Source organism: Tardiphaga sp. GW822-FHT04G09, from assembly GCF_058800725.1.
The window spans coordinates 1-114,942 of record NZ_JBXAMO010000003.1; the positions used below are offsets into that span (position 1 = coordinate 1).

Below are 114,942 nucleotides of genomic sequence, written 5' to 3' on the forward strand. Positions count from 1 at the left end.
ACGAACCTCGCACTTCGCTGGCTTCATCCACCTCGCCGCAGCAATGATCTGGAACCAATGAATGTCGATCGGCCCTAAGGCTGGCGGGCTGCGCGCCGTCCCGGCTGGAGTGACCGGACTTGTTGAATGCATACCGGAGCGGGACAGCCGACTGGAATGACGGCGAGCGGCTGTCGGAAACCTTGATCTGGGTCGACCTGATCGATCCGACCGATACAGAGAAAAGGGTGGTCAAACGCGTCCTGGAAATCAGGATCCTCGACGAGGCCAATCGACAATGTTACATGTCGGTGATACACAAGGCTCAAATGCGGTGGTCGTAAGTCTCTGTTTTTATTGCGATTGATGGTGGCTGGGGTCGTACCATGCCGCACATAGCTGTGCGTACGACGCTCCGGTATGCTGGGCATCATCGGCAAGACCGGCTGCTCGCGATCGAGTGCCTGAATCTGGCTTTTCTCATCGATGCTGAGGACAAGGGCTCGGTGGGGATAGGTAAAGGCCGACGATGTCGCGTACCTTATCGACGAACAGCGGATCGCTCGACAGCTTGAATGTCTGGCTACGGTGCGGCTGCAAGCCGAACGCCGCCCACATTCGGCGGATCGTGGTGTGGGAAAAGCCTGTTTCCGCAGCCATCGAGCGGATCGACCAGTGCGTCGCATCGGCTGGCGTCGTCCGCAACGTCCGCTCGATCACCGCGGCAACCTGATCGTCGTTGATGGTTCGAGGTCGGCCAGGGCGTGCCTCGTCAAGCAGGCCATCACAGCGGTCCTTCAGAAATCGGCGACGCCACTTGCCAACGGTGTGTTCGTGGAGGCCGAGTTCGGCAGCCACAGACTTGCTTGGCAATCCATCCGCGCATCGCAGGATCGCGCGGCATCGCTCAGATAGCGACCGGGCAGCGCGATGACGACGAACTTGCCTCTCCAAGTACGCCCGCTCCTGCGGACTAAGCACCAACGGCGCGATCGGCCGGCCTCGCTCACCTGCATTAGCCACGAGCTCTCTCCTCTGTAGAGATTCGAGCTATCAACTAATGTGCCGAACTTCCGTTCCAGATGACTAGGCCGGGTACTCATAAATCGAGGTTCGCGAGCAAGATCAGCCCATTTCCGCTATGCGGCGCAAAGCGGACATCGCCTATCGCTATCGTGGAATAAGATGATCAATCAGTTTTTCTTCGCGATCATGAAATCGAAGTCGCAGCCTTCGTCGGCTTGGGTCACCGTCTGTTGAAACAGGCGAGCGTATCCGCGGTCAGGCAGATTTGCATGAACCGTTGCCTGCATTGCGCGGCGCCTGTCGAGTTCGGCTTCATCGACAAGCAGATTGATCGACCGGTCACCGACGTCCAGTTCGATTTGATCACCGTTGCGTACTAGCCCGAGCGGACCGCCGACGGCCGATTCCGGCGTGATGTGCAGCACGATTGTGCCGAATGCAGTGCCGCTCATGCGGGCATCTGAAATGCGCACCATGTCCTTCACGCCTTGTCGGCCGAGCTTTTTGGGGATGGGCAGGTAGCCCGCTTCCGGCATGCCGGGAGCGCCTTTGGGGCCGGTGTTCAACAATACCAGAACGTCGTCGGCCGTTACATCGAGATCGGGATCGTCGATCCTCAAGGCCATGTCCTCGACCGAAGTGAATACCACCGCACGCCCGGTATGCTGCAGCAGCCGGGGCGTTGCGGCCGAGCGTTTGATGATCGCACCGCCTGGTGCGAGGTTGCCGTAGAGCACGGCCATGGAGCCTTCGGCCTTGATCGGATTGTCGCGAGAACGGATGACGTCCTGCCCCGGAACGATCTCAGCTTGGGCGGCGATTTCGCCCAGCGTCTTGCCTGCGATGGTCGGTGCATTGCCGTCGATGAGATCGCCAAGTTCGGCGAGCAACTTGGGCACGCCACCAGCGTGATGGAAATGCTCCATGTAGTGAGCGCCTGACGGTTTCAGATCGATCAGCACGGGCGCAATGCGGCCGATCTCGTCGAGCATGTCGAGGTCGTAACCATACGGTGTTCGGTTGGCGATGGCGGTGAGATGAATGATGCCGTTGGTAGAGCCGCCGATCGCCTGCATGACGACGGTGGCGTTACGGAAAGCCGCCGGCGTCAGCAATTCCGAGGGACGTGGCCCGCCGCTGACCGCCATTTCGGCGGCGCGCTTGCCGCTTGCTTCGGCGAGACGGAAACGTTCGGCGTGCGGGGCAGGGATGGTCGCGCTCATCGGCAGCGACAGGCCCAGCACTTCCGTGATGCAGGCCATCGTACTGGCGGTGCCCATCACCATGCAGGTGCCGACGGAGGGCGCGAGGCGTTCGTTGACTATCTCGATTTCCTCGGCGTCGATCTCGCCGGCGCGGTGCGCGCTCCAGAGGCGGCGACAATCCGTACAGGCGCCGAGCACCTCGCCCTTGTGATGACCGACGACCATGGGCCCGACAGGGATCACCACCGTTGGCAGATTGACGGATGCCGCGGCCATAATCTGGGCCGGCAGCGTCTTGTCACAGCCGCCGATGACCACGATGGCGTCCATCGGCTGCGCGCGGATCATCTCCTCGGTGTCCATGGCCATCAGGTTGCGCAGGAACATCGAGGTGGGATGCGCAAAACTTTCGTGGATCGAGATGGTCGGGAACACCATGGGCATCGCGCCGGCCAGCATCACGCCGCGCTTCACCGCCTCGATGATGGCAGGGACGTTACCGTGGCACGGATTGTAGTCGCTGTAGGTGTTGGTGATTCCGACGATCGGGCGCTCCAGCGCATCGTCGGAATAGCCCATGGCCTTGATGAACGCCTTACGCAGAAATAGCGCAAATCCCGCGTCGCCATAGTTGGTCAACCCTTTGCGAAGCCCTTTGGACATGTCGTTTCCCCTGCGGCCACCAAAGCCGATTTTCTTCGTTACATCGCTGGCGCCGTTCCGATTGTCAATAATCAGAGGGGGATTCGCGGGTATAAATTGCTTATGTGGCCATTTTTGATATTTATTATTGACAATGTCGCTGGACCTATTCCATGGTCCGGCCCAATAAAAAACAGACATCCGGAGGAGATCACCATGACGGCAAGGAGAATTGGGCTGGCTGCGGTTGTCGCGGCGGCCACCATCGCGAGCGCTGCTCCCGCTTTTGCGCAGGCCACGCAGATCACGATGTGGAGCAACTGGCCCGACGAGCCTGCCAAGAAGGATTGGGTCACGACGCGGGTGAAGGACTTCGAGGCTGCGAACAAGCAGTGCTCGGTCAAGCTCAGCTTCATCCCGAAGGCGGATCTCTACACCCAGGCCAAATCGGCGGTGCGGACCGGGCAGGCGCCCGACATTTTCTACATGGAGCCGGATCAGCCGGAATTTCTCGCCGGAGGCTTCCTTGAGCCGCTGGATAGCTATGTCGATCTGGCGCAATACGAGGACTGGTCGAAACCGGCCTGGACATCGAAGGGCAAGGTCTACGGCCTGCCGGTCGAGGCCTATACGGTCGAGCTTTACTACAACAAGGACGCGGTCAAGAAGGTCGGCGTGGATGTACCGGCGTCCTTCCAGCTAACGCAGGAGCAGTTCACCGATCTGGTGAAGAAGGGTGTTGCCTCCGGCATCACCCCGGTGTCGCAGGGCGTCGGCGATCGTCCGTTCCCGGGTGGCTTGCTTCTTTTCGAGTCGCTGCTGCGCAAGCTCGGTACCGAGGACTATGGCAAGCTGCTCAATGGCGGGCTGTCGTTCAAGGATCCGCGCGTCGTTGAAGTCATGACGTGGATGAAGGGGCTGGTCGATGCCGGTGCCTATCCGAAGAGTTTTTCCACGCTGAAGCTCGGTGAGTCCCACTTCTATTTCTATAACACGCCGGGCGCGCTGACCTTCCCGGATCCGAGCTGGTTCACGGGCCGCGCCTTTGCGCCACCGGAAGGTGGTGGCATGCCGGCCAATTTCCCGCTCGGCATCATGCAGTTTCCGGCAATGGACAAGGGCGCTTGTCCGGACTGCAAGACGCTCGCCGTCGCCGGCAGCTTCGTGATGTATTCGAAGAGCAAGAACAAGGATTGCGCCGGCGCGCTGATGAAATCCATGGCCACCGTCGAGAACGGCACCAAGTGGATGGAGCAGGTCTCGCTGCAGACCGGCCTGAAATCCGATCCGGCCAAGATCAACAGCCCGCGCAAGGACTACTTTGCGGAGCTCAACGCACGCAACAAGAACGTCAAATACTTCTTCGGCACGCCGCTGCTGTATTACCGCGCCAAGTGTGCAGAGACCTACACCCAGGTGATGAACAACGCTTTTCCGGCTGGCCTCCTGAGCGTTCAGGAAGCCGCGGAGAAGATGGACAGCGCCTGCTTCAAGAGCTGAGTGGTAACAATGACATCGATCAGTATTCCATCCGTTGCCGAGGAGGGGGCTCAGCACGCAGCCCCCTCGCTGGCTGATCCGCGCCGGGCAAGCTGGTGGGTGCTGACCGTCTTTCTGGCGCCGGCCTTGGCGGTGTATGTCGGACTGACCGCCTATCCGGCGTTTCGAACCTTCTACGACAGCTTCTTCACCATCGAAGGTCTCGATGCGACCTTTGTCGGCCTGGATAACTATCGCGCGCTGATGTCCGACGAGACATTCTGGGTGTCGGTGCGGAACACGTTCATCTGGTCGTTTATTGCGCCCGTGCTCGACGTCGTGACAGGCCTGCTGCTCGCACTGGCGCTGTATGCAGGTGTGCCTGCTGCACGCTTCCTGCGGGTCGCGTGGTTCACTCCGGTTCTTCTGTCTTACGTCGTCGTCGCCATCCTGTGGATGTGGATATTCAACTACGATTGGGGAATCCTCAATGCGACGCTGCGCGCCGTCGGACTTGAGGCATTGGCGTCGTCCTGGCTTGGTGATCCGAATTTAGCGCTCGGCGCACTCATCGTGACCCATGCCTGGAAATGGGCTGGCTTCAACATGGTGGTTTGTCTCGCTGCGATCCATTCGCTGCCGCGCGAGGTGCTGGAAGCCTCCGAACTCGACAATTGCGGCTGGGGCGCCAAGCTGCGCTACGTCATCGTGCCGATGCTACGGCCGACCTTGCTGAACCTCTATATCCTCGCCTTCATCGGCAAGATGAAGATCTTCGACCTGGTCTGGATCATGACCCAGGGCGGCCCGCTATGGGCGACCGAAACCGTATCCACCTACGTCTACAAGCGCGCTTTCAACTGGAACACCTTTGATCTCGGCTATCCATCCGCCATCGCGTCGGTGTGGTTCGTGGTGGTCTGCGCCGCTGTCATCATCCTCAATCGCCTTCTGGCGACTCGTGAACGTCTGGAGTACTGATCGTGGCTGCCATGCTTGCGGAGCGCGCGCCGTTGCCACGCTTCTTCAGCCGCGGAGCGCTTGCTCTCGTGCTGGGCCTCTACACCATCTACACGCTGGGCCCGTTCTTATGGCTGGCAACGATGTCGGTACGGACCACCGCCGAAATCAGCGCCGACCATTATGCGTGGCCGAAAGTGTTCCATTGGGAGCAGTTCCGGATCGCCTGGGTTGATTCTGATTTTGCGACCTATTTCTGGAATTCGACGATCGTGGTGGTGGGCGCTGTCGCCGTGGTGACTCTGCTCGGCGCGGCAGCGGCGCATGCGCTCGCGCGCTATCGTTTCCGCGGCAACCGGCTGGTCTACGGAATCCTGTTCTCGTCGATCATTTTCCCGCCGCAGATCACCCTGATCTCGCTGTACCAGATCCTGGTTGACTACAATCTCTACAACAGCCTGCTCGGGCTCGCGCTGGTCTATGTGTCGCTGCAGCTGCCGCTGACAGTCTACCTTCTGGAAGGGTTCTTTGCGCGCATTCCGCAGGATCTGTTCGACGCCGCCAAGATCGATGGCTACGGCGATCTCGAAATTTTCCGACGCATCGTGCTGCCCATCGGCATGCCGGCGATTGCCACCACGCTGATCCTGAACTTCATCCAGCTCTGGAACGAGTTTCTGTTTGCCGTCGTGCTGATCACCGATCCCGACAAGCGCACGCTGCCGGTCGGAATTCGCGCCTTCATGGGCGATCATTTCCAGGACATCGGCATGATCGCCACCGGCGTCATGATCTCCGTCATTCCGGTGATCATTGTGTACATTTTCTTCTCCGAGAAACTCATTCGCGGCATGACTGCCGGCGCAATCAAGTAAGAGGCAGCCATGGCCGTTGTTACCCTCGACAAACTCTCCAAACAATATGGGCCGACCGGTCCGGTGGTGGTCGACAAGGTCGATCTTCATATCGGCGACGGCGAATTCATGGTTCTGCTCGGGCCCTCAGGCTGCGGCAAGTCGACGACACTGCGCATGATCGCGGGCCTGGAAGAGATCAGCTCCGGCAAGCTCTCGATCGGCGATCGCGTGGTCAATCAGGTGCCGGCCAAGGACCGCGACATCGCGATGGTGTTTCAATCCTATGCGCTCTATCCGCATATGAGCGTTGCGGACAATCTCGCCTTCGGTCTGCGCCGGCGCAATTTCGCCGCTGCCGAGATTGAACGCCGGGTGCAGGATGCGGCGAATATCCTCGGTCTGACGCCGCTGCTAACGCGCAAGCCCAGCGCGCTGTCCGGCGGACAGCGCCAGCGTGTCGCACTCGGGCGCGCCATGGTGCGCGAGCCGATGGTGTTCCTATTCGACGAACCGCTGTCCAACCTCGACGCTGCGCTACGCGTCAATACCCGCAGCGAGATCATCAAGCAGCACAAGCGGCTGGGATCGACGATGATCTACGTGACCCACGACCAGGTCGAGGCCATGACCATGGGAACGCGGATCTGCGTCATGAATGCCGGTCGCGTCGCCCAGATCGGCGCGCCGCTCGACGTCTATTGGGAGCCGGCGGACACATTCGTCGCACGGTTCCTGGGATCGCCGCCGATGAATCTGGCGACGGCCGCCGTTGTTGCCGTGGATGACAGTCATGTGGCACGCAGCCCGAGCGTCGAGACCGCGCTCACGCGCTGGTCGCCTCAGGTGTTGGGCAAACTGGCGGACCAGAAGGTAACCATCGGCGTGCGCGCCGAGGATTTGCATATCAACAAGGCGGCGCTGGGCGGCGAGCCTGCGGGCCATGTGCGGGGGCGCACGATCGCGGTGGAGCCGCTGGGCGCGGAAACCTTGCTGTTGGTCGAAATCGAACCCGGCGTGGAGTGGACGGCGCGGTTGCCGCGTCACGTACCCGTTGCCATCGACGAGACCGTCGATCTGTATTTCCCGGCCAATGCGGTCTTCGTGTTCGACGCAATGACGGGCCGGGCCATCATCGGCGAGAAGCGTCGGGATATCAGGCGATGAGCAAGCCGTTGCGGATCGGATTGATTGGTGCGGGGTGGGTCACGCAATATCATCTGCAGGCTTGGCAGAAGCTCGCGGGACGTGCTGCGGTCGTCGCGATCGCCGATCCCTCGTCGGAGAAAGCTACAGTGCGCGCCGGGGAATTCAACATCGGGCAATGCTTCTCGCGCGCGGAAGACATGCTGGCGGAGTGTGAACTCGATGCGGTCGATATCGCTGCGCCGCGAGCTTTCCATGCGCCTTTGGTGCGCCTCGTCGCCGATCGCGGTCTGCCGGTGCTTTGCCAGAAACCGCTCGCCCCGACACTCACAGAAGCCGAGGCCCTGGCTCGTGACGTCGACGGCCGCATCCGGCTGATGGTGCATGAGAACTGGCGCTTTCGTGCGTATTATCGCGATGCTGCATCCTGGATCAGGGACGGCCGTATCGGCGCAGTGACGGCTGCGCGCCTGACGCTGCTGACATCGGGCACGATTCCGGATGCAAACGGTCAATATCCTGCGATCGAGCGCCAGCCGTTCATGCGCGGCGAGTCCCGCATGTTGGTGGCTGAAGTGCTCATCCACCATCTCGATACTTTGCGCATGTTGCTGGGCCCGCTGGATGTGATCGCGGCGACGCTGACCCAAACATGTCCGGATATTGCTGGTGAAGACGGTGCCGTGATCCAGATGCGATCTCGCAGCGGCGCGGGTGTATCGTTGTTCGCGAGCTTTGCAGCTTATGGTGCGCCGATATCGCAGGCCGACCAACTCGAAATCCTTGGCACGATCGGTACGATCCGGCTCGATGGCACGCAATTGAAGCTGACAGGCGCACAAAGCGAGATCCGCGCCTACGATCTCGCTGCGACCTATCAGGGGTCCTATGATGCGACCATCGCGCATTTCCTCGATGCGCTGCAAAGCGGCGCGCCGTTCGAGACCTCTCCCGCGGATAATCTGCAAACCCTGCGACTTGTCGAGGATTGCTATCGGCTGTCAGGGCGCGAAGCATCTGGAGGCAATGCCAGATGACCGTCACCAAAATAGCGTCGCGCGCCGATGAACAGGCCGAGATCATCCGGCGTGTCGAAGAGGATATCATCTTCGGCCGATTACCGCCGGGCGCGCGGCTGATCGAAGACAATCTGATGGAACGCTATGGCGCCTCGCGGCACTTCGTGCGTCAGGCACTGGTGCATCTCGAGCATACCGGCATCGTCCAGCGGGAGAAGAATGTCGGCGCGACGGTGCGTTCCTATTCGGCGGCCGAGGTGAAGCAGATCTACGAGGTGCGCGAGATGCTCACGCGCCAGGCCGCACTGATGATCCCATTGCCGGCCAAGGCGTCGTTGATCGTCGAACTCGAAGCCATTCAGGCAGAATATGTGCGGCATGCAGGGCGCGGCGATCTGCGCGGCATTCACGACACCAACGACGCGTTTCACATCGCTCTGTTTGCGGCATGCGGAAACCCGTATCTGGTGCAATCGTTGCAGGATTACATGGGCCTGACACTGCCCATGCGTGCCAAGAACCTTGCCGATCACGATGGGCTGCAGGTGTCGATCCAGCAGCACGATTTGATGATTTCACTCCTGCGTGGCCACGACAACTGGGCGCTGTCGCAGCTCTGCGTCGAGCACATGCATTCCAGCAAGGCCGATTACCTGCAACGCGTGGCCGAGCGCGACCCAAATCTAGGTCCGGACTGACAGGCCAACACGCAAATCGATTCCGCATCTCGACAAAGGACAGGACATGGATCTCGGACTTCAAGGCAAGGTCGCGCTCGTGCTAGGTGCCGGCGGCGGCCTTGGAAGCGCTATCGCCAAGACGCTGGCGAATGAAGGCGCGCGCGTCGCGCTCGCCGACATCGACGCGACCGCGCTTGATCGTGTCGTCGCGGAGATCAAGCAGGGTGGAGGCGACGCGATGGCCGTCGCTTTCGATCTGGCCGATCGTGCCGCGATGGATGCGCGCGTCAGTGCCATCGAGACGGCGTTCGGCCCGGTCGACATTCTTGTCAACAATACCGGTGGGCCGCCGCCGACGCCTGCTGCCGGGCAGGACCCGGCACTGTGGAGCAGGAGCTTCGAGCAGATGGTGCTGTCGGTTATCACGCTGACCGATCGCGTCCTGCCCGGCATGCGCGCCCGCAAATGGGGGCGTATCGTGACATCGACGTCGTCCGGCGTGGTATCGCCGATTCCCAATCTCGGCATTTCGAATGCACTGCGGCTGTCGCTCGTGGGCTGGTCGAAGACGCTGGCCCGCGAAGTCGGGCGTGACGGCATCACAGCCAATATCGTGCTTCCAGGCCGGGTTGCCACCAGTCGCATCCGTTTCCTGGACGAGCAGAAGGCAAAGCGTGAAAGCCGCTCCGTCGAGGACGTGTCTGCGGAGAGCACAGCGAGTATTCCTGCCGGCCGTTATGGCGAGCCACAAGAATATGCTGACGTGGTCGCCTTTCTCGCCAGCACCCGCGCATCCTACGTCAACGGCTCGGTCAAGCGATGCGCGATCATTGCGACATGGTCGGGCTGCATATCGGCTTCCTCGAGAGCCGCAATCTTGCTCTTCAAGCGACGCAGGTTGAAGAACAGCCGCTTTTGGGTCGAAGTAGCGCTGATGTGGACGATCGACCAGGACCGCAGAATGTAATCCTGGATCGTTGCCTTGATCCACCAGGTTGCGTAGGTCGCAAGCTTGAACCCTTTGGCCGGATCAAATCGTTTCACGGCTTGCATCAGGCCGATGTTGCCTTCCGAAATGACGTCGGCGATAGGCAGCCCATAGCCGCGATAGCGCATCGCCAACTTCGCGACCAGTCGGAGATGGCTGGTCACAAGATGATAGGCGGCGTCCGTGTCGCCGTCTTCGCGTAACCGCTTGGCGTAGGCGAGCTCCTCTTCAGGTTTGAGGAGCGGAAATTGCTTGATAGCGGTGAGATAATTTGTGAGGCCTTCTCCGCCGGCCAAGGCCGGAAGTGCGAAATGAGTCATCCCTGTCTCCTGACGATTTCGCGAGTGATCAGCACGCCATTCCAGACGTCACGCCAATCCGCGACGGTCGGAGCCATCGCGGAACGATTGCATAAAGCGATCGAAAAAGGCGTTAGGCGGCCTGCGCTTCAAGTTGCTCGACGTTTGAGCGTGGAGCAGCGTTGATCGCGATCTTTCGCGGCTTCATGGCCTCGGGAATCTCGCGGATCAGATTGATCTGCAGGAGGCCGTTCTCGAAAGTCGCGCTGGTCACCTGGACGTGGTCCGCGAGGTTGAACTGCCGCTTGAACGCGCGACCGGAAATGCCCTGGAAAAGGAAGTCACGCTTCTGTTCGCCTTTGCGGCCATCGACCGTCAGAACGTTCTGCTCTGCCGTCAGGGTGATCTCGTCGGGGGAAAAACCCGCTAGAGCAAGCGAGATAAGGTATCGGTCATCCCCGACCCGTTCGATATTGTATGGGGGAAAACTGTCCTCGTTGGCGCGCCGTGCTGCATCCATAAGGTCAACCAGGCGGTCGAAGCCAATGCTTGAGCGCCAGAGCGGGGCGAAGTCATAATTATTCTTCATAGCCAAATCCTCCAATGAGCAAGATGGGTATGAGCAGGCGCCGGACACCCCCGGCGTCCGCCTCACGTTGGACCCGACGTTTGGCGTCCAACGGTTCTAAAATAAAAAAAAATGGCAGAAAGTTTCAAGGGGGAGTCGCAAATTTTTTGGCTCCTGCCATGGCGATGTTCTTGACCTGCCGGCCGGCCGCTCTACATCGCTCGTCGCCGTCTTAACAGAAAGGAGTAAGGAGACGACCATGAAATCGAACCAGACACTCTTCGACATTCATGCAAACTCGATTCTGGCAGCGACCTACAGTGACCCGTCAGAAGTGCTGGCCGACCCGGTGCTGACAAGCCTTGAAAAGCGCTGCGTGCTGGCGGCATGGGCGTCGGACGCATTCGCCGTCGAGAATAATCCGTGGCTGAGGCAGCTTCCCGGTTCGTCCGCTGCTATCCCGGTGGGACGCATCCTGAGTGCTTTGAGAGACCTCGACGAGGAGGATGATCCTCCCCCGCTGAGCGGCGCACCGGCTGTGCGGCTTCCCATATTCGAAGAGCCCAAAGCGGCGGTCGGCTGTTAAGCTCGCGAAGATTCCTGGCGCTCGAGGGGCGATCAGCCTACTGCGATCGAGAACGTCTGGGCTCCTGTGGGTGCAGCGGGCTAACAGCGCTGCACTCGTTGGGTCTGGCGCAGCCAAGATTTCATGGAAAATGGCTGAGCTTCGACACTTCGCCGTCCGTTGAATGGCATGGCGCAGGGCTGGACGGCGAAGTACTTCGTTCCTTTGTGAACTCCCGCCTTGCTCTCTCCTGAAGGCGCTGGATGGCGTAACCACCTCGCACCCGAATCAAAAGGCTGGCGTCGACATCGTGCGTCGAGCCATCCAGGTAGCGGCCCGACAGATCGTCCAGAACGCGGGTGCGGACGGCTGCGGGAAAGCAGTAACTACAATTGCGGCTTCAATGCCGCGACCGGCCAGTACCAAGACCTGCTAGAGGCTGGCGTGGTGGTTCGTACCGCCCTGCAGGACGCCGCTTCGGTGGCCTCGCTGCTGATTACGACGGAGGCTCTCGTGGCTGACACGCCAAAGAAGGCGAATGTTTCGGCCTTACCCAAAATGGACTTCTGAGCGACGAGGGGAGCCTGGATTCAGATCTCGGGCTCCCCTCGAAGACAAAGGATTTCAATGAAACTTCCCTCGTTAGACAAGTTATGTCGAATTTATCAACCAGTGTCCGACCTCCACACGAAACGCGCATTTCGGGACCGATCCAGATACCAGGCGTCAGATCGTTTCTGATTAAGAGCGAACGCAAAGTGATTGAACATTGCGCCCGGCTTCTCAAGGCTAACGAGCTTGCGTCAGCAGACCGCCGCCGTTTGACCCGTTTGGTCGAACTGGTGGAAACGGAATTGCAACGTTTAGAGACCTGACTATCGAAACTCCCCGCAACACGCTTCGCAGCGTTCGGGGATCGAAGGATCCCCGTAACACCCGAACGCCGAGAGTCTGCCTCCAAGCTTGAGCGCTGCGAGGAGTGGCGCCTGCGGAAGGGGGGCGGCACCGTTGGCAGCTTCCCTAAAAATTTGGGGGCCTACTTGAAACCAGATCGGCCTTTTCTAATTTTTAGTTTGCCGCGAGGAGCGGTCCGGGCGCCATTTGAGGGCCCGGCGGAGACGGGCGCCTGAGGTGTCCGACGCCCGCTCGTACCCAATTTGCTCAATGGAGGATTTGGCTATGAGGACTAGCTACGATTTTGCCCCCCTTTGGCGGTCGACTATCGGCTTTGACCGTCTGTTTGATCTTGTCGACGCGGCGCAGCAGACCGGTACGGAGGACAATTATCCGCCGTGCAATGTCGAGCGCCTGAGTGACGACCGTTATCAGATCTCGCTGGCCGTCGCAGGGTTCTCCGCGGATGAGATCGCAATCACTGCCGAACAGAGCGTCCTGACGGTCGAAGGACACAAAGCAGATAAGCAACAGCGTGACTTCCTGTACCAGGGAATTTCCTCGCGGCCGTTCAAGCGCCAGTTCAATTTGGCCGACTACGTGCAGGTCAAAGGAGCCACGTTCGACAACGGCTTGTTACAGATCGACCTGGTCCGGGAGCTACCGGAGGCCATGAAGCCGCGCCGTATTTCGATCGCAGGCTCAGCGGGCCCCAATGTCCGGCAGATCGACGGCAAAGCAGCCTGAACGCGAAACTCACGTCAACGACTCGACTTCCTCGGCTCCTTCGCGGCGGAAGTCGCTCGAACTAAAGGAGAGACAAGATGGCTTTCAAAGATCTCATTCCCTGGAGCGGCACGGGACGCGAGGTCGGCGTTCATCGCGGAACCGACGCGAACCCCTTTCTTACGCTGCATCGTGAGATGAACCGCATGTTCGACGACGTATTTCGCGGTTTTGATCTTGCCCCATTCGGATCGACCCGGACGCTGAGCGCGCTGGGGTGGCCTCAGATCGACATCGATGAGACGGATAAGGAGGTGCGCATCACAGCTGAACTTCCTGGTCTCGACGAGAAGGACGTCAACCTCGAAATCGCTGACGGCGTCCTTTCTATCTCAGGCGAGAAGAAGTCGGAATCGGAAGACAAGGAGCGTCGATTCAGCGAGCGGTACTACGGCCGATTCGAGCGGCGCATACCGTTGCAGGACGTCGACGACGACAAGACCTCGGCCACATTCAAGAACGGGATACTCACCATAACGGTGCCCAAATCTGCCGAAGCAAAAAATGTCCGCCGGATCTCGATTAACAGCAATGGCTAACAGCAACGCCGTGGTCGGGCCTTTCGAGCGCCCGACCACGACAATTCTAAGAAACCTGCTGCAGCAATGTTCATTCGTTCATCGTCAAAGACAATTGAACGTCGGCTTAACCTTTGCATGCTCATCACGTGGTTGCCAGCGAACTTGGCCGATGCGCGCGGGGCCTACGCTCCAACGGTAGCCCCTGTCGTCAAGGAGACGACGCCTTCGGTTGTCAATATTTCGGTATACGCGCGCGTAAAACAGGATAATCCGCTCTACAACGATCCCGTCTTTCGGGAATTTTTTGATCTTCCCAAGCAGCTTAAAAAAGAGATGCAGGCCACCGGATCGGGCGTGATCGTCGACGCAGAACGCGGCTATGTGCTCACCGCCAATCACGTGGTGGCACAAATCTCAAAGGCGCAGGTCACGACCAACGATGGGCGAAAGGTCGATGCAAAACTGGTCGGACGAGAAGGCCAACTCTAAGCCCAGATGAGCCAGATCCTCCCTTAGAGAAACGCTCGGTCAGTCTCGAATGATTTGACGACGGACACCATCTAGGCCCCTCTCCCGTCGGGCGGCGACGTGAGATCATCCTCACCTGGCTCGCGGAAAAGGCGGAGCATTCCCTTGCCTGCAAAGAGAATGAAGCCGAGCGGATATTGCAGGCCATTATAGCCAGTTTCGGTGGCAAGCAGGCCCGGGCCGGAATGATCCTCGAACCTGTTGATAGACGGAGATAGGGGAGCGAGTCGCCCTGCCAAGAGCTCGGCGGCGAGCGAGCCCGACCTGCTTTGATCGCTCTCGCTCGGAGCGTCCATTTCGGATATTTGAGAAAGGCGAGTAGTGGGACGTCCGCTCCCGCGGTACAACGGCTCGCGGTTGTGGGAAATTCCTCATGCGAAAGACTATGGCGCTCGATCGACGAAGTGTTCTGGCGTTTGCTGCGATCCTAACCCTGCCGCGCCTGGCCGTCGCGCAGGTGGCGCCCGAGCGGCGGCGCGTCTCATTCCTGCTGAGCACCGCCCATGATGAGCCTATGACCGTTGCACGGCTGGCAGCGATGAAGGCCCGACTTGCCGAGCTTGGATGGGTCGATGGGCGTATGATCGCGTATGAAGCGCTGTCGTGTCTGAATGATCCGGTCCAACGCAAGGCGATAGCCAAGCAGATCGTGGCACGGACGCCGGATCTCATCGTCACGGGTGGCGTGCTCGACGCGCAGGCGATTCTCAGCGAGACCCAGACCATTCCGCTCGTCTTCTCGACGGCCGCGGATCCGGTCAGCAGCGGATTTGTGCAGAGCCTGGTGCGCCCGGGGGGAAATGCCACAGGCTTCATGACCAGCCATCCATCGATGGGCAGCAAATGGCTGGAAATCCTTTTGGAACTCGCGCCTCGCGTCAAGCGCGTCGGAGTGATTTTCAATCCGCTCTCCGCGCCGCGCAATGGCGACTACTATCTCGATCCGTTGAGGGAGATGGCGTCATCTTTCGGCGTTGACATCATCCCGCTTCCGATTTCGGAACCGGACAACATATCCGCACAGATTGCCCGGCTCGGCGGTGCACCGGCCGGCGGACTTGTCGTGACGCCCGATGCGTTCACCGTCCTCAACCGCAAGGCGATCGTATCCGCTGTAGCGGCGAATGCGGTCCCGGCGGTCTATTCCTATCACTTCTTCATGACCGAAGGTGGCCTGGTCTCCTACGGCTTCAAGTATGAATCGGCGGCGTCGGAGCGCTCGGAGCTGGTGGAGGCGATGGTCGAATATATGGACCTGATCTTGCGCGGCGCCAAGCCCGCGGAGTTGCCGGTGCGATCGCCGCGCACCTATCAGCTGATCATCAATCTCAAGACCGCGAAGTCACTGAACCTGACGGTGCCGCCGGTGCTGCTGGCCCGCGCGGACAAGATCATCGAATGAGCGCGATCGGCGCCGATCGCGATGCACGACCGCCGGTACGCGGCGGTCTGTTCCGCAAATATCTCGTTTCCCTTCTCGTGGTCGTTTCGGCAGCGCTGATCGCCAACAATGTGATCGATGCGATATTCTCCTATCGCGAGCAGCAGCGCCTGCTGATCGCCGTGCAACGCGAGCAGGCCAGTGCCGCGGCGGACAAGATCGATCAGTTTCTCAAGGAGATCGAGCGGCAGCTCGTCTGGTTGTCTCAGCTCTCGCTACAGATGCTTCCGCCAGAAGAGATGCGCGTCACCGGCATTCGTCTGCTACGCCTGACGCCGGCGATCTCCGAAATCGCCCAACTCGATCCGCAAGGTCGCGAGCAGCTACGGGTGTCGCGCTATGTGCGTGACACGGTGCGTAGCAATACGGATCTTTCGCAGTCCCCCGCATTCGTCGATGCGAGGGCACGCGGTATCTACTATGGACCGATTTTCTTCTTCCGAGAGACCGAGCCCTATATCACCGTTGCCGTGAGCGGCGCGGATGGCGGCGTGACTATCGCCGATGTTAATCTCCGCTTCATGTGGGATCTCGTCTCGCAGATCAAAGTCGGGAACGAGGGGAATGCCTTCGTTGTCGATACAAGGGGGCGTTTGATAGCCCATCCTGATCTCCGCCTTGTGCTGAAGAACACCGATCTGGCGGGGCTTCCACAGGTTGCCTCTGCGCTCGCGGGCAACGTCGACAGCGACGCGGGTTCCGTCGTCACCGATCTCGCGGGGAAGCGCGTTCTGTCCGTTCACACATCCATCGTGCCGATCGGCTGGAAGGTGTTCGTCGAACTGCCAACGCACGAAGCCTATGCGTCGCTTTACGCGTCGATGCTCAATTCGGCCCTGCTGCTGCTTGTCTCGCTGTTCTGCGCGTTTCTCGCGGCGCTGTTGCTCAGCCGCCGTATGGCCGATCCCATTCGTGCGCTGACGGAAGGCGCTGAACGCATCGGAAGTGGTGATCTCGATCAGAGACTCGTCATTCGGACGGGTGACGAGCTGCAGACCTTGGGCGAGCAGTTCAACCGGATGGCAGAGCGGTTGCGGGAGTCATATCTGACCCTTGAAGGACGGGTTGCGGCGCGGACGACCGAGCTCGCGCAGGCGCGCGATCAAGCGATCGAGGAACGGGCAGAAGCGCATCACGCGCGACAGGCGGCCGAACTGGCCAATGAAACCAAGTCGCGCTTCCTTGCGGTGGTCAGCCATGAACTGCGGACACCTCTCAACGGCGTGATGGGCGTGCTGCAACTGCTCGATAACAGCCACCTGGACGGGCGCCAGATTCGCTTGCTCACGGCAGCCAAGGTCTCGGGCGATACCCTGCTCGCACTGATCGAATCGATTCTCGACTATGCCCGCCTCGAAGCGGGCGCCGACAAGCTCGAATTACGCAATTTTCGCCTGGATCAACTGATCGAGGCAGATCTGGATCTGTTGAGGCGGGAGGCGGAGGCGAAGGGATTGACGCTGGGCCTGTCGATGCGGGGCGAGGTGGCCGCGGATGTCGCCGGCGATCCGATCAAGCTCAGTCGGCTGGTGCTCAACTTGCTCGGCAATGCCGTCAAATTCACCGCGCGGGGCGGTATCCAGGTCGATCTCGTATTCGATACGCCTGATGCCCCCGGTATGCTTCATCTGTCGGTCACGGATACGGGTATCGGAATCGCGCCAGACATTCAGGAGCGCATCTTCGAAGACTTCGTGCAGGCCGATAGCGATATCGAGCGTCGGTTCGGCGGCACGGGGCTTGGTCTTGCCATTTCCCGCCGGCTGGCGCGGCTGATGGCCGGCGATCTCTCGGTCCGCAGCGAACTCGGCAAGGGAAGCACGTTTACCCTGTCCATTCCCCTCGATCGGGCGCAACCGGTGCCGGCCGTTGTCGAGGTGAGACCTCCGGTAACGAAGCTGTCCGTGCTGCTCGTCGATGACGATCCGGTCAATCGCGACGTGGGGCATGCCCTCCTTGTTCGTCTCGGTCACGAACCTGTCGTGGCATCGAGTGGAGCCGTGGCCCTGGAGCTCGTTCGCTCGGGCGCCTTCGACGTCGTACTCATGGATGTGCATATGCCGGAGATGGACGGCATTGCCACGGCCAGGCTCATCCGCAGGCTGCAGCTTGATCGATCGCCACGGATTATCGCACTGACAGCCGACTTGTCGGATCGGACACAGGGACGGCTCACGGCCAGTGGCATCCACGCGCGCGTCAGCAAGCCGATCACGCTACAGGCGCTGCAATCAGCCTTGCAGGCGGGTGTCGACGATCAGCCAGGCACCCCGGTCGGGGCGTCCGAGCTCACCGCTGGTTCTCTCATCGATGACGACTTCTTCAACGATCAGGAAGAACTGTTGGGGGTGCCGCGGTTGCGTGGTCTGCGCACCATCTTCCTTGACACCTGCCTTCCGCTGACGCGGAGCATGGTGGAAGCGGCCGGGACGGGCGATCGGCATCACATGCAACGCCTGGCGCATCGGATCGGCAGTGCGGCCAGTGCGCTCGGTCTCGAGCGCCTGTTCTCCCAATGCAACGGGATCGAGGCCGATGCGGCGCGATTGCCGGCGGATGCGCTCGAAGCTGCTGCCGTGCAGTTGGAGGCAACCTGCCGTGAATCCATCGTTGCACTCAATGAACGGTTGCGAGAGCCCGAACGAGCTTAGCGCTTTGATTCGATCGTGAGTTTGTAACCTATGCCCGTCACGGTCGTGATCAGGGGCTGGTTGCTGCCGCTGGCGAGTTTGCGTCGGAGCCTGGCAACGAGGGCGTCGACAGTACGTATATCGACATCTGTCTGCCGATTGCTGACGACTTCGATCAGATACTCCCGGCTGAGCGGCCTGCCATCGGCACCGACCAGCGCTGCGAGCAGGTCGAATTCGGCGCGTGTGAGATGCACCAGCTCGCCGCCGAGTGTGGCCAGTTCGCGTCGCACGAGATCGATGATCCAGCGCCCGAATACGATCGTGGTGCCGGCGATCACGGCATCACGCTCGATCGCGCGTCGCCTGAGGACCGAGCGCGCGCGTGCGAGCAGGTCGCGCAGGTTAATCGGCTTCGTGACGTAGTGATCGCCGGCCAACTCAAGGCCAAGGATCCGATCAACTTCGGTATCGCGGCGCGTGACAAATATGATGCCGGCCTGGCTTACGCTCTGGATTTCCCTCGCGAGTTCGAACCCGTCGCCGTCCGGAAGCTGAACGTCGATGAAAACGAGCTCTGCACCGTTCTTCCTGATCTTCTGACGGCACTCAGCGCAATTTGCCGCTTCGGCAACGTCAAAGTTGTGATCGGTGAAGTAACCGGCCAGCATGGCCCGCGTTACGGGGTCGTCCTCGACGATCAGGAGCCTGTCGCGGCGCTGCGAATCCCGGTTAAATGAAGGGGCTGGCGCCGACATCTTGTGCTCCTGCCGTATCAATGGAATGGCATCTGATCGAAAGCAAGTGATCTGTCCGTTGTCGCCATTTCTGGAGTCTAGTAGCGGATCGAGCCACCGGCGAACACCATCCAGCCGTCGAGGCTGGAAGCGCTGGCGCGTCGTTCGCTCAGCTCCACGAAGCCGGACAGCGACGGGGCGTCGGGTGCCTGCGGCGCGAGCTGAAAGCGCATGCCGCCGCCATAGTTGTTCGCACGGATGACCGGGATCTCCAGGACGGTCGGCATTTCGTAGCGGCGCTCGCCGGTCGCTGCGAAGACGTAAGGCACGATTGCATGCGGTTCGGCGATGAACGGAAGCTGGGTGCTCCAGCCGAACTCTCCGCGTCCCACCCAGCCTGTATCGCCGGCGAGCGTGCCGGCGGCGAAGCCGGACAGCATGTTGGCGCCAATGATCGGAAACTGCTCGGATGTGAGCATCGGGCGACCGAACGATGTCTGTCCGGCAAGCCCAGCCGAGAGAAACAGGTTCTCGGGAAGCGTTTGCATGACATCGATGCGACCGTCGAGCTTGCTGAATTGCGCGTCCGCACCTTGCCGCGAGAGCGTGAGCAACGGCGTCGCATCGGCCATGGAGCGGGCTCCAAACGCATTGATGCCGTGAGAATAGGTCGCCGTATAGCTGAGGGTGGTTCCGCTTTCGCGTAATCGCAGGATGCCGTCGAGGCCGATACGTGGCACGCGCGTACGGTCAAGCGATAGCGGCGTGGCCGGTGTCGTAATCAGCGTGCTGACCTGTTCCTCCGTGAGATCAAATCGCGCATTGAAGCTCAGTTCGGTATCGCGGCGTTTGACGACATCGTAGGCGAGCTTCGCGCGCCCTTGCCGGAAAACACCCTGTGAAGCGAATATCGCATCGACCCGCGGGGTCGTGCGACCATCGGTGACGCCGAGTTCGAACCGCCAGCCTTCGATACCGAGTGGGACGGCGAGGTTTGCGCCGAGATAGCGACGCGTCGGATAGGGCGTCACGAAATCATTGTCGGGCAGGCCAGCGATGGAGACCGAGAGTTGTTCGCCAAATCCCGTCAGGTTGTTGAGCGAGAAGTATGTTGCCGCCTGCCATTCGCCAAAGGATTTGGGCATGCCGTTGTCGAGATAGAGGCTCGCCGAGACGGGCCTGTACCGGCCGCTGAGCACCAGGACAGAGCCGCCAACGGCTGAGCCGGCAGCAAAAGTGGCATTGAGAACAAGACCCGGTGTATCGCCGGCGATCAGCAATTGCCGTTCGAGTTCGTTCTGCGTGAGGCGCCGCTTGTTGAGTAATGGCGCCAGCACGGCTGCAACGCGAGTAGCCGATGTTCCGGACAGCGTGCTGGTGTCGAATTTCTCGATGTAGCCGTCAATCACGCGCAGCTTTACACGTGCGCGCCGGTCAAGTTCCTGGGGCAGGATGACGATGCGCACGAGCGGGTATCCGGCGCGCACATAGGCTTGCTGCAGCTTGTCGGCAAGGCCGAACAGATCTGCGACCGTGACGGACTTTCCCAGCAGCGCTGCCGCGGCTTCTTTCCTCGCGATGGCGATCTCGTCAAATTCGCCTTCGATGTCGATTCCGGTTAGGATAAATGTCAGATTTTTAGCGGCATCTGGCACAGCTGAGCCGGCGGCGATTTGCGGCAGGGTGATGCGCGTCGATGCGGGCGGCGTGGCAATGGTCGGTGGTTGTACGAGGCTCGGTGCGGGCGCGGGGGATTGAGCGAGCGCGCCGCCGCATGACGATGCCAGGGCGATTGCGATCAACGCCAAGGATTTCTTTGTCGAATGAATAGACATCAAGGCAGCCTCAGAACTTCCCACGTGCAGTGCGCATGCATCCGTCGGGCATGCGCAATCCGACGACCGGCATCGTCAGGCAACGGTGACGCGGCGCATATATGCATGGATAGTTTTGGCGTGCATCAACCATAACGGTCGTTGATGGGTGATGTGAACGTGCGTTCACAAGGTGTTCGAAACTGATTGCATCCAGCCCCTAATAAGACGCTGTTACCATGGGCATCGGCTGCGTGCGCGTAGCCCGGGGCGGTTCTGCGCATCAACCGATGCAACTGATCGCTTAGGAGTTGGGCAGGTGAGAGATCGTTTCGGTACTTCCATTCGTCGTGCTTCCATGTCGCATGCGTTCAAGCGCGCGATGGCGCGGCTGCTCCTCGTCGCAGCGATTGTCGCGGGCGTGGCCGATGTCTTGCCGGCCCGGGCGCAGCAGGAGGCGCCGAAGTATGAGGTCACCGGATTCCGCGACGCCCGCTTCGGCATGACTGAGGCGGAGGTGCGAGCCATCGTGACGAAGGCATTCAATCTCAAGCTGGCCGATATCACGAGCGGCGTGAACAGCGTCGAAGGCACGAATGTCATTACCGTCAATCTGCCGTCGCTCGATCCCGGCCCGGGCGCCGCGCGGGTCGCCTACATCTTTGGCAACAAGTCGAAGAAATTGATCCAGGTGAATGTCATCTGGGGCGAGGTGGCGTCTACGCCGGCGATCGATCCCAATGCGATGATCGCAGCGGGATCGCGGATCGAACGATACTTCGCGGGGTTCGCCTGGAAGAAGGACACCCTGCGTTCGGGCATCCCTGTTGGCGAAAACACCATCGTGCTGTTCGCCGGCGAGGACGAGAAGAAGGGGGCGGTCCGGCTGATTGCGGATGGTGTCAAGTATCAGATGCAGCGCGATGGCAACCAGACTACATCGCCGGATCCGAAGGGACCACCAAAGCTGATCATCAACTACATCGCTGAGCGTGACGATCCCGACATTGCGCGGATAGAGCGCGGCAAATTCTAGAGCGGACCGACGAGATAATTTCGGGAACGTCGGTCAACGGCGCCCGTGCAGGTGACAGGAACTGGGCATGGCACAGACATACAAGGTGACGCCGATCCGCGGCAGTATGAGGGCGGCCTTTGCACCGCTGGTGTTCGGCTGCGTAGTGTTCAGTGGCAGCGTTGCGCTGGCGCAGACGCTGCCGGGCGGTGGCACCGTAACTCACGGCGCTGCGAGTATCGCCGCGCCGTCGAGCGGGACGCTGAACGTCAACCAATCCTCGAACAGCGCCATCATCACCTGGAATTCGTTCTCGATCGGCGCCGGCGGCACCGTCAACTTCAACCAGCCAAGCGCAGCGGCCGCCACCCTCAACCGCGTTACGGGTAACACGCCCTCCAGTATCGCCGGCACGATCAACGCGCCTGGCACCGTGCTGCTGGTCAATCCGAACGGTATCGCGATCGCCAATACGGGTGTCGTCAATACGGGCTCTTTCGCAGCCTCTACCCTCGACATCAGGAACGAGGACTTCCTGTCGGGCAAGTACAAGTTCACCGGCAACGGCTCCTCGGCCGTGGTCACCAATGCCGGCCGAATCAACGTGTCCGACGGCGGCTTCGCGGCGTTGCTCGGGGGCCGCGTCGCCAATGACGGCGTCATTTCGGCGCGGCTCGGCAAGGTCGGCCTTGGCTCTGGCGAGATGATCACGCTCGATCTCTCCGGCGACGGATTCCTGTCGGTCGCCGTGCCTTCCAATCAGCTTGGCAATCTCGTCGATGGCACCGGCAAGGCGCTGGTGACCAATAGCGGGAAGATCCGTGCCGATGGCGGGCAGGTGTTCCTCAGCGCCGCCACGGCGAACAATATCCTGCGCGACGCGGTCAATGTGCCCGGTACGATCCGTGCCAATTCCGTCGGCACCCGTGCCGGGCGCATCGTGCTCGGTGGCGGCGAGGGTGGGCGCGTCAACGTGTCCGGGCGTGTCACGGCAACCGGCAAGTCGCGCAATCAGGTTGCCGCCAGGAAAGGCGGCCAGATCGATATCAGCGGCGTCGAGATCGCGCTGGCCGGTGCGCGCATCGATGCGTCGGGCGCGGCGGGCGGCGGCAGCGTCCGCATCGGCGGCGATGCCTATGGTCGCGGCGACTTCCAGCATTCCGTCAAGGTCACAGCGGATTCGGCCACGGTGATCCGCGCCGATGCGTTGGACGGCGGCAAGGGCGGCAAGATCGTGCTGTGGTCGGACGGTCTCACCAGCGTGCGCGGTACGCTGTCGGCACGCGGCGGCGTCAATGGCGGCGACGGCGGCTTTATCGAGACGTCGGGCAAGCAGCTTGATTTCGCCGGCATTCGCGTCGATGCGTCAGCGCCGAAGGGGCACACCGGCGACTGGCTGCTCGATCCGGTTACGCTGACCATCGATTCCGCAGCGGCGGCGACCATCGGCGCCAATCTCGGCTCGGCCAATGTCACGCTGATCACCACGGCGTCCTCAGCCAGCGGGCCGGGCAACCAGTCGCAGGGCGCCGGCGATATCGTCATCAATGCGCCGATCTCCTGGACCTCAGCCAATACGCTGTATCTCAACGCCTATCGCGACATCCAGATCAACGGCACCATTTCCGGCAGCAATGGCGGGACGCTATGGCTGACGGCGCCCGGTAATATCACGCAGACCGCGCCGATCCTGGTGACCAATCTGGTCTTGCCGCTGAACTTCTCGTCAGTGTCGCTGACCAGCGCCGGCAATCGGGTCGCCAACATGTGGACCGACTATTCGAGCGTCGATCCGGATCGCGACGACAACGTCATCAATCCCGGCGCGCTGGCCTTCACGAATAGCGGCAATCTGGCGGTCGGCCGGGTCGACGGACGCGATATGTCACTGATTGTCGGCGGCTCGCTCTCGAACCAGAGCGGGATTTCCGCCAGGGGATCACTATCCATCGTCACCTCGGGCGACATTTCCGGCCCGGGACACCTGAGCGGCGGAAACCTGTCGGTGGTTTCGGGCGGGTCGATCACGGCGGGCGGATTGGGCTCGTATGGCACGGCCAGTCTCCGCGCAGCCGGCAACATCCAGATCAACGGACATATCTATGACCTCGGGAGCCCGCTTTCGTCGGTGACGCTCCGCTCCGACAACGGCCTCGTCAATTTCTCGGCCAGCGCTCGCGTGAATACCAACACCGCCGTGGAGATCCTGTACAATCCCTATGCGGCGACTGGCAGTTACGCCAACACGATCGACTACTCCAGCGTGACGCAGAGCGGCTACGGCGCGACCGTCAGGGCCTATATGCTGGTCAACGACGTCAACCAGCTCAAGGCTATCGAAACCAACCTCGGCGGCACTTACGCCCTCGGCCGCGACATCGATGCCAGCGCGACTTCGACCTGGACCTGCCTGAACGGCATCTGCCGCGGCTTCGATCCCATCGGCACCAATGTCAATAATTCGAACCAGGCCTTCACAGGCACCTTGGACGGCCGCGGCTACGCGATCCTGAACATGTATCAGCGCCGCGGCGAAGGGCAGGTCGGCGGCGGCGATGTCGGCGTGTTCTATATGAATAGCGGCACGATCCGGAATGTCGGTATCATCGGCGGCTCGTTCAGCGGCAATGGCAGCTATGTCGGTTCGATCGCCGCGCAGAACAATGGCACGCTCACCAATGTCTATTCGACGGCGAGCGTTACCAATATCGCCAGTTCGCTGGGCGCGGGTGGTCTGGTTGCCCGCAACAACGGCACCATCAATGGTGGCTCCTATTCGACCGGTGCCGTCCGTGGCTATGTGGCCGGCGGCATCGCCGGCTACAATTACGGGGCCATCCAGGATTCCTGGACGTCGGGCTCGGTGACCGGCGGCACGGTCGGCGGAATCGTCGGTGTGAACGGCGAGCATGCCACGGTCCGCTGGACCTATTCGCTCGCCAGCGTGAGCGGCACGAGCTGGACCGGCGGTCTGATCGGCGAGAACCAGTGGAGCGTCACCGGCTGGGGCGCGGTCGAGGATTCCTATGCGGCGGGCGCTCTGTCGGGCACCGGCGTCGGCGGCATCGTCGGTAAGAATGATTTCCGCGATTACGACACGATGGAGAGCTTCAACTCGCAGACCGGCATGTCGGCGCGCGTCTGGCACGTCTATTGGGATCAGGCCGTGAGCGGCACCGGCCGAGCCTTCGGCCGATCCTATAATGACATGCCGGGCGGCTGGTCATCGGAACAGGTCCAGTTCATCGCGCCACTGAACACGAATTCAGGCAACAGTCCGTATGCGATGAGTTCATATAACTTCTTCAACGATCCCAATCCCGGCAATCAATGGACTATCGGGAATTTCCACGATCACTGGTACATGGTGGATGGCTATACGCGGCCGTTCCTGAAGGCCGAATATTCGACCAACATCCAGAACCTCCACCAGCTTCAACTGGTGAATATGAACGGGGCGGCCAATTACAAACTCGCGCGTGACATCAACGCTGCGCCCGAACTCGCGACAGGGATGTGGAGGAACAACGTCTTCTCGCCGATCTCGCCGGTCGACTACAGCGGACAACTCGTCAAGATATTTACGCGCTATCAGATCGGCAACCCGAACACGCCGATGACTGAGTTCAAGCAGTACAACGGCAACGTTCTTGAATACTACCGGACCTACTACGATCTCTTCAACTCTGGTTACTCGCAGGCCAATCAATACATCATCAACGAATCCGCACCTCGGACATTTACGGGGACGCTTGATGGTCAGGGCAATGAGATTCGCAATCTCGTCGTGAATGCGGCCGACGGCAATCATGCCGGCGTGTTCGCCTATCTCGGGGTGGGCAGCACGGTGAAGAATCTCGGCATCGTCGATGGCAGCTTTACCGCCAATTGGGGATCGGCTGGCTCGATCGCGGGCGTGAGCGATGGCACGATCTTCCGCTCCTGGGCGTCGCGTAGCAACGATTCGACGTCGGTTTATTCCAACTGGGCCGCCGGAGGCCTTGTCGGCTACAATCGCGGCACGATCGAGGAGTCCTACAGCACGGTAGCAGTCGAGGCGGTCGGTCAGGAGTCCGATTATGTCACCTTCGTCGGTCAGGCGGGCGGCCTCGCGGGTGTCAACGTGAACGAAAACGGCGGTTCGGGACGGATCGTTAATTCCTATGCGACGGGCATGGTGCGCGGCAACGGCACGATTGGCGGTCTCGTCGGCACCAATGCGACCAATGATGGTGTTGGAACCATCGTCAATTCCTATACGACCGGGCGGCTCGACCGGGCCTGGAACTATGGGATTCACTTTGTCGGTTCGGTTGTCGGGCGCAATGTCAGCGACAACGGGCGGACAGGTACGGTCACGAATTCCTACTACGATTCCAGCGTCTCGGATCCGTCCTGGCTCAACCCCAACCGCGGCCAAACTTTCGTCGGCACTGGCCTGACCACCGCGCAGATGCAGGACCTCAACACGTTCCGCACCGTCTATGCCGGTTGGGACTATCGCAACGTCTGGATTCCGTCGAACAACGCGGGCCAGTCGGATGGCGTCGCGCGCTATCCGGAATTCTACTGGGCCAATCATGTCGCCGTCGTCGAGACGTCGAATGCCACGCGCATGTATGGCGACGCCAACACGACGCTGGCGGCGATGATCTATGGCCTCAGGAATTATGATACGCCGAATGCGATTCCGATCACCTTGAGCTCGGCCGCCAACCAGTCGTCCGGCGTCGGCACCTATGCCGTATCGGCCGGATTGACCGTATTGCCGCCCCGGGCCGTTGGTGGCGGCACGCCCGGCGTTGGCGGCAACGGCCCACAGTATCTCGGTATGCGCATCAACGGCGGATCTGACATTATGTGGGACCGCAATTCGAGCGCACAGCAGATCGCGGACCGGATCAATCAGTTCACCTATCAGAATGGCGTGACCGCGACGGTCAATGGAAACGGCGCCATCGTTCTCACCGGCACCGGCACGTTCTCGCTGGTTCCGATGGGCGTGACGATTGGCGATGGCGTAGCCTGGCTGCGTCTGACGCCTTATGTGCAGATCACATCGACCCAGCTTCAGCCCGTCAGCACCGACGGGGCGCGCTACCGCATTGTCAACCTGCCGAGCGGGCAGTTGACGGTCACCCAACGCGCGATCACGGTGGCCGCCGATGCCGGCCAAGGCAAGGTCTATGGTGATACAGGTTCATCGCTCACCTGGCAGGTGACCGGCGGATCGCTGGTGAATGGCGATAGTCTGACTGGTGCGCTCGGCCGAACCGCGGGCGAGAATGCCGGCAATTATGCCATCAATCAGGGATCGCTCAGCGCGTCCTCGAACTATCGGGTGAGTTTCGTTGGGACCGACTATAGCATCGCCAAGCGCACCGTCACGCTGTCGCTCACGGGCACTGTCGAGAAGCAGTATGACGGCACCAACACCGTGGCGCTCGGCACCGCCAATTTCGCGCTGAGCAATGTGGTTGCAGGCGATTCCGGCCTGCTGTCGGTCGCGAACCTGCCGACCTCGGGTAGCTATGACAATGCCAATGCCGGAAGCGGCAAGACCGTCACCTTCAATCTCGGTTCCGGCGGCCTCGCCGGCAGCGCGGCCGGAAATTACACGCTGGTCGTCAACAACAGCGGCAATATCGGCAGTGTCACCAAGGCGGCGCTGACCATCACGGCGAACGACCAGTCCAAGACCTATGGCGATATGCTCGCGCTCGGCAGCACCGGATACACCGTCGGCGGCACGCTCTATGGCACTGACCGCGTGACTGGTGTGACGCTGGTGAGCCTCGGCGCGGACGCACTGGCGAATGTGACCGGCGCGCCCTACGGGATCACGGCCAGCAATGCGCTCGGCAATGGCCTCGGCAATTACACCATCAGCTATGTCGGCGGTTCGCTGTCTGTCGCCGCAGCGGACATCATCGTGTCGGCGAACGGTGGCAGCTCGGTCTATGGCCAGTCGCCGTCCAATCCGGGCTTCACGGCGCAGGGCCTCAAGAATGGTCAGGATGTCGATGTCCTGACCGGCCTGAGCAACTCGTTCGGCATCCTGCCGACAACGGGTGTGGCTGGCAGTCCGTATACGCTCAGCGTGGCGGGAACACTGGCCAACGCGAATTATCGCGTGACGGCGCGCAACGATGCGAGCTGGACCGTCACGCCGGCATCTGTCGTGGTCTCGGCCAATGGCGGCACATCGGTCTATGGCAGCTCGCCGCTCAATCCGGGCCTGTCCGCCACCGGCTTGCAGAATAACGAGGGCGTCGACGTTCTTGCGGGCCTTCGCAACTCGTTCGGCATTACCGCGATCAGCGGCGTCGCCGGCGGCCCGTATGCCTTGAATGTTCTGGGTACGCTGACGAACCCGAATTACTACATCTCGTCGTTCACTCCCGGGAGTTGGACCGTCACTCCCGCTCCGGTCGTCGTCACCGCCAATGGCGGCACCTCGGTCTATGGCAGTTCGCCGCTCAATCCGGGATTATCCGCCTCCGGGTTGCAGAACGGCGAGGGAGTCAATGTTCTGACCGGGCTCGTCAATTCGTTCGGGATCACCGGCCGGACCGGCGTTGCGGGCAACCCCTATCTGCTCGACGTAGCCGGAACGTTGACCAATCCGAACTACGCGATCTCGGCCCGTAACAGTGGCGCCTGGATCGTGACGGCCGCGCCGCTGACAGTCACCGCAGATCCCCAAAGCAAGATGTTCGCGGAGCTGGATCCAGCGCTGACCTATCGTCTTACCGGCGGCACGCTGTTCAACGGTGACCGCTTCTCGGGCTCGCTGGAGCGCGCGCTGGGTGACGTGGTGGGCGACTATGCCATTCGGCTAGGCTCGCTCGGCGTTTCGCCTAACTATGCGCTGAGCTATGTCGGGGCGGTTTTCACGATCAAGTCGTTCAACGTCTCGCTCGCGCCGACCCCCGGTCAGATCGCGGTAGCTAATCCGGCCGCGCCAACGGCCAATACGATGTCGCCGTCGCCTGTCGGCGGTGTGAAGTCCTCCTTCGATAACCTCTTCCAGGCGCCGCCGAGCTCGCCGGCTCCAACTGGAATCGTCGCCGGCAATGCTGGCGGGAGAACCAACACCAACGGATCGTCCAACGATGACGTGACGAACTCCATTGGTGGTGAGCGACGCGACGACAGAAAGCGGGGGAATGGTCGGTGAGACGACTCTCGCCGGCGGCTCCGCGTCCTCTGAACCGTTCTCAGATCAACGGATAGTTGTGATGAGAGGTGTCCACCGAAAGAAAGGATAGCTCCTAGCGCCGCACCGCGGGCGCTGCTGCTGTCGCGACGGGCACGGACCGTGGTCGGGCCATGCCATATTACGTCGGGGAGGATAGGCGAGCTGCCCTCCCATTGGGATTACCAGGCGGCGAGGATCGAGCCGTTGAACTTGGTGCGGATGAAGTCCTTCACCGGCTGCGAACGATAGATCGAGATGAACTTCTTGATCTGCGGATCGTCCTTGCGATCGTCACGTGCGGCGAAGACGAGGGTATAATATGGCTTGGCTTCGACGACGCTGGTCTCGGCCGCAAGCGCCTTGTTGAGGTCCAGCCCAGCGAGATAGGCGTAGTTGGATGACACAAAAGCGGCTGCCACGTCGTCGAGAGACCTCGGCAACTGGGCCGCGTCGATCTCGACGATCTGCAGCTTCTTCGGATTTTCAGTCACATCGAGAATGCTCGCCGAGAGGCCGGCATCGGTCTTCAACCTGAGCAGTCCAACGGTCTGAAACAGCAACAATGCGCGTGCTGCATTGGTCGGATCGTTGGGGATGGCGATCTTGGCCCCGTCGGGAATGTCGGAGGCCTTGGTGTATTTCTTGGAAAAAACGCCGGCCGGCACCAGGATCGATTCATCGAGCGCGGAGAGCTTGTAGCCGCGCGCCTTCGATTGATTGGCGAGATAGAAGCGGTGCTGGAAGTTGTTGAGGTCGATGTCGCCTGCCTGCAACGCTGCATTGGGCTGGTTCCAGTCGCTGAACTCGATGATCTCCGCCTTCAGTCCCTCTTTCTCGGAAAGCCGCGCGGCCTCGCGAAGAATGTCGCCATAAGGCCCTGCGGAAACTCCGACCTTGAGCGGCTTGTCAGCAGCGTTGGCCTGCAGGGCGGGTAACGACAGTGCAAGCGCTGAAAGGGAGAGAATGAGAAGTTGAGATGCAGCTTTCATGATGTATCCAGGTTTGGAATGAAGTGAATGTATTGCGCTTGCTACGATGCCGCAGCCTTCCGGATTGCCTAGAAAAAGCCCTTCGCCGGCAGCGGCGTGCCGTTGATCTCATAGGCGCCGATCGCCTGTGCCTTGTAGGTCACCGGGTTGTGCGACGACAGCGTTCGTGCATTGCGCCAGTGGCGGTCGAGGTTGTCGGACTTCTTGGTGGCGGATGCGCCGCCGGCGTCGAACAGCAGGCTGCCACTGTGGATGGCCAGTTCGTCGACCACGATCTTGGCTTTGGACGATGCGAGGGCGGCGTCCAGCGCCGGCTTGGTATCTTCCCGATCAGGGGCCTTGCTGGATACATCAAGCGCGTCGGCCGCGGCCAGCACGGTTGCTTCTGCCGCGAACGCGTTGCTTGCGATCTGGCCAATGGTCTGCTGCAGGATTGGGTCCTCGCGCGGGCGAAGAGTGGGCGCGTAATAGAAACTGCGCGCACGCCGCCTGACAAGATCGCTGGCGTCACGCAGGACGGCTGCGGCGATGCCGGCATTGATGGCCGTCAGATAGAGTTGCGCGAATGTGTTCTGGTAGGCGGCCCCATAGCCGATATTGGGCTGATCGAAGATCAGTTCTGCCGCCTCCACCCGGACGTTGCGGAAATGCGTGGTTCCGCTTCCGGTCAGGCGCTGGCCCGAACCATCCCAGTCATCGACCAGCTCGATACCCTCGCGCTTGACCGGAATGATCGTGGTCGCGAGCGCCTCATTGTCATCCGCGACGCGCACCAGCACGTAGTCCGCATAGAGCGTGCCGGTGCTGTAATATTTGGTGCCGTTCAGACGGTAGCCGTCGCCATCCGGCGTGACCGTGGTGGCGGGAGCGATGTCTCCCACCTGCGAACTGCCCAGCTCCGTGGTGGCGAGGCCGATGATGGCACCCGCAGCGACGTCGTCGCGCCACTTGCGGTTCTGCGCGCTTGGCGGCGAGGCTAGCAGGCGCTCGACCACGCTATAGTGGTTGCGCAGGATATGCGCGACATTGGCATCGGCTTCCGCCAACCTGATGACGGCGGAGAGCAGTTCACGCACCGTACTGCCGCCGCCACCCTCGATCTTGGGAATGCGGAGCGCGCCGATCCGCGATCGGCGGATCAGCTCGATGATATCGTAAGGCAGGACACGGTCATGCTCGCGCTCTGCCTCGCCCTGCGCGATGTGATCAAACAGCTGTTGCAGATCGGACGAACCGATCCGGATCGGCTGCGACAGGTCGAACGAATGATGCGACGTGGGCTTGTTCATGGGATTCTTTCTCAGCGCTTCCAGGGGGGATCGAGCGGCGATAGACGCTTAAAGACTGGCCAGATGATCCGAGACGGTGACGGATTCGGGCAGGACCTTTCGCTCGGTGAGCCAGTTCGCTGCGGTTTGCAGCTCTCCGACGAATTTCTTGTTCGATACCGGAATGAGCGTGTAGTTGCGTTTGCGCTCAATGAACTGGTCGCGAATCCGGTCGTCATATTTCGCGACCTTCTGGATGAGATGTTCGGCATCGGTGGTGTTCTTGTTGACCCACTGCGCTTCCTTCTCGTAGGCCGCGTTGAGCGCCCGCAGGATGGCTGGATTGTCCTTCGCGAAGTTGCGCGACGTCACGTAAGAGGAGAAATCGATCTGGAACGGCAGGTCGCGTCCTTCAAGGAAAACGTCGTGAGCCTTGTAGTCCAGCCTGGCGATCTCGACGCCCGGCGACCACATCGACCATGCATCCACCTTGCCGGATGCGAGCGCCGGCGCGGCGTCCGGCGGGTTGAGATAGACGAATTTTACCTTGGAGCGGTCGACCTTGTGCTTCTCGAGCGCTGCGATGAGCAGGAATTCGCCAAGTCCGGACCGGTTGACCGCGACCGACTTGCCGACCAGATCCTCGACCTTGTTGATGCCGGAATCATCCTTGGCGATGATCGCCGTCGTGCGGGGTTCGTAGAGCACGAACTGGGTGAAGACGAGCGGGGAGCCGGCGATGATGGCCGCGAGCGCAGGCGTGGTGCTACCGCCAAAGCCAAAATCCGCACTGTCACCGGTCACCGCCTGCAAGGTCGGCGCGTGGTTAGGGAACGGGCCGAGCCATTCCACCTTGATATCGTCCTTGGCGAGGGCCTTCTCGAACTCGCCGCGTTCCCTCGCGATCAGCGTGAGACCATGATAGCCCCAGTTGAGACGGACCTTGTCGGTCTTTCGCCCGGCGCTTTGCGCGATGGCGTCGTCATGGCTGGCGAAATGAATGCCGGCATAGGCACTGACCCCCGCCATCGCGAGACTGAGAAAATCCCGGCGTGACGATGTGAAGATCGGCTTTGACATGAGAAAACTTCCTGTGAAGTGGAATCAGGCGACCTGGAGATTGGTGGCGACGCCAAGTTCGCGAAGCAGTTGAACGCGGGATGCGGCGGGCTCGCCATGCGTGTCGGCGCGGTGCTCGGAGGCGATGACCCCGTTGCGCATCACCAGAATTCGGTCAGCCAGAGCAATTGCTTCATCGACGTCATGTGTAACGAGAAGCACGCCGGGCTGGTGGCGGGCGACAAGCTCCTTGACCAGCACATGCATGCGAATTCGCGTCAGTGCGTCCAGTGCTGCGAAGGGCTCGTCCAGCAACAGCAGCCGCGGCTCCTGCACCAGCGCGCGGGCGAGGGCGACGCGCTGCGCCTGTCCACCGGACAGATTGCGCGGCCAGTCGTCCAGCCGGTCGCCGAGCCCGACCTCGACCAGAGCAGCGGCGGCACGCTTGCGCGGATCCGCGCCGGGAAGGCCGAGCGAGACATTCTGCCAGAGCGTATCCCACGGCAGCAGGCGATGTTCCTGAAACACCACGGCAGGTCGCCCGGGCGCATCGATATGCCCGCTCTGGATCGGATCGAGGCCGGCGGGGGCGCGCAGCAACGTCGTCTTGCCGCAGCCGCTTTCGCCAAGAAGCGCAACGAATTCACCGCGTCCGATGTGGAGATCCAGCCTGTCGATCACCACCCGCGGTCCATAGGCCCGCGTTATGTCGCTCACGGTTACGGCGGTTTCGCTAGATGTCACGGATGTCGGGCTCATGATCGTGGGCCCTTGCTGTAGTTCGGATGCCAGGCGAGCAATTTGCGTTCGAGCAGCCGGGCGATGGAGTCGGCGGCAACACCGATCAGCGCATAGATCACGACGGTCAGCACGATCACGTCGGTGCGCAGGAATTCGCGGGCGTCCATGGCGAGGAACCCGAGGCCCGATTGCGCGCCGACGGTTTCGGCCACCACAAGCGCCAGCCATGCCGTTGCCAGCGAATAGCGGACACCGGTGAGGCTCGACGGCAGCGCGCCGGGCAGGATGATGCGCCGGATCAATTGCAGCGTGGACAGCCCCTGGACGCGGCCAAGCTCGATCAGCTTCGGATCGATCTGGCGAATGCCGAGGGTGGTGTTGATATAGATCGGGAAGGCGACACCGAGCGAGACCAGAAAGATCTTCTGTCCTTCGCCGACGCCAAGCCAGACGATAACGAGAGGCACGAGGGCGAGGAACGGGATCGCGCGGATCATCTGCACGCTGCGATCGATCAATGCTTCGGCGATGCGCGAGAAGCCTACCAGGGTGCCGAGGATGAAGGCGATGCTGCCGCCGATTGCAGAGCCAGCGGCCGCACGCAGCAGGCTGACGCCGAGATCATTCAGCAGCGAGCCGGACAAAGTCAGCTTCCATGCCGTGCGTAGCACCTTTGAGGGTGCGGGAAGCACTTGCGGCGAGAGCCAGCCTGCCTGCGCTAGCGCTTCCCACACAACGATGAGGACTACTGGTGCTATCCAGGACAGCACGATCAGATTCGGCTTTTGGCCGGGTTTGGCAACGGCGGAAGCCTGGCGCGCGGGTGCCGGCGCGGCCGCCGCGCGATACTCCGGTTGAATGACGTAGTCGACGTTGCTCACCCTGCCATCCATTGCTGCAGTTCTGAAATTCAGCGGGGATGATAGAGCAACAAAAAGCGCAGCGTCTTCGGTTTCTTCGGCGAAATCATTCTCCGCACGATATTAGATCAGTTTGATATTCGAGCGACGCGATTGATAGACGAACGATCTTTTGCGGTGCTTCATTTTAGAAAATGAAGCTGCGTGCTGCCTCGAAATTCAATTGACCAGAGGCGCAGTGGAAATTTCTTGCGGTGTCGTGGGTCATGCGAGGAAGAAGTTTCTCGTTCGATCCGCGCACCATTTTGCCGCCGATGTCTTGAGCGCATGGCGATGCTTGCATTGTCGTGCACGGGTCGTCTCATAGCGCGAGCGACGTGAATATGAGGCAGACAATGAGCACGCATCCTCTTCGATTTGGCGTCTGGGCACCGGTGCATGGGTCACGGGCGTCGGATCAGGATCCTGAAGAGCCGTATGATGCGTCGTGGGAGCGCAACAAGGCGCTGGTCCTGCAGGCCGAGGCACTGGGTTACGATTCCACTCTGATCGCGCAGCACACCATCAACCCACATCAGGAAGGTCTCGATCAACTCGAGACCTGGAGCTCTGCGGCGGCACTGGCTGCGCTGACCAGCCGGATCGAGATCATTGCGGCGATCAAGCCCTATCTCTTCCATCCGGTCGTACTCGCCAAGATGGCACTACAGATCGAGAATATCAGCCGCGGCCGCTTTGCGCTCAATCTGGTCGCGCGGTTGAGTTGACATCGCGAGGCGGTCCCGCGGGAAGGCGTGATCTCCGCTTAGTGAAACCACCACACGAACAGGCTGAGGAACGTCGCGTGTCCCAGTACCAAAGCGATCATCTTTTCGAGATACATGCCTTGGTCCTTTCTCCCGTCTACATGGCTGACGCGTTGTCTCTGGCAGTATCGAGGCGGAGGGCCTGCAAGGCGCGATCGAGTTGCTGGACCGGTGTCACTGTGGCTGCAGCATTGCGGGACATGTCAGTCTTGGGCTGGTGGGCGGCGTGATAGGTCTCGACGGCGGTCGCAAACGCGAGAGCGCCTGCGATGGCGACGGCGAGAAGCGGCGGATGTGGCATCAATTCGACTCCTGAAGATACCTATTAACGCTCCACACAGTGCGCTTGGGAATTCCAAAGTTGGGCCGAACGGCTTCCAATCCTTCTTTCGGAGCGTCGGTCACGAGGCGTAAATGCTTGCGGATGCGTGCGATGTCCCGCCTTGCGTGGGAGCACCGATGCCGAACGTCGTTCACGATGGTCGTGATCACAACATTAAACATCTTCAATCGATACCGATGCTGAAATCGCATCATCTGTTGTCATGCTGTCGGGAAATGACGTTCTTATTTGAAGCGCCCCATTGGCTCGGCGGGTCGCCGGGATCAGATTGAAGCAAATGGGCCGCATGAAATGCGTGATGAGCCCATGTCAATCGGGAGAACCATCATGGGATTGCTCAACGAGAAGGTTACGGCCGGTGCATTCGTCACTGCGGATCTGAACTACCTGGCACCGATCAATGGCCGCCCTCGTACCTATACATTCGATCCTCCGGCCGGCGAGCCGCGCTCCACTGCGGAACCGGAGCCGCATGCGGTTGCGATCCATGATGCGCGGCCGAGCATCGATCAGTGGTCGCTCGACGAACATGGATTTGCGGTGGCGCACCAGCACAGCGCGGTCTCCGATTTTTACGACGATGAGAACGTCAAGAGCGTCTACTATCCCGAAGCCGAGAAGCTGCTGAAGGACATCACCGGCGCGAGCCGCGTCTTCATCTTCGATCATACCGTGCGCAAGCGCGTCGATGGCGTCAATGACCGTGGTGACGGCCCGCGCCAGCCTGTCGCCCGGGTGCATGTCGATCACACCGATAGATCGGGTCCGCAACGTGTCCGCGATCTGCTCCCGGAGGATGCGGAAGAATTGCTCAAGGGGCGCGTGCAGATCATCAATCTGTGGCGTCCGATCCGCGGCCCGCTGAAGGATTCACCGCTGGCGGTCGCCGATGCGCGCACCGTTCGCTTTGACGAGCTGGTGGGATCGGATCTGGTCTATCAGCACCGGGTCGGTGAAACCTATGCGGTGAAATTCAATCCGCAGCATCGCTGGTATTACGTACCGGATATGACGCCTGACGAGATACTGTTGCTGAAGTGCTACGACTCGACCAAAGACGGCGTCGCACGTTTCGCTCCGCATACGGCCTTTGCAGATCCGACCGCGCCTGCGGATGCGCCGCCGCGCGAGAGCATCGAGCTGCGCGCGCTGGTGTTCCACGCGCCATAGGGCGGCTAGCGCGATCATGACTGCTCCCGTCGATCGCGGCGGGAGCAGTCACCTGCGGTGATATCACGCCGTGACGGCCGCTGCAGGGCGCTTGGCATAGCGGCTGGGCGGACGTTCCAGTCCGAAGTGGTCGCGCAGCGTAGTGCCCTCGTAGTCGCGGCGGAAGATGCCGCGCTTCTGCAGCAGAGGGACGACCTCGTCGACGAATACGGCGAGCCCGGTCGGCAATACGTCAGGCATCAGGTTGAAGCCATCGGCGGCGCCGGCCCTGAACCAGGCCTCGATATCGTCGGCGATCGCCTCGGGCGTTCCGACGATGATGCGATGGCCGACGCCGCCGCCCAACGCCTTGAGCAGTTGCCGCACCGTCAGGTTATCGTTGCGGGCCATGGCGACGGTGCCCTTGAACATCGTCTGGTTGGCATTGGCCGGCAGTGGAATGTCGGGCAACGGCTTGTCGAGTTCGAGGATGTCGGGCGAGACATGCAGTGTTCCTGCCAGTCGCGACAGGCTGTACTGGATCGGCACCAGGTCCCACAATTCGTCTTGCCTCCGTTTCGCTTCGGCCTCGGTGCTGCCGATGATGGTCGCAAGGCCCGGCAGGATCACGATGGAATCCGACGGGCGGCCATAGGCGACGGCCCGCGCCCGCAGATCACGCGCATAGGCGACACCGTCCTCGATCGATTGCGACAGCGTGAATACCGCATCGGCTTGGGCCGCGGCGAGGTCGCGGCCGTCGCTTGAACCGCCGGCTTGCACGGTGATTGGCCGGCCCTGCGGCGAGCGCGGCACGGTCAGCGCGCCAGCCACGGTGTAGTGCGTGCCGCGATGATCGATGGCGTGGACCTTCGACGTATCGACGAAACGCGCCGTCGCCTTGTCGCCGACAAAGGCATCGTCTTCCCAGCTATCCCACAGCGCGTGCACGACCTCGGCGAATTCCTTCGCGCGTTCGTAGCGCAAGCCGTGTTCGAGCACGTTCGACAGGCCGAAATTGCGGCTCGCAGATGCATCCGCCGTGGTGACCGCATTCCAGCCGACGCGGCCGCCGCTTGCGTGGTCGAGCGTCGCGAAGCGCCGCGCGATATTGTACGGCTCGTTATAGGTCGTGGATGCGGTGGCGATCAGGCCGATATGCGTGGTCGCGGCAGCCACGCTTGCCAGAACGATGGTCGGCTCCAAGGATTGAAACGGCCGCAGGTCGATGCGGTCGGTGATGGCCGGCGTGTCGGCGAGAAAGATCGCGTCGAACTTTCCGCGCTCGGCGATCTTCGCGACATTCACATAATGCTGCACGTCATAGAATGCGCCGGGATCGCTGTCCGGTAGCCGCCAGGCCGATGCATAGACCCCGGAATGGAGCAGGTTCACGTTGAGATGCAGTTTGCGTTCACTCATGGAGCATTCCTGATGGGCGAGGCGGAGAGCGATCCAGTTGCATTCGGGCTTTCGCGTATGACATTTGCCCACTGATCGCATCGCATCGCGAATGATTTTTCAAACTTGATGTCGCGACGGTGAGATCGCGTGAAGTGCATTGTCTTTGCGCGGATTGCAGATTTAGATCGCGCTGCAAATTGCTACCGCGTTGCAAAGCTCAGATGAAGTGGCAACTTCATGTTATTGATCACTTCAGAAAATGCGAGACGTTGCTGCTGCGGTTGGTAGTGAAAAACACCAACGGACGGTCCCCAATGAGGAAGATTAGTATTTCGGCACGCGCGTCGATCGCCATCGTATCGGTCATGCTTGGCGGGCAGCTTGCGCAAGCGCAGGAGAGCAAGCCGGTTTCGGGCGGCGCCATCACATGGGGCGTTGCGACCGAGCCGAGCTGCTTCGACCCGCATCGCTCGTCGCAGCAGGCCGCGTTCTTCGTGGCGCGCAACTATATCGATTCTCTGGTTGGCAAGAAGACCGATGGCAGCTTCGCGCCATGGCTGGCGACGGAGTGGTCAATCTCGCCGGACGGCAAGGAATATACGTACAAGCTGCGCGAGGACGTCGTCTTCCATGACGGCGAGAAGTTCGACGCGGCGGCGGTGAAGGCAAATTTCGATTTCGTCAAGAATCCGGAAAACGCCGCCAATGCAGCCGCGCTGCTGCAATATTTCGACCGCGCCGAAGTGGTGTCGCCCTATGTCGTCAAACTCATTTTGACGCAGCCGGATTCGACGTTCCTGGAGTCCACGTCCAACGTCAAGCTGGGCATCATATCGCCAAAGGCCCTCGCCAAGGGGGACCTGTGCGGCGGCGGCCCGCTGCTCGCAGGCACGGGTCCCTTTGTGTTCGAGCGCTACAGCCGCGGCCAGTCGGCCGTGTTCGTTCGCAACAAGGATTACAGGTGGGGGCCGGGTTATGCAGCGCATACCGGTCCGGCCTATCTGGATCGCGTGACACTGCGGTTCCTGCCGGAGGCTGCGGTGCGCGCCGGCGCGTTGACATCGGGACAGGTCGATCTGATCGAAGGCGTGCAGCCGACCGATGTGGCGCTGTTCGCGGACCAGGCCGAGTTCAAATTGCTGACGGGCCCGTCCGGCGCCAGCACGTCATTCACGTTCAACATCAATTACACCATTCCGCCCGCAGATGATGTGCGGGTGCGGCGCGCGCTGCGAGACGGCTTCGATCTCGAACCCCTGGTCAAACAGGTCTATCTCGGCACCGTGCCGCGTGCATGGTCCATCATCGGCCCGGCCAACCCGGCCTATAACAAGGCGCTGGTCGGTGCGTGGGGCAACGATATCGTAGGCGCCAACAAGCTGCTCGACGAAGCCGGCTGGACCGGCCGCGATTCTGAGGGCTTCCGCACCAAGAACGGCGTGCGCCTGAAGATCGACGTCGGCTATCCGCAGCCTTATGTCCGCGACAACCGCGAGGTGCTGATCCAGGGCATCCAGGCCGCCCTGCGCAAGAATATCGGCTTTGATCTCAATCTGCGCATCATCACCGCCGGCGAATATGCCAAGAACAACGCCAATGGCGATTGGACGATCTATCCGAACACCGACAATCCATCGGATCCGGCGCGGGAATTGTGGGACATGCTCGGCTCCAAAGGGTTTCTGTATTCCAACATTGCCAATCCGGATACTCAGATCACGGGTCTGATCGACGAAGCACTGCGTTCGACAGATGCGGCGAAGAAGCGTGCCCTTACCGATGAAATCCAGAGACTCGGCGTCGATCAGGCCTTCATCGTGCCGATGTTCGCACCGAGCTGGTTTCTGGCGGCGAAGAACAAGGTCAACGGGCTGAGCTTCGAGGCGGGCCTGGACTCGCCATCGAGTGCCTACGACTTCTGGCTGGCGAAGTAGACCAGATCATGTGGTCTCGTATCATTTCCAGATTGCTCACCAGTGTCGTGGTGGCCTGGGCAAGCGTAACGGCGGCATTCCTCGCGCTGCACGCCTTGCCGGGGCGCATCCAGGATATCCTGGCGGGCGATCTGGAATATCCAGGGCTGCGCGAGGCGATTGCGGCGGAGTGGGGGCTCGATCGCAGTCTGCCCGCGCAGTACCTGGATTTTCTTTGGCGCATCCTGCAGGGCGATTTCGGCACATCCTATGTGCTGCGTCAGCCAGTCACCGAGGTCGTGGGATCGCAATTGATGCCGACAGTACAGCTTGCGCTGCTCGGCGGACTTCTGGCCATCGCGATCGCAGTCGGGCTCGCGTTGCTGACGGCAGGGCGCGGGCGCATCTCGCGCCAGATCGCATCCTTTCTGGAACTGGTATTCGCATCGACGCCGGTGTTCTGGCTCGGCATCCTGTTGCTGATGGGGTTCTCCTTCACGCTGCGCTGGTTTCCGGTATCCGGCGCCAGCGGCTGGAAGTCGATCGTGCTGCCGTCCTTGACACTGGCATTGCCGACGGCGGGCCTCCTGGCGCAGGTGCTGCGTGAGGCGATGGAGAAGACGCTCGATCAGCCCTTCGTCACCACGGTGCGTTCGCGCGGCGTCGGCGAACTCGTGATCCGCGCTCGCCATGTGCTGCGGCATGCCTTGCTGCCGGCGGTGACGCTCGGCGGCTGGCTGATCGGTGGACTGCTTGGCGGCGCTGTGATCACGGAGAAAGTGTTCGGGCGTCCCGGTCTCGGCACCGTGACGCTCGGCGCCGTGCTGACACATGATGTGCCTGTCGTGCTGGCCGTGGTGCTGCTGGCCGCTTTCATCCATGTCGCCGCGTCGACCTTGCTCGACATCCTGTATCTGCTGATCGATCCGAGACTGAGGGCGCAATGAACGTGCAAACCCGTCCGCTCGCGGACCTGTCCATCGTGCTTGACCCGCAGGTTAACCCGCCCGGCGCGGGGGAACCGGTGACGACGGCGGCCGTGATCGCGCCGCGATTGCTGTCGCCGGGCCTTGCGATCTCGCTGGCGTTTCTATTCGTGCTGTTTCTGGCTGCGGCATTCCCACGCGCTTTCACCCAGTTCGATCCGCTGATCGGCGATTATGCGTTGGGGCTGAAGCCGCCGAGCTGGGAGCATCTGTTCGGCACCGACCGGCTCGGCCGCGACGTGTTCGCGCGGACCATCCATGGTACGCGCTATTCACTGTTGATCGGAATCGGCGGCATGGCGATCAGTCTGGCCTTCGGCATCGCGCTTGGCATTCTCGCCGGGCAGCGCAACCGCTTCCTCGACGAGACGACATCGCGGGTGTTCGACGTGCTGTCGTCATTCCCCGGCGTGCTGCTGGCGATGCTGGTGGTCACGTTTCTGGGGCAGGGTATGCTCAACATCGCCATCGCCGTGGGCATCGCCGGTATTCCGAAATTCGGTCGCGTCATCCGTGCCCAAACGCAATTGGTGCGCGATGCCGATTACGTGACGCATGCTGTCGTCTACGGCCTCGGCCGCTGGCAGATATTCATTCGCCATGTGCTGCCGAATGTGCTCGTCGCGGTGCCGGTGATCGCGACGGTCTATATCGGCAATACGATCCTCGCGGTGTCGGGCCTCAGCTTTCTGGGGCTCGGCCCGCAACCTCCGACGCCGGAATGGGGCGTGATGCTGGCGGAGAGTCGCGATGTGCTCCGCGTGGCGTGGTGGCCCGGCGTATTTCCCGGCCTCGCCATCACACTGACGGTGATCGCCTTCACGCTGGTCGGCAATGCCATCCAGAAACGGTTCGAAGGACGGTTGGCATGACCGACAAGCCATATCTGGTCGTTCCACAACCCGATGATCTGCTGATTGACATTGAGGGGCTCTCGATCGGTTTTGCCGGCGCCAATGGCGGCGCACCCATCGTCCGTAATTTCGACCTGACGATCCGCTGCGGCGAATGCGTGGCGCTGGTCGGCGAGTCCGGATCGGGCAAGAGCATCACCGCGCGCAGCCTGCTCAACCTGTCCGGCGATGGGGCCGAGATCAACGCTGATCGCTTCCTGATCAAGGGCCGCAATGCGTTACAGTTTCGCGAAGCCGACTGGCGCAGGCTGCGCGGCACGGTCACCGGCCTGGTCATGCAGGACGCGTTGGTGTCGCTGGATCCGCTGCGTACCATCGGCCAGGAAGTCGGCGAGGTGCTCTCCGCGCATCGGACATTACGTGGGCGACACGCTGTTGCCGCACGTGTCAGTGATGTGCTGCGCAAGGTCGGCATTCCGGATCCCGAACACCGGGCAGCACAATATGCGCATCAGCTCTCCGGCGGTTTGCGCCAGCGCGCGCTGATCGCCTCGGCCATTGCGGCCGACCCGGCTCTCATTATCGCAGACGAACCGACCACATCGCTGGACGTCACCGTCCAGGCACAGGTGCTCGCCGTATTGGCCGAGCGCGTGCGGGAGGGCGCCGGGCTCCTGCTGATCAGCCATGATCTCGCTGTCGTGGCTGGAATCGCCGATCGAGTGATTGTGATGCGCGACGGCCGCATCGTGGACAGTGGAGCTACGGCGGATGTCCTGCGCCGTCCGCGCCATCCCTATACGCGCCAGCTTCTTGCTGCAATTCCATCGGCTGATTCAAAGGGGCATCTGCTCGCCTCTGCGCGGTTCGATGTCGCAAGCTTCGAAGGCGATGGCGCCGTCGGGCCTGTCATCGTCCGCGAACGCCTTCCGGTCCGAAAGCCGTCGGATGAAGCGTTGGTGCTCCAGGTTGAGCGCATTTCAAAGCGATACGCTCAGCGACGGACGGCAGGCCGGGAGCCGCCGCTTCCGGCGCTGGACCGGGTCAGCTTTGCCGTAAAGGCCGGCGAGGTCGTTGGCATTGTCGGCGAGTCCGGTTCAGGCAAGTCGACATGCGCCAAGATCGTGCTCGGACTGCTCGCGCCGGATGAGGGTGAGGTGCGCCTGCTTGGGCAGCGCTGGTCCGGGGTGGCGGAGGCCGAACGGCGCGCGCTGCGCGCAAGGCTGCAATATATCCCGCAGGATGCGCTCAGCAGTTTCGATCCGCGCTACCGGGTCGCCGATGTGATTGCCGAAAACCTGACCGGCGATGCGCACACAAAGCGCGACCGGATCGTCGCGCTGCTCGAACAGGTCGGTCTGAACGCCGGTCATCTCGGTCGCTATCCGCGCTCCCTGTCCGGCGGCCAGCGGCAGCGCGTCTCGATTGCACGTGCACTGGCGGCCGAGCCGGACATCATTGTGTGCGACGAGCCAGTGTCGGCGCTGGACGTGTCAATTCAGGCGCAGGTGCTGGATCTGCTGAGCGGACTGCAGGCACGCCTCGGCACCGCGCTGCTCTTCATCTCGCACGATCTGGGCGTCGTCCAGCATATCGCCGATCGTGTGCTGGTGTTTCACCGCGGGCGGATCGTCGAAGCCGGACCGGTCGATCAGGTGTTTTCCAACCCGGCGGATGACTACACTAGGGCCCTGTTGTCATCGATCCCCGCGATCGATAGTGCCTTCGTGCGTTCGTCTGCGCATGCGGCGACAGCTGGCCGTTCGACGGCACGATCGGTTTGAACGGAACGACAAGACGGCTTGAAATATTCTACATCGTCGGCACCCGCTTGCCGGTCGTGCGGTTTCGGGGCGGCCGTGGTGGGCGTTGTGCCGTCTCGGCTTTCTCTGCCAGCGCATCGACCAGGTGGTGCGCGGCCGGCCACCAGCCATAGCCCGACGCGATATTGATGTGGCCGGCATCGCCCATATTGACGAAGTCCGAGCCCCAGCTCTCGGCCAGCATGCGCGCCCGCTGCAGCGACATGAAGGGATCGTTGCTGCTGGCGACGACGATGCTCGGAAACGGCAGGGATGTCGTCGGCATCGGTGCAAAGTTGCGCAATTGCGGGAATGCATCGGTGTTCGTTTCCACATCGGCCGGCGCGACCAGAAGTGCGCCGCCGATCTTGATGTCCGGCACCCGCAGCACCGCATGGGCAATGAGGATACAGCCGAGACTGTGGGCGACCGCGATCGCGCCGGGATTGGCATCCGCGCTCGACAGAAGTCGCTCCACCCAGCGATCGAGCACAGGCGCGTCCCAGTCGTCCTGCTCGACGCGGCGCGCAAACGGCGTATGGCTCTGCAACAGGGTCTGCCAGTGGCCGTCAGGTGATCCGTGAAGGCCCGGAATGATCAGAGCGCCTCGCATGCGTCGATCCTCTGCTGTTTTGGTGCCAGCCCGAGCAGAAGGCCGACGTCGAATCGTTCGGGTTGTTACTCCGCGGCGATAGCGGATGGCAGCGCGGGGCGGAACGAGGAGGCTGGATGCGGCGCCTGCAGGCGTGCCCGACCGGCACCGAACAGTTTTTCGCGAAGTGTGCCGGGCGCGTAGACACTCTTGTAGATGCCGCGCCGGGTTAGTTCCGGCACCAGGAGATCGACGACGTCCTCGAAGCTTCCCGGCGAAATCGCGAAGGCGAGGTTCAGGCCATCGACGTCGGTCTGGGCGACCCAGTCCTCGATGGCGTCAGCCACCTGCCCCGGCGTTCCGACCACGATTGGCCCGATGCCGCCGATGCCGACATGCTCGGCGACTTCGCGTACCGTCCAGGTACGATCGGGATCGGCCCGGGTGATGTTGTCCATTGCCGTGCGGCCGGCCTCGTTGTGGACGTGCTCCACCTTCTGGTCGAGATCATAGGTCGAGAAATCGACGCCGGTCCAGCCGGACATCAGCGTCAGAGCCCCCTCATGGTTGATATAGCGGCGATATTCTGCGTGTTTCGCGGCGGCTTCCTCTTTGGTGCGGCCGAGGATCACCGTCATCATGCTGAACATCAGGACTTCCGCCGGATCGCGCCCGGTCTCTGCCGTAAGCGCGCGGATCGCAGCGACGCGCGGCGCGATGACCTTTGCGGACGGACCGGACATGAACACGCATTCGGCGTGCTGGGCTGCAAACAACTTACCGCGCAGCGACGTTCCGGCCTGATACAGCACCGGCGTTCGCTGCGGTGACGGCTCGGAGAGATGGATAGCGTCGAGCGCATAGTTCTCGCCATAATGCTGGACGCGGTGAACACGCGACGGCTCGGTGAAGATGCCGCGCGCCTTGTCGCGCTGCACGGCGTCGTCTTCCCAGCTGCCTTCCCACAGCTTGTAGACGACCTCCATGTATTCTTCGGCGACATTGTAGCGGTCGTCATGGGCATTCTGGCCGGCCTTGCCCATGCCCTTGGCGGCGCTGTCGAGATAGCCGGTGACGATATTCCAGCCGATGCGGCCATCGGTGAGGTGATCGAGGGTCGACATCCGGCGGGCGAATGGATAGGGCGGCTCGTAGGACAGCGTACAGGTCACGCCGAAGCCGAGATTCTCGGTGACGGCAGCCATCGCCGACACCAGCAGCAACGGGTCGTTCACCGGTACCTGGGCGGCATTGCGCAATGCCGCGTCCGGATTGCCGCCGAACACGTCATAGACGCCGAGCACATCCGCAAGGAACAGTCCGTCGAACCGTCCGCGTTCCAGCGTCCGCGCGAGATCGAGCCAGTAGGGCAGGCGATTGTAGTCGCTGGAGCGATCGTCGGGATGCGTCCACAGGCCGGGCGACTGGTGCGACACGCAGTTCATGGCGAATGCGTTGAGGCGAATCTGCTTGGTCACGTGGTGTCCTCCAGATGCGGCGGCGTCGTTACGCCGCTGGGATCAAGTCCGGCAGCGCGTCAAGCTTTTGCGGTCGTCCGGCGGTGATCTGCGAGTGGCTCTCCGAACGGGCCGGTATTGGCGCGGAACTGCCGGACATTATCGGTCCGTTGCAGCGACAACAGCGGGAACACCAGTTCGGCAAACCGGTAGGCCTCTTCGAGATGCGGATAGCCGGACAGGATGAACGTATCGATGCCGAGGTCCTGATATTCGCGGATGCGTGCGGCGACCGTGGCGGGATCACCCACCAGCGCTGTGCCGGCGCCGCCGCGCACCAGGCCAACGCCGGCCCACAGATTCGGGCTGACCTCGAGCCGGTCGCGCCGGCCGCCGTGCAATTGCGACATGCGCTGCTGGCCGACGGAATCCATTCGCCCGAGAATTTGCTGCGCAGATGCGATCGTGTCGTCGGTGAGATGCTCGATCAGTTCGTCGGCGGCCTTCCATGCCGCCTCGTTGGTATGGCGGACGATGACATGCAGCCGAATGCCGAACGTGATCTTGCGGCCGCGCTGCTCGGCGATCCCGCGCACGCGTGCGATCTTCTCTGCGACCTGCGCCGGCGGCTCGCCCCAGGTCAGGTATTTGTCGACGGTATCGACCGCGACGTCGATGCCGGCATCGGACGAACCGCCAAAATAGAACGGCGGATGGGGCGTCTGAATCGGCGGGTAGAGAATGCGGCCATCTTCGACCGTGATGTGCTTGCCCGCCACAGTAACGGCTTCGCCGGCGAGCTCCCGACCGTAAACATTGAGAAATTCCCGGGTGACTTCATAGCGCTCGTCGTGATCGAGGAAAACGCCATCGCCCTTGTTCTCGACGGCGTCGCCGCCCGTCACGATGTTGATGAGCAACCGTCCATTGGTCAGGCGATCCAGCGTGGCGGTCATGCGCGCCGCCACCGTGGGCGACTGCAGTCCGGGCCGCACCGCAACGAGATAACGCAATCGTTCCGTCCACGGCGCGATGGCCGATGCGATGATCCAGGAATCTTCGCAATTGCGCCCGGTCGGGAGCAGGGCCCCGTAATAGCCGAGCTTGTCCGCGGCGCGCGCAATCTGCCGCAGATAATCGAAATCGACCTCGCGTGCGCCGGCCGTGGTTCCGAGATAGTGGCCGTCGCCGCTGGTCGGCAGGAACCAGAGAATCTTGAGCGCGTCGTCGGCCGCGGTCATGGTGCAGGTGTCCCGGCGGCGTCGGCTACGGCGATGGCTTTGGGGATCAGTCCGAGCGCGAGAAACGTATCGGCCAGTTGCTGCTGCTCGGCGATGACCTTGCGATCGATCGGTTTGATCCCGTAGGCCTGCCGCTTGAGCGCAACCTCCAGCACCGGAGCCGGCAGGCCGACCGAGGGGCTGAGCTGTTCGGCCACAGCCTTGATGTCTGTCTTGGCCCAGTCGTCGACTTCCCGCAGGCCTTCCAGAATCGCATCGACCACTTTGGGATCGGATTCCAGGAATTTCTGCGACGACAGATAGAACTGGTAGTTCGAAACCGTATCGGTGCCGTCGGCGAGAACCGTCGCCTCGATCGCAGCTTCAGCGGCGGCCTGGAACGGATCCCAGATCACCCAGGCATCGACCGCGCCGCGCTCGAACGCTGCGCGCGCATCAGCCGGCGCCAGGAACACCGGCGTGATGTCGGAATATTTGACGTTCGCTTTCTCCAGCGCCTTGACGAGGAGATAGTGAACGTTGGAGCCCTTGTTGAGCGCAACCTTCTTGCCCTTCAGCTCGGCGACCGATTTGATCGAACTGCCTTTCGGCACCAGGATCGCTTCGCCCTTCGGCGCCGGTGGCTCATAGGCGACATAGCGGATCGGCGCGCCGGCGGCCTGCGCGAAGATCGGCGGTGCCTCGCCGGTATTGCCGAAATCCAGCGCGCCGACATTGATCGCTTCCAGCAGAGCGGGGCCTGCCGAGAACTCCGTCCACTTGACGCTCCAGCCGAGTGCCTTCAGGCGCGGCTCCAGGCTGCCTTTGCTCTTCAGCAGAACCAGCTTGCCGTATTTCTGAAAGCCAATCCGGACGATCTTCTCCTGCGCCTGTGCTGATCCGGAACCGATCAACGCGGGAGCGGAGACGACAGCCACACCGAGACCCATGGCGATGACGGCTTTCAAGATCATTCGTCTGGCATGCATTGTCGTTGTCCTGCATTGGGGCGTGAAAGGCGTCATCACTGATGACGCATTAGAGTCCCAAGCAGGCGATCTGGGGAATTCCAAAAACCGGCACGATCATGGGTTGATCGCTCTGCGCAATGCCGCCATCCGGAGAACGTTGTGCCTCCGATGCACCGGCTGCCCCTCCGACCGGAAAGCGGTGCCCCTGCGATGCGGAGCAGCGGGCCGACGCCGCCAATGCTGAGCGCTCACGCCGCTATACTTAGGACAAACAGGAGGCGTCGTGTCGGTGGTTGCCTATGATTCTGGGCACCATTGAGCTTCCAAATATTCATTTTAGAATAAAATCAGTAAAATCAGCAACTTGGCGCTACCCGCCTGATGCAGAAGGCCGATGCAAATGCTCCTTGCAATGAGTCGCCTCTGGAAGCATCCAGACAGTGGTGTCTACTGGCTCCGTGAGGGTGTCCCAGAAGACTTGTACGAGCTTGTCGGCAAGCGCGCCGTCGCGCGAAGTTGAAAGCCTGCATCACGGCAGTGCTGTTACAGACAATAGGCGGCCAGCCTCCGTTAGATTCGTGGGCGAAGCGAACGCTGCATGTCCATTGAATAAGTGTAGCGACCTTCCGGGTGGGTGGTGACCGTGACTTCAAATAGTTCGTCTTTCTGTCCATAGTAGCGTCGAACCATGGTGAGAGCCGGAGACCCTGCTTTTACTTGGAGAGGTTTTGCGAGCCTCGCTGGCATCGCGCGTGCGAATATCTCCAGTTGGGCGTATTCGATTGTCTGGCCAAACATTTTTGCAATCTGCTCATGAACCGGTGTCCGGCCATGATCACGCCGTTCAAGCACGCCGGCGAACTTGCGCAGCACATAGATCTCTGTCCAGCCTAACGGCGCCGCAAATTCGTCGGATCGACGCATGGCCTCGATCAAAAACCAGTTTTTCCCAATTTCGCATTTCAAAACGGCCGCGAGCTTGCGATCTGCAGTGACATCGCCGCTGCGCACCACTTCGCGATAAGTTTCATTGGAATAGCGAAGCCATTCCGTAAGAGATTTGACGCTGTGAGTGAAGAGTACCGGTGGCTCGGCAGCGATGACAACCGAACCAAAACCTGCGCGGCGAACGATCAGCCCCTGTTCCGAAACAAGGCGCAGCGCTTCGCGGACCGTCTGGCGGCTCGCGGAGAAGCGAGCCATGAGCTCCGTCTCGATGGGAAGCATATCACCGACGGCATAGGTGCCGAGGCGAATCTCTTTTTGTATCTCCGTAGCAATCTCGCGATAGCGCGACGATTTACGGGCGTTCTGGCTCTTGGCGATCACAGGTAATGGTCTCTCCGAGCTTGATCGATTTCAGGCCGGCCTCAAAAGCAGACAGCGTTGCCAGCACATCCGAATCCGGTACTGGAAATGGCGATCCTGTTTCAATCATATCTGCAAACGCATCAAGCTCTGCGCGCAGGACGTAGATCGCTGGAAAGACCCGCAATTGCGGCGAGCGGCCGCTGTCGCGAAGGATGAGCGTCGTCTCGTCCAGCACCTCGGCGGATCCTTTTGTCCCGAATATGTGTATCCGCCAGAAAAGCGGGGTTGCCCTTACTGTGGCGAGGGTGCCGGTCACCCCATTCTCGAATTCCAGCATCAATATTGTGGTATCGAGCGGGGGCGGTCCTTGCTCACGGGATGTGAACTTCGCGTGGACGGTTCTAACCGGGCCCAGCAGGCTGACAAAGGCATCAAGGGCGTGCAGGCCTGCTCCGGTCAATCCGCCGCCCGGCGATTCCTCCGGCGAAAGCCTCCACCCAGTGGTGACGTTTTGCGAGTTTTCGTTGCTGTTGTGGCCTTCGATGTGAAGAAGCGTTCCGAGTTCGCCGCTGGCAACGATGTCCCGGAGCGCCTGCATGGCTGGCCAGAACCGACGGTTGTGACCCACGGCCAGTGGAACGCCGGCACTGCGGCAGGCGTGGAACATGGCCCTTGCGTCTGCGTAGCGCAACGCCAAAGGCTTCTCGCAGAACACGCTTTTCCGAGCTGCTGCACATGCAATTACCTGCGCGGGATGCATCGAATGTGGGGTCGCTAACAGGATCGCAGTGATTGTTTCATCGGCAAGCACAGCGCTCAGGTCATCGGAGAGCGAGAGCCGGTGCTTGGCACAGAAATCTTGTGCTTCGCCCATCATTGGCTCGACAGCCCGGCGAATGTTGAGGCGGCCGTGGTCGACGGCTGCTTCAACAAGGTTTCGGCCCCACCGGCCCAGGCCGACAATTGCCGCATCGATCATCAGGAATCCTTCCCATCCATTTGCCGTCGGATTGCCTCTATCACCGAAGCGCTGTCGCTGTCCGCGCCGGAAAGCAGAATGGCTTTGCGAAGAAGCGAAGCCTGCGCTGTTGTAATTGGAAGCTCCAGGTCGTGCCGGTCGGCCTCCTTGAGAATCAGCTCGGCATCTTTCAAGGTTTGGGAAATTCGCGATTGCGGGCGGTAGTCTCGCGTCAGCATTTTTTCGCCCTTGGTATCCATCACTTTTGAATAGGCCGCCGATGCCCGCGCAGTGCGGAGAAATGCGTGGCCATCGAGGCCCATGTGTTCCGCGAGAACGATGCCCTCCGCCAACGCGGCTCTGTTACCCTGCAGGATCAAATTGATAGCGAGTTTAGCGCGATTGGCGTCCCCGATGTTTCCCGCAAGGACAGAATGTGGGCAAAGAATATCGATGATATTCCGGACGGACCTGATGGCCGCCGCGTCACCGGCAATCAGGCAGGTTGCCATCCCGGCACGCAATTCGCTGCTGGTCCCTGAGACCGGCATTTCGACGAAGGCCGATCCGATCGCACCGGCTCGTTCGGCGATCCGCACAATTTCCGCAGGACTGCAAGTCGTTGTGCAGATCACAACCGGCCGGTCATTTTCGTCAAGGCCTCCAAGAGCCTCCAAGGTCGTTTCGACCTGCGCTGCATCATAAACGGCGAGGAGGAGCGTGCGGCACCGACCCACAACCTCGTGTGCAGAAGCTGCAACCGATACGCCGGTCTCCTGCAGGGCGTTGCCGCGGGTCGGATCGCAATCGTAGCCGAGCACGCCGTAACCAGCCTCCACGAGCCGTTCGGCCATGGCTGAGCCCATTAAGCCAAGTCCAATTATTCCAATGGGTATCATCTCAGAGAAGTGCCTGATTACTTGGGTTCAATGCCTGCAGCCCGGGCATCTGCTGTCCACCGCGTGATTTCGCTGGCGATGAAAGCTCCGAATTCGGATGGTGGCATGGCGGAAACGGTCACGCCGACTCTTTCGAGCTTTGCGCGCGTGGTGGGCATCGACAGGAACCTCACGCTTTCTGCATGGATCTTTTCGACGATTGCGGTCGGCGTACCTGCCGGAGCGAGCAATCCGTACCAGATCGTGGCCTCGAAACCGGGCATCGCTTCGGCGAGCGGCGGAAGGCCGGGCGTGAGCTCGTTGGGCCCTGGCGAAGTGACGCCAATCCCCCGCAGCGTGCCGCCCTGCATCTGGGGGATGGCCAGTGAGAAGTCCGCAAACGCCAGATCGATGATGCCGCCCATAACGTCAGTGATGGCTTGGGGGACGCCTCTGTAGGAAGCCGCGACCACTGACATGCGCCCCCGGGTTTGCAACTGCGCGATCGATATTTGTGACGCGCCCGAGCCATATCCTGCCGTCATGTTTGGATGCGCGCGTGCATAATCCATGAACTGCGAAAGATTCCTCGCAGGAAAATCGGGTCTTACAACAAGCACCATTGCTGTCGTCACCGTCCGAATGATTGGTGTGAAGTCCTTGATCGGATCGTATGGAAGGTTTTTCAACATCGCGACGTTTGCTGCCTGCGTCGTATTCGTACCCATCAGCAGCGTGTAGCCATCCGGTGCACTGCGCGCGACCTCCTGTGCACCGATGCTGCCCAAGGCCCCCGTCCTGTTTTCAATGACGACGTTCTGGCCCCAAGTATCCTGCAGATGTTGTCCCAGCATGCGCGCCACCTGATCGGGTCCCGCGCCGGCGGGGAAGGGAACGATCAACCTGATCTGCCTCTTGGGATAGTCTTCGTCAGCAGCCCTTGCTGCGGAGCCCGGCGCTCCGGCGAATATCAGGAAAGCGAGCACTAGCAACCGCATCTTCATCCGACTTCCTCCGCGTACCGGAATCTCTTTTCGAACTCCTAGGAATACTTTATACGGACAAATGTGATCGATAGGCAAGCAGCTGCTTCAAAAACCCGGATTCGGGCTAGTCACCTGGTTTAAAATAACCGTACAAATAGGAGCGGGCCGTGGAAATCAGTGAATTGTATGCGCGGGGGCTGCAACGGCGTAAGGCGCTGTTCGGGGACGCCGACGTTGAAGAGCGGATGTCTGCGGCCGGAGAGTTTGGCGCTCCGCTCCAGAACATTATCAACTCCTATGTCTACGGCGACGTCTGGGAGCGGACGGGTCTCTCAAACGAAATCCGCAGCCTCATCATGCTGGCCATCACGGCCGCGAGCAATAAACCTGCGGAATTCCGTGTTCATGCGAAAGGCGCTCTGGCGAACGGATGTTCCCGAGAACAGATCCAGGACCTGCTTTTGCTCATCGCCATGTATTGTGGCGTTCCGGCCGCGATAGAGACCAATCGTATTGCCGCAGAAATATTCGGCCAGAGTTCTCCACCGGACGTCACGGAAACTACCTGAGAGACAACTTCGACCGAGCGAGAACTGCGGAAGCGGGGTCCCTCGGCTTCTTGGACAGTCTGGTCAGCTCAGAACTTCGGTTGACGACCGCATTCATTCCAAAAAGGCTTTTTCAATCTGGAGCGAGCAATGAAAGCAATCCCGACAGTCGATGGGCATCATCACATCTGGCGATTGAAGGATCTCAGCTGGCTGTCAGGTCCCAAGGTCGCAAGAATCTTCGGGCCTTACGAGCCCATCTGCAGGGATTATTCGATCGAAGAGTTTCGCAACGATGCTGCCGGCTCCAACGTCGTGAAATCCATCTATGTTCAGACCAACTGGCCCGCAGGGCAGAGCTACGACGAGGCTCTCTGGGTGCAGTCCGTGTCAGACGCCACAGGATGGCCACACGCCAATGTGGCCTATGCCGATCTTGCGGAGCCCGATGTCGGACAATTGCTGCGGCAGTTGAAGAAGCTTCCGGCCGTCCGCGGCATCAGGCAGCAACTGCACTGGCACGAAAATCCACAATACTGTTTCGCGCCGCGAGCGAACCAGATGAACGATGCCGATTGGCGCCGCGGGTTGTCCATGCTTGCAGAGCTGGATTTGCTGTTCGAGTTGCAGATTTTCACCAGCCAGATGACGGACGGTGCCAATCTAGCGAGGTCATATCCGGAGACGACATTTGTGCTGGAGCATGCGGGGATGCTTGAAGATACGTCGGTGACAGGCCGGCAGCGTTGGCGTGCCGGCATGATGGCCTTGGCCGAGTGCAAGAACGTCAGCGTGAAGCTTTCGGGCCTGGGCACTTTTGACCATGCCTATCGTTTTGAGACGATTGCGCCGATCATAATGGAAGCCGTTGCCATCTTTGGCGCAGAGCGCTGTCTGTACGGCAGCAATTTTCCGATCGAAAAGCTCTGGACGGACTATACGACTCTCTATCGGACTTTCAGAAAGGCTATTCAGCCACTGACCGAGAGCCAACAATTGAGTATCCTGCATGACACCGCGACGCGCCTATACAAGATCTGACGTAATTCATTTGAGATGGAACGAGATTGACCAGTCTCTGACGACGAACGCGCCAAGACAAGATCAGGCGGGGGTGCCTTGTTAGACCAGACATGCTTTCTCTTTCGATCGACGGGGCGTCCTCTCATTTGCCTCACAGTTCTTCCCCTGGCCGCCGACGCGTTGTCTCTCTTTTGAGGCAAGCGCGGCTGCCGAGCGGTGCGGGCATCTATCATCATTGCGGCTGGGGTCCACCCGCCTCCGAGAGCCTGAAACAGGCTTGTCGCGACGAGCAACTTTGTTAATCGTGCCTGCACCAGCGTGTTCCCGGCAGCGAAGAGCGTTTGCTGCGTCTGCAGAACAGTGATGAGATTGACGGTGCCGCCGCGCAACTGAGTTTCGACGACATCGAATACCGTCCGGGAATTGGTCACGGCCTCGGTTTGCAGCTGTTCCTGTAGAGTAAATTGCTTGAGAGCAACCAGCGCTTTCTCGGCATCGGCGAATGCGGAAAGCACCGCCTTGCGCCGATGATATAGTCGTGATGATCCATTCTGATGTTGCTATGCGATGGATGCATTCGGATTCGTGATTCATGAGGTCTGGATGCGGGCGCGGAAGCCTCAGATCGGACGGTCAATCTCAGCGTCAAGCTCCGAGAGGTCTTGAATGAGTATGGAAGAGCCGATTCTAGCGATGAGGCGCAGTGCTGCCAAATTCTGCAGAGATCCTTGCGCAGCTTGAGCACAGCTGCTCGACGAACCGTCCGGCAGGATCCGTTATTGTGACGTCCGCTCCTGTTACAGTGATTGCGCAGGCCAATTCATTCTGAAAATCAAACACAGGCGCGCAAATGGCTGCGAGGCCCGGTATCAATAACCCGCCCACCGCTGCAAATCCCTGCGCGCGTGTCGCTTCGACCCGCGACGCAAGCTCGTCTCGATCGATGGGAAGAGCATGTGCCGCCAATTCGCGCTCCACAACGGGCGACGTGATGCTTGGGTTAGAGAAGGCGAGATATACCAAACCTGTCGCCGATCGGGTCAATGGCAGGACCGAGCCCAGGCGCACCGTTGAGATGACAGGCGAGGGCCCCTGCTCGAGACGGACGACGACGGGCCCCCAGTCACCCCACACATTCAAGTGAACGGAAAGGCCGAGTTCGCGAGCGAGTTTCTCGGTGGCGCGGCCAGCCGCCTGGATGATGTCCGACTGCCCGATCGCTGCGAGACCAAGTCTCAGCGCCAAAGGTCCCAAATTGTATCGCCCGTTGTCATCCTGCCGCGCGATACCGATCCGAACGAGGCTCGCCATGTAACGATGCGCCTTGCTCGGGGGCATACCTGCTAAAGCGCTTAGTTGCTTCAGTGCAGTATCCTTCGGCGCGGTGCAAAGCACATCGATGAGCTGTCCTGCGATCTCAACCGACTGAATGCCTCTGCTCTCGGACTCGTTGTCCTCGCTAATGAAGTCATCGTCTGACAATTCATTCTCCTGATCCGCCAATGCGGTTCGCATCGTGCCAAATGACACGGCTATGAGGTGACTGCGCGTCTTGCCAGCCGAGCGGGCGTCCCGCTGAACGGCTGGATAGCGCCGATGGTCCTCAACGTTAGCGCTACACCACCATTTGTCCGCCGCCGCGCTGCCGCGAGATGTTGGTTGGCCTCGTTGATCGGAATTCAATCATTCACTATCGGACAACGAATACACATTGGTTAATTGAGATGCGGCGGAGCTGATGCGTTGTACTTTGGTGAAGTTAGATCGCCTAGGGAATTTGCACATCTTCGTGGGCGATCGATTCAAGGATCAACCTTCAGCGACGCTGCCGCTGCTGGTTGCCTGAGCCGCATCTCATTTTCGAGGGTAAGTCCGACGGTGAATTTGTGCGGCTGAGTTCTTGAGTCGCCCGTCGACTCGCAGCGGGCGCGTCCGGCTACGCGCGCCCGCTCGGACGGCTGACCGATATTCGGCGCAGGAATTGATGCCTTTGGCGTTCAGGGGCATTTGGCCAGGTGCAAAGCCCATCAGTGAATCGCCCATGACGTCCAATCCATTGGAACCTGAGACTGCTCGCATCGTCGTCAGCAGAGATAATTCACCGCTAGACAAAAGGTTTCCCTCGATATATGTCCCATTGGAAAATAGATTATACATTAGTGAATTATAAGGGAGGTATATACCGTGACATCTCCAGTCCGCGGACTTGCTCCGAAAAACTCCGACTTCCGCCTGCGGCTCGCCGAGGCAGGGGTGACGCCATTGTGGGATGTGATGGCGACGCTCGTGACCGAGCGGCCTCAACCGCAAGAGCGTGCTGTCCACTGGTCGTACGATGGTCTCAGGCCTCTGCTGTTGGAGGCGGGCCAGGCTGTTAGCGCCGAGCAGGCAGAACGGCGCGTGCTGATCCTGGAAAATCCCGGCCTGCCGGAGGGGCGGCGCGCAACCAACTCCCTTTATGCAGGACTCCAGCTTGTGCTGCCCGGCGAGATCGCGCCGGTGCATCGTCACAGCCAGTCCGCGCTTCGCTTCATCCTTGAAAGCTCTGGCGCCTACACCGCTGTGGATGGCGAAAAGGTGGTCATGAGCCCCTTCGATCTCGTTCTGACGCCAAGCATGCGATGGCACGAGCACGGCAACGAGACCGATGCTCCGGCAGTTTGGCTGGACGGGCTGGATATTCCAACGGTGCTCCATTTCAATTCCGGCTTCGCCGAGCGTGACCCGCATGAAGGGGCGCCGGCTTTCATTCCCGTGGGCGATAGTTCGCGTCGATACGGTCGAAACCTGCGGCCGGTCCGCGGGACGACTGCCGATCGCAACGTCCGCAATCACCCGCTGTTCCACTATCCCTATGCAGAGTGGCGCGAGGCGCTAGAGGACACGGCATTGAATTCCGCGCCCGATCCGCATGTCGGTTGCCGGATGGAGTTCATCAATCCGTTCACAGCCGGCCCCGTGCTGCCGACGATTTCCGCATTCGTTCAACGTGTTCCTGCGGGTATGTCGACGCGGCGTCTTAGGTCCACGGACGGAACCGTTTGGGTTGTCGTCGAAGGGCAGGGCAAAATGTCGGTTGGCGATAGCGTCTACGACCTCGCTATCCGCGATTTGATCGTGGCTCCCTCATGGCAACCGGTGCATTTCGAGGCGACGACCGACCTCATCCTGTTCGCCTATTCGGATAGGGGTGCACAGGAAAAGCTCGACCTCTGGCAAGAGAGGAAGGAATGACCCTGCCAGCGAAGGCGCGCCTACGTGCCGACCAGGTCCTTCCCCTGCCAAATTTCCCGTAGCCCAAACGCCAGCTGCTTACGCTGCGCGCAGTCGCCAACCGATGCTCTGCAGCATTCGGCGCTGCCGCTCTTCCAAATCGGAGCTGATAAATGAATCACAGTCTTGATAATGTATGGCCGGCCCCTCTTGTCGAAATTCAGGGCGGCGAAAGAGTGGCGCTGGGCCGTATCTTTTGCGTCGGTCGCAACTACGAGGCGCATGCGCGGGAGATGGGCAAGGATCCGGATCGGGATCCTCCGTTCTTCTTCACCAAATGGGCGGAGACGGCGGTTATCGGCGGAGGTGAGATCGCCTATCCAGCTGCAACCGAAAATTTTCATTACGAGGTCGAACTGGTCGCGCTCATCGGCGAGCCCGCATTTCGTGTGACGGCGAACAAGGCGTTGGATTGCGTGCGCGCCTATGCCGTAGGCTTGGACATGACCCGTCGCGACCTGCAGCTGAAGGCGCGTGGCGAAGGCCGACCGTGGGACACGGGCAAGAACTTCGAGCAATCGGCCCCCTTGGGAACGTTTCATCGGGTCTCCGATGTGGGGCACCTCGACCGCGGGAGCATCCGGCTCACGGTCAACGGTGAAGTCAAGCAAGAGGCTGACCTCTCCGACATGATATGGTCCGTTCCGGAGATACTGCATTTTCTGTCCGAACTCTATCCGCTCCGGCCAGGTGATGTCGTCATGACGGGTACGCCGGCTGGTGTCGGGCCGGTTGTGCCTGGAGATCGGCTGTTCGCGACGATTGACGGTTTGTCCTCGCTCGACGTGACGATCGGTGCACGTATATGAGTTCGCCGTCCGCGGTCGATGTGAGTGACGCCTCACTCTACAACTGGCCTTACTCCTCCGCGTCCTATCGCGTTCGCATTGCGCTTGCTCTGAAGGGGCTGCGGCCAGAGCGGATCATTGACATCAATTTGCGCAACGGTGAACAACAACAGCCTCAGTATATGGCTGTGGCGCCGCAAGGTCTCGTTCCGGCTCTGCGTTTTGCCGACGTGACGCTCACCCAATCGCTCGCGATCATGGAATGGCTCGAGGAAGTTTCTTCCGAGCCCCCGCTTCTGCCGAAAGATCCACTCGCAAGGGCGCGTGTGCGTGCATTCGCACTCACCATTGCGTGCGACATTCACCCCATCAACAATCCACGTGTTCTGAACTACCTCCGTCAAGAATTCGCGCGGGATGAACCGGACATCACCAAATGGTACAGGCATTGGGTCGAGGCCGGCCTTGCTGCCTGTGAGCGGCTGGTAACGGAGGCACGCAATCCAACAGATATTTTCTGTTTCGGAACGGTACCAACGATCGCCGACATCTGTCTGGTGCCGCAACTCTACAATGCGCGGCGATTCCAATGCGATCTTTCATCCTGCCCGACGCTCGTGGCCATAGACGAGGCGGCCTCACAGGTCCCCGCCTTCGCCGCAGCACATCCGGAGCAGAATCCAGCACTGACGGTGTAGGGGCGGCGCGACCCTGCCCCCAAGCCAATCGACGCACAACACACGAAGCGAGAATGCTCGCCAGAGGGAGGTATCGCATGACACATAGCGAAGTTGCTCGTCACTGGATCGGTGCCGAATGGGTCGACTCTCCGTACCATCGCCAAAGCATTAATCCCGCCACCGGTGAGGTTATCGGCGTCTACGCCGACGGTGGGGTTGCCGAGGCCGGCGCGGCCATTGCTGCTGCGCGCACCGCGTTCATAGATACGACATGGAGGAAAGACAGAGCGTTACGTTCCCGCGTCCTCAATGAACTTGCAGATTTGTTCGAGACTCATTTTCAGGAATTGAGTCGTCTGCTCACGCTCGAAAACGGCAAGGTCCGCGGCGAAGCAGATTTCGAGATGTCGCTCGTCGCGCCCAAGCTGCGCTACTATGCGGCTTTGGCGCTTACCGACGCAGGAAGGGCGCTTCAGGCTCGGCCGGGTCGTTTCTCGATCGTCCTGCGCGAGCCAGCCGGTGTGGCTGGGCTGATCGTGCCATGGAACTCCCCCGTCATCCTACTCGTGCGATCGCTCGCCCCGGCTTTAGCCGCGGGGGCGACCGCCGTCGTCAAAATGCCGGCCCAAACCGCTCAGGTGAACGCCAAGATCGCCGAGGTGATCGCTCAGGCACCGTCACTACCGACCGGTGTCGTCAACATTTTCACGGAACACGGTAGCGAGGGCGCGCGACTGATCGTCGAGTCGCCCGATGTGCCGGTCATCAGCTTCACGGGCAGCACTGCAACGGGGCGGATGATCAGCGCCGCGGCCGCAAAGCAGCTCAAGGCCGTCGGGAATGAGCTGGGCGGAAAGACGCCCATCGTCGTCTTCGACGATGCCGACGTGAACGCATTGCTACCCGTTCTCGAGAAAGCAGTCACCGTGTTCGCGGGGCAATTTTGTATGACGGGGAGCCGTCTGCTCGTTCAGCGCGGGATTGCCGACAAGGTCAGAGACGGGATCTCTGCGCGGCTCGAACGGGTCCGCGTAGGACCTGGAAGCGACCCTGCAAGTGATATGGGGCCAATGATCGACAAGCAGAACGTCGAGCGGGTCGACAACATCGTGAGGGATGCGATTGCCTCGGGTGCACGGAGTATCGTGCGAGGCGGCCCCGTGAGCGATGGACCTCTCGCCGGCGGGGCGTTCTACCGGCCGACGCTCCTGGAAGTCAGCGGGAACATGCCGATCGTCGCGCAGGAAGTCTTCGGGCCGGTTCTGGTGATGCAGGTATTCGATACCGAAGCCGAGGCAATTCAGCTGGCGAATGCCACCGAGTATGGCCTCGCTGCCAGCGTTTGGTCGCGCGACGCGGACCGACCACTGCGGGTCGCTTCCGAAATCGATGCGGGCACCGTCTGGATCAATGAATGGGCTTCGGTTCTCGACGAGTTCGAGGAAGGCGGATTCAAGCAAAGCGGCATCGGCCGCTTGAATGGCCTTGCTGCACTCGAACTATTCCTCGAATCAAAACACATCACTCAGAACGTCTCCGGCCGAATTTCCGAACAGATCTAGTACGGCGCCGAAAAAACGCATGCCGTTTTCCAGACGGCATCATGCTCTAACGCTTTTGACTCGATCACGTTCATGCTTTCGGATCACTACAATCCAAAAGCATGAATGCGATCGAGGCGAGGAGTAGAAAAAAAGAAAGATTGGGAGGACTCGTCAATGACACGTACGGTCGATATTAATCCGGTCATCGATCAAGCCGCGATACGATTGATCCACATCCAAGTACTTGCGATCAATATTCTCGTCGCCTTAGTCGACGGCTTCGACAATCAGGCGCTTGCTTTCACTGCTCCCGCGATAGCTGCGGATTGGGGCATATCCATCATCTCCTTCGCGCCAGCATTCAGCAGCGGACTTGCGGGCATGATGTTCGGGTCGCTCATGTTCGGTGAAATCGCCGATCGGCTGGGGCGACGGTTCGTTTTCGTGTGGGCAACTGCTCTTTTCGGATGCGTGACACTAATCACGCCGATGGCGGAAACAGTCACGCAACTGCTGGTGCTTCGGTTCGTGGCCGGCCTTGGCCTGGGCGGTCTTCCGACGGTGATGGCTTCGCTCGTGAGCGAATACGCGCCCAAACATCGTCGCGCGACGTTTGGCAACTGGGCGTTTATCGGGATACCCGGCGGCGGCTTCCTTGGTGGGCTGCTGGCGTCTTACCTCATTCCCAATTTCGGTTGGCAGAGCGTCTATTGGCTCGGCGGAGCCAGCGCTCTTTGCGTCGCGGCCGTTGCCGCGTTCGCAATGCCGGAGTCGCTCGCATTCCTCTTGCGCAAAAAAGGCGATCAGGGTCGTGCGCGTGCGATCTTGTCGAAGGTTGCCCCGGAGCATGTGATCGAGCGTGACAGCGTGCTGATCGCGGGTCCTGACGAGACTGTCAAGACCTCGATCGTCGGTGTCTTTCGTGACGGCCGCGCCGTCATGACGGTGCTGTTCTGGATCTCCGAGATCATTCTGCTGATGGGCTTCTATTTCCTCGTCAACTGGATTCCCAGTCTGCTGGCACGTAGCGGTTTGTCCATGCAAACGGCGGTTCTGGGATCGGCGGTACTCAACATCGGCGGTATTCTTTTTGGTCTTTTCATTGGACGGCTCTGCGATGGCTTTGGTGCTCGACGGATTGTGAGCGCAACATTTCTGCTCGGGGCGGCGTCCTTGTTCCTCGCGACACACGCTGGCGGTAACGTCGCAATTCTCATGTCGGCGATTTTCCTCGCGGGCGGCGCTTGGATCGCCGGGCAATCAGCAATCGTGGTGCTGATCGCCAATAATTATCCGACGACTGTCCGCTCCATTGCGGTCGGCTGGGCTCTCACAGTCGGTCGAATCGGCGCCATCGCGAGTCCCGCGATCGTGGCTGTTCCTCTTGGCTGGGGCTGGGAGGCGAAAGACATCCTGCTGTTGCCGGTCCTCCCGGCCATCGTTGGGGCAATCCTGGTGCATTTCGCCAGACCCTACGGCCGCCGGAAGGACCTGCCCGAACTTGCTGTAACCCCTGGTTATCGATGAAATGAACATGCACCAGAACAACAGAAAGCCTGCGTCGGTCACCGTCAGGCAGGCCACCATCGATCTATTGCGTGCGCTTGATATGACGACCGTCTTCGGAAATCCCGGATCGACGGAGCTCGCCTTCCTTCACGACTGGCCTGATGACTTCCGCTATATTTTGGCGCTGCAGGAAGCGTCGGTCGTCGGAATGGCGGATGGCTATGCCCAGGCGACCGGACGCGCCGCTTTCGTCAATCTTCATTCGGCGGCGGGTGTCGGCAACGCGCTCGGCAACATCTTCACGGCCTATCGCAATCAGACGCCCTTGGTCATCACGGCCGGTCAGCAGGCGCGCAGCCTGCTCAACCTTGATCCCTATCTCGGTGCCGACCGCGCCACGGAGTTCCCGCGCCCCTACGTCAAATGGAGTTGTGAGCCGGCCAGGGCGGAGGACGTGCCTGCGGCAATTGCCGAAGCCTATTACATGGCGATGCAAAAGCCGTGCGGGCCAACCTTCGTGTCGATTCCCGCCGACGACTGGTCCTGCTCGACCTTTCCGGTGGCGCCCCGCAAGGTCGCTCGGGCTTTTGCACCAGACCCGGCTCTCCTTGCCGAACTAGCCGCGGCCATCAACGGGAGCGAACGGCCGGTGTTCGTCGTGGGACCCGCCATCGATCGTGACGGCGCGTTCGAACTCGCAGTGGCTTTGGCCGAGCGGGTCAATGCTCCGGTCTGGGAAGCGCCGACAGCGAGTCGCGCCAACTTCCCGGAAGACCATCCGCTCTTCGCGGGCTTTCTGCCCGCGATCCCTGAGAAATTATCGCAGATCCTCGAAGCCTACGACCTGATCGTCGTCCTGGGCGCACCGGTGTTCACCTTTCATGTGCCTGGCGACGCCAATGTGTTTCGCTCGGATGTACCGATCTATCAGATCGTAGACGATGCTTTCGCGGCGGCCCGGGCGCCGAGTGCGACGAGCATCCTCGGCACGATGAAGTTGTCCCTTTCGGCGTTGCTTGATCTGCTTCTACCAAGCTCGCGCCCGCGCACTCCTGTGAGGCCGGCGCCGCCCGCGGTCGCGGCTCGCGATCCGATCCCGATCGAGTTCGTGATGCAGTCCCTGTCGCAAGTCGTCCCGGCTGAAACCATCATTGTCGAAGAGGCACCGTCTCATCGCCCGGCCATGCAGCGATTTCTGCCGATACGACGGAGTGGTGGCTTTTATACGATGGCGAGCGGCGGCCTCGGTTACGGCCTGCCTGCTGCCGTGGGCATAGCGCTCGCCAAGGGTCGCCGCGTGATCTGCCTGATCGGTGATGGCTCCGCCATGTACTCGGTGCAAGCCTTATGGACCGCCGTCCAGCAAGCGCTGCCGCTCACGGTCGTTGTTCTTAATAATCGGGGCTATGGCGCCATGCGTGCTTTCAGCAAGATCATGCAGAGCAAGTATCCGCCCGGCATCGATGTACCGGGAATAGATTTCACCACTCTCGCCGCGGCATTCGGCGGTGAGGGGACGCGCGTAACTCGAGCGGAGGATTTGCCGAACGCATTAGCCGCGTCTCTCAGGCATGACGGCCCGCATCTCGTCGAGATCATTGTGGATCCGGATACTGGCGCGGTCTACTGACCGGAGTGAATCAAATTGACCCGGATCGTAGCCGACTGCTGCCCGTCGCCGCGTGGCGGGTACGCCCGGAGCAGAACAATGTAGGTAACGGCGCTGCCCGGCGTCGCGCTCAACAGATTCGCCGGGAGCATGGTGCGGGACTACGCGTGGCCGACTACGGCTGGATCAATGCGGCCTCTTGGGAAATGCGCTTTATCAGCCAGCATGCAGCAGGACCGGGCACTTTCTGGGCGCGGTGAACCGCGTACAGGGGATATGGTCGCTTGCGCCACTCGGCCAACGGCAGCGGGACCAGCCGCCCCGCCCGAATATCGTCGTCCACCGCAGCGGCAGGCATGTTGCCCCATCCGACTCCGGCCAGGAGCAAGGCATGCTTGACGCTCAGATCGGAAACACGCCAGGTGTCGGCGGCAAGAACAGCGAAGTCGCGCCCTTCCGACAGGCGAGAGCGATCGGCCAGGACCAGTTGGGTATGCTTGCGAGCCATCGCGCTGGGAATGGCATCGACACTTTGCGCTAGTGAATGCGATGGCGCTGCAACCGGGATGAGCGACGTCGATCCTATGCAGCACTGGTCCAGCCCATCGACCGCGTAGAACAACGGCCCGCTGATCCCGATCGTGCACGTGCCGTCGAGGACGCGTGTGGCAACGCCTCCGAGCGTTTCGACATGGAGCCGCAACCCGACAGCGGGGAAGTTCGCGTGAAAGTCGGCAAGAGACCCGACCAGCAGCTGCATTGGCATCATGACGTCAACCACAAGGGCAATTTCTGCCTCAAGTCCGGACTGCAGGCCGTTTATGCGAGCGCATAGCTGGTCCATTCCCGCGGCTATCGTGCGAGCGTTCGCCAGAACGGCCCGTCCGGCATCCGTGAGTGTTGGACGACGCGTGGTGCGATCGAACAGCGGAACGCCACCAAGTTGATCTTCGAGATTTGAAATTGTGTAGCTGATGACGGATTGACGACGATTCAGTCGCCGGGCAGCTGCAGAGAATCCGCCTTCTTCGACAACCGCGATGAAGACCTTCAATTGCTCGAACGTGGGGGGCGCCGCTGGCATATCGATGATGTTGATCGTTACGATTTAACTTATGTGCCTTCCGCGCAAAGTATCTTCGACGTAGGTGTCGAGGCAACGGTCTGGCGTATCGATGACAAGAAAATGAACGAATACGCCGAACTTTCTGCTGGAGCAAAGACAATGAGCCTTTCGAGACGTCGCCTTTTCGAAACGACGGTTGGACTTGGCGCTGCGGCGCTTACTATGCATCCGCGCTCCGTCTTGGCCCAAAATGCTGCAACATCTTCCAAGCCAGCTTTGGCCTCGCCGACTTATCGCGCCAGTACTGAAGATCATCCGGTTTCGATCATCAACCTCGATTTGCTGGAGCAGCAGGCGCAGGGGAAATTGACTGAATTCGCCTATGCATTCGTATCGGGAGGCGCCGGCGACGAATGGACGCTCCGGGAAAACCGCCGCGCCTTTGAAGACTTTCCGATCATGCCCCGGATGCTGTCCGGCGTTGACGCAAAGTCGGTCGATCTCAAGACCAGGCTTCTTGATGTCGATCTGCCGTTTCCCATTATCGTCGCGCCGATGGGGGTGCACGGGGTTGTTCACGAGCAAGGCGAGGTGGCCACGGCAGCCGGGGCAGGTGCGGCCGGCACGCTCTACCAATGCTCGGGCGCCTCAAACCGAACGATGGAGGAGATCGCGCGAGCGACGTCGGGACCGAAGTGGTTTCAGATCTACTTCAACCGCGACGTCGGGGTGACGCGGTCCCTGCTGCAGCGGGCGCGGCAAGCAGGCTTCACCGCAATTATCCTGACCGTGGATGCCACCGGCCCCGGGCGCAGTGAGCGCGTCGCCCGGATAGGCGGACGGTTCCCGGACAGCCTCACCTTCGGCAATCATGATCCCCGCTTCGGCGGCACAGGCAATTTCTACAACCAGAAGAAAAATGTCACCTGGGACGACATCGCCTTCTGCCGGGACGTCTCGGGCTTGCCCGTGGTGGTCAAAGGCATCTTGCGGCCTGACGATGCGGTCCAGGCCGTCAAAGCGGGCGCGGTCGCCATTCAGGTCTCGAACCACGGTGCTCGCCAGCTCGACGGACTCCCGGCGAGCGTGACGGCGCTACCCGCAATAGCAGACGCGCTGGGCGGACAGACACCAATCATTTTCGATAGCGGCATCCGAAGAGGCGTCGAAATATTTCGCGCGCTCGCGCTCGGAGCGACCGCTGTCGCCATCGGGCGTCCGGTCCTCTATGGCCTCGGACTTGGCGGCTCCGCAGGGGTCAAGAGCGTCATTGATTTTCTTGGCGATGAACTGAAGGGCGCGATGGTATTCGCCGGCGCCAAAAGCATCGCCGCAATCGATCGCGGCAGTGTCGCTCTTTCGCGTTCGGCTTCCGCTTCGCGTCGAGGCTAGCCGAACAGCGGGTGAATGCAATCGTTCCTCGGACCGGATGAGAAACCACGGCCTCCCGCCGTGAGCGATCGGCTGTCCCGGGATTCAGCATCTAGATTCGCAATAAAGGAGAAGCAGTAATGGTAAAGTTGATATCCGCTCTGGCGGCGGCGTTAGTGAGCGCCGCCGCGCTCACCCCGCTCACCGCATTCGCGGCAAGCGATACCGGCGAGGCCGTCCCGCGCGCGCAATATACCAACCGGGAGATTCTACCCGATCCCACCGCCGCAGCCTGTTCGAGCACGCCACGAACCCTCACTCAGGTCAGTGGCAACGTTTACCGGCACACCAACACAGCGCTGCCTGCGCTTCACAGCGGCCTCGTCCTTATCACCAATGAGGGCGCGCTGGTGATTGATCCGGCGCTGACCTGCACGGCGACCTGGCTGCGTGACGAGATCAAAAGCCGCTTCGGTGTCGGCATCAAATACGTCGTCTATACGCACGGCCACTTCGACCATATCGCAGGCTCCCAGGTGTTGCAGCAAGACGGTGCCATCGTCGTGGCCCAGCGAAACGCACTCGAGGCGATTGTCGGGGAGCGGCTTCCCGTTGCCGTGCCGGACAAGGTGTTCGATCGCAAAATGACCATTACGCTCGGTGGTGAAACGGTGGAGCTTCACCACATTGCACCGAGCCATTCGAACAGCATGACGCTGGTGTACTTCCCGAAGGAAAAGGCGCTCCAGTGCACGGATATCTGCGAGGCCAAGACGCTTCCGTACATGGATTTTCTCGATTTTTACTATGATGGGTGGATCGAGTCTCTGGACTGGGTGCTGAAGCAGGACGTGCAATACATCGACGTCGGGCATTATGAACTTTCGAACAAGGATGACCAACGAGCGCTGCGGGAATACATGATAAGCCTGCATGACCAAGTGCTCGCACTTATCCGCAAGGGCGAAAGCTGGGACCAGATCTGGCGCCACGTGACCTTCAAAGACGAATACAAGGCCTGGTTCGGATATGCATTCATGCGGGTCCCGAACATCGAAGGCATGTATCGCTGGGTCAGCAATCGTAGAAGGGGCGTTTGGTGAGTCGCGCTTCGGTGAGTTCACCCATTCGGACGTAAGGGTGCTAGCTACCCTGGTCGATCTCGATAGCTATTGCTCGATCATGGATTGGCCGATGCGAATAGCGCCAGGAAGATGCTGCCGAGCTTGACGGGCATGATCCGGACCACCGGCATTCCTGTCGCTGCCGTCCAGTGACGGGTGCGCCCGAGGTCGGGGCGGCATTTGAACCAACAACGAAATCAGCCTGAGGTCTGACAAGACCCCAGGCTGATTTTGCGATGGACTGAACCGTAGAGATTAGCCGAACTGGTTCATCGTATTGTGCGCGCCGCCCGCCTTCAGGGCTGCCTCGCCGGCGAAGTATTCCTTGTGATCGTCGCCGATGTCCGAACCAGCCATGTTCTGGTGGCGGACGCAGGCGATGCTCTGGCGGATCTCGGCGCGCTGGACGTTCTTGACGTAACCCAGCATGCCCTGTTCGCCGAAATACTCCTTGGCGAGGTTGTCGGTTGACAGTGCAGCCGTGTGATAGGTCGGCAGCGTGATCAGGTGATGGAAGATGCCGGCGCGCTTGGCCGAATCCGCCTGGAAGGTGCGGATCAGCTCGTCGGCTTCCTGTGCCAGCGGCGTGTTGTCATATTCGGCCTTCATCAGTTCGGCGCGATTGTACTTGCTGACATCCTTGCCGGCTTCCTTCATCGCGTCATAGACCTGCCAACGGAAGTTGAGCGTCCAGTTGAACGACGGCGAGTTGTTGTAGGCCAGCTTCGCATTCGGGATCACTTCACGAATGCGATCGACCATCTTGGCGATCTGCTCGATATTCGGCTTTTCGGTCTCGATCCACAGCAGGTCGGCGCCGTTCTGCAGCGAGGTGATGCAGTCGAGCACGACGCGGTCCTGGCCGGTGCCTTCGCGGAACTGGTACAGGTTGCTGGGCAGACGCTTCGGACGCATCATCTTGCCATTGCGGTTGATGATGACGTCTCCGTTCTTCGCGTTGTCAGCGGTGATCTCCTCGCAATCCAGGAAGCTGTTGTACTGGTCGCCGAGGTCGCCCGGCTTGTGGCTGACAGCGATCTGCTGCGTCAGACCGGCACCGAGCGAGTCCGTGCGGGTGACGATGATGCCGTCTTCGACGCCCATTTCGAGGAAGGCGTGGCGGCAGGCGCGAATCTTCGCGAGGAAGACTTCGTGCGGCACGGTCACCTTGCCGTCCTGATGGCCGCACTGCTTCTCGTCCGAGACCTGGTTTTCGATCTGCAGCGCGCAGGCGCCGGCCTCGATCATCTTCTTGGCCAGAAGATAAGTTGCTTCCGCATTGCCGAAGCCGGCGTCGATATCGGCGATGACCGGAACGACGTGGGTCTGGAAGTTGTCGATCTTCTCGATCAATGCTGCTTCCTTTGCCTTGTCGCCAGCCTTGCGGGCTGCGTCGAGGCTGCGGAAGATGTCGTTGAGTTCGCGCGAGTCGGCCTGACGCAGGAAGGTGTAGAGCTCTTCGATCAGCGCCGGCACCGAGGTCTTCTCATGCATCGACTGATCCGGCAGCGGGCCGAATTCGGAGCGCAGCGCTGCGATCATCCAGCCTGACAGATACAGGTAGGTGCGGTCGGTGGTGCCGAAGTGCTTCTTGACCGAGATCAGCTTCTGCTGCGCGATGAAGCCGTGCCAGCAACCGAGCGACTGGGTATACTTGGTGGTGTCCGCATCATAGGCCGCCATGTCGGCACGCATCAGCGACGCGGTGTAGCGTGCGACGTCGAGGCCGGTCTTGAAGCGGTTCTGCAGGCGCATGCGTGCGACGGCTTCGGCGGTGACGCCGTTCCAGGTGTCCTTGGTCTTGAGTAGCGCCGACGCCGCCTCGATTTCGCTCTGATAGGAGCCCGTGCCGAGGATTGTCTGGTTGCTGATCCCGCGTGGCTGGAAGTTCATTGTCTCGATCCCTTTGGCTGACGAAAAACCTGTCCCTGGTTGTAAGGGCGGGATCGCCAGTCGCTAGACGGAACGCAGATAACTTGTCATACTTTACAAATTATGCGTGTAATTCTGTAAGATAATTACAAGATGTGGGAGGGCGCAGATGGCTACCTCGGTTGGGCGTTCTGTCTTCATGGGTCCCCGATTGCGGCGGCTTCGGCGCGATTTGGGCCTGACTCAGGCCGATATGGCGGCAGATCTCGAAATATCCGCACCCTATGTCGCGCTGCTGGAGCGCAACCAGCGGCCGATGACGGCCGACATGCTGCTGCGGCTGGCCCGCACCTATACGATCGATCTTGCCGATCTCGCCGGCGACGGCGGCGCCGACAATACGGCGCGGATGCAGTCGATCCTGAAGGAGCCGATGTTTTCGGACATCGATATCCCCGCGCTCGAAATCAGCGATCTCGCGGTCAGCTATCCCGGCATGGCCGAAGCGTTCCTGCGGCTCTACACGGCCTATCGCGAGGAACAGCTTGCGCTGGCGGACCGGCGCGCGCCGGCGCTCGCGGGCAGTGCATCGCAAGCGGCTGGCGAAGGCTATGATGCCAATGATCCCGTGGCCGAGGTCAGGCGATTTCTCGCGGCGCGCCGCAACAATTTCGCGGGTCTCGATGACGCAGCCGAACGGCTCGTGCAGGCGACGGCCGGTCCGGGCGGTTTCGTCGAGCGTCTCAAGACCCGACACAAGCTGCAAGTGCGCTATCTGCCGCCGGACGTCATGCTCGGCTCGGTGCGACGACTGGATCTGCATCGCAAGCAATTGCTGCTTGAGGACTCGCTCGACACCGCCAGTCTCAACTTCCAGCTCGCCCAGCAACTCGTCTATCTCGAAATGGAAAACGAGATCGGCACAGCGCTGGAAGACGGCCAGTTCACCACCAAGAGTGCCGAACTTCTGGCACGCCGTGCACTCGCGGGCTATGCCGCCGCGGCGCTGATCATGCCCTATGCGGCTTTCGCGCGCGCCGCCGAGACGCGTCGCTATGATCTCGAAGCGCTGGCGCGCCAATTCGGCGCCAGCTTCGAGCAGACCGCGCATCGCATCACCACCTTGCAGCGGCCGGGTGCGGAGAAAGTCCCGTTCTTCCTGATCCGGGTCGATCCCGCCGGCAATATTTCAAAACTGCTCGATGGCGCGGGCTTTCCATTCGCCAAGCACGGCGGTGCGTGCCCGCTGTGGTCGGTGCATGACGTTTTCAAAACGCCGCGCCAGATCGTGACACAGTGGCTGGAATTGCCGGATGGCCAGCGTTTTTTCTCCATCGCCCGCACGGTCACGGCCGGCGGAGGTGCCTACGGCGCACAGCGCGTGGAGCGCGCGATTGCCATCGGTTGCGCTGCGGAGCATGCGGGGCAGTTGATCTACACCCGCGATGCGTCGGCGCCGCGCGCGGATGCGCCGACGCCAATCGGCGTCGCATGCCGCGTCTGCCACCGTCCACGCTGCGCTGCGCGCTCGGCGCTTCCGATCGGGCGCGAGTTGTTGCCGGATGATTTCAGGACGCTGAACGTTCCGTTCGGCTTCTCGGCGGACTGAAGCGGCGTCAGGCCTGCTCCGCGGGCACTTCCTCGGCATTGGGATCGCCGGGTGCCGTCGCCCAAGCTAACTCAACGAGCGTCACGATGCGCCGACCGGCGCCGTCGAGCTGGCACACGATGAGACCTTGCTCCTCGATGTAACTGAGCAGGCGGCGCGCACGGCGCAGGGAGTGCGAGCCATAGGCGCGGGCAATCGCTGCGTCGCTCGGGCATGGCCATCCTTCCTTGGCGGCGCGGGCGATCATCATGAAGACGCCTTGCATGTCGTCGGGAAGGATCGAGGCGCGGACGGAGACGTCCTGCCAGCCGTCATCATCTGCCATCTCGGAGCCGAGGCCGGCGCGGGCCCGCGTCAGCATGCGACGGAAGTCATCGAGGTCCGGCACGGCGGCACCGAGCCCCTCGATCCGGCAGCGGACCACGAATTCCTGATAGAGCACGCCGACGACCCGAAATCCTGCATCGGGTTCTGCCATCAAGGCTTGCAACACGCGGTCGACGCGCTCGCGCCGCGCAGCCAGTTCCTCGGCGCTGATTGGCGTCTCCGGTACATCGGGCCGAACCTCCAGCGCGGCGGACTTTGCCGCCATGAGCTGACCAAGCAGATCTGGTGATGACGGCGCGCGGCGCTGCGCCCGGACGGGCTCCGGCGGCGGCGCTGCGAGAATCGTCGCGCGCACGTCGTCGAGTGTCGCTTCAGGCAGCGGCATCAGGCGCGGCGTCGCATTGCGCGGGCTGGTCTCGGTTGTGCCGATGCGCAGTCCCAGCGGTCGGCGGGAGAGGGCGGGGCCGAGCGCCATGAATTGCCCGCGCTCGAGGTCGCGGAAGGATTCGGCCTGTCGCCGCTCCATGCCGAGGAGATCGGCGGCGCGCGCCATGTCGATATCGAGGAAGGTGCGGCCCATCAGGAAGTTCGATGCTTCGGCCGCGACATTCTTGGCGAGCTTCGCCAGTCGTTGCGTGGCGATGACGCCGGCAAGCCCGCGTTTGCGGCCGCGGCACATCAGGTTGGTCATGGCGCCGAGCGAAAGCTTACGCGCTTCGTCCGACACCTCGCCCGCGACGGCCGGGGCGAACAGCTGCGCCTCGTCCACCACCACGAGCATCGGATACCAATGGTCGCGGGGCGCGTCGAACAGTCCACCGAGAAAGGCGGCGGCGCGGCGCATCTGATTCTTGGCATCCAGCCCTTCGAGATTGAGCACCGTGGAGACGCGGTGCATGCGCGCGCGCTCGCCGGCGACCTGCAACCCGCGTTCGGTGTGCGCCTCGGCATCGATCACCAGATGACCGAAACGCTCGGCCAGAGAGACGAAATCGCCTTCGGGATCGATGATGGTCTGCTGCACCCAGGGGGCGCTCTGTTCGAGCAGCCGGCGCAGCAGATGCGATTTTCCGGAACCCGAATTGCCCTGCACGAGCAGGCGCGTCGCCAGCAGTTCCTCGAGGTCCAGAGCCGCCGGGGCGCCTGACGTCGTCTGCCCCATCTCGATCGCAACGGTCATGTCTCGACTCAGGTCTCCTTGCGGAGACGGCTTACCAACCCGACCGCAGTGCGTCGAGCGGCGTACGGCCGATTGCTCGGAATTCCGCACGGCTTTACGAAAGGCTGTGGAGGTGGCCCGATATTGACCGTTGCGCAGGCCACGTGCGTGAGTCGATCACGTGCGTCACGCCCTGCCTTTCAGCGATCCGTCGATTGCAGACGCGAGGGCCATGATGACCGATAAGACTGCGTTTGTCGGATCGAAGCGCTTACGACGCCTTCTTCGCCCGCATCAGATCCGCGAACCGCTTGAACAAGTAGTGCGAGTCGCGCGGACCGGGGGAAGCCTCCGGATGGTACTGAACCGAGAACACCGGCTTGCCGTCGAGCTGGATGCCGCAATTGGATCCGTCGAATAGCGAGATGTGGGTCTGCGTCGTGCCCTTGGGCAGCGTCGCTTCGTCCACCGCGAAGCCGTGGTTCATCGAGGTGATTTCCACCTTGCCGGTGGTCTCGTCCTTGACCGGATGATTGGCGCCGTGATGGCCCTGATGCATCTTCTTGGTCCTGGCGCCGACCGCGAGGCCGAGCATCTGGTGACCGAGGCAGATACCGAATATGGGCACGCCGGAATCGATCACCTGCTTGATGACAGGCACGGCATATTTGCCGGTCTCGGCGGGATCGCCCGGGCCGTTCGACAGGAACACGCCGTCCGGCTTCAGCGCCATGATCTCTTCTGCCGAGGTCGTGGCCGGAACCACCGTGACCTTGCAGCCTTCGCCTGCCAGCAGGCGCAGGATGTTGCGCTTGATGCCGTAATCGATGGCGACGACGTTGAATTCAGGATTGGTCTGGCGGCCGAAGCCCTTTTCCCATTCCCAGGGAGTCTCGTCCCAGGTGAAGCGCTGGGCGGAGGTCACCATCGGCACCAGGTCCATGCCTTCGAGGCCGGGCCATTCGCGCGCTTCTTCCTTGAGGCCGTGCAGGTCGAACTTGCCGTCCCTGGCATGGGCAATCACCGCATTGGGCATGCCCTTGTTGCGGATCAGTGCGGTCAGGGCGCGGGTGTCGATGCCGGAAATGCCGATGATGCCGCGCGCCTTCAGCCAGGCGTCGAGATGGCGCGATGAGCGGTAATTCGACGGGTCGGTGATCGCCGAGCGCAGGATCACGCCGCGGGCGCCTGGCGTCGCCGCCATGTTCACCGTCTCGATATCCTCGTCGTTGGTGCCGACATTGCCGATATGCGGGAAGGTGAAAGTGATCAGCTGTCCGGCATAGGAGGGATCGGTGAGGATCTCCTCATAACCGGTCATCGCCGTGTTGAAGCAGACTTCGCCCACGGCCTGGCCTTCCGCACCGAGGCCGAAGCCTTCCAGCACGGTGCCATCGGCGAGCACGAGGAGCGCGGTCGGTTTGTGGTCCGGCCAGGCTGGGGATGTTTCTGAGGGGGTCATGAGGGGACTACATAGTCCCGGCGTCTGCCGCCGTCAAAGCCGGAACCGCCGGATTCACACGTCAAGTGCCATCGGCCGCGTTTGGGGCGGGGAGCGTAGCTCCGCCGGAGGGGCCGAATGGCCCGTGGTGGAGGAAAAATATCTCAACCAGACCGTGCTGCGGCATGTCGGTTGTCCGGTGAATCCGACACACCGATACCGCGTAACTCGCAGAATAAGACGTAGAATCAAACAATTATAAATCCGAGCGCTTGCCGGAGGTAACTTTCGCCGCTAGCAATCTACAGCTTCGCCTATTTCCGGATATTTCAGTGCAGTTGGATTATTTCGCCAGGATGGCTGCGCGGTCGGCCGTTGCGCCAGCGCGATGGCGCAGGCCTTTTCTGACCTGGCTTGATGGGATCGAGAAGGGCTGGACGATCCCTGCGCTGATCGCTGGTTTTGCGTCGATCTGGCTGCTGTTTCTCGTCATCGCCTATCAGAGCGGCGACCTGCATGCAGATGCGCTGGAAACCTGGAGCCTCGGCCGCGAATTCGCATGGGGCTATCCCAAACATCCGCCGCTGATGGGCTGGGTCGCGTGGCTGTGGACGCTGGTTTTCCCGCTCACCGACTGGTCGTTCCAGTTGCTGTCGATGACCAATGCGGCGGTGGCGCTCTGGGCCGTCGATCTGATTGCGCGGCGCTTCGCGCGGGGCGATTCGCGGGCCGTCGTATTGCTGCTGCTGATGTTGCTGCCGGCCTATCAATTCCATGCCCAGCGCTTCAACGCCAACACCGTGCTGCTCGCGATCTGGCCATTGGCGACCTATTGCTTCCTGCGCTCCTTTGAAACGCGCGCCATCGGCTGGGCTGCTGCCGCCGGCTTCATATCCGCGCTGGCGATGCTTGGGAAATATTATTCAATCTTTCTGGTCGGCAGCTTCGTGCTGGCAGCGGTCGTGCATCCGCAGCGGGCGATCTATTTCAGGTCCTGGGCACCGTGGGTCTCGGCTCTGACCGGGATCGTTGCCCTGGGACCGCATATTCATTGGCTTGCCACCACGGGCGCCGCGCCATTCGGTTATGCTCTGGATGTTCACGGCGGACTCGGCTTCGCTCAGTCGCTGGAGGAGGCGGGCATGTTTGTGCTCGGTCTCGCGGCGACGATGGCGCTGCCGGCCATCGTCTGGGTTTTGTCGGCCGAGCTGCGCCTGAGGTACTTTCGGGCCGATTTCCTTGCGATGGGTCCGGGGTTGCTGCTGCTGTTCTGGGTATTCGTCGGCTCTGTGTTGTTGCCAGTCGTGACCACTGTTGCTGTTGGCACCGATATGCCCTCGCTATGGGCATTGCAGGGTCTGTTCCTGCCAGCCATCTTGATCGTCTGTGGCGCCCGCTTCACGCTCGAGCGCCTTTATGTGGTCAACATGGTGGTCTTCGTCGCTGGCATTGCTGTCATTGCAACCGTCGTGGCGGCGCCAATTCATGCCATCTATCGCAACAGCATCAATCCCAACGAGCGGACTTACTATCGGTTGGCCGCTCAAGAGCTGACCAATCGCTGGCACCAGATGACGGACCGGCCGATGCCACGGATCAGTGGCGATGATGGGTTGGCATTCGCGACGGCTTTCTACAGTCCTGACCATCCGCTCTACGGTCGCCCGTTCCAGTTCCAGTACACCTGGGGCATGCCGCGCCCGACGACGTTGCAGAGGGGTTGGGCCGCGATGTGCTTCGCGACGGACAGCGTTTGCGTGGCGTGGATGGACCGTGTCGCAGCGCTCGAGCCGCAGCATGTCCGCTTCGATTTCGAGGTTCAGCCCCGGTTGTGGGGGCAGGCCGGTATTCCGGCCACCGTATCGGCGCTGATGGTTCTGCCGCGCGCCAACGAAGCCACCACGCCCGGGCCATCGTCCGGAGGCGCCGAGGATTTCAGCTCCAGCCATCGGCAATAGGTCTGGGCAGTAGATTCGGGTCAGCCCGGCGAACTGGCGGGTGCGGTTGTGCATACCCCTCAAAACGCTTAGATCGGGGCTAACCGAGTTCCGGCGCTGCGATTGGCGGCCGCAAGAGGAGACGCAGATGCTGCGCGATGACATTAACAACGCCGTCAAGGACGCCATGCGGGCCAAGGACGAGCGCAAGCTTTCGACGCTTCGGATGGTCAATTCGACCATCAAGAATGCCGATATCGAGGCGCGCGGCCAGAGCAAGCCGCCGCTGTCAGACGCCGACCTGCTAAGCCTCCTGCAGAAGATGATCAAGCAGCGTCAGGAGTCGGTCGAACTCTACGACAAGGGCGGTCGGGCGGAACTCGCGACCCAGGAGCGCGAGGAAATCGCGATCATCACAGCCTATCTGCCGCAGCAGATGTCGGAGGACGAGACCAGGTCCGCCATCGCAGCCGAGATCGCAGCGACAGGTGCTGCCGGTATGAAAGACATGGGCAAGGTGATCGCCGCACTGAAGGCGAAATATGCCGGCCAGATGGACTTCGGCAAGGCCAGCGGTCTGGTGAAGGCCGCGCTGAACGGCTGAGGCTCTCGTCGCCCCACAAATTGAAAACCTCTCCTCGCATAGCGAGGAGAGGTTTTTCTTTAACTACGCCGCCGCTGTCGGCAGGCTATAGGTCTTGAACTGATCGCGCAGCGCGGTCTTCAGGATCTTGCCGGTGGCGGTGTGCGGGATCGCGTCGACGAATACCACGTCATCGGGCATCCACCACTTGGCGATCTTGCCATCCATGTATTTCAGGATGTCCTCGCGCGTGGCGGTCTGGTCCTGCTTGAGCTGTACGATGAGCAGCGGCCGCTCGTCCCATTTCGGATGATAGACGCCGATGACCGCGGCTTCCGCGACCTTCGGATGACCGACGGCAAGGTTCTCCAGGTCGATCGACGAGATCCATTCGCCGCCCGACTTGATCACATCCTTGGAGCGGTCAGTGATGCGCATGTAGCCATGCTTGTCGATGGTCGCGACGTCGCCGGTGTCGAAGTAGCCTTCCTCGTCGAGGATCTCGTCCTCGACGCGGAAATAGGCGCGCGACACTGACGGGCCGCGCACCTTGAGACGGCCGAAGGTCTTGCCGTCCCAGGGCAGGCTCTTGCCGCTGTCGTCGGTGATCTTCATCTCGACGCCGAATGGCGGATAGCCCTGGGTCTGCAGGATATCCAGCCGCTCGTCGCCTTCGAGCTGGTCGAAGGGCGGCTTCAGCGCGGCCAGCGTGCCGATCGGCGACATCTCGGTCATGCCCCATGCGTGGCGCGCGCCGATGCCCATATCGACAAAGGCCTTGATCATCGAGCGCGGCATCGCCGAGCCGCCGCACACCACCATGCGCAGGTCAGGCAGTTTCAGATTGTTCTGCGACATATAGTTGAGCAGCATCAGCCACACGGTCGGCACGCCGGCGGTGTGCGTCACCTTCTCGGTCGAGAGCAATTCGTAGATCGAGGCGCCGTCCATCTTGGCGCCGGGCAGTACGAGCTTGGTGCCCATCGATGGTGCAGAAAACGCGATGCCCCAGCTATTGGCATGAAACAGCGGGACGACCGGCAGCATGGTGTCGGCGGCATTGGCGCCGAGCGAGTCACCGGTATTGGCCATCAGCGCGTGCATCACGTTGGAGCGGTGAGAATACAGCACGCCCTTCGGATCGCCCGTGGTTCCGGATGTGTAGCACATCGCCGCTGCGGTGTTCTCGTCGAACTCCTTCCATTTGAAATTGCCGTCGACTTCCGCGATCCAGTCCTCATAAGCCACGGCGTTTTTCAGCGTGGTCTGCGGCATGTTCGCCTTGTCGGTGTAGACGATATAGCGTTCGACGCTGGGCAGATTGTCGGCGAGTTTTTCCAGCAGTGGAACGAAGGTCAGGTCCGTCATCACGATGCGATCCTGCGCATGGTTGATGATCCACGCGATCTGATCGGGGAATAGACGTGGATTGACCGTATGGCAGATGGCGCCGATGCCCATGATGCCGTACCACGTTTCCAGGTGTCGCCACGTATTCCACGCGATGGTCGCGACGCGGTCGCCCATCTTGATTCCTTCGCGATCGAGGCGCTGCGCGACTTTCAGGGCGCGGGTACGAATTTCGGCGTAATTGGTGCGGTGTATGGGACCTTCGACTGATCTGGTCACGACTTCACGTTCGCCGTGGACCCGCGCCGCATGATCGATGATCCGGTGACACAGCAAAGGCCAGTCTTGCATCAAGCCACGCATTCGATCGTTCCTCCGTCTTGTGATTGTTCTGCCGGTCCCCCGATCATTGCCGGGGAACTTCGACCGCTCTTTTGGGCTTAGGTCTTGGCATGAAGTTTAGCGCGGGGAAAGCGGCCCGGAAATGGACTTTTGGCCTATCCGGCTGCGACCAAAGGACAATTGGAGCGGTTCTGGCGCTGTTGCTGGTTGCCGCGCCGGCGCAGGCCTATCTGACCCCGTCGCGCGTCCCGCTGCCGAAGCCCCGCCCGGTGGAAGCGCCCGCGATCGAGCCGGCGCAAAAGCCCGGCGAGGAGCCTGCCAAATCCGGACAACCCGCTGAGCCCGAGAAGCCCGCCGCCGAAGCGCGCCCGCCGGAGCCGCCGCCGCTGTCAGCCTGCCGCCTGGCGCTCACCGATGCGGTCGCCATTGCGCCGGGTATTCCCGACATCAAGGGGCCGGGCGCCTGCGGTGGCCCCGACATGGTGCGGCTTGAGGCAGTGGTGCTGCCGGACAAGACGCGCGTGCCGCTGAAGCCGGCGGGAACGATGCGCTGTGCCATGGCAACGGCGGTGGCGGAATGGATCCGCGCCGATATGGCGCCGCTCGCGACCAGCCTCGGCACCAGGCTTCTCGAGCTTGATAATTTCGATTCCTTCGACTGCCGTGGGCGCAACCGCGTGGTCGGTGCGAAACTGTCGGAGCATGGCCGCGCCAATGCGCTGGATGTGCGTGGGCTGAAACTCGCGAATGGCCGCTCGATCGCGCTCACCGAGCGCAACACGCCGCGCGAGCAGCGCGAGGCGGTGCTGCATTCGGTCTGTACGCGGTTCACCACCGTATTGGGGCCGGGCTCCGACGGCTATCACGAGGATCACATCCATCTCGATATCGCCGAGCGGCGCGGCAACTACCGGATCTGCCAGTGGGACGTCTGGGACGAGTGGCCTCGCATTGCCCCGCTGATGCCCGCGATGCGCCCGGACGAGGCGCCGCCGCGCGAGGTGGCCGAGGGCAAACCGGGCCAGAAGACGCCCGAGGCGGCCAAGGCCGCCGAGCCTGAAGCCGCTCAGCCGGGTGAAGCCGAGCCGGAGCCCGAAGCGGAAGCGGCACCCCCGCCGGAGCAGCCCAGGCAGAAGCCAAAACCCAAGCCGAAGAAACGCCGCGCGCCGCTACCATCGCCGTTCGGCTTTTTGCGGTGACGTTCTGATCGCGTATTTGTGGCCACGTCCCGGGCGGGTGCTTTCTTTTCCCTCCCTCTTGCCGGTCGGGTGGGGGTGCCGCAGGCGACGGCGTTGGCGGAGGCACCCCACCCCGGCCTCCACTTCATCGAGGCTGCGCATCGCCTCGTTCGGCCGACCCATGGCGAACGACTTCGTTCGCCAGATCCCACTGCGCGGCTTCGCCGTTTGAGGGAGGGAGACCGCTCCCGCTTGCGCTTCGACTAAAACAAAAAAAAGCGCCGGCAAAACCGGCGCTTTTCTAATTAGATAAAACTCAGTCAGCTCAGTACGGCGTTCCGCCGCCGCCCTGCAAAGCGAGCTTCGAGTTATATGGCGAGTCGCCGGCCTTCGGCTCGAGCACGACGACCACAGCACCCGGCTTGACGCGGCTGTAGAGGTCGATGACGTCTTCGTTGGTCATGCGGATGCAGCCCGACGAGATCGAGGAGCCGATATATTCCGGCTGGTTGGTGCCGTGGATGCGGAACAGCGTGTCCTTGTTGCCCTGATAGAGATACAGGGCGCGGGCACCGAGCGGATTGTCGACGCCGCCAGGCACCTGAGCCGGCAGGCCTTCGATGCGCTTGTGGATATCGGCGGTCGGGGTCCACTTCGGCCATTCGGCCATGTTGCCGACACGCGCGACGCCCGAGAAGGCCAGCGCTTCTTCGCCGACGGTCACGCCGTAACGGATCGCCTTGCCGCCGTCCTGGACGAAATAGAGATAGTGATTATCGGAATCGACCACGATCGAGCCCGGCGCTTCCTTGCGGTGGAAGTCGACAATGGCGCGGCGGAACGGCTCCGCCGGCTGTACCTTGGCGTAACGCGCCTTGGCGAGCTGGGCCTTGTCATTTGGCTTGAGGCTGGCTTCCGGAGCGGCCTGGAATTGGGTTGCGGTCTGCATGCAGCCCGACAGCATCAGGCCGGCGGCGACAATCAGTCCAAGCTTAATCTTGAGCGGCGACATGTCATTGTTCCAATTGCGTGAGGTCCGAATTCAGGCAGGCTGGTGCAAGGAAACGCACCCAAAATAGCCCGCGAACGCCACGATTCCGTTAAAGTCACTATCGCTGAAATCCGCTGCAATTCCAGCGGTTAGATGCGCTGCGCATCATGCAGCGCACAACCTGTGTCATATTTGCCGCAGAATTTCCGACTGCTCGGCCAAATCCTGTGCAGAAGCGCAGCGCCTCGCGAATCCGTGATGCAGGCGTGATAATTTTGTCAGTCTCGGGTGCACAGGACGCCCGATCATAGGGGAAGGATTTCACGGGCGCGCGCGGGGTTGGCGCGCCGCACAAAGGCTGTCATGACGGCTGCATCTGCATCGGTCATGGTCGATCGCCCCAGTCGATTCGGTCCGGATCGCGGTTCCCCGCCTTTTCAGTTTCCCGGAGTTGCCCATGCTCGCTGTCTTCACGCCTGCCGATCATGCCTTGAGAAAATCCGAGCCGACCGATCTTGCGGCGCTGCCGGACAACGCGGTGTGGATCGACATGGTGAAGCCGTCGCCGGCGGAGGACAAGGCGGTGGAGAAACTGGCGGGGATCGAAATCCCGACCCGTGAAGACATGCAGGAGATCGAAATCTCCAGCCGGCTCTATATCGAGAACGGCGCCCGCTACATGACCGCCAGCTTGATGTGCGGTTCCGATACCGAGTCACCGCGGATCACGGCGGTGACCTTCATCCTCACCCGGCAGCGGCTGGTGACGGTGCGCTACGACACTCCGCGTCCGTTCGCGTCGGTCGAACTGAAGCTTGGCCGCAACGCACCCGCGGGCGCCAATGGTGAAACCATTCTGCTCGAACTGCTCGACGCGGTGATCGATCGCTGCGCCGACATTCTCGAACGCGTCGGCGCCGATGTCGATCAGGTCAGCCATGACATCTTCGAGCCGGATGAGTCGCTGCGGACCGGCCATGCCAAACGCTATTCGGAAATCCTGATCACCATTGGCCGTAAGGGCGACCTGACCTCGAAAGTGCGTGAAAGCCTCGTCTCGATCGGCCGCGTCGTCACCTTCATTACCGCGGAAGCCGAGGGCGTGAAGTGGTCGAAGGACATGCGTGCCCAGCTCAAGACCATGCAGCGCGACGTGGTGTCGCTAACCGATCACGCCTCCTACCTGTCGAACAAGATCACCTTCACGCTCGATGCGATGCTCGGCGTCGTCAATCTGGAACAGAACAACATCATCAAGCTGTTCTCGGTCATGGCCGTCGTGTTGATGCCGCCGACGCTCATCGCATCGGTCTACGGCATGAACTTCAAGCTGATGCCGGAACTGCAATGGGACCTCGGCTATCCCGCGGCACTGATCATGATGGTCTTCGCGGCCGTGCTGCCCTACATGTTCTTCAAGTGGAAGAAGTGGCTGTAGGGCACGCAGGGCGGCACTAACATCTCATTTGTCATTCCGGGGCGCGGCTCGGAGTGACAAATAGGGACGGGCAGCGCCAAATATTTTTTCCTATTTGTCAATGACAATATCCCCATAAGGACTATCCTCCGCCCGTCCGGTTCACGAGGGGCGCTTCTAGAGGCGTCTTGAAGTGGGACAGGATGCGGCGCCTGCGAGCGTGGGGTGACGTACCCTGCGCACTCGGGAGGTCCTGGGTCGCCGTCCGGCCCCACTACGGGGGACTGCCACTCATGCTGGCTGGACGTGGCATTGGTGAACGGCGGGAAACCGCCGGGATCGGCGGAGTGCGGAGCTCTGCGCCTTTGCCCCGAAGAACGGTCCCGGGGACAGAAATCGTCCATAGCAGTCGCAGACTGCGTAAACTTGTCTGCGGGGTGGCGCCTGATAGCGTTGCGCGGTTGCAGCTTGCCGGCGGAGCGGATCGCGAAAATTACCACCATTTGCGCCGTCAGGCGCGCCGCCACCCCTCATGTTTCAGGAGGGGGCACCGCTTCGATAACCCCGAGCATGCGCTCGCGGGATCATAGAGGCGCGGGCGTCTGAATCTTTTATCAACTATCAAAACGCATTCACGATGCGCGTTGGAAAAGCCTAATGATCATAGGCTCGGCGCGGTTCCCGCCACAATTTATCCGGTAAAATTCGAGCGTTCCGCTGAACGGTTGCGCTAATGGTTGCTGTCATAACGCTGTCAGTAACGATGAGGACAGCAATGGTTGACAAAACAGAAACATCGGGACGGAACGTCGTCGATCTCAGGTCCTATCAACAGGCGCGCATGGCCGGTAGAGCTCCGGCAATCTCTGCGCGAACCTGCCGGCATTGCGGCGCCGGATTGATGGACGGCGAATCCGAAGACGATTGTTCCAGCGCCGGGATCAGCGCGGCTGCGCCGATGCCGCGGAAGTTTTACGCGGACTAGAAAGTCCCGCCTGTCTTGGGGGGCGCCAGAATGGCGCGGCCCTCAGCATAACCATGTCCCATCTGACACCGCTGATCAGACGTGCTGGCCGCCATTGATGTGGATTTCGGCGCCATTCACGTATGAACTCGTTTCCGTACACAGTACATAGATGATCTTGGCGACTTCGTCGGGCGTGCCGAGCCGATGCAGCGGGATCTGCTGATCGACGATGGTCTGCGTGCCCGGCGACAGGATCGAGGTGTCGATCTCGCCCGGCGCAATGGCATTGACGCGGATACCGAGGCGGCCGAAATCCGACGCCATTTCGCGGGTCAGCGACGCCAGCGCCGCTTTCGATGTGGCATAGGCCGCACCGGCAAACGGATGCACGCGCGAGCCGGCGATCGACGTGACATTCACCACCGAGCCTTTGGCCGCCTTTAACTGTTCGATCAGTCCGCGGGCCATCATGATCGGCGCGAAGAAATTGACGTTGAAGACGTGGCTCCAGGTCGCGACGTCGGTGTCGATCGAGCCCATGCGCGCGCCGCCCTCGGCCTTCGGCGAGATGGCGGCATTGTTGACCAGCGCATGCAGCGCGCCGCCGTTCAGCCGTTCCTTGATGTCGTCGATGGCGCGGACAGTGTCGTCATGATTGGAGAGATCGACCTGGATGTGATCTTCGGGGCCGGCATCCCATGGGCAGACTTCCGGAAACGGATGCCGCGAACAGGTCAGTACACGCCAGCCGGCGCTGGAAAAGCGCATCACGGTGGCATGACCGATGCCCCGGCTTGCGCCAGTCAGCAGCATGGTGCGCTTGGGTGCGTTCGATCCTGGATGGTTCACGTGTCTGGTTCTCGTCTCGTTGTCGGCGTTCACGGATACAGTCTCACCTTGGTCCAGGACGTATCTGCTGCCGGGTTGTCGCGGCGGAATTCGATACGGTCGTGCAGGCGGAACGGGCGGTCGTGCCAGAACTCGAAACGAACAGGCGTAACGCGCCATCCGCTCCAGCCTGGCGGACGCGGAACGGCGCCGATCAGGTGCTTGGCGCCTTCCTTGGCGATGGCCTGTTCGAAGGCGAAGCGGCTTTCCAGCGGCTGCGACTGCTTGCTCGCCCAGGCGCCAATCTGGGCCTGTTTCGGGCGCGTCGCGAAATATTCGTCGGCTTCGGCCTCGGTCACGCGGGTCACCGGGCCGCGAATGCGGACCTGCCGGCGTAGCGACTTCCAGTGAAACAGCAGGGCAGCCTTGGGATTGCCGGCGAGCTCCTGGCCCTTCTGGCTGGCGACGTGGCTGTAGAACACGAAGCCGTCGGTGTCATAGCCCTTCATCAGCACCATGCGGACGTCCGGCAGGCCGTCGGCATCGACGGTGGCCAGCGCCATTGCGTTGGGATCGTTGGGCTCGGACGCCTTCGCCTCGGTAAACCACTCGGAAAACAGCGCAAATGGTTCCGCAGCGGCCGTAAAATCACCTGACGTTAACGGAGTTGAGTCTTTGATGGGGGAGGTCGTATCGGTCATGTCCGGAGTTCCGCTTGCGTTGGCCTGTTGTAGAGAGCTTGCTGCTGCCGCTGCATAGGCAAGACCTATATAGGGCACGGCTGCGCATTGGCCTATCAGCCATCTGCCCGCTCGGTGCGGCTTTGACAGCAATTCTTATCGGCAGCACGCTCGGCGGTTGCAGTATGGGCCGGAACGAGTCCGCGCTGGCCAGGATGGAGGGCGGCGACGTCACCGGCTCGATTTCGCCGGCATCGGTCCAGGCCACCAATTACGAGCCCACCGAAGCCGATCTTGTCCTGACGCGCACGGCAGCCTGCGATGTCCTCAGCAAGGGCAGCAAGGATTCCAGCCAGCCCTGGGAAAACCCGTCGACCGGCGCGCGCGGATCGGTGACGCCATTGTCCAGTGCCTATGTCGCGGAAGGCCGCACCTGCAGGGACTTTTTGGCCAGCTATGTCAACGGCACCAGCGAAAGCTGGATGCAAGGTGCTGCCTGTAAGGGGGAGCGCGGCAGCTGGGACGTTCACACGCTGAAACCGTGGAAACGGAGCTAGTTTTCGCCAGCCGGCCGCTTGCAGCCCAGTTGCAAAAATGACACGAAGTCACCAGATGAAGAGCCAGGCGAATTTCGGCCTGCAAACCGAATATGCGGGCCGGGGGCCCGCCTTTTAGTTACCTGAAGGAGAGACGACGGATGCGCGACCCCTATGAGGTCTTGGGGGTGCAGCGGGGCGCCAGCGCTGCGGCGATCAAGAGTGCCTATCGCAAGCTCGCCAAGAAGCATCATCCCGACAACAACAAGGACGATCCGAAGGCCGCCGAGCGGTTTTCGGAAGTGAACTCGGCTAACGAGATCGTTGGCGATGAGGACAAGCGTAAGCAGTTCGACCGCGGCGAGATCGACGCCGAGGGCAAGCCGCGTTTCCAGGGCTTTCCTGGCGGCGGCCGTGCCGGCGCGTCGCAGCGCGGTTTCGAGCATGCCTTCCGCGGCGGTCCCGGCGCACAGCAAGGCTTTCCTGGCGGCGGTGTGGGTGGCGGTTTCGAGGACATCCTCAACAGCATGTTCGGCGGCGCCAGCCCGCGCGGCGCGCGCGCCGGCGCGCAGGGCTTTGAGTTCGACACCGGCGGTTATGCCGGCGGGATGCCCGATCTGGATCTGAACGTCGCCATGACGGTAACTCTGGAAGAGGCAGTGAAGGGCGCCGAGAAGCGCGTGCGCCTCCCGACCGGCAAGGAATTGAACGTCAAGGTGCCGGCCGGCGTTACGTCAGGCCAGCAGATCAGGTTGCGCGGGCAGGGCGAAACCGCGCCCGGTCATCGCCCCGGCGATCTGATGATCACCGTCACCATCGCGCCCCACGCCTACTTCAAGGTGGACGGCAATGATCTGCGGGTCGAGCTGCCGATCACGCTGTACGAAGCCGTGCTGGGAGCCAAGGTGCGTGCACCGACGCTCACCGGCGCCGTTGAGCTTTCAATTCCGAAGAACACGTCGAGCGGACGGGTGTTTCGCCTGAAGGGCAAAGGCCTGCCGCTGGCCGGAGGCGCCGCGGGCGATCTCTACTTCACCACCAGGATCATGCTGCCCGACGGCAACGATGCCGAGCTGGAAGCCCTGATGGAGAAGTGGCGCGCCGGACATCCGTATCATCCGCGCAGTGAGTTGGGGTGAGATGAACAGCGATACCTCGCTGTCGTTATCCCCCCATCTTCTCCGTCTGGTCATAGATCTGGCGGGCGACCTGATTGAGCCGGTCCTTGTCGGTCGGGCCTGACACGACATAGCCGACGCCCTTCTCGGCCCAGAACATGGCGCCATCCTTGTCCTGCGCGGCATAGCGCATCTGGGTGGCGTCGGCCTTCGCTGCACGCGACGTGTAGAGCGTGTAGCGCTCGCCCGACGGGCTCTCATACATGAAGAAGGCGGCGGGTGCTTCGGGGCCAGGCAGCAGGCGTCCGCCGACCAGTTTCAAGCCGGCCGCATCCAATTCGGGTGCCTTGATCTCGTAACCGACACGCTTCGACAGCCACTGCTGCAGATGTGCACGTTCGTTCGCGGCGACTTCGACGGGATGCCGGACTTCGACCACATAGGTCCGGTGCGCATCGAGCGCATCCACCGTGAAATTCCGGAACGTCGATGGCGTGGCCGCTGCGCCGCGTGCAAGCCAGCCTGCGCTGCCGCCTGCAATGAAGGCGACCAGCGTGGCCGCGACGGCGCCGTAGATCCAGCGCCTTGGCTGCTGAACCAGTCGCTCGATCCCCAGCCGCTTCGGCACCGTCTCGTCGGCGATCGCATCGTAACGGGCATGCAGCAACTCAGCCATCGCACGCCATGATGCGACGCGCTCGGCATCGTCGGGATGTGTCGCGAGCCATGCCTCGACATCGGCGCGGCGCTCGGCGGGTAATTCATTATCGACGAAGGCGTGCAATTCGTCTTCGGTCACGGAAATGTTCGGTTCGGTCATTACCATCTTTCCTTTAAATCATTTGACCGCGCGCAGCGTCGGGCGCTCGCCGTCGAGATAGGCTTTGACATGGGCGCGGGCGCGCGCGAGGCGCGACATCACAGTGCCGATTGGCACGCCCTGAATGTCGGCGACTTCGCGGTAGCTCAGGCCCTCGAGCATCACGAGCAGCAGCACCGAACGCTGCTCTTCGACCAGCGCGGCGAGCGCGCGCGAGATGTCACGGCCTTCGGCTTCGGTGCCGCTGGCATCCGGATTGTTGTCGAACAGTTCGGTGAAGACAGGTTTTCGCGCCAGCGAGCGGCGGCGGTTGCGATTGAGGTTGGTCAGGATCGTATAGAGCCAGCTTCGCAGGTCGCCGCCGATGAACAGTTTTTCGGAGCGTAGCGCGCGCACCAGTGTGTCCTGCACCAGATCGTCGGCGATGTCCGCGTCACGCGCGAGCGCCCGTGCGTAACGGCGGAGCGCCGGGATCATGCTTTCCACGCTCTCGCGAAAGGCGCTCATGCTGTTAGTGCCATGGGGCTGCTGCCATCCGTTGCAATCCTGACGGTATTTCGGGCGGCCCGCAAATACGCCGCATCCATGATAACACCTTGGCTGGCCGTCTATTCCGGCGTTAAGCCCGAACTGTAAACAGCCGCATAACCGGCCTTTTGGGCTGTACCGGGCGCAAGTGCTGGTGTACCCCGAAGGCCGGATCGGCACGGGCGGCCAAGGCTGCCTGCCAAGCAAACAGGATACGACATGAGCGAAGTTTCAGGCCTGATGAAAGGCAAGCGCGGCGTCATTCTCGGCGTGGCCAACAACCGTTCCATCGCCTGGGGCATCGCCAAGGCATGTCAGGCGCAGGGCGCCGAGATCGCACTGACGTTTCAAGGCGATGCGCTGAAGAAGCGCGTCGAGCCGCTGGCGGCTGAACTCGGCGGCCTCGTGCTCGGCCATTGCGACGTGACGGATGCCTCGACCATCGATGCGGTGTTCGATGTGCTGAAGGAAAAGTGGGGCAAGATCGATTTCGTCGTCCACGCCATCGCCTTTGCCGACAAGGATCAGCTCGACGGCCGTTACATCGAGACGACGCAGGAAAACTTCACCAACAGCATGCTGATCTCGTGCTACTCGCTGACCGCGATTGCGCAGCGCGCCGAGAAGCTGATGACCGACGGTGGCTCAATCATCACGCTGACCTATTACGGCGCCGAGAAGTGGATGCCGCATTACAACGTGATGGGCGTCGCCAAGGCTGCGCTGGAAGCCAGCGTGCGCTATCTTGCGGCTGACCTTGGCGAGAAGAACATCCGCGTCAACGCGATCTCGGCCGGCCCGATCAAGACGCTGGCCGCGTCGGGCATCGGCGACTTCCGCTATATCCTGAAGTGGAACGAATATAACGCGCCGTTGCGCAAGAACGTGACGACGGACGAAGTCGGCCAGAGCGCGCTGTATCTCCTGTCCGACATGTCCACGGGTGTTACCGGCGAAGTGCATCACGTCGATGCCGGCTACCATGTCGTCGGCATGAAGCGGCCGGAGTCGCCGGACATCTCGCTTGGCGGCAAGGATTGATTGCTAACGTCCATGCCGAAGCCAACGATCTATTATATTCGCCACGGCCAGACCGAATGGAACGCCGCCGGTCGCTTTCAGGGCTCGAAGGATATTCCGCTCAATGATCTTGGCCGGGAGCAGGCGGCGCATGCCGGCACCGTGCTGAAGGACCTGTTGACGCGCGACGGGCGCAGCAGCGCCGATGTCACATTCGTCTCCAGTCCGCTCGGCCGCGCGCGCAACACCATGGAGCTGGTGCGCGGCAGGCTCGATCTTCCCCACCACGATTATGGCCTCGACGATCGCCTCCGCGAAATCGGCTTCGGGCACTGGGAAGGATTCACGCTGGCCGAGCAGGAAGCAGCGCATCCCGATATTTTCGCGGCGCGCTTGCGCGACAAATGGAGCCTGCCTGCGCCGGGCGGTGAAAGCTATGCCGAAGTGCAACAGCGGATGCGCGAATGGGTTGACGGACTCACGGGCGATACCGTCGCGGTGGCGCATGGCGGCACGGCACGGGCGCTGATGGTCGCACTGGGCTACGAGACGCCGGACGGCGTCAGCGAAATGCCGATCCAGCAGGGCGCGGTCTATGTGTTCAATGCCGACGGGATGGACAAGTTTAGTTAAGGATTTCCGCCGACCGGGAGCGATTTGACCCCTCGGACGGCCCGCGTTACGACATCTGCTCAATCAGCGAGCGCCCCATGTCCCACAATACCTTCGGCCATATGTTCCGCGTCACCACCTTTGGCGAGAGCCACGGGGTGGCGATCGGCTGCGTGGTCGATGGCTGTCCGCCGCTGATCCCGCTGGATGTCGCCGAGATCCAGGCTGATCTCGATCGCCGCCGTCCCGGCCAGTCGCGCTTCACCACGCAGCGCCAGGAGGCCGATGCGGTCAAGATCCTGTCCGGCGTGATGGCGCATCCGGAGACCGGCGTGCAGGTTACGACGGGCACGCCGATCGCGCTGCTGATCGAGAATACCGACCAGCGTTCGAAGGACTATTCGGACATCAAGGACAAGTTTCGTCCGGGCCATGCCGACTTCACCTATGAAGCCAAATATGGGCTGCGCGATTATCGCGGCGGTGGCCGTTCGTCGGCCCGCGAGACGGCGACGCGCGTGGCCGCTGGCGCCATCGCACGCAAGGTCGTGCCGGGGATGACGGTGCGCGCGGCCCTGGTTCAGATGGGCCCGCACAAGATCGACCGCGGCAACTGGGACTGGGACGAGGTCGCCCGTAACCCGTTCTTCTGTCCCGACAAGGACAAGGCCGCGTTCTTCGAAGGTTATCTCGACGGCATCCGGAAGGCGGGCTCGTCGATCGGTGCGGTGATTGAGGTGATCGCCGAGGGCGTTCCGGCGGGATTGGGCGCGCCCATTTACGCCAAACTCGACGGTGATCTCGCCGCAGCGCTGATGAGCATCAATGCGGTCAAGGGCGTCGAGATCGGCGATGGTTTTGGCGCCGCGGCGTTGTCCGGTGAGGACAATGCGGACGAGATGCGCATGACCAATCACGGCCCGTCATTCCTCTCCAACCATGCCGGCGGCATCCTCGGTGGCATTTCCACCGGCCAGCCGGTGGTCGCGCGTTTTGCGGTGAAGCCGACCTCGTCGATCCTTTCCCCGCGCAAGACCGTGGATCGCAGCGGTGCCGACACGGATATTCTGACCAAGGGCCGCCACGATCCCTGCGTCGGCATTCGCGCCGTGCCTGTGGCCGAAGCCATGGCCGCCTGTGTGCTCGCCGATCATTTCATTAGGCATCGCGGGCAGGTCGGCTAGACTTGAATGACTGACCGCAACCCGCGTTCGCGCGAGTTTGAAAGTGCCAGCCATGTTGCCCGAGAAGCTCAGAGAGATTACCGACTGGCTCAGCGACGGCGCGCGGTCTGCGCCGACGCCTTCGGGCATGATGGCGGAATGCTGCGAGCGGCTCGTCGCTGCGGGCCTGCCGCTGTATCGTGTCGGTGTGTTCATCCGCACATTGCACCCGGAAGTCTTCGGCCGCAATTTCATCTGGCGTCCGGATACCGGAGTTGTCATGACGTCGGTCGATTTCGATATTCAGTCGGCGCCTGAATTCCTCGCAAGCCCACTTGCGCTCGTCTTCCTTGAAGGCATTGAGGTCAGAAGCCGACTTGATGAGCCATCGAGCAAATCATTTCCATTTTTCGACGATATGCGGGCGGAAGGTGTCACCGACTATATCGCGCTCCCGCTGACCTTCGTCGACAACATGCTTCACGCATCGAGTTGGACCACCAAGCAGCCGGGCGGATTCACCGACGAGCAGATTGCGGCCCTGAAAACGGTGCTGCCGACGCTGGCGCGGTTGATCGAAGTCATCGGTATGCGGCGGATCACGATGACATTGCTCGATACCTATGTCGGTAACCGCGCCGGTGGGCGTATTCTCGGTGGCCAGATCCGACGCGGCCATACCGAGACCATGCGCGCCGCGATCTGGCTGTCCGACCTGCGCGGCTTTACGGCGCTATCGGACCGGTTGCCGCCGGAAAGTGTGGTCGAGATCCTGAATCACTATTTCGATTGTCAGGTGCCTGCGATCCTCAAACATGGCGGCGAGGTGCTCAAATTCATGGGCGACGGCCTGCTGGCTGTGTTTCCTATTGCCGAGGACGATGCAGATCGTTCGAGGGTTTGCGGTCACGCACTGGAGGCGGCCCGTGACGCCAGCGCTGCCGTCGAAGCGCTGCGCTGGTCGGATCGCGTAGCAGGTATCGAGGAACGCTTCCGTTTCGGTCTGGCGCTGCATGTCGGTAAGGTTCTCTACGGCAATATCGGCGGCGGCAACCGGCTCGATTTCACCTGCATCGGCCCGGCGGTGAACCTCGCCGCACGCCTGGAGAAGATCGCCGGAAATCTCCAGCGTACCATCGTCGCGTCGGAGGCCTTTGCCGGAGCGATCGAGGCGGACTGGACCGCTCTCGGTGAGTTCCCGATTGCCGGCTTCGCCAAGGCGGAGCGCGTTTACGGGTTGGCTGATGAGTCCGGCTCGCGAACTTCGCCCTCATCGTGAGGAGTACGCGGTCGCGTATTATTCTTCCGGCTCGGTCGTGAATAGCAGGGGATAGCCCTTGGCGCGGCCGGCGTCTGTCGCGCGGGTCGCCTTGGTCTCGGCAACGTCACGGGTGAACACGGCGACGACGCAGACGCCGCGCTGATGCGCGGTCATCATCACCTTGGCGGCCTGGTCCTCGGACATGCGGAACTCCGCCTTCAGCACCCGCACGACGAATTCGCGCGGTGTGAAGTCGTCATTGACGAGGATGACCTTGTACAATTTCGGCCGTTCGACCTTCGGCTTGGCCTTGATCGTCGGCTTGAGGACGGTGTCGGGCATGGCAACTCACGCGGGCGGAGCACACTTCAATATCAATATAATGGCACCACCAGCGACTGTCGATCAGCCAAGCCATCCATCCGGGCGCGCTGCATCCCTGACTTGATTGTGAACATGCCCGCGGGTTCCTGCTTTGCGGCTCGTCATTTGCGTGTCACCATTCGATCATCAACGGGAGGGCCGCTATGCGCTGGTGTGTCTCGATTGGAGCATTACTCGTCGCGGGAGCGATGGCCGGCGGCGACGTCGCGAGCATGGCGGCGACAGGCTCAAAAGCGCAATTTGTCCAGAGCAAGCAGGACCCGGTGGTCGATGTCGAACTGGTTCTGGCGGTCGACGTCTCCTATTCAATGGACATGGACGAACTGGCGATCCAGCGCGAGGGCTATGCCCAGGCCATTGTCTCCAAGGAATTCCTCGCCGCGCTCAAGAGCGGCCCCACCGGCAAGATCGCCGTCACTTATTTCGAATGGGCGGCCTCCAACGATCAGAAGGTCATCATCCCGTGGCGTGTCATTGACGGGCCTGAGTCTGCCGATGCGGTGGCATCCGAAATCATGAAGACGCCGATCCGTCGGGCGTCGCGTACCTCGATCTCGGGCGCGATCAATTTTGCCATGCCGCTGTTCGATGCAAACGAGTTGCACGGCCTGCGCCGGGTGATCGATATCTCGGGAGACGGTCCCAACAATAATGGCGGGCCGGTGACGATCGCGCGCGACGAGGCGGTCGGCAAAGGCATCGTCATCAATGGCCTGCCGATCATGGCGAAAGAACTGTCCTATTCGACCATGGATATCGAGAACCTCGATCTCTATTACGAGGATTGCGTGATCGGCGGCGCGGGCTCCTTCGTGGTGCCGATCAAGGAGCGCGACAAATTCAAGGAAGCGATCCGCACCAAGCTCGTGATGGAAGTCGCCGGTCTGATGCCGGAGCCGCGCGCGATTCCAGTCGCCAACACAAGCAGGGAGCCGCGCGTGAATTGCCTGATCGGCGAGAAGATCTGGCAGGATCGCTGGGGTCGTTAAGTCCCGCTAGCGGTTGACCTGCGCGATGGCGTGGAAGAACGTGCCGGTGACATGGCCGCGCCGTCCGCCACGTTCGGCCATGGGCTCGTTTTGTGCATTCCGGAGATCCACCAGCGGTTCATCGCGGCCCAGGTCGATCAGCGACGCGTAGTGAAATTCGTGGCCGCGGACCAGCGATCCCTTTGATCCGATAGGACTGTCGGATAGCAATTGCGCCTCGCGATAGCCGAGATGCAGGCGGCGCTTGTGGAAACTCGTGGTGTGGCCGAGTAAGCCCGTCATTGCGTGCCGGTTGCCGTCGGCGTCTTCGAGGCCCTCGCCGAGCACCATATAGCCGCCGCACTCGCCATGGACCGAACCTGTCCGTGCAAAGCGCACCAGCCCGTTTCGGAATGTCTGCGCGGATGCGAGCGTCGCCGCGTGAAGTTCGGGATAGCCACCGGGCAGCCAGCAGGCATCGCAATCATCCGGCGGCGCTTCATTGGCGAGCGGTGAGAAATGCACGACCACCGCGCCGGCACTGCGCCAGCCGTCGATCACGTGCGGATAGATGAAGGTGAATGCGGCATCGACGGCAAGGGCAATGCGCTGACCGGGCGGCGGCAATGCCGGCACGGCATAGCGTGTTGGCTGCCGCTCGATCGGCGCGGCCAGCGCGATGATCGCATCGAGATCGAGATGTCTCTCCGCCATGTCTGCGAGAACGGCGATCCGCGTGGCAAGGTCGCCGTGTTCGCCGGCCTGGATCAGGCCGAGATGGCGTTCCGGCAGCGCCAGCGTGGCGTCGCGCGGGATGGCGCCGACAACGGGGATGCCGAGCGGCGTGATGGCATCCGTGATGAGGCGGCGGTGCCGCTCAGAGCCAACGCGGTTCAGGATCACGCCGGCAACGCACACGTCAGGGTGATGGCTGGCGAAGCCGCGCACCATGGCGGCGGCCGATTGCGATTGCGCCGTGACATCGAGCACCAGCAGCACCGGCAATTTGAAGCGCGCGGCGATACTGGCGCTGCTGCCGTCACCTTCGGCCACGTCAGGCACGCCATCGAACAGGCCCATGACGCCTTCGACCACCAGCAGATCGGCGGTCGTTGTGGCACCGGTCATCAGCGCATGCAGCAGTGGCGGAGGCATCGTCCAGCTGTCGAGATTGATGCAGGGCGCGCCGGTGGCGACCGCGTGAAAGGCGGGGTCGATATAATCAGGCCCGGCCTTGGCGGCACGCAGCACCATGCCGCGTCGTCCGAGCGCGGCGAGCAGCCCGAGCGTGACGGTGGTCTTGCCCGCGCCGGATCGCGCCGCGGAAACCAGCAGGCCGGCCGTCATGATGGAATGATCTGCGACATCGCCGCGGATTACCGCGGCGGATGCGGGGCCGCAAGAGTGCGGTCTAGGCCGAGGCCTTTTCCTTCTTCGGCCAGTACTTGTCGCGCAGGTGGCGCTTCACCAGCTTGCCGGTGGGCGTGCGCGGCAATTCGGACTCGAAGTCGATGCTCTTCGGGCATTTGATAGGGGACAGGTGTTTGCGGCAGTACAAGATCAGCTCGGCTTCCAGCGCCTTGCCGGCACGGCTCATGTCGTGCGGCTGCACCACGGCCTTGACCTCTTCGCCCATCTCCTCGTTCGGCACGCCGAACACGGCGACGTCGGCGATATCCGGATGGGTGATAAGAACGTCCTCCGTCTCCTGCGGGTAGATGTTCACGCCGCCGGAAATGATCATGTAGGACTTGCGGTCGGTGAGATAGAGGAAGCCTTCGTCATCGAGATAGCCGACATCGCCAAGCGTGGACCAGCCACGGGAATTATAGGCGCGCTTCGTCTTCTCGGGATCGTTGTGATAGGTGAATTGCGGGGCATCGGCAAAATAGACTGTGCCGATTTCGCCAACCGGGAGTTCCTGATCCTCTTCGTTGAGAATCTTGATGACGCCGGTGACGGCTTTGCCCACCGTGCCGCGATGCGACAACCACTGTTGCGAGTTGGACACGGTGACGCCGTTGCCCTCGGAGCCGGCGTAATATTCGATCAGGATCGGTCCCCACCAGTCGATCATGCGCGCCTTGACCTCAACCGGGCAGGGGGCTGCAGCATGGATCGCGCCGTTCAGTGACGACACATCGTACTTCAATCGGACTTCGTCGGGCAGTTTCAGCATCCGCACAAACATGGTCGGCACCAGCTGCGACTGGGTGATCTTGTGCGTCTCGACCAGCTTGAGGAACTCCTCGGCGTCGAAATGCTCCATGATCACCGAGGTGCCACCGAGCGTGATCGCCATCATGTTGAAGCGCAAAGGTGCGGCGTGATAGAGCGGCGCTGGCGACAGATAGACGCTGTCCGATGTCATGCCGCACATATCGGCGCAGAGCCTTTTCAAGAACGGATTCGGCACGTCGATCGGGTTGTTCTCCGATGCGCGCTTGATGCCTTTTGGCCGGCCCGTTGTGCCCGATGAATACAGCATGTCGTAGCCAGCGACTTCATCCAGGATTGGCGTGCCGGGCTGTGCGGCCAGCGCCTCCTGCCAGTTGCGGAAGCCGGGGCGGGAGCCATCGACGATATAGAACACCGGCGCATCGGCGCCGATGGTGATCAGCGGTGCAACCACGTCGGCGCATTTCTCGGAAGTGATGACGACGCGTGCGCCGCAGTCTTTCACGATATAGGCGATCTCGTCTTGCGTGAGGTAACGGCTGATCGCCGTGTAATAAAGCCCCGCGCGCTGGGCCGCCCAGCAGATCTCCATGAAGTCGAGCCGGTTTTCCATCAAGAGCGCGACATGATCGCCGGCCTTCAGACCCAACGAGCGAAACAGCTGCGCGCCACGATTGGAGCGTTCGTCGAGTTCGCGATAGGTGAGCGCCTGACCGGAACCGGCCATGCGATAGGCAATCTTGTCGGGATTGGTCTTCGCGTGAATCGACGGATGCGTCATGGAGAATTCCTTGGTATTTCCTCGAAGACCGGCGGATTTTCCGCTCGTGGTAGTTCAGAATAGTTTGGGCGGATGGGACGTGGCGAGCAGTGGAACGGTCTTGTGCCGGTTATCCACGCGTTGGTCACCATCCGCCGGTTGGAATCGTTAGAGGCGCTCCACGATTGTCACGTTGGCCATGCCGCCGCCTTCGCACATGGTCTGCAGCCCGTAGCGCTTGTTGTTCTGCTGGAGCGCGTGCACCAGCGTGGTCATCAGCTTGGTGCCGGAGCCGCCGAGTGGGTGGCCAAGTGCAATCGCTCCGCCATTGACGTTGAGGCGCTTCGGATCGGCGCCGGTGGCCTTCAGCCAGGCGGTCGGAATTGAGGCGAAGGCTTCGTTGACTTCGAACAGGTCGATGTCGTCGATCTTCATCCCGGCCTTTTCGAGCGCGCGCTTGGTGGCGGGCAGGGGTGCTTCCAGCATGATCACGGGATCGCCGCCCATCATGGTCATATGGTGGATGCGTGCCATCGGCTTGACGCCGAGCTGCTTGAGACCCTTTTCGTTGACGACCATCACGCCCGACGCGCCGTCGCAGATCTGGCTGGCCGATGCTGCGGTGAGCTTGCCATTCTCGGCGATCAGCTTGACGCCGCGGATGCCGTCCAGCGTCGCATCGAAACGGATGCCTTCGTCGATGTGGTGCGTATCCGTGGTGCCATCCGCGCGGGTGATTTGCAGCGGTATGATCTCGTCCTTGAAGCGGCCGGCTTCGGTCGCGGCAATGGCGCGCTGGTGACTCTCAAAGGCATACTGGTCGAGTTCATCCTTGGTCAGCCCGTATTTCGCGGCGACCATCTCGGCCCCGGTGAACTGATTGAACTGGATGTTGGGATAGCGCGCTTCCATGCCGGGGCTCTTGTAGTGGCCCATGCCGGCTTTTGCGGCGAGGATGCTCGGCGAGCCCATCGGCACGCGGGTCATGCTCTCGACGCCCGCGGCGATCACGATATCCATGGAGCCGGCCATCACGGCCTGGGCGGCGAAATGCAGCGCCTGCTGGGAGGAACCGCACTGGCGATCGATCGAGGTGCCGGGCACGCTTTCCGGCAGCTTCGAGGCCAGCACGGCATTGCGCGCGACGTTCACGGCCTGCTCGCCACCCTGGCCGACACAGCCCATGATGACGTCTTCAACCGAGGCGGGATCTGCGCCGGTGCGCTCCACCAATGCGTTCAGGACCGAAGCTGCGAGATCGGCCGGATGCCAACCAGCTAAACGGCCACCTTTGCGGCCACCAGCGGTGCGTGCAGCGGCGACGATATAGGCCTCGGCCATGGCATTTCTCCCTTATTTGGCTTATTTTGATGGCTTGTCGGTGCGCGGGATTTAAGTTGCCGCGGAGAGTTTAGTCAATCGGTCAATTAACTCTTGAGTGCGGGTGATTGTTCGTATTATCTGCGCCCCGAATGGCACCGACTGTGAACCCCAGCACCTCCGTGAAAACCGCCGCCGGCCGTAATCCGACGGCCGATAAGTTGCTGCTCGCGGCAAGCGAACTCATGATCGCCAGCAACTCCATCGAGGTGTCGCTGAGCGAGATTGCGCAGCAGTCGGGTGTGAACGCCGCGCTGGTGAAATATCATTTCGGCAACAAGGACGGCCTGCTGCTGGCGCTGCTTGCGCGCGACGCCGCCACCGAGATGACCAATCTGGAATATCTGCTGGCGCAGCCGATCTCGGCCACCGCAAAACTGCGGCTGCATATCGCCGGCATCATCAAGGCCTATTACCAGTTTCCCTACATGAACCGGCTGATCCACTACTTGCTGCACGAGAGCAGCAACGAGGCGGCCGACGAGGTCTCGAAGTTCTTCGTGGGGCCGCTGCTCGGCTTCCATCGCCGCCTGCTGGCGGAGGGGCTTGAAGCTGGCGAATTCCGCAAGGTCGATCCGGTGCTGTTCTACACCAGCCTGATCGGCGCTTGCGACAACCTGTTTTTCAGCCGTCATGCCATGTCCCGCGCCATTGGCGTCGGCCCGGTGACGGATGAAGTTTGCCGCGACTACGTCGCCCATATGGAGGCGATGTTGCTCGGCGGAATCCTGACAAACAAGAAGGCCGCAAAGGCCTGACACAGAGCTAAGAAGAAACGGCCCCAAGGAAAGACTACCGAGAAAATTCAAAAACGTTTGGAAACGCCCAAGGAACCAAATTCAAGAATAACAAAACAAGAAAACGCCCAAGGACCTCTTCTTCTTCTTTTTCTTCGCGACCCAAAAATTCAAGAAACGATCAGAAACGCCCAAGGAAAGGCATACTCCATGCAGTTGAAAGACGTAGCCGTATTCATCACCGGCGGTGGCTCGGGGCTGGGCGCCGCGACCGCGCGCGCGATGGCTGCCAAGGGCGCCAAGGTTGCCGTGTTCGATCGCGCGCAGGACAATGCCGAGAAGGTCGCCGCCGAAGTGAAGGGCGTTGCCACCGTCGGCGACGTCACCAGCGAAGCTGACGTCAAGGCGGCGCTCGCCAAGGCAGCCGCTGCGCACGGCACCGCGCGCGTGCTGGTGAACTGCGCCGGCATCGGCGGTTCGCAGCGCATCGTCGGCAAGCAGGGCGTCTATCCGCTCGAGAAGTTCACCAATGTCATCATGGTCAACCTCGTCGGCACCTTCAATTGCCTGCGCCTGTTCGCCGAACAGCTCGTCACGCAGGACGTCATCGGCGAAGAGCGCGGCGTGATCATCAACACCGCCAGCGTCGCGGCCTATGAAGGCCAGATCGGCCAGATCGCCTATGCTGCATCGAAGGGCGGCGTCGTCGGTCTGACACTGCCGGCCGCGCGCGATCTGTCGTCGCAGAAGATCCGCGTCAACACCATTGCGCCTGGCCTGTTCCTGACGCCGCTGCTGATGGGCCTCAACGAAGAAGCCCGCGCCAGCCTGGGCGCGCAGGTGCCGCATCCGGCCCGCCTCGGCGACGCTTCGGAATATGGCAACCTCGCGGTCCACATGGTCGAGAACCCGATGCTGAACGGCGAGACCATCCGTCTCGACGGCGCCATCCGTATGGCTCCGCGGTAGTCGTTACCCTTCTTTCCCTCTCCCCACGCGAAGCTTCGCTTCGTGCGGGGAGAGGGCACTAATACAAGCGCCGGCAAGGCGACCTACGAGGCTGGGACGGAGTTGGCGTTGTGACCTCACCTTTGCTGATCGAACACGACGACGGCGTGGACCGGGTGACGCTCAATCGCCCGGACCATCTCAACGCGCTCGATCCGGCTCTGATCGATGCATTGAACGACTACTTCGAAAGCCTGCAGCGCAATCGCAAGACGCGTGTCGTGGTTCTCAAGGGCGCCGGCGCCAATTTTTGCGCCGGGCTCGATCTCAAGCACGCGATGGCAGCGCGCTCCGGCCAGAACGCACCGCGCACCGTTACCGAGTCCCTGGATTCCCAGCGCCGTATCGCCGACATCGTGATGCTGATGCGGCGTTGCCCGCAGCCGATCATCGCGCTGGTGCAGGGCGCTGCCGCCGGTGGCGGTTTCGCACTGGCGCTGGCCGCCGACATCCGTATTGCCGCGAAGTCGGCGCGGATGAACTGCGCCTTCATCAAGCTCGGGCTTGGCGGCTGTGACATCGGCTCCAGCTATTTCCTGCCGCGCCTCGTCGGCGTCTCCGTTGCCTCTGAATTGATCCTCACTGGCCGCTTCATCCACGCCGATCGTGCGCTTGCCGTCGGGCTGGTGTCCGAAGTGGTCGATGACGGCGAGCTCGAGGCCGCAGCCGCGCCCTATGTCGACGCCATGATGACCGCGTCGCCCGTAGGGCTGCGGCTGTCGAAGGAATGCATCAACATGTCCGTCGATGCCGGCTCCATCGAGGCCGTCATCGCCATGGAAGATCGCAATCAGGTGCTGTGCAGCCGCTCGGAGGACTTCGAGGAAGGCATTCGCGCATTCATCGAGAAACGAAAGCCGGTTTACGTCACACGTTAAAGCGTGATCTCACGCAGCGAATACAAGGTCCGGCAAACGAGACCATGGTTCGACAAGAACGGTTTTGGGAGAAATCACATGAACGCGCAGGCTGCCGCGGTGCTGACAAAGCCCGCCTTCCGCAAGATCCACTGGATGGAGCGCGACATCGATGTCGAGCGCCGCACGGATGGCGTGATTGTCATGAAGTCGCGCGTGCCGTTGATGGCTTATGAGACGCATCTTCCGGCCTCGCTGGCGAAATGGGCGAAGGAGCGTCCCGATCACACTTGGCTGGCGCAGCGCGCCGGTGCGGATCGGCAATGGCGCAATCTCAGCTATGCCGAAGCCAAGCGCACGGTGGATTCACTGACCCAGGCGCTGCTCGACATGAAGCTTGAGGCGGATCGCCCCATCGCAATTCTCTCGGGAAATTCCATCGAACACGCGCTGATGACCCAGGCCGCGATGCAGGCGCGCCATCCCGCAGCGCCGGTGTCGCCGGCCTATTCGCTGATGAGCCAGGATCACGCCAAGCTCAAATATCTGTTCGACCTGATCAAGCCGGTCGCAGTGATGGTGCAGGACGGTCCGACCTTTCAGAAGGCGCTCGATGCGCTGGATCTGACCGATATCAAGATCGTGCATGTCGGGCGTCCGCCCGAAGGCATCGCCAGCGTGGCCTACGCCGATATGGCCGCGACCAAGGTGACGCCGGCGGTCGATGCATCCATTGCGCAGATCACGCCCGACACCGTCGGAAAGCTGCTGTTCACGTCAGGCTCTACGGGCATGCCGAAGGCGGTCATCAATACCCAGCGCATGATGACCGCCAATGCGGCGCAGATGATGCAGACCCGCCCGCGCGATCCCAATGCGCAGCCCCCGGTCTATCTCGACTGGATGCCATGGAATCACACCATGGGCGGCAATGCGCTGTTCAACCCGCTGCTGATCGACGGGGGCACGCTCTATATCGATGACGGCCGGCCGATGCCCGGCATGATCGACGAGACGCTGCGCAATCTGCGCGAGATCTCGCCGACCTACTACGCCAACGTCCCGGCGGGCTATGCGGCCATCGCAAGCGCCATGGAGAAGGACGATGCGCTGGCGCGGTCGTTTTTCAAGAATATGACGCTGATGGGCTATGGCGGCGCGCGGCTGCCGGACGATCTCTATGACCGGATGGAAGCGCTGGCCGTGCGCGCCACCGGCACCCGCATCGTGTTCTATACCGGCTGGGGTTGTACCGAGACGGCGCCGACCTCGACCGGCACCTATTGGGACACCGAGCGCGTCGGCCTGATCGGCCTGCCGTTCCCCGGCGTCGAATTGAAGATGGTGCCGGTGGATTCGAAATACGAACTCAGGCTGCGCGGCGTCAACGTGATGCCCGGTTATTATCGCCAGCCCGATCTCACCAAGGCAGCCTTCGACGAGGAAGGCTTCTACAAGATCGGCGATGCCGGCATCTTCGTCGATGATAACGATCCAGTGCAAGGCCTGATCTTTTCCGGCCGGGTTGTGGAAGATTTCAAGCTCACGACCGGTACCTTCGTGCATGTCGGCTCGCTGCGTACCGATGCTATCGCCGCGGCGACGCCGGTGGTGCAGGATGCGCTGATCACCGGGCAGGATCGCCCGTATATCGGTATGCTCGCCTGGCCGAATCTGCCTGCCTGCCGCATCATGATCGGCGAGCCTGACGCGAGCTTCGCTGACGTCGTGAAACATCCCGCCGTGCTGGCCAGCCTCAAGAACGGTCTGCAGGCCCACAACGCGTCCTGCGAGGGAGCCAGCAGCCGGCGCATCGCGCGCGCGATGTTCATGGTCGAGCCGGCGTCCATCGACGGTAACGAACTCACCGACAAGGGCTACATCAACCAGCGCGCCGGTCTCGAGCGCCGTGCTGCACTGGTCGCGCAGCTTTACGCCGAACATCCCGGCGAAGACGTGATGGTGCTGAATTGAGGATGACGATCCGTAGGATGGGCAGAGCGTAGCGAAACCCATCAACTGCAAACACCGCCGCGATGGGTTTCGCGAAAACGCTCTACCCATCCTACGAAACAATACGAAAACAGAGTACATCGCCATGAATTTCGATTTCTCCGACGACCAGAAGCAGCTCCGCGACGAGGCCCGGCGTTTTCTCACCGAGAAGTGCCCGCCCAAGGCGGTGCGCGCCGTGATCGACGGCAAGGCGCCCTATGACCGCGAGCTCTGGAAGGGTCTCGCAGATATGGGCTTTCTCGGCGTCGCCATCCCGGAAGCCTTTGGTGGCTCGGGTGCCGGTCATCTCGAACTCTGTGTGATCGCGGAGGAAATGGGCCGCGCACTGGCGCCGGTGCCGTTCTCGTCCACCGTGTATCTTGCCGCCGAAGCGCTGCTGCTGGCCGGCTCCGATGCGCAGAAGCAGAAGTGGCTGCCGGCCATTGCGCAGGGCAATGCCATCGGCACCTTGGCGCTGTTCGAAGGCTCGGGCAATCCGTCGCCGAAGGCGGTCAAGCTCACGGCAGCTAACGGCGTGCTCAACGGCACCAAGAAGCCGGTGGCCGATGGTGCCATCGCCGACTTTGCCATCGTTGCGGCACGCACGGGCTCAACAGGCCGCGACAGCGACATCGCCCTGTTTCTGGTCGATCTCACCAGCGAAGGCGTCGAGGCCAAGGCGCTGACCTCCATCGATCCGTCGCGCAATCAGGCCGAGATCTCCTTCAAGAACGTCAAGGCCGAGCCGCTCGGCGCCGCCAACGAAGGCTGGAGCATCCTCTCGCAGGTGCTCGATCGCGCCGCCGTGCTGATCGGCTTCGAACAGGTCGGTGGCTCCGATCGCGCACTGGAAATGGGCCGCGACTACGCGCTGGATCGCATTGCCTTCGGTCGCCAGATCGGTTCGTTCCAGGCTGTGAAACACATGCTTGCGGACATGTATGTCTCGGCGACGCTGGCACGCTCCAATTGCTATTACGGCGCCTGGGCGCTTTCGACCAACGCGTCCGAACTGCCGGAAGCAGCGGCTGCTGCGCGCATCAGCGCGACCCAGGCATTCCAGCACTGCTCCAAGAACAACATCCAGGTTCATGGCGGCATGGGCTTCACCTGGGAGTTCGACTGCCATCTCTATTACCGTCGCTCCAACGCCGTGGCGGTCGGATTGGGCTCGCTGTCCTATTGGGAAGACCAGTTGATCGAGCGCATGCGCCAGAAGAACGCGGCGTAAGGATCAATCGAGATGAATTTCGATGACACCCCGCAGGAGGCCGCGTTCCGCGCCGAGGCGAAAGCCTGGATCGCGGCCAATGCGCCCAAGCAATATGAAGACGAGCTGAAAAAGGCCGCGCTTGGCCGCATTCAGCTCAGGAGCGCGAATATTCTCGAAGTCGCGAAAGCCTGGCAGAAGAAGAAGGCCGATGCCGGCTGGGCGGTCCCGCATTGGCCGAAGGAGTATGGCGGTCGCGGCGCTTCTCCGATCGAGCGCGTGATCTGGCAGCAGGAAGAGGGCGTGTTCGGCAAGCTCGGCGCGCTGTTCATCATCGGTCACGGCATGTGCGGCCCGACCATGATGGCCTATGCCGCCGAGGAGCATAAGCGGCAGTATTTGCCGCCGCTGGCCTCCGGCGAGAAGATCTGGTGCCAGTTGTTCTCCGAACCGGCCGGCGGCTCCGACGTCGCCGGTTTGCGCACCCGCGCCGAGAAGGACGGCGATGACTGGATCATCAATGGCCAGAAGATCTGGACCTCCGGCGCGCATTACTCGGATTACGGCATCCTGATTACCCGCACCGATCCCACTGTGCCGAAGCACAAGGGTCTCACCATGTTCTTCCTGGACATGAAGAGCCCGGGCGTCGAGGTGAAGCCGATCAAGCAGGCCAACGGCCAGGCCGAATTCAACGAGGTCTATTTCACCGACGTGCGGATTCCCGATGCGCAGCGCCTCGGTGCCGTCGGCGATGGCTGGAACGTGTCGCTGACCACGCTGATGAACGAGCGCATGGCGATCGGCGCCAATGTCGCCACCGGCTTCCCGGAGCTGTTCGAATTCTGCAACAGCCTGATGCTGGATGACGGTCCGGCGATAGATGACCCGGCCGTGCGCTCCAGGCTCGCCAACTGGGCGGTGCGCGCCAGCGGCCTCCGCTACACCAGCTTCCGCGCCATCTCGGCGCTGTCGCGCGGTGAGCGACCGGGTCCGGAAAATTCCATCGGCAAGCTCGTTGCCGGCGCCATGCTGCAGGACGTCGCGACCTATGCGCTCGATCTGCAGGGCGCGGCCGGTGTGCTGAACGGACCGGAAGACGCAGAGGTTGCCGGCAAATTCCAGGCGATGCTGCTGCGTTCGCCTGCGACGCGCGTCGAGGGCGGCACTGACGAGATCCTGCGCAACATCATCGCGGAACGCGTGCTCGGCCTGCCGGGCGACATCCGCGTCGACAAGGACGTGCCATTCAACAAGATCCCGACCAAGGGACGATAAGTCAGCCTGTAGGATGGGTGGAGCGCAGCGAAACCCATCAATGTCCGCGCAAGCCCATCGATGGGTTTCGCAAGGGCTCTACCCATCCTACGCTTTCTTTTCTCATTGAGGACGACTGCCATGAATTTCGATGACACGCCGCAGGAAGCCGAATTCCGCGCGATCGCGCGCAAGTGGATCGACGCCAATGCGCCGAAGGAGCTGGAGGCCGAGCTGACCAAGCCGTCGGCCAAGCGCGCCTCTGAGAAGCGCGATGCGATGCTCGATGTCGCCAAGGCCTGGCAGAAGAAGAAAGCCGATGCCGGCTGGGCCTGCCTGCACTGGCCGAAGGAATATGGCGGTCGTGGGTCGACGCCGATCGAGCGCGTGATCTGGCAGCAGGAAGAGGGCGTCTATGACAAGCTCGCGCGGCCTTTCGCTATCGGGCAGGGCATGTGTGGTCCTACCGTGATGGCCTATGCCTCCGAAGACCAGAAGCGCAAATACCTGCCGCCTTTGGCATCGGGTGAGAAAGTCTGGTGTCAGTTGTTCTCCGAACCTGCCGGGGGATCCGACGTCGCCGGTCTGCGCACGCGTGCTGAAAAGGATGGTGACGACTGGATCATCAACGGCCAGAAGATCTGGACCTCCGGTGCGCACTACTCGGACTACGGCATCCTGATCACCCGCACGGACCCGAATGTGCCCAAGCACAAGGGCCTCACCATGTTCTTCCTGGACATGAAGAGCGACGGCGTCGAGGTGAAGCCGATCAAGCAGGCCAATGGCATGCAGGAATTCAACGAGGTGTTCTTCACCAATGTCCGGATTCCAGACAGCCAGCGCCTTGGCGCAGTCGGTGACGGCTGGAACGTATCGCTGACCACGCTGATGAACGAGCGCATGTCGATCGGCTCACGCGTCGCGACCGGCTTCCCGGAACTGTTCGAATTCTGCAGCAACCTGATGCTGGAGGATGGTCTTGCCATCGATGATCCCAATGTGCGCTCCAGGCTCGCAAGCTGGGCGGTGAAGAATTTCGGCCTGAAATATACCAGCTATCGCTCGATCTCGGCGCTGTCGAAGGGCGAGCGTCCAGGTCCGGAGAACTCCATCGGCAAGCTGGTCTCGGGCATGATGATGCAGGATATCGCGATGTTCGCCGCCGATCTGCAGGGCGCTTCCGGTGCGCTTGTCGGCGCCGATGCGGAAGCGGCCGGCGAATTCCAGGCGACGATCCTGGGTTCGCCCTCGATGCGTATCGCCGGCGGTACCGACGAGATCCTGCGCAATATCATCGCCGAGCGCGTGCTCGGTCTGCCGGGCGACATCCGCGTTGATAAGGACGTGCCGTTTAACAAGGTTCCGACCAAGGGACGGTGACATCTCCGTCCTCATCCTGAGTAATATGTAGGATGGGTAGAGCGACTTCGCGAAACCCATCATCTCAATGCATTGCCGTGATGGGTTTCGCGAAGTCGCTCTACCCATCCTACAGGCCGAGGATTTCATGACTGACACTGCTCCCATCGATACGCTCGAAGATCTCCTCGCGTCGCGCTACTCCTGCCGCGCCTTCAAACCTGACGCTGTGCCGCGCGCGATTATCGAGCGCATTCTCAATGCCGCGCAGAAGACCGCGTCGTGGTGCAACAGCCAGCCGTGGCAGGTGACGATTACGTCGGGTGAAGCCACCAGGAAGTTTCGCGACGTGCTCTATCCCGTCGCGGCCGCAGGCACACCGAATTCCGGCGATTTCCCGTTTCCGCGCGAATATCGCGGGGTCTATCTGGATCGCCGCCGTGAAAGCGGCTTTCAGCTCTACAACACGCTGGGCATCGCAAGGGGCGACAAGACCGCCTATGCCGAACAGGCGCTGCAGAATTTCAAATTCTTCGGCGCGCCGCATGTGGCGATCATTACCTCGGACGAGGCGCTCGGCGTCTATGGCGCGGTGGACTGCGGCGGCTACGTGAACAACTTCATGCTGGCGGCGCAGGCGCTGGGACTGGCGACCGTGCCGCAGGCCGCGCTGGCATTTCATTCGGCGGTGGTCCGCCAGCATTTTGGCATGAGCGATGACCGCCGCGTGGTTTGCGGCATCTCGTTTGGCTATCCGGATCGCGAGCACAAGGTAAACAGCTATCGGACGAACCGCGCGCAGCTGGACGATGTAGCGACGTTTGTCGGATAGATAAGGCTGTGCCTCGCTTCCTTCGCCCCGCTTGCGGGAAGAGGGTGGCTCGAATGACCGACGGCCGTTCGAGACGGGTGAGGGGGAGCCAGCGAGTGAACCCTTACCCGAAGGCTCTGCTTCGCTCGCCTTCGATCTTTCCCCGCAAGCGGGGCGAGGGAAGAGTAGCACAGCGCCAGATCAAAACCTCGGCGCCCGTTTCTCCGCAAACGCCTTCGTGCCTTCCTTGATCTCGTCGCCGCGCATGCTGTCCCGCGCGCGCTGGTCGGCCGCAGCCTCGTCCAGCTCGCCGCGGGCGAATTCGTTGATCGCCTGCTTCATGCCGCGCATGGCGACCGGCGCATTGCCGGCGAGAGTATTCGCGAGCTTGTCGACTTCCTCGTCCAGCGCCTCGGCGGGCACCATGGCGGTGAGGTAGCCGATGCGGAGCAGTTCGCTGGCTTCCAGCTTCTGAGCGGTGAGGAACAGCCGCTTGGCGTTGTCGACCCCGAGCCGGCTCACATAGCGTTTGATGCCGCCCTTGTAGTAGTGCAGCCCGAGCCGGGCTGCCGGCATGAACATCTCGCAGGTATCGACGCCGATGCGGAAGTCGCAGGCCAGCGCCAGGTCGGTCGAGCCGCCATAAACGCCGCCATTGAGCCGGCAGATGGTCGGCAGCCCCAGATCCTCGAGCCGGTTGGCGACGGCTTCGAAGGCCGATCCGGAAGAACCTTCTGCTACGGATTTGGGTGCACTTGCCGCGCGCTCGGTGATGGCATTGAGGTCGAAACCGGCGCTGAAGGCCCGGCCAGTGCCGGTCAGGACCAGTACCCTGATGGTGCGATCCGCCTCCACGCGATCGAACAGCTCCATCAGGGTGTCCAGATCGGGCTGGGACAGCCGGTTCAGCTTCCGGGGGCGGTTCAGGCGGATGGTGGCGCGGGGGCCGTCGATGGTCAGAACGGGTGGCGAGGACTGGTCTGACGCGGTTTCTGTCGTTTCCGACATGTTGTTCTTCTCCCTGGCGTTTTCGAGCCCGGTTCGCGTTTGGAAAACGCGTCGAATCAAAAATCGCGTATCTCGGTGCGGGCAGTAAATGGACCGTGCCCGTACCCGGATGGCGCGTCAATCCGCGCATCGGACCGCGATTTTGAGCGGCTGCAAAGCGGGCTATTTTAACCGGATGGGCTATATTGCAGATGCAAAAGGCCCGGTTATCCGTCCTTCATGTTGGCGGGTGACGATGCGGTCGTTCCTGAAAACCCGGTTTGCTCCCATGGATATGTCCTATCTCCATCACGCCGGCAGTGCCTTCGCCACCATCTTCGTGGTGGCGACCTGCACGATGCGCACGATGATCCCGCTGCGGGTGTTCGGCATCATGGCCAACGTCCTGCTGATCGCGATCTCGATCCCGACCCACAACTATCCGACGATGGCTCTGCATACGGTCCTGCTGCCGCTCAATATCTATCGCCTGCGCCAGATGCTGCAATTGGTGCAGGATGTGAAGAAGTCAGTGAACTCGGACCTGTCGATGGAATGGCTGAAGCCGTTCATGACCAAGCGCCCTTGCAAGGCCGGCGAGATCCTTTTCTACAAGGACGAGAAGGCCGAGGACATGTTCTACATCGTCAGTGGCCGCTATCGTCTCGTCGAGTCCGGGATCGAACTGCCGGTCGGCGCCATTGTCGGCGAGCTTGGCATGTTGTCACCCACGAATGAGCGCACCCAGACGCTGGAGTGTATCGAGCCAGGCATGGTGCTCAGCGTCAGCTACAGCCAGGTTGAAGAGCTCTACGTGCAGAATCCGGAATTCGGTTTCTTTTTCTTGCGTCTCGCCAGCGCGCGGTTGTTCGAGAATATCAACAAGCTGGAAGCGCGCCTCGCCAAGCAGGATGCACCCGCATTGCCGATGGCGCCGCAGCCCGTATAAGCGTCAGGACGTCCTGTGGCAGGCTTTATCAACGTCATCCGCTCCACGCTCGCCGAACTGGCGAACAAGGACGAACCTGTGGCGCCTGTCCTGCCGGCAGGCCTGCCGGATGCGGTGCGTCCGGTGGCGCAGGATGGCGTGAATCTGCTGGTCAACTATCAGAGCGCCGGCTACGCACAGCTCTATAGCAACCGGCTGCGTCGCTTCGTCGGCCGGCGAAATGTCGATGACGAACTGTTCTGCGAGATTGCGCGGCTGCTCGCCGTGCGCATGAGTTATCAAGATCCAATCCGCATCGCACAGCTCAAGCTGCAGGAGCCCGTGATACCCGGTCGGCCGCCGGTGGTCGACAAGCGGCGCTTTCGGCTTGATGAACTGGTGTCGGCATTGCCGGAGATCGTCGGTGATCCCCTGATGTGGGCACTTGAGCGCATCTATTGCGCGCATCGCACGGTGCCCATTCGGTTCAGCAAGGCGAGCATTTGGGGCGTCAAACGTCTTGAGTTCGAATCCTGGCTGCGACGCTGGCGCCTGTTGTCGACGCGCTACGAGACCGAGCGTGTCTGGGTTGAGCGCTGGCTGCATATGATCGATCGCGCATTGACCCGGCAGCCCGACGCGGCACTGGCCATCGTGCAGACGGCCACCATGATCGAAGGCTACGGCACCGGCTACCGGCAAGGCATGGCCGCCTGGCATCAGATCATCGACGGGCTTGCCAAGCCAGTTTTCGATGGAACGTTGGTGATTGCCGATCTGTCGGACGCAATCGCACGTGCGCGTGCGGTTCCGCGCGACCCCAAGGGTGACCAATTACGCAAGGCGATCGGCGAACTCCGCGCGCACGAGGTGATCAGCTAGCGTGAAAATGGAATATGGACGGTGATATCCCGGTTGAATGGCTGTGCAGGAAGCGGTGAGTTTCAGGTTCCGCAGCGTGCATTCCCGGTTTTGGAGTGTCATAAATAGGGCGCGCGATCGGGATCGGCTGGGCAGGCCGTTCTCTCGTGACCGGTGAGAGGGACGTCAGCTTGTTGTTTCCTGCAATGTCGTCGTCGATTGCTCTGGGCGGGCTCGTCGGGTGGATGCTCGTCCTCACCGTCAAGCACGTGATCGCGGATTTCCTGTTGCAGAACGCCTGGATGGCGATGGGCAAGGATCAGCGGACCGGATGGGCGCTGCCGCTGCTGACGCATTGTGCAATCCATGGTGTCCTCACGACATTGTTCGTGGCCGTCGTACAGCCGAAGCTCTGGTTCCTGGGGCTGGTCGATTTCGCCATCCACATCACCATCGATCGGCTCAAGGGCATCTGCGTGTCGCATTTCGGCGTAACGCAGGGTCATCGCTGGTTCTGGTGGCTGATCGGTATCGATCAGGCGCTGCACCACTTGACCGACTTCTTCTTGGCCATCTTCATCGTCGCCAACAGCTGATGCGCATTTGAACGCTTCGAGTTCCAATGTGGCGGTATCGCGGCGCGGCTGCCACATTTCAAACTGTTACTCAAGAGTCGCACCCGGCCATTAAGGCTGTTGGTTAACTGCACGTTAGGAAATTCAACCGCATCCTCATCAACGAGGAGAAACGCCATGCGGTCCAGCCGTCAAGCTTTTGAAAACGATTTTTGCCCCGTCGAGGAAGACCTGCTCGGTGCAATGTATCGTGCAAATGAGAATGGCCTGCCCCATCTTGTGGCGAGCGTTTCATCCGATGTTCGCGCGATGCTGGCCTTGTTCTGCTATCGCCGCAGTCATCTCCATGCCTTGGCGATCTCGATCGCATCGAGCTGCAGCGAACGTGAGCTGATCGAATTCGGTGGCCGCGTCGGGTCCACACTCTACGCGTTGTCCCACGACACCGCCGTAGCGCGTCCTTCGGTGTCGGCCTATCACAGCCGCAAGGCCATCACGCTGTCGACCAAGCCGCTCTCGACGCTGGCGCCGATGGATGACGATCTCGACGACGAACTGGACGACAAGGCACTCGCTCACACCGTTACGGCGTGAACAGACGCCAACTATTCTGCGGCTGCCAGCACGGGCAGCCCGTGCCGGCGTCGCGCCATGGCACATTCGGGATCGCCGGGCATGCAGGTCCGGCACACGTCCGGCCTGACTGCATAGATCCCGCAGGCTGTTGCCTCTCCAATTTTTCCCGTCAGCGCGCTGCAGCGATCGCCATCGCAGCGCATTCCCGATTCACGATCATTGATGTATTTGGCCGGGATCAGATCGAGATCGGCATCGTCCTCGATGGTGAAGCGCGGCCAGTTGCTCGAATATGAACAACACGCGCCACAGGCCTGGCACGGGCTGGCGTCGCTGATCGTGGTGGCATCGCTTGTCATGCCGCGGTTTATCGCGATCGGGCGGATTGCGCCAGCCGTGCAGATGCAGGCTCACCTGTTTCAGGTATCCTGTGGCCGCTCCCAGCTCAGCGTCTTGCGCCATTTGCTGCGCAGCGTTTCGCGCCGTTCCGGATACTTCTCATCGAGGAAGTGGGCCTCGATCGCGCGGTCGGTTCGAAAACTGCGGAAATCCTTGCGAAGCTCGCACCACGCCGCCAGCAGCCGCACGGCTTCCAGATAACCCACCGCGATCGGCCAGACGATGCGCTCGCTGTTGCGACCGGCTTCGTCCCGGTAAAGCAGCCGGACCTTCTTGCCCGCATGAATATGCGCGCGCATTTGCACCATATCCATACTGTCGGCGGCGCCGTGGAAATCCGGCCGCGCGCGGCTCGCGGGTTCCAGCACAAACGGGCGTAGGCGCTCGGGCACGGTGTCCGCGATCTTCGCAATGAGATCCTGTGCCGCCTTGGCCAAGGCCGGATCTGCGTGGCCCATCACCCATTGCGCGCCAAGCACGGCGGCTTCGATTTCGTCGGGTGTCAGCATCAGCGGCGGCATATCGAAGCCGCGTTCGAGGATATAGCCCATGCCGGCTTCGCCGCGGATCGGGACGCGTTGTGCCATCAGCGTCGCGATGTCGCGATAGATCGTCCGTTTTGACGTTTCGAGTTCGGCGGCAATGGCATCCGCTGTCAGCGGCTTCCGCGTGCGGCGGAGCACCTGGATGATTTGAAACAGCCGGTCGGCGCGTCTCATGGTCGTCTCTCTGTCATTGTTGGTCCGCGGTGGATGCTGACAGCATGTTGGCAGCAGGGGGCAGGCATACAGGACCCAGGTTCAAACGAACGAAGGATTCTGCAATGACCGCTTTCGAGTGTCTCGAAGCATTTTCGCATGATGACCGCCTCTGGCGCATCCGGGCATGGCTGCTCGAACGCACAATTTTTGTCCTGTCCGGAGACCTCCGCTGGGCCCTGATCGGGCTCGGCTGGCGCATGGCCACCGCCGTGGTGGGCCAGACGCGCGTCTGGGCCGCCAGCGTCACGCGACGCGACGGCTGCTGACACCACGGTGGCAGCAGCGAATGCCTAGTCTTTTGTCCTTATCACTCGGAGAAACCACATGATCGTCCTTCACGGCGCAGGCGCGGGCTTTGGTCTGCCGGAAATCAGCCCTTTCGTCACCAAGACGGAAGTCCAGCTCAAGATGGCCGGCTTGCCCTATCAGAAGCAACCGGCACGTCCGCAGGATTCGCCGAAAGGGCAGATGCCCTATATCGACGACGGGGTTGAGACCATCGCCGACTCCACCTTCATCCGAGCCTATATCGAACGCAAATATGACGTGGATTTCGATAAGGGTCTCGATCTCGCTCAACGTGCACAGGCCTGGGCGATCGAGCGGATGATCGAGCATCACCTCTATTGGTCGCTGGTCGGCGTGCGCTGGGTCGATGCCGATAACTTCGCCAAGGGACCATCGCGCTTCTTCGATGGTGTGCCGGAGGCGCATCGTGCCGAAATTCGCGAAGCCGCGCGAAAGTCTGTCATTCAGAATCATCTGGCGAGCGGCCTTGGCCGGCATCCGGCGGATGAGGCGCTCCAGCTCGCCGATCGGTCATTGATGGCGCTGTCGGTGCTGTTGGCCGGAAAGTCCCACCTGATGAGCAACCGCCCCGCCGGTGTCGATGCGACGGCATTCGGCGTCCTGGCCGGAATTCTGTCGCCTCTGTTTCCATCACCGTTGCAGCGTCAGTTGCAGCGTTACGGGAATCTCGTCGCTTACGTCGATCGCATGATGGCGGAGTATTATCCCGAGCACGTCTGGCAGTGCAGCGTCGCAGCCTGAACCCTGCACGGTTTTCAATGCGGCGACGCTGAGTCCTTCAGCGTCGCCAGCTCGGCTTCCAGCTCTGCGATCCGCGCATCGCGCGCTGCCAGTGCTGCAGCAACATCGGCGGCATCGAATTTCTGCGGGATATGCTGCGGGCAATTGGTATCCCATGCGGCGATGGTGAACAGGATCACTTGCTCGGGCTTGGCGCGATAGCCTTGGGGCATCAGCGATGCCAGCAGCGCCGGATCGTCCTCCACCACCCGCGCCGTTCCCCAGAGCTTGACCCGGCGACGATGTGCGAAATCCATGATGAAGATGTTCGCCTTGGGATTTTCGGCCAGATTGCCTTGCGTGATGTATTGCCGGTTGCCGCTGTAATCGGCGAAGGCCAGCGTCTGCTTGTCGAGCACCTTCACGAAGCCGGCTGGCCCGCCGCGATGCTGGATGTAGGGCTGGCCGTCCGCGCTGGCGGTGGCAAAGAACAGGCTGTTGGTTTCAGCCAGAAACGCAGCAAGATTGTCATCGACCTCGGTGCGCCAGCCGCCGTTTTCCTCAACATGCGCATAGCCGGAACGCGACCCCTTGCGGGTTTGGATCGCCTTGACGGTCGGCGTGAAGGCAATGTCGCTGGAATAGGTGTGGCTGTTTGACATGGCTTACTCCTGATTGGAGCTGGGAACAGGATACGTTCTCGCCAGTCAAAAATGGCTTCTTCTTCGCAATAGAACAATCATCGGAATTGACACTTCATTGTTGCGGGATATGAAATGGTTGGATGGATCGCATCGAAGCCATGACCGTCTTCGTCGCCGTGGCGGACCTGCAGGGGTTTGCGCCTGCGGCCCGCAAGCTTGGACTCTCCGCCTCGGCCGTCACCCGCATGGTGGCTGCTCTGGAAGAGCGACTCGGCGCCCGCCTGCTTCAGCGGACCACCCGCTCAGTGATGCTGACCGATGTCGGCGCGCGCTATCTGCAACGAGCGCGCCAGATTCTCGCGGACATCGAGGAGGCCGAAGGCTCCGCACAGGCCGAACGCGCACAGCCGAACGGGCGTCTGGTCGTCTCCGCACCCGTCGGCTTCGGGCGTCTGCACGTCACGCCCCTGATATCGGCCTATCTGCAGCGTTATCCCGATGTGTCAGGCGAATTGCGACTGACTGATCACGTGGTCAGTCTGGTCGAAGACGGGATCGATGTCGCCGTCCGGATCGGCCATCTCCCCGATTCCAGTCTGGTGGTGCGTCATGTCGGCAGCATGCCGCGTATCGTCGTCGCGTCGCCGGATTATCTGGCGCGGCGCGGGGAGCCGAAGACGCCGGAGGACATTGCGAAGCACGATACGATCCAGTTCGGTGCCATTGCATCAGCGCCGGAATGGCGCTTCGTGCAGGATGGCGATGACATTCGCATCACGCATATGCCGCGTTTCACGACCGACGTTGCCGATGCCGCCATCTGGCATGCCGAGCATGGCGGCGGCCTGACCCGCGTGCTGGCCTATCAGGCGGCCGATGCGCTGACGGCCGGACGCCTCAAACGCGTGCTCATGAGGTTCGAGCCGCCAGCGGTGCCGATCCATATCGTCTATCCGACGTCGCGGCTGTTGTCTGCGAAAGTGCGCGTCTTCATCGATCTCGCTGCCGAAACCTGCCACTGGGATTTCAGCAAGCGATAGCCAGTGCTACACTTTTGGTGGTGCCACACTGAACGTGCCATTCGCCCGGGCGCAGGGCTCGCCATCCGCCGTGATCAGCGCTTGCGCAAAGCAAAGGCGCTTGCCGGTCTTGATCACTTCGGTCTCGATCTGCAGCCACTGTCCGATCTGTGCGGCGCCGAGAAAATCGGCGGACAGATTGACGGTCACCAGCCGTGTGCCGCCGCCGACTACATGCCCGCAACTCAGGCCCATCGCATTGTCGGCCAGCGCCGTGATCAGCCCGCCATGCGCCATGCCGCGCGAATTGGTATGCGCTTCGGCGATGCGGAGACCGAGGATGATGTTGCTGTCCGTCACCTTCGAATAGATCGGCTCCCACGGGGCGGTGAGGGGGCTCTTGCGATAATGTGGCGCGAAGCCATCGGGGATCGAAGTGTCGGTCATGGCGCACCCATCTGGATCGTTTACGCCATAGAAGCGAAAGCATGCGCAAAGGACAGACCAACAAAGTTTGAAACAGATCTGACTGGATGTTTAAAACAGGTGTGACACAGCGATAACGCCAAACCCAGTCCGTCATCACCAGCGAAAGCGGATGAACCGGTAAACAGGGGCGGTTCGGGTCATCACACTTGCCGCTGTTTACTGGGTCACGCGGTCAAGCCGGGTGACGACATGCAGAGTGTGAGTGCGCGGGCCTAATACGGCAGTCCCACATAATTTTCTGCCAGCGATGCCGTCGCGACGTCCGAATGCACGACGTAGTCGAGCTCGGCTTGCTGCAGCTTGGTGCCGAAGCCGTCATTGTCGGGGAAACGATGCATCATCGAAGTCATCCACCACGAGAAACGCACCGCTTTCCACACGCGTTTCAGCGCGATGGCCGAATAGAAGTCGAGACCACTCGAGGATTTCTCGTCATAGAATTCGCGCAGCGCCATGGAGAGGTAATGGACGTCGGAGGCGGCGAGGTTGAGGCCCTTGGCGCCGGTCGGCGGCACGATATGGGCGGCGTCGCCGGCCAGGAACAGCCTGCCGAACCGCATCGGCTCCGCGACAAAACTACGCAGCGGCGCAATGCTCTTCTCCAGCGAAGGACCGGTGATGAGGCTCTCGGCCGCCTCCGTGTCGAGACGGCGACGCAACTCATCCCAGAACATATCGTCGGTCCAGTTCTCGACCTTCTCGTCGAGGGAGCACTGGACGTAATATCGGCTGCGCATCATCGAGCGCATCGAGCACAGCGCGAAGCCGCGTTCGTGATTCGTATAGATCAGCTCATGCGACACCGGCGGCGTATCCGAGAGCAGGCCGAGCCAGCCGAACGGATAGATGCGCTCGAAGGTCTGCACGGCCGAGGCGGGTACGCTCTGCCGCGACACGCCATGGAACCCGTCGCAGCCGGCTATGAAATCGCAGGCGATTTCGTGACTTACGCCATCCTTGACGTAGCGGACGCGGGGGCTTGTGCCGTCGAAATCATGCAGACTGACATTGTCGGCATCATAGACCGTGGTCAGCCCGGCCTTGTCGCGGGCGTCCATCAGGTCGCGGGTGACTTCGGTCTGGCCATAAACCGTGACCACCTTGCCGCCGGAGGCTTTCTTCAGGTCGAGGCGGTGGCGAATTCCGCCGAACAGAAGTTCGATTCCGTCATGGATCAGGCCTTCGTGATGCAGGCGCTCGGTAATCCCCAGCTTTTCCAGCAGGCCCACGGTGCCTTGTTCGAGCACGCCGGCGCGGATCCGTGCCAGCACATAGTCGCGATCCTTGCGTTCGAGAATAACGTTATCGATCCCATAGGCATGCAATAGTTGCCCAAGCAACATTCCAGCCGGACCAGCTCCGATGATGGCAACTTTTGTTCGCAACGCTTGCTCCCGCGGTTGATATAGGCTCTGTCGTCCGACTGAGTTGACAAGTCAAGCGAGGTCGCGACACTGGCTCCGCAACGCGTGCGATCGCACCGCTTGCATGGATGATTATAACATATAACAATATTCGCAAAGGGCCATTCAAGGTCCGGTGAACACGTTCGAGAGAAGACGTCCAGGCGGACGTAGAGGGAGAGACGATGAGGAAAGCAATTCTCGCATTGCTGGCGGCTGGCTGCATCATGCCGGTACTCACGCCCGCGCAGGCGCAAGACAAAACCGTCAATATGAAAGTATCGCTGTGGGTGCCGCCAGCGCATCCGCTGGTGCCGGCCACCCAGGCCTGGGCCGCCGATATCGAGAAGGCCTCGGGCGGCAGCATCAAGATGTCGGTGTTCCCCTCGGAACAGCTCGGCAAGGCATTCGACCATTACGACATGGCGCGCGATGGTATTGCCGATATCACTTATGTGAATCCCGGCTATCAGCCCGGCCGTTTCCCCATCGTGGCCGCAGGTCAGCTGCCCTTCGTGTTCTCGGATGGCAAGAAGGGCACCCTCGCGCTCAACGAGTGGTATCAG

At 61.5% G+C, this 114,942-nt stretch carries 98 protein-coding genes and 6 pseudogenes (1 of these 104 only partly in view); 60 read left to right on the forward strand and 44 right to left on the reverse strand.

Going from position 1 to position 114,942, the window contains the following annotated elements; all coding sequences use genetic code 11:
- From AC1RLZ_RS06755 to AC1RLZ_RS06765, 3 genes and pseudogenes are all read right to left on the reverse strand, one after another.
- On the reverse strand, positions 1-235 hold a 235-nt coding region (locus AC1RLZ_RS06755), incomplete at its 3' end, for a hypothetical protein (protein WP_493188397.1).
- Between the two features lie 121 nt (positions 236-356).
- Positions 357-1,002, reverse strand: a pseudogene (locus AC1RLZ_RS06760) (IS630 family transposase); the annotation flags it as partial.
- Positions 1,003-1,172: 170 nt separating this feature from the next.
- Positions 1,173-2,873: an IlvD/Edd family dehydratase gene (locus AC1RLZ_RS06765; RefSeq protein ID WP_493188012.1), complete on the reverse strand. Its 1,701-nt coding sequence runs from the start codon at positions 2,871-2,873 to the stop codon at positions 1,173-1,175.
- A 195-nt stretch (positions 2,874-3,068) separates the two neighbouring features.
- On the opposite strand from AC1RLZ_RS06765, the gene AC1RLZ_RS06770 reads away from it, so the two are divergent.
- The 7 genes and pseudogenes from AC1RLZ_RS06770 to AC1RLZ_RS06800 form a co-directional block, all read left to right on the forward strand.
- Entirely contained in the window at positions 3,069-4,352 is a 1,284-nt protein-coding gene (locus AC1RLZ_RS06770; RefSeq protein ID WP_493188013.1) for an ABC transporter substrate-binding protein, read from the forward strand.
- A gap of 9 nt (positions 4,353-4,361) precedes the next feature.
- Positions 4,362-5,312, forward strand: a complete 951-nt coding sequence (locus AC1RLZ_RS06775) for a carbohydrate ABC transporter permease (RefSeq protein ID WP_493188014.1) — start codon at positions 4,362-4,364, stop codon at positions 5,310-5,312.
- Between the two features lie 11 nt (positions 5,313-5,323).
- Positions 5,324-6,166 carry a carbohydrate ABC transporter permease gene (locus AC1RLZ_RS06780; protein ID WP_493188385.1) on the forward strand — a complete coding sequence of 281 codons (843 nt, stop codon included), beginning with the start codon at positions 5,324-5,326 and terminating at the stop codon, positions 6,164-6,166.
- Positions 6,167-6,175: 9 nt separating this feature from the next.
- Positions 6,176-7,312, forward strand: a complete 1,137-nt coding sequence (locus AC1RLZ_RS06785) for an ABC transporter ATP-binding protein (RefSeq protein ID WP_493188015.1) — start codon at positions 6,176-6,178, stop codon at positions 7,310-7,312.
- A complete protein-coding gene (locus AC1RLZ_RS06790; protein ID WP_493188016.1) occupies positions 7,309-8,328 on the forward strand; it encodes a Gfo/Idh/MocA family protein in 1,020 nt (339 codons plus the stop codon). Before AC1RLZ_RS06785 ends, AC1RLZ_RS06790 begins: the two co-directional genes overlap by 4 nt.
- The gene (locus AC1RLZ_RS06795) at positions 8,325-9,008 is read left to right on the forward strand and encodes a GntR family transcriptional regulator (protein WP_493188017.1); all 684 of its coding nucleotides are present in this window, start codon (positions 8,325-8,327) and stop codon (positions 9,006-9,008) included. Before AC1RLZ_RS06790 ends, AC1RLZ_RS06795 begins: the two co-directional genes overlap by 4 nt.
- Before the next feature lie 46 nt (positions 9,009-9,054).
- Positions 9,055-9,810 (forward strand): annotated as a pseudogene (locus AC1RLZ_RS06800) (SDR family oxidoreductase); the annotation flags it as partial.
- Here the strand turns inward: AC1RLZ_RS06800 and AC1RLZ_RS06805 are convergent.
- Both AC1RLZ_RS06805 and AC1RLZ_RS06810 read right to left on the reverse strand, forming a co-directional pair.
- Positions 9,804-10,298, reverse strand: a pseudogene (locus AC1RLZ_RS06805) (sigma-70 family RNA polymerase sigma factor); the annotation flags it as partial. The pseudogenes AC1RLZ_RS06800 and AC1RLZ_RS06805 sit on opposite strands and share 7 nt — an antisense overlap.
- 112 nt (positions 10,299-10,410) lie before the next feature.
- The gene (locus tag AC1RLZ_RS06810; protein WP_493188386.1) at positions 10,411-10,866 is read right to left on the reverse strand and encodes an Hsp20 family protein; all 456 of its coding nucleotides are present in this window, start codon (positions 10,864-10,866) and stop codon (positions 10,411-10,413) included.
- Positions 10,867-11,104: 238 nt separating this feature from the next.
- On the opposite strand from AC1RLZ_RS06810, the gene AC1RLZ_RS06815 reads away from it, so the two are divergent.
- From AC1RLZ_RS06815 to AC1RLZ_RS06845, 7 genes and pseudogenes are all read left to right on the forward strand, one after another.
- A complete protein-coding gene (locus tag AC1RLZ_RS06815) occupies positions 11,105-11,431 on the forward strand; it encodes a hypothetical protein (protein WP_493188018.1) in 327 nt (108 codons plus the stop codon).
- Between the two features lie 232 nt (positions 11,432-11,663).
- Positions 11,664-11,980: pseudogene (groEL, locus tag AC1RLZ_RS06820) on the forward strand (chaperonin GroEL); the annotation flags it as partial.
- A gap of 609 nt (positions 11,981-12,589) precedes the next feature.
- Positions 12,590-13,051, forward strand: a complete 462-nt coding sequence (hspB, locus tag AC1RLZ_RS06825) for a small heat shock protein HspB (protein WP_493188019.1) — start codon at positions 12,590-12,592, stop codon at positions 13,049-13,051.
- A 77-nt stretch (positions 13,052-13,128) separates the two neighbouring features.
- Entirely contained in the window at positions 13,129-13,629 is a 501-nt protein-coding gene (locus AC1RLZ_RS06830; RefSeq protein ID WP_493188020.1) for an Hsp20/alpha crystallin family protein, read from the forward strand.
- 117 nt (positions 13,630-13,746) lie between these two features.
- Positions 13,747-14,088, forward strand: a pseudogene (locus AC1RLZ_RS06835) (trypsin-like peptidase domain-containing protein); the annotation flags it as partial.
- 424 nt (positions 14,089-14,512) lie between these two features.
- On the forward strand, positions 14,513-15,541 hold the full coding sequence (locus AC1RLZ_RS06840) for an ABC transporter substrate-binding protein (RefSeq protein ID WP_493188021.1): 1,029 nt from the start codon (positions 14,513-14,515) through the stop codon (positions 15,539-15,541).
- The gene (locus tag AC1RLZ_RS06845; RefSeq protein WP_493188022.1) at positions 15,538-18,231 is read left to right on the forward strand and encodes a sensor histidine kinase; all 2,694 of its coding nucleotides are present in this window, start codon (positions 15,538-15,540) and stop codon (positions 18,229-18,231) included. The genes AC1RLZ_RS06840 and AC1RLZ_RS06845 overlap by 4 nt, the downstream gene beginning before the upstream one ends.
- On the opposite strand, the gene AC1RLZ_RS06850 is transcribed toward AC1RLZ_RS06845, so the two are convergent.
- Together AC1RLZ_RS06850 and AC1RLZ_RS06855 are read right to left on the reverse strand one after the other, a co-directional pair.
- On the reverse strand, positions 18,228-18,968 hold the full coding sequence (locus AC1RLZ_RS06850; RefSeq protein ID WP_371420789.1) for a response regulator: 741 nt from the start codon (positions 18,966-18,968) through the stop codon (positions 18,228-18,230). The two genes, AC1RLZ_RS06845 and AC1RLZ_RS06850, sit on opposite strands and share 4 nt — an antisense overlap.
- A gap of 77 nt (positions 18,969-19,045) precedes the next feature.
- Positions 19,046-20,755 carry a ShlB/FhaC/HecB family hemolysin secretion/activation protein gene (locus AC1RLZ_RS06855; protein WP_493188023.1) on the reverse strand — a complete coding sequence of 570 codons (1,710 nt, stop codon included), beginning with the start codon at positions 20,753-20,755 and terminating at the stop codon, positions 19,046-19,048.
- A gap of 325 nt (positions 20,756-21,080) precedes the next feature.
- On the opposite strand from AC1RLZ_RS06855, the gene AC1RLZ_RS06860 reads away from it, so the two are divergent.
- Both AC1RLZ_RS06860 and AC1RLZ_RS06865 read left to right on the forward strand, forming a co-directional pair.
- Complete coding sequence (locus AC1RLZ_RS06860) at positions 21,081-21,797, forward strand: hypothetical protein (protein WP_493188024.1); 717 nt, start codon at positions 21,081-21,083, stop codon at positions 21,795-21,797.
- Positions 21,798-21,864: 67 nt separating this feature from the next.
- Positions 21,865-28,956 carry an MBG domain-containing protein gene (locus tag AC1RLZ_RS06865; protein ID WP_493188025.1) on the forward strand — a complete coding sequence of 2,364 codons (7,092 nt, stop codon included), beginning with the start codon at positions 21,865-21,867 and terminating at the stop codon, positions 28,954-28,956.
- A 200-nt stretch (positions 28,957-29,156) separates the two neighbouring features.
- Here the strand turns inward: AC1RLZ_RS06865 and AC1RLZ_RS06870 are convergent, their stop codons facing one another.
- The 5 genes from AC1RLZ_RS06870 to AC1RLZ_RS06890 all read right to left on the reverse strand — a co-directional run bounded on the left by AC1RLZ_RS06870 (position 29,157) and on the right by AC1RLZ_RS06890 (position 33,927).
- Complete coding sequence (locus AC1RLZ_RS06870) at positions 29,157-29,966, reverse strand: MetQ/NlpA family ABC transporter substrate-binding protein (RefSeq protein ID WP_493188026.1); 810 nt, start codon at positions 29,964-29,966, stop codon at positions 29,157-29,159.
- Between the two features lie 68 nt (positions 29,967-30,034).
- Complete coding sequence (locus AC1RLZ_RS06875) at positions 30,035-31,255, reverse strand: acyl-CoA dehydrogenase family protein (protein WP_493188027.1); 1,221 nt, start codon at positions 31,253-31,255, stop codon at positions 30,035-30,037.
- 48 nt (positions 31,256-31,303) lie between these two features.
- Positions 31,304-32,314, reverse strand: coding sequence for an NrtA/SsuA/CpmA family ABC transporter substrate-binding protein (locus tag AC1RLZ_RS06880; RefSeq protein WP_493188028.1), 1,011 nt, complete (start codon positions 32,312-32,314; stop codon positions 31,304-31,306).
- Positions 32,315-32,338: 24 nt separating this feature from the next.
- Complete coding sequence (locus AC1RLZ_RS06885) at positions 32,339-33,052, reverse strand: ABC transporter ATP-binding protein (protein WP_493188029.1); 714 nt, start codon at positions 33,050-33,052, stop codon at positions 32,339-32,341.
- The gene (locus tag AC1RLZ_RS06890; protein WP_493188030.1) at positions 33,049-33,927 is read right to left on the reverse strand and encodes an ABC transporter permease subunit; all 879 of its coding nucleotides are present in this window, start codon (positions 33,925-33,927) and stop codon (positions 33,049-33,051) included. The genes AC1RLZ_RS06885 and AC1RLZ_RS06890 overlap by 4 nt, the downstream gene beginning before the upstream one ends.
- 362 nt (positions 33,928-34,289) lie before the next feature.
- On the opposite strand from AC1RLZ_RS06890, the pseudogene AC1RLZ_RS06895 reads away from it, so the two are divergent.
- Positions 34,290-34,646, forward strand: a pseudogene (locus tag AC1RLZ_RS06895) (LLM class flavin-dependent oxidoreductase); the annotation flags it as partial.
- A gap of 151 nt (positions 34,647-34,797) precedes the next feature.
- On the opposite strand, the gene AC1RLZ_RS06900 reads toward AC1RLZ_RS06895, so the two are convergent.
- Positions 34,798-35,001: a hypothetical protein gene (locus AC1RLZ_RS06900; RefSeq protein ID WP_493188031.1), complete on the reverse strand. Its 204-nt coding sequence runs from the start codon at positions 34,999-35,001 to the stop codon at positions 34,798-34,800.
- Between the two features lie 369 nt (positions 35,002-35,370).
- Here AC1RLZ_RS06900 and AC1RLZ_RS06905 point away from each other — a divergent pair, with 369 nt between their 5' ends.
- Complete coding sequence (locus tag AC1RLZ_RS06905; protein WP_493188032.1) at positions 35,371-36,213, forward strand: CmcJ/NvfI family oxidoreductase; 843 nt, start codon at positions 35,371-35,373, stop codon at positions 36,211-36,213.
- A gap of 63 nt (positions 36,214-36,276) precedes the next feature.
- On the opposite strand, the gene AC1RLZ_RS06910 is transcribed toward AC1RLZ_RS06905, so the two are convergent.
- Positions 36,277-37,614: an LLM class flavin-dependent oxidoreductase gene (locus AC1RLZ_RS06910; RefSeq protein ID WP_493188033.1), complete on the reverse strand. Its 1,338-nt coding sequence runs from the start codon at positions 37,612-37,614 to the stop codon at positions 36,277-36,279.
- A 296-nt stretch (positions 37,615-37,910) separates the two neighbouring features.
- On the opposite strand from AC1RLZ_RS06910, the gene AC1RLZ_RS06915 reads away from it, so the two are divergent.
- The 4 genes from AC1RLZ_RS06915 to AC1RLZ_RS06930 are packed head-to-tail and all read left to right on the forward strand — an operon-like array spanning position 37,911 to position 43,133.
- Positions 37,911-39,530, forward strand: coding sequence for an ABC transporter substrate-binding protein (locus tag AC1RLZ_RS06915; RefSeq protein ID WP_493188034.1), 1,620 nt, complete (start codon positions 37,911-37,913; stop codon positions 39,528-39,530).
- A gap of 8 nt (positions 39,531-39,538) precedes the next feature.
- Positions 39,539-40,456 (forward strand): ABC transporter permease, encoded by a 918-nt coding sequence (locus AC1RLZ_RS06920; RefSeq protein ID WP_493188035.1) that lies wholly within the window; start codon positions 39,539-39,541, stop codon positions 40,454-40,456.
- Positions 40,453-41,367, forward strand: a complete 915-nt coding sequence (locus tag AC1RLZ_RS06925; protein ID WP_493188036.1) for an ABC transporter permease — start codon at positions 40,453-40,455, stop codon at positions 41,365-41,367. Before AC1RLZ_RS06920 ends, AC1RLZ_RS06925 begins: the two co-directional genes overlap by 4 nt.
- Positions 41,364-43,133, forward strand: coding sequence for a dipeptide ABC transporter ATP-binding protein (locus AC1RLZ_RS06930; protein ID WP_493188037.1), 1,770 nt, complete (start codon positions 41,364-41,366; stop codon positions 43,131-43,133). Before AC1RLZ_RS06925 ends, AC1RLZ_RS06930 begins: the two co-directional genes overlap by 4 nt.
- Positions 43,134-43,161: 28 nt before the next feature.
- On the opposite strand, the gene AC1RLZ_RS06935 is transcribed toward AC1RLZ_RS06930, so the two are convergent.
- The 8 genes from AC1RLZ_RS06935 to AC1RLZ_RS06970 all read right to left on the reverse strand — a co-directional run bounded on the left by AC1RLZ_RS06935 (position 43,162) and on the right by AC1RLZ_RS06970 (position 51,542).
- Entirely contained in the window at positions 43,162-43,764 is a 603-nt protein-coding gene (locus AC1RLZ_RS06935) for an RBBP9/YdeN family alpha/beta hydrolase (protein ID WP_493188038.1), read from the reverse strand.
- A 65-nt stretch (positions 43,765-43,829) separates the two neighbouring features.
- Entirely contained in the window at positions 43,830-45,221 is a 1,392-nt protein-coding gene (locus tag AC1RLZ_RS06940) for an LLM class flavin-dependent oxidoreductase (RefSeq protein WP_493188039.1), read from the reverse strand.
- A gap of 59 nt (positions 45,222-45,280) precedes the next feature.
- On the reverse strand, positions 45,281-46,441 hold the full coding sequence (gene ssuD, locus AC1RLZ_RS06945) for an FMNH2-dependent alkanesulfonate monooxygenase (protein ID WP_493188040.1): 1,161 nt from the start codon (positions 46,439-46,441) through the stop codon (positions 45,281-45,283).
- A complete protein-coding gene (locus AC1RLZ_RS06950) occupies positions 46,438-47,409 on the reverse strand; it encodes a sulfonate ABC transporter substrate-binding protein (RefSeq protein ID WP_493188041.1) in 972 nt (323 codons plus the stop codon). The genes ssuD and AC1RLZ_RS06950 overlap by 4 nt, the downstream gene beginning before the upstream one ends.
- Before the next feature lie 552 nt (positions 47,410-47,961).
- Positions 47,962-48,720, reverse strand: a complete 759-nt coding sequence (locus tag AC1RLZ_RS06955) for a GntR family transcriptional regulator (RefSeq protein WP_493188042.1) — start codon at positions 48,718-48,720, stop codon at positions 47,962-47,964.
- Complete coding sequence (locus AC1RLZ_RS06960) at positions 48,692-49,681, reverse strand: Gfo/Idh/MocA family protein (protein WP_493188043.1); 990 nt, start codon at positions 49,679-49,681, stop codon at positions 48,692-48,694. Before AC1RLZ_RS06960 ends, AC1RLZ_RS06955 begins: the two co-directional genes overlap by 29 nt.
- Positions 49,681-50,559 carry an NAD(P)-dependent oxidoreductase gene (locus AC1RLZ_RS06965; protein WP_493188044.1) on the reverse strand — a complete coding sequence of 293 codons (879 nt, stop codon included), beginning with the start codon at positions 50,557-50,559 and terminating at the stop codon, positions 49,681-49,683. Before AC1RLZ_RS06965 ends, AC1RLZ_RS06960 begins: the two co-directional genes overlap by 1 nt.
- Positions 50,560-50,576: 17 nt before the next feature.
- A complete protein-coding gene (locus AC1RLZ_RS06970; protein WP_493188045.1) occupies positions 50,577-51,542 on the reverse strand; it encodes a Bug family tripartite tricarboxylate transporter substrate binding protein in 966 nt (321 codons plus the stop codon).
- 149 nt (positions 51,543-51,691) lie between these two features.
- Between AC1RLZ_RS06970 and AC1RLZ_RS06975 the strand changes: the two genes are divergently transcribed.
- Positions 51,692-52,093 carry a carboxymuconolactone decarboxylase family protein gene (locus AC1RLZ_RS06975; protein ID WP_493188046.1) on the forward strand — a complete coding sequence of 134 codons (402 nt, stop codon included), beginning with the start codon at positions 51,692-51,694 and terminating at the stop codon, positions 52,091-52,093.
- 129 nt (positions 52,094-52,222) lie between these two features.
- Positions 52,223-53,113, forward strand: coding sequence for an amidohydrolase family protein (locus AC1RLZ_RS06980; RefSeq protein WP_493188047.1), 891 nt, complete (start codon positions 52,223-52,225; stop codon positions 53,111-53,113).
- Here AC1RLZ_RS06980 and AC1RLZ_RS06985 read toward each other — a convergent pair.
- The gene (locus AC1RLZ_RS06985) at positions 53,044-53,610 is read right to left on the reverse strand and encodes a TolC family protein (protein WP_493188048.1); all 567 of its coding nucleotides are present in this window, start codon (positions 53,608-53,610) and stop codon (positions 53,044-53,046) included. The genes AC1RLZ_RS06980 and AC1RLZ_RS06985 overlap by 70 nt on opposite strands.
- Positions 53,611-53,782: 172 nt before the next feature.
- Positions 53,783-54,577 carry an IclR family transcriptional regulator gene (locus AC1RLZ_RS06990; RefSeq protein ID WP_493188049.1) on the reverse strand — a complete coding sequence of 265 codons (795 nt, stop codon included), beginning with the start codon at positions 54,575-54,577 and terminating at the stop codon, positions 53,783-53,785.
- A 702-nt stretch (positions 54,578-55,279) separates the two neighbouring features.
- On the opposite strand from AC1RLZ_RS06990, the gene gtdA reads away from it, so the two are divergent.
- The 6 genes from gtdA to mdlC all read left to right on the forward strand — a co-directional run bounded on the left by gtdA (position 55,280) and on the right by mdlC (position 62,519).
- Positions 55,280-56,329 carry a gentisate 1,2-dioxygenase gene (gene gtdA, locus AC1RLZ_RS06995; protein WP_493188050.1) on the forward strand — a complete coding sequence of 350 codons (1,050 nt, stop codon included), beginning with the start codon at positions 55,280-55,282 and terminating at the stop codon, positions 56,327-56,329.
- A gap of 152 nt (positions 56,330-56,481) precedes the next feature.
- Positions 56,482-57,177, forward strand: coding sequence for a fumarylacetoacetate hydrolase family protein (locus tag AC1RLZ_RS07000; protein ID WP_493188051.1), 696 nt, complete (start codon positions 56,482-56,484; stop codon positions 57,175-57,177).
- Positions 57,174-57,854, forward strand: a complete 681-nt coding sequence (gene maiA / locus AC1RLZ_RS07005; protein ID WP_493188052.1) for a maleylacetoacetate isomerase — start codon at positions 57,174-57,176, stop codon at positions 57,852-57,854. The genes AC1RLZ_RS07000 and maiA overlap by 4 nt, the downstream gene beginning before the upstream one ends.
- Positions 57,855-57,931: 77 nt before the next feature.
- Positions 57,932-59,398, forward strand: coding sequence for an aldehyde dehydrogenase family protein (locus tag AC1RLZ_RS07010; RefSeq protein WP_493188053.1), 1,467 nt, complete (start codon positions 57,932-57,934; stop codon positions 59,396-59,398).
- 156 nt (positions 59,399-59,554) lie between these two features.
- Positions 59,555-60,907, forward strand: coding sequence for an MFS transporter (locus AC1RLZ_RS07015; protein ID WP_493188054.1), 1,353 nt, complete (start codon positions 59,555-59,557; stop codon positions 60,905-60,907).
- Position 60,908: 1 nt separating this feature from the next.
- Positions 60,909-62,519, forward strand: coding sequence for a benzoylformate decarboxylase (gene mdlC / locus AC1RLZ_RS07020; protein ID WP_493188055.1), 1,611 nt, complete (start codon positions 60,909-60,911; stop codon positions 62,517-62,519).
- 154 nt (positions 62,520-62,673) lie between these two features.
- Here mdlC and AC1RLZ_RS07025 read toward each other — a convergent pair whose 3' ends face one another.
- Complete coding sequence (locus tag AC1RLZ_RS07025) at positions 62,674-63,582, reverse strand: LysR family transcriptional regulator (protein WP_493188056.1); 909 nt, start codon at positions 63,580-63,582, stop codon at positions 62,674-62,676.
- On the opposite strand from AC1RLZ_RS07025, the gene AC1RLZ_RS07030 reads away from it, so the two are divergent.
- Positions 63,481-64,956, forward strand: coding sequence for an alpha-hydroxy-acid oxidizing protein (locus AC1RLZ_RS07030; protein WP_493188057.1), 1,476 nt, complete (start codon positions 63,481-63,483; stop codon positions 64,954-64,956). The genes AC1RLZ_RS07025 and AC1RLZ_RS07030 overlap by 102 nt on opposite strands.
- A gap of 119 nt (positions 64,957-65,075) precedes the next feature.
- Positions 65,076-66,038 (forward strand): MBL fold metallo-hydrolase, encoded by a 963-nt coding sequence (locus tag AC1RLZ_RS07035; RefSeq protein WP_493188058.1) that lies wholly within the window; start codon positions 65,076-65,078, stop codon positions 66,036-66,038.
- Positions 66,039-66,314: 276 nt separating this feature from the next.
- On the opposite strand, the gene AC1RLZ_RS07040 is transcribed toward AC1RLZ_RS07035, so the two are convergent.
- Positions 66,315-67,952, reverse strand: a complete 1,638-nt coding sequence (locus AC1RLZ_RS07040; RefSeq protein WP_493188059.1) for an isocitrate lyase — start codon at positions 67,950-67,952, stop codon at positions 66,315-66,317.
- Positions 67,953-68,100: 148 nt separating this feature from the next.
- On the opposite strand from AC1RLZ_RS07040, the gene AC1RLZ_RS07045 reads away from it, so the two are divergent.
- Complete coding sequence (locus AC1RLZ_RS07045) at positions 68,101-69,540, forward strand: helix-turn-helix domain-containing protein (RefSeq protein WP_493188060.1); 1,440 nt, start codon at positions 68,101-68,103, stop codon at positions 69,538-69,540.
- 7 nt (positions 69,541-69,547) lie between these two features.
- Here AC1RLZ_RS07045 and AC1RLZ_RS07050 read toward each other — a convergent pair whose 3' ends face one another.
- Both AC1RLZ_RS07050 and carA read right to left on the reverse strand, forming a co-directional pair.
- On the reverse strand, positions 69,548-71,047 hold the full coding sequence (locus AC1RLZ_RS07050; protein ID WP_493188061.1) for a helicase HerA domain-containing protein: 1,500 nt from the start codon (positions 71,045-71,047) through the stop codon (positions 69,548-69,550).
- A gap of 250 nt (positions 71,048-71,297) precedes the next feature.
- The gene (gene carA / locus AC1RLZ_RS07055) at positions 71,298-72,488 is read right to left on the reverse strand and encodes a glutamine-hydrolyzing carbamoyl-phosphate synthase small subunit (RefSeq protein ID WP_493188062.1); all 1,191 of its coding nucleotides are present in this window, start codon (positions 72,486-72,488) and stop codon (positions 71,298-71,300) included.
- A gap of 311 nt (positions 72,489-72,799) precedes the next feature.
- Here carA and AC1RLZ_RS07060 point away from each other — a divergent pair, with 311 nt between their 5' ends.
- Together AC1RLZ_RS07060 and AC1RLZ_RS07065 are read left to right on the forward strand one after the other, a co-directional pair.
- Positions 72,800-74,425 (forward strand): glycosyltransferase family 39 protein, encoded by a 1,626-nt coding sequence (locus AC1RLZ_RS07060; RefSeq protein WP_493188063.1) that lies wholly within the window; start codon positions 72,800-72,802, stop codon positions 74,423-74,425.
- Between the two features lie 127 nt (positions 74,426-74,552).
- On the forward strand, positions 74,553-75,008 hold the full coding sequence (locus tag AC1RLZ_RS07065) for a GatB/YqeY domain-containing protein (RefSeq protein ID WP_493188064.1): 456 nt from the start codon (positions 74,553-74,555) through the stop codon (positions 75,006-75,008).
- A gap of 63 nt (positions 75,009-75,071) precedes the next feature.
- On the opposite strand, the gene AC1RLZ_RS07070 is transcribed toward AC1RLZ_RS07065, so the two are convergent.
- Positions 75,072-76,700, reverse strand: coding sequence for a fatty-acid--CoA ligase (locus AC1RLZ_RS07070; protein WP_493188065.1), 1,629 nt, complete (start codon positions 76,698-76,700; stop codon positions 75,072-75,074).
- 89 nt (positions 76,701-76,789) lie between these two features.
- Between AC1RLZ_RS07070 and AC1RLZ_RS07075 the strand changes: the two genes are divergently transcribed.
- Positions 76,790-77,878, forward strand: a complete 1,089-nt coding sequence (locus AC1RLZ_RS07075; RefSeq protein ID WP_493188066.1) for an extensin family protein — start codon at positions 76,790-76,792, stop codon at positions 77,876-77,878.
- 304 nt (positions 77,879-78,182) lie between these two features.
- Here the strand turns inward: AC1RLZ_RS07075 and AC1RLZ_RS07080 are convergent, their stop codons facing one another.
- A complete protein-coding gene (locus AC1RLZ_RS07080) occupies positions 78,183-78,869 on the reverse strand; it encodes a L,D-transpeptidase (protein WP_371420746.1) in 687 nt (228 codons plus the stop codon).
- Positions 78,870-79,305: 436 nt separating this feature from the next.
- On the opposite strand from AC1RLZ_RS07080, the gene AC1RLZ_RS07085 reads away from it, so the two are divergent.
- Positions 79,306-80,286: a magnesium transporter CorA family protein gene (locus AC1RLZ_RS07085; protein WP_493188067.1), complete on the forward strand. Its 981-nt coding sequence runs from the start codon at positions 79,306-79,308 to the stop codon at positions 80,284-80,286.
- Between the two features lie 1,039 nt (positions 80,287-81,325).
- Here AC1RLZ_RS07085 and AC1RLZ_RS07090 read toward each other — a convergent pair.
- Together AC1RLZ_RS07090 and pdxH are read right to left on the reverse strand one after the other, a co-directional pair.
- The gene (locus tag AC1RLZ_RS07090; protein ID WP_371424424.1) at positions 81,326-82,045 is read right to left on the reverse strand and encodes an SDR family NAD(P)-dependent oxidoreductase; all 720 of its coding nucleotides are present in this window, start codon (positions 82,043-82,045) and stop codon (positions 81,326-81,328) included.
- Positions 82,046-82,110: 65 nt separating this feature from the next.
- Positions 82,111-82,761 (reverse strand): pyridoxamine 5'-phosphate oxidase, encoded by a 651-nt coding sequence (gene pdxH, locus AC1RLZ_RS07095; protein ID WP_371424414.1) that lies wholly within the window; start codon positions 82,759-82,761, stop codon positions 82,111-82,113.
- 122 nt (positions 82,762-82,883) lie between these two features.
- Here pdxH and AC1RLZ_RS07100 point away from each other — a divergent pair, with 122 nt between their 5' ends.
- Both AC1RLZ_RS07100 and AC1RLZ_RS07105 read left to right on the forward strand, forming a co-directional pair.
- Positions 82,884-83,297 carry an RT0821/Lpp0805 family surface protein gene (locus tag AC1RLZ_RS07100; protein WP_371424413.1) on the forward strand — a complete coding sequence of 138 codons (414 nt, stop codon included), beginning with the start codon at positions 82,884-82,886 and terminating at the stop codon, positions 83,295-83,297.
- Between the two features lie 140 nt (positions 83,298-83,437).
- On the forward strand, positions 83,438-84,415 hold the full coding sequence (locus AC1RLZ_RS07105) for a DnaJ C-terminal domain-containing protein (protein WP_371424412.1): 978 nt from the start codon (positions 83,438-83,440) through the stop codon (positions 84,413-84,415).
- A 25-nt stretch (positions 84,416-84,440) separates the two neighbouring features.
- Here AC1RLZ_RS07105 and AC1RLZ_RS07110 read toward each other — a convergent pair whose 3' ends face one another.
- Positions 84,441-85,214: an anti-sigma factor family protein gene (locus AC1RLZ_RS07110; protein WP_493188068.1), complete on the reverse strand. Its 774-nt coding sequence runs from the start codon at positions 85,212-85,214 to the stop codon at positions 84,441-84,443.
- A gap of 18 nt (positions 85,215-85,232) precedes the next feature.
- Positions 85,233-85,721 carry a sigma-70 family RNA polymerase sigma factor gene (locus tag AC1RLZ_RS07115; protein ID WP_493188069.1) on the reverse strand — a complete coding sequence of 163 codons (489 nt, stop codon included), beginning with the start codon at positions 85,719-85,721 and terminating at the stop codon, positions 85,233-85,235.
- Between the two features lie 240 nt (positions 85,722-85,961).
- Between AC1RLZ_RS07115 and fabI the strand changes: the two genes are divergently transcribed.
- From fabI to AC1RLZ_RS07135, 4 genes are all read left to right on the forward strand, one after another.
- Positions 85,962-86,783, forward strand: coding sequence for an enoyl-ACP reductase FabI (fabI, locus tag AC1RLZ_RS07120; RefSeq protein ID WP_371424409.1), 822 nt, complete (start codon positions 85,962-85,964; stop codon positions 86,781-86,783).
- A gap of 12 nt (positions 86,784-86,795) precedes the next feature.
- The gene (locus AC1RLZ_RS07125) at positions 86,796-87,395 is read left to right on the forward strand and encodes a histidine phosphatase family protein (protein WP_493188070.1); all 600 of its coding nucleotides are present in this window, start codon (positions 86,796-86,798) and stop codon (positions 87,393-87,395) included.
- Between the two features lie 77 nt (positions 87,396-87,472).
- Entirely contained in the window at positions 87,473-88,558 is a 1,086-nt protein-coding gene (aroC, locus tag AC1RLZ_RS07130) for a chorismate synthase (protein WP_493188071.1), read from the forward strand.
- A 52-nt stretch (positions 88,559-88,610) separates the two neighbouring features.
- Positions 88,611-89,816: an adenylate/guanylate cyclase domain-containing protein gene (locus AC1RLZ_RS07135; RefSeq protein ID WP_493188387.1), complete on the forward strand. Its 1,206-nt coding sequence runs from the start codon at positions 88,611-88,613 to the stop codon at positions 89,814-89,816.
- Positions 89,817-89,834: 18 nt separating this feature from the next.
- Here AC1RLZ_RS07135 and clpS read toward each other — a convergent pair whose 3' ends face one another.
- On the reverse strand, positions 89,835-90,140 hold the full coding sequence (gene clpS, locus AC1RLZ_RS07140; RefSeq protein ID WP_493188072.1) for an ATP-dependent Clp protease adapter ClpS: 306 nt from the start codon (positions 90,138-90,140) through the stop codon (positions 89,835-89,837).
- Between the two features lie 185 nt (positions 90,141-90,325).
- Here clpS and AC1RLZ_RS07145 point away from each other — a divergent pair, with 185 nt between their 5' ends.
- Positions 90,326-91,171 (forward strand): DUF1194 domain-containing protein, encoded by an 846-nt coding sequence (locus AC1RLZ_RS07145; protein ID WP_493188073.1) that lies wholly within the window; start codon positions 90,326-90,328, stop codon positions 91,169-91,171.
- Positions 91,172-91,177: 6 nt separating this feature from the next.
- Here AC1RLZ_RS07145 and AC1RLZ_RS07150 read toward each other — a convergent pair whose 3' ends face one another.
- The 3 genes from AC1RLZ_RS07150 to AC1RLZ_RS07160 all read right to left on the reverse strand — a co-directional run bounded on the left by AC1RLZ_RS07150 (position 91,178) and on the right by AC1RLZ_RS07160 (position 95,429).
- Entirely contained in the window at positions 91,178-92,497 is a 1,320-nt protein-coding gene (locus AC1RLZ_RS07150; protein ID WP_493188074.1) for a cobyrinic acid a,c-diamide synthase CobB, read from the reverse strand.
- A 64-nt stretch (positions 92,498-92,561) separates the two neighbouring features.
- Positions 92,562-94,109, reverse strand: a complete 1,548-nt coding sequence (locus AC1RLZ_RS07155) for an acyl-CoA synthetase (protein ID WP_493188075.1) — start codon at positions 94,107-94,109, stop codon at positions 92,562-92,564.
- Between the two features lie 147 nt (positions 94,110-94,256).
- Positions 94,257-95,429 (reverse strand): acetyl-CoA C-acetyltransferase, encoded by a 1,173-nt coding sequence (locus AC1RLZ_RS07160; RefSeq protein WP_493188076.1) that lies wholly within the window; start codon positions 95,427-95,429, stop codon positions 94,257-94,259.
- A gap of 131 nt (positions 95,430-95,560) precedes the next feature.
- On the opposite strand from AC1RLZ_RS07160, the gene AC1RLZ_RS07165 reads away from it, so the two are divergent.
- From AC1RLZ_RS07165 to AC1RLZ_RS07200, 8 genes are all read left to right on the forward strand, one after another.
- A complete protein-coding gene (locus AC1RLZ_RS07165; protein WP_493188077.1) occupies positions 95,561-96,226 on the forward strand; it encodes a TetR family transcriptional regulator in 666 nt (221 codons plus the stop codon).
- A 189-nt stretch (positions 96,227-96,415) separates the two neighbouring features.
- Positions 96,416-97,174 carry an SDR family NAD(P)-dependent oxidoreductase gene (locus AC1RLZ_RS07170; protein WP_493188078.1) on the forward strand — a complete coding sequence of 253 codons (759 nt, stop codon included), beginning with the start codon at positions 96,416-96,418 and terminating at the stop codon, positions 97,172-97,174.
- A gap of 110 nt (positions 97,175-97,284) precedes the next feature.
- Positions 97,285-98,091 (forward strand): enoyl-CoA hydratase/isomerase family protein, encoded by an 807-nt coding sequence (locus AC1RLZ_RS07175; RefSeq protein ID WP_493188079.1) that lies wholly within the window; start codon positions 97,285-97,287, stop codon positions 98,089-98,091.
- Between the two features lie 78 nt (positions 98,092-98,169).
- On the forward strand, positions 98,170-100,044 hold the full coding sequence (locus AC1RLZ_RS07180; RefSeq protein ID WP_493188080.1) for an AMP-binding protein: 1,875 nt from the start codon (positions 98,170-98,172) through the stop codon (positions 100,042-100,044).
- Between the two features lie 124 nt (positions 100,045-100,168).
- Positions 100,169-101,296, forward strand: a complete 1,128-nt coding sequence (locus tag AC1RLZ_RS07185; protein WP_493188081.1) for an acyl-CoA dehydrogenase family protein — start codon at positions 100,169-100,171, stop codon at positions 101,294-101,296.
- A gap of 12 nt (positions 101,297-101,308) precedes the next feature.
- Positions 101,309-102,553: an acyl-CoA dehydrogenase gene (locus tag AC1RLZ_RS07190; RefSeq protein WP_493188082.1), complete on the forward strand. Its 1,245-nt coding sequence runs from the start codon at positions 101,309-101,311 to the stop codon at positions 102,551-102,553.
- Positions 102,554-102,673: 120 nt separating this feature from the next.
- Complete coding sequence (locus tag AC1RLZ_RS07195) at positions 102,674-103,915, forward strand: acyl-CoA dehydrogenase (RefSeq protein WP_493188083.1); 1,242 nt, start codon at positions 102,674-102,676, stop codon at positions 103,913-103,915.
- Positions 103,916-104,042: 127 nt separating this feature from the next.
- The gene (locus AC1RLZ_RS07200) at positions 104,043-104,726 is read left to right on the forward strand and encodes a nitroreductase (protein ID WP_493188084.1); all 684 of its coding nucleotides are present in this window, start codon (positions 104,043-104,045) and stop codon (positions 104,724-104,726) included.
- A gap of 180 nt (positions 104,727-104,906) precedes the next feature.
- Here AC1RLZ_RS07200 and AC1RLZ_RS07205 read toward each other — a convergent pair whose 3' ends face one another.
- Entirely contained in the window at positions 104,907-105,713 is an 807-nt protein-coding gene (locus AC1RLZ_RS07205) for an enoyl-CoA hydratase/isomerase family protein (RefSeq protein ID WP_493188085.1), read from the reverse strand.
- A gap of 268 nt (positions 105,714-105,981) precedes the next feature.
- On the opposite strand from AC1RLZ_RS07205, the gene AC1RLZ_RS07210 reads away from it, so the two are divergent.
- The 4 genes from AC1RLZ_RS07210 to AC1RLZ_RS07225 all read left to right on the forward strand — a co-directional run bounded on the left by AC1RLZ_RS07210 (position 105,982) and on the right by AC1RLZ_RS07225 (position 108,650).
- Positions 105,982-106,641 (forward strand): Crp/Fnr family transcriptional regulator, encoded by a 660-nt coding sequence (locus tag AC1RLZ_RS07210; RefSeq protein ID WP_493188086.1) that lies wholly within the window; start codon positions 105,982-105,984, stop codon positions 106,639-106,641.
- A 15-nt stretch (positions 106,642-106,656) separates the two neighbouring features.
- Positions 106,657-107,502, forward strand: a complete 846-nt coding sequence (locus AC1RLZ_RS07215; RefSeq protein ID WP_493188087.1) for a DUF6537 domain-containing protein — start codon at positions 106,657-106,659, stop codon at positions 107,500-107,502.
- A gap of 170 nt (positions 107,503-107,672) precedes the next feature.
- Entirely contained in the window at positions 107,673-108,077 is a 405-nt protein-coding gene (locus tag AC1RLZ_RS07220) for a DUF3307 domain-containing protein (protein ID WP_371424390.1), read from the forward strand.
- A 156-nt stretch (positions 108,078-108,233) separates the two neighbouring features.
- Positions 108,234-108,650 carry a hypothetical protein gene (locus AC1RLZ_RS07225; RefSeq protein ID WP_371424389.1) on the forward strand — a complete coding sequence of 139 codons (417 nt, stop codon included), beginning with the start codon at positions 108,234-108,236 and terminating at the stop codon, positions 108,648-108,650.
- Positions 108,651-108,661: 11 nt separating this feature from the next.
- On the opposite strand, the gene AC1RLZ_RS07230 is transcribed toward AC1RLZ_RS07225, so the two are convergent.
- Both AC1RLZ_RS07230 and AC1RLZ_RS07235 read right to left on the reverse strand, forming a co-directional pair.
- Complete coding sequence (locus AC1RLZ_RS07230; RefSeq protein ID WP_116662682.1) at positions 108,662-108,991, reverse strand: YkgJ family cysteine cluster protein; 330 nt, start codon at positions 108,989-108,991, stop codon at positions 108,662-108,664.
- Positions 108,992-109,051: 60 nt separating this feature from the next.
- Positions 109,052-109,750: a helix-turn-helix transcriptional regulator gene (locus AC1RLZ_RS07235; protein WP_068735007.1), complete on the reverse strand. Its 699-nt coding sequence runs from the start codon at positions 109,748-109,750 to the stop codon at positions 109,052-109,054.
- Between the two features lie 104 nt (positions 109,751-109,854).
- On the opposite strand from AC1RLZ_RS07235, the gene AC1RLZ_RS07240 reads away from it, so the two are divergent.
- Positions 109,855-110,058 (forward strand): hypothetical protein, encoded by a 204-nt coding sequence (locus AC1RLZ_RS07240; RefSeq protein WP_493188088.1) that lies wholly within the window; start codon positions 109,855-109,857, stop codon positions 110,056-110,058.
- A gap of 58 nt (positions 110,059-110,116) precedes the next feature.
- Positions 110,117-110,842, forward strand: coding sequence for a glutathione S-transferase family protein (locus tag AC1RLZ_RS07245; RefSeq protein ID WP_493188089.1), 726 nt, complete (start codon positions 110,117-110,119; stop codon positions 110,840-110,842).
- A 14-nt stretch (positions 110,843-110,856) separates the two neighbouring features.
- Here the strand turns inward: AC1RLZ_RS07245 and AC1RLZ_RS07250 are convergent, their stop codons facing one another.
- Entirely contained in the window at positions 110,857-111,483 is a 627-nt protein-coding gene (locus AC1RLZ_RS07250; protein WP_493188090.1) for a pyridoxamine 5'-phosphate oxidase family protein, read from the reverse strand.
- Between the two features lie 122 nt (positions 111,484-111,605).
- On the opposite strand from AC1RLZ_RS07250, the gene AC1RLZ_RS07255 reads away from it, so the two are divergent.
- Entirely contained in the window at positions 111,606-112,505 is a 900-nt protein-coding gene (locus AC1RLZ_RS07255; protein WP_493188091.1) for a LysR family transcriptional regulator, read from the forward strand.
- A gap of 6 nt (positions 112,506-112,511) precedes the next feature.
- Here the strand turns inward: AC1RLZ_RS07255 and AC1RLZ_RS07260 are convergent, their stop codons facing one another.
- On the reverse strand, positions 112,512-112,931 hold the full coding sequence (locus AC1RLZ_RS07260; protein WP_493188092.1) for a PaaI family thioesterase: 420 nt from the start codon (positions 112,929-112,931) through the stop codon (positions 112,512-112,514).
- Between the two features lie 254 nt (positions 112,932-113,185).
- Positions 113,186-114,358: a 4-hydroxybenzoate 3-monooxygenase gene (gene pobA, locus AC1RLZ_RS07265; RefSeq protein ID WP_493188093.1), complete on the reverse strand. Its 1,173-nt coding sequence runs from the start codon at positions 114,356-114,358 to the stop codon at positions 113,186-113,188.
- A 203-nt stretch (positions 114,359-114,561) separates the two neighbouring features.
- Between pobA and AC1RLZ_RS07270 the strand changes: the two genes are divergently transcribed.
- A protein-coding gene (locus AC1RLZ_RS07270) for a TRAP transporter substrate-binding protein (protein WP_493188094.1) crosses the window boundary here: on the forward strand, positions 114,562-114,942 show its 5' portion. 642 nt of this gene lie beyond the right edge of the window; the window shows 381 of its 1,023 coding nt (coding positions 1-381); the start codon lies at positions 114,562-114,564; its stop codon lies beyond the right edge, outside the window.

Excerpts from the sequence above, each read along its gene's own strand:
- AC1RLZ_RS07065 (WP_493188064.1), top strand. The coding sequence starts at position 74,553 with ATGCTGCGCGATGACATTAACAACGCCGTCAAGGACGCCATGCGGGCC.
- AC1RLZ_RS07050 (WP_493188061.1), bottom strand. The coding sequence starts at position 71,047 with ATGACCGTTGCGATCGAGATGGGGCAGACGACGTCAGGCGCCCCGGCG.
- AC1RLZ_RS06815 (WP_493188018.1), top strand. The coding sequence starts at position 11,105 with ATGAAATCGAACCAGACACTCTTCGACATTCATGCAAACTCGATTCTG.
- AC1RLZ_RS07185 (WP_493188081.1), top strand. The coding sequence starts at position 100,169 with ATGAATTTCGATTTCTCCGACGACCAGAAGCAGCTCCGCGACGAGGCC.
- AC1RLZ_RS07260 (WP_493188092.1), bottom strand. The coding sequence starts at position 112,931 with ATGACCGACACTTCGATCCCCGATGGCTTCGCGCCACATTATCGCAAG.
- AC1RLZ_RS07195 (WP_493188083.1), top strand. The coding sequence starts at position 102,674 with ATGAATTTCGATGACACGCCGCAGGAAGCCGAATTCCGCGCGATCGCG.
- AC1RLZ_RS07200 (WP_493188084.1), top strand. The coding sequence starts at position 104,043 with ATGACTGACACTGCTCCCATCGATACGCTCGAAGATCTCCTCGCGTCG.
- AC1RLZ_RS06925 (WP_493188036.1), top strand. The coding sequence starts at position 40,453 with ATGAACGTGCAAACCCGTCCGCTCGCGGACCTGTCCATCGTGCTTGAC.
- AC1RLZ_RS06850 (WP_371420789.1), bottom strand. The coding sequence starts at position 18,968 with ATGTCGGCGCCAGCCCCTTCATTTAACCGGGATTCGCAGCGCCGCGAC.
- AC1RLZ_RS07205 (WP_493188085.1), bottom strand. The coding sequence starts at position 105,713 with ATGTCGGAAACGACAGAAACCGCGTCAGACCAGTCCTCGCCACCCGTT.
- pdxH (WP_371424414.1), bottom strand. The coding sequence starts at position 82,761 with ATGACCGATACGACCTCCCCCATCAAAGACTCAACTCCGTTAACGTCA.
- AC1RLZ_RS06795 (WP_493188017.1), top strand. The coding sequence starts at position 8,325 with ATGACCGTCACCAAAATAGCGTCGCGCGCCGATGAACAGGCCGAGATC.
- AC1RLZ_RS06875 (WP_493188027.1), bottom strand. The coding sequence starts at position 31,255 with ATGAACAAGCCCACGTCGCATCATTCGTTCGACCTGTCGCAGCCGATC.
- mdlC (WP_493188055.1), top strand. The coding sequence starts at position 60,909 with ATGAACATGCACCAGAACAACAGAAAGCCTGCGTCGGTCACCGTCAGG.
- fabI (WP_371424409.1), top strand. The coding sequence starts at position 85,962 with ATGAGCGAAGTTTCAGGCCTGATGAAAGGCAAGCGCGGCGTCATTCTC.
- AC1RLZ_RS07240 (WP_493188088.1), top strand. The coding sequence starts at position 109,855 with ATGACCGCTTTCGAGTGTCTCGAAGCATTTTCGCATGATGACCGCCTC.
- AC1RLZ_RS07225 (WP_371424389.1), top strand. The coding sequence starts at position 108,234 with ATGCGGTCCAGCCGTCAAGCTTTTGAAAACGATTTTTGCCCCGTCGAG.
- AC1RLZ_RS07110 (WP_493188068.1), bottom strand. The coding sequence starts at position 85,214 with ATGACCGAACCGAACATTTCCGTGACCGAAGACGAATTGCACGCCTTC.
- AC1RLZ_RS06885 (WP_493188029.1), bottom strand. The coding sequence starts at position 33,052 with ATGAGCCCGACATCCGTGACATCTAGCGAAACCGCCGTAACCGTGAGC.
- AC1RLZ_RS06905 (WP_493188032.1), top strand. The coding sequence starts at position 35,371 with ATGGGATTGCTCAACGAGAAGGTTACGGCCGGTGCATTCGTCACTGCG.
- AC1RLZ_RS06930 (WP_493188037.1), top strand. The coding sequence starts at position 41,364 with ATGACCGACAAGCCATATCTGGTCGTTCCACAACCCGATGATCTGCTG.
- hspB (WP_493188019.1), top strand. The coding sequence starts at position 12,590 with ATGAGGACTAGCTACGATTTTGCCCCCCTTTGGCGGTCGACTATCGGC.
- AC1RLZ_RS07235 (WP_068735007.1), bottom strand. The coding sequence starts at position 109,750 with ATGAGACGCGCCGACCGGCTGTTTCAAATCATCCAGGTGCTCCGCCGC.
- AC1RLZ_RS07180 (WP_493188080.1), top strand. The coding sequence starts at position 98,170 with ATGAACGCGCAGGCTGCCGCGGTGCTGACAAAGCCCGCCTTCCGCAAG.
- AC1RLZ_RS07080 (WP_371420746.1), bottom strand. The coding sequence starts at position 78,869 with ATGTCGCCGCTCAAGATTAAGCTTGGACTGATTGTCGCCGCCGGCCTG.
- AC1RLZ_RS07085 (WP_493188067.1), top strand. The coding sequence starts at position 79,306 with ATGCTCGCTGTCTTCACGCCTGCCGATCATGCCTTGAGAAAATCCGAG.
- maiA (WP_493188052.1), top strand. The coding sequence starts at position 57,174 with ATGAGTTCGCCGTCCGCGGTCGATGTGAGTGACGCCTCACTCTACAAC.
- AC1RLZ_RS07000 (WP_493188051.1), top strand. The coding sequence starts at position 56,482 with ATGAATCACAGTCTTGATAATGTATGGCCGGCCCCTCTTGTCGAAATT.
- AC1RLZ_RS06830 (WP_493188020.1), top strand. The coding sequence starts at position 13,129 with ATGGCTTTCAAAGATCTCATTCCCTGGAGCGGCACGGGACGCGAGGTC.
- AC1RLZ_RS07155 (WP_493188075.1), bottom strand. The coding sequence starts at position 94,109 with ATGACGCATCCGTCGATTCACGCGAAGACCAATCCCGACAAGATTGCC.
- AC1RLZ_RS06910 (WP_493188033.1), bottom strand. The coding sequence starts at position 37,614 with ATGAGTGAACGCAAACTGCATCTCAACGTGAACCTGCTCCATTCCGGG.
- clpS (WP_493188072.1), bottom strand. The coding sequence starts at position 90,140 with ATGCCCGACACCGTCCTCAAGCCGACGATCAAGGCCAAGCCGAAGGTC.
- AC1RLZ_RS06845 (WP_493188022.1), top strand. The coding sequence starts at position 15,538 with ATGAGCGCGATCGGCGCCGATCGCGATGCACGACCGCCGGTACGCGGC.
- AC1RLZ_RS07255 (WP_493188091.1), top strand. The coding sequence starts at position 111,606 with ATGGATCGCATCGAAGCCATGACCGTCTTCGTCGCCGTGGCGGACCTG.
- AC1RLZ_RS07045 (WP_493188060.1), top strand. The coding sequence starts at position 68,101 with ATGGCTACCTCGGTTGGGCGTTCTGTCTTCATGGGTCCCCGATTGCGG.
- AC1RLZ_RS07070 (WP_493188065.1), bottom strand. The coding sequence starts at position 76,700 with ATGCGTGGCTTGATGCAAGACTGGCCTTTGCTGTGTCACCGGATCATC.
- AC1RLZ_RS07210 (WP_493188086.1), top strand. The coding sequence starts at position 105,982 with ATGGATATGTCCTATCTCCATCACGCCGGCAGTGCCTTCGCCACCATC.
- AC1RLZ_RS06980 (WP_493188047.1), top strand. The coding sequence starts at position 52,223 with ATGAAAGCAATCCCGACAGTCGATGGGCATCATCACATCTGGCGATTG.
- AC1RLZ_RS06920 (WP_493188035.1), top strand. The coding sequence starts at position 39,539 with ATGTGGTCTCGTATCATTTCCAGATTGCTCACCAGTGTCGTGGTGGCC.
- AC1RLZ_RS07145 (WP_493188073.1), top strand. The coding sequence starts at position 90,326 with ATGCGCTGGTGTGTCTCGATTGGAGCATTACTCGTCGCGGGAGCGATG.
- AC1RLZ_RS07230 (WP_116662682.1), bottom strand. The coding sequence starts at position 108,991 with ATGACAAGCGATGCCACCACGATCAGCGACGCCAGCCCGTGCCAGGCC.
- AC1RLZ_RS06770 (WP_493188013.1), top strand. The coding sequence starts at position 3,069 with ATGACGGCAAGGAGAATTGGGCTGGCTGCGGTTGTCGCGGCGGCCACC.
- AC1RLZ_RS06810 (WP_493188386.1), bottom strand. The coding sequence starts at position 10,866 with ATGAAGAATAATTATGACTTCGCCCCGCTCTGGCGCTCAAGCATTGGC.
- AC1RLZ_RS07135 (WP_493188387.1), top strand. The coding sequence starts at position 88,611 with ATGTTGCCCGAGAAGCTCAGAGAGATTACCGACTGGCTCAGCGACGGC.
- AC1RLZ_RS06915 (WP_493188034.1), top strand. The coding sequence starts at position 37,911 with ATGAGGAAGATTAGTATTTCGGCACGCGCGTCGATCGCCATCGTATCG.
- AC1RLZ_RS06950 (WP_493188041.1), bottom strand. The coding sequence starts at position 47,409 with ATGCATGCCAGACGAATGATCTTGAAAGCCGTCATCGCCATGGGTCTC.
- AC1RLZ_RS07075 (WP_493188066.1), top strand. The coding sequence starts at position 76,790 with ATGAAGTTTAGCGCGGGGAAAGCGGCCCGGAAATGGACTTTTGGCCTA.
- AC1RLZ_RS06785 (WP_493188015.1), top strand. The coding sequence starts at position 6,176 with ATGGCCGTTGTTACCCTCGACAAACTCTCCAAACAATATGGGCCGACC.
- AC1RLZ_RS06765 (WP_493188012.1), bottom strand. The coding sequence starts at position 2,873 with ATGTCCAAAGGGCTTCGCAAAGGGTTGACCAACTATGGCGACGCGGGA.
- AC1RLZ_RS07150 (WP_493188074.1), bottom strand. The coding sequence starts at position 92,497 with ATGACGGCCGGCCTGCTGGTTTCCGCGGCGCGATCCGGCGCGGGCAAG.
- AC1RLZ_RS07115 (WP_493188069.1), bottom strand. The coding sequence starts at position 85,721 with ATGAGCGCCTTTCGCGAGAGCGTGGAAAGCATGATCCCGGCGCTCCGC.
- AC1RLZ_RS07160 (WP_493188076.1), bottom strand. The coding sequence starts at position 95,429 with ATGGCCGAGGCCTATATCGTCGCCGCTGCACGCACCGCTGGTGGCCGC.
- AC1RLZ_RS07250 (WP_493188090.1), bottom strand. The coding sequence starts at position 111,483 with ATGTCAAACAGCCACACCTATTCCAGCGACATTGCCTTCACGCCGACC.
- carA (WP_493188062.1), bottom strand. The coding sequence starts at position 72,488 with ATGACCCCCTCAGAAACATCCCCAGCCTGGCCGGACCACAAACCGACC.
- AC1RLZ_RS06960 (WP_493188043.1), bottom strand. The coding sequence starts at position 49,681 with ATGATCGATGCGGCAATTGTCGGCCTGGGCCGGTGGGGCCGAAACCTT.
- ssuD (WP_493188040.1), bottom strand. The coding sequence starts at position 46,441 with ATGACCGCGGCCGACGACGCGCTCAAGATTCTCTGGTTCCTGCCGACC.
- AC1RLZ_RS06790 (WP_493188016.1), top strand. The coding sequence starts at position 7,309 with ATGAGCAAGCCGTTGCGGATCGGATTGATTGGTGCGGGGTGGGTCACG.
- aroC (WP_493188071.1), top strand. The coding sequence starts at position 87,473 with ATGTCCCACAATACCTTCGGCCATATGTTCCGCGTCACCACCTTTGGC.
- AC1RLZ_RS07190 (WP_493188082.1), top strand. The coding sequence starts at position 101,309 with ATGAATTTCGATGACACCCCGCAGGAGGCCGCGTTCCGCGCCGAGGCG.
- AC1RLZ_RS07245 (WP_493188089.1), top strand. The coding sequence starts at position 110,117 with ATGATCGTCCTTCACGGCGCAGGCGCGGGCTTTGGTCTGCCGGAAATC.
- AC1RLZ_RS06880 (WP_493188028.1), bottom strand. The coding sequence starts at position 32,314 with ATGTCAAAGCCGATCTTCACATCGTCACGCCGGGATTTTCTCAGTCTC.
- AC1RLZ_RS06840 (WP_493188021.1), top strand. The coding sequence starts at position 14,513 with ATGCGAAAGACTATGGCGCTCGATCGACGAAGTGTTCTGGCGTTTGCT.
- AC1RLZ_RS06900 (WP_493188031.1), bottom strand. The coding sequence starts at position 35,001 with ATGCCACATCCGCCGCTTCTCGCCGTCGCCATCGCAGGCGCTCTCGCG.
- AC1RLZ_RS07125 (WP_493188070.1), top strand. The coding sequence starts at position 86,796 with ATGCCGAAGCCAACGATCTATTATATTCGCCACGGCCAGACCGAATGG.
- AC1RLZ_RS07040 (WP_493188059.1), bottom strand. The coding sequence starts at position 67,952 with ATGAACTTCCAGCCACGCGGGATCAGCAACCAGACAATCCTCGGCACG.
- AC1RLZ_RS06780 (WP_493188385.1), top strand. The coding sequence starts at position 5,324 with ATGCTTGCGGAGCGCGCGCCGTTGCCACGCTTCTTCAGCCGCGGAGCG.
- AC1RLZ_RS06970 (WP_493188045.1), bottom strand. The coding sequence starts at position 51,542 with ATGAAGATGCGGTTGCTAGTGCTCGCTTTCCTGATATTCGCCGGAGCG.
- AC1RLZ_RS07090 (WP_371424424.1), bottom strand. The coding sequence starts at position 82,045 with ATGCTGCTGACTGGCGCAAGCCGGGGCATCGGTCATGCCACCGTGATG.
- AC1RLZ_RS07170 (WP_493188078.1), top strand. The coding sequence starts at position 96,416 with ATGCAGTTGAAAGACGTAGCCGTATTCATCACCGGCGGTGGCTCGGGG.
- AC1RLZ_RS07035 (WP_493188058.1), top strand. The coding sequence starts at position 65,076 with ATGGTAAAGTTGATATCCGCTCTGGCGGCGGCGTTAGTGAGCGCCGCC.
- AC1RLZ_RS07025 (WP_493188056.1), bottom strand. The coding sequence starts at position 63,582 with ATGCCAGCGGCGCCCCCCACGTTCGAGCAATTGAAGGTCTTCATCGCG.
- AC1RLZ_RS06870 (WP_493188026.1), bottom strand. The coding sequence starts at position 29,966 with ATGAAAGCTGCATCTCAACTTCTCATTCTCTCCCTTTCAGCGCTTGCA.
- AC1RLZ_RS06935 (WP_493188038.1), bottom strand. The coding sequence starts at position 43,764 with ATGCGAGGCGCTCTGATCATTCCGGGCCTTCACGGATCACCTGACGGC.
- AC1RLZ_RS07105 (WP_371424412.1), top strand. The coding sequence starts at position 83,438 with ATGCGCGACCCCTATGAGGTCTTGGGGGTGCAGCGGGGCGCCAGCGCT.
- AC1RLZ_RS06890 (WP_493188030.1), bottom strand. The coding sequence starts at position 33,927 with ATGGATGGCAGGGTGAGCAACGTCGACTACGTCATTCAACCGGAGTAT.
- AC1RLZ_RS07015 (WP_493188054.1), top strand. The coding sequence starts at position 59,555 with ATGACACGTACGGTCGATATTAATCCGGTCATCGATCAAGCCGCGATA.
- AC1RLZ_RS07165 (WP_493188077.1), top strand. The coding sequence starts at position 95,561 with ATGGCACCGACTGTGAACCCCAGCACCTCCGTGAAAACCGCCGCCGGC.
- AC1RLZ_RS06775 (WP_493188014.1), top strand. The coding sequence starts at position 4,362 with ATGACATCGATCAGTATTCCATCCGTTGCCGAGGAGGGGGCTCAGCAC.
- AC1RLZ_RS07010 (WP_493188053.1), top strand. The coding sequence starts at position 57,932 with ATGACACATAGCGAAGTTGCTCGTCACTGGATCGGTGCCGAATGGGTC.
- AC1RLZ_RS06965 (WP_493188044.1), bottom strand. The coding sequence starts at position 50,559 with ATGATACCCATTGGAATAATTGGACTTGGCTTAATGGGCTCAGCCATG.
- AC1RLZ_RS06865 (WP_493188025.1), top strand. The coding sequence starts at position 21,865 with ATGGCACAGACATACAAGGTGACGCCGATCCGCGGCAGTATGAGGGCG.